The 112,665-nt window shown below is 67.5% G+C and carries 108 protein-coding genes and 1 pseudogene; 40 read left to right on the top strand and 69 right to left on the bottom strand.

What is annotated here, in order from left to right; genetic code table 11:
- Positions 1 to 123: 123 nt before the first annotated feature.
- The 14 genes from E5679_RS15590 to E5679_RS21445 form a co-directional block, all read right to left on the bottom strand.
- Positions 124 to 2,373 carry a glycoside hydrolase family 31 protein gene (locus E5679_RS15590; RefSeq protein ID WP_138417501.1) on the bottom strand — a complete coding sequence of 750 codons (2,250 nt, stop codon included), beginning with the start codon at positions 2,371 to 2,373 and terminating at the stop codon, positions 124 to 126.
- Positions 2,370 to 3,548 carry a glycoside hydrolase family 15 protein gene (locus tag E5679_RS15585; protein WP_138417499.1) on the bottom strand — a complete coding sequence of 393 codons (1,179 nt, stop codon included), beginning with the start codon at positions 3,546 to 3,548 and terminating at the stop codon, positions 2,370 to 2,372. The genes E5679_RS15590 and E5679_RS15585 overlap by 4 nt, the downstream gene beginning before the upstream one ends.
- An 80-nt stretch (positions 3,549 to 3,628) precedes the next feature.
- A complete protein-coding gene (locus tag E5679_RS15580) occupies positions 3,629 to 4,876 on the bottom strand; it encodes an ABC transporter substrate-binding protein (protein WP_138417497.1) in 1,248 nt (415 codons plus the stop codon).
- Positions 4,877 to 4,934: 58 nt separating this feature from the next.
- A complete protein-coding gene (locus E5679_RS15575) occupies positions 4,935 to 5,720 on the bottom strand; it encodes a carbohydrate ABC transporter permease (RefSeq protein ID WP_212746979.1) in 786 nt (261 codons plus the stop codon).
- Between the two features lie 22 nt (positions 5,721 to 5,742).
- Positions 5,743 to 6,696 (bottom strand): carbohydrate ABC transporter permease, encoded by a 954-nt coding sequence (locus E5679_RS15570; protein ID WP_138417493.1) that lies wholly within the window; start codon positions 6,694 to 6,696, stop codon positions 5,743 to 5,745.
- Complete coding sequence (locus tag E5679_RS15565) at positions 6,693 to 7,910, bottom strand: ROK family transcriptional regulator (RefSeq protein WP_138417491.1); 1,218 nt, start codon at positions 7,908 to 7,910, stop codon at positions 6,693 to 6,695. The genes E5679_RS15570 and E5679_RS15565 overlap by 4 nt, the downstream gene beginning before the upstream one ends.
- Before the next feature lie 328 nt (positions 7,911 to 8,238).
- Entirely contained in the window at positions 8,239 to 9,600 is a 1,362-nt protein-coding gene (locus tag E5679_RS15560) for an Nramp family divalent metal transporter (RefSeq protein WP_138417489.1), read from the bottom strand.
- Between the two features lie 159 nt (positions 9,601 to 9,759).
- Entirely contained in the window at positions 9,760 to 10,590 is an 831-nt protein-coding gene (locus E5679_RS15555) for an endonuclease/exonuclease/phosphatase family protein (RefSeq protein WP_138417487.1), read from the bottom strand.
- A 74-nt stretch (positions 10,591 to 10,664) separates the two neighbouring features.
- Entirely contained in the window at positions 10,665 to 11,897 is a 1,233-nt protein-coding gene (locus tag E5679_RS15550; protein WP_138417485.1) for an MFS transporter, read from the bottom strand.
- 34 nt (positions 11,898 to 11,931) lie between these two features.
- Positions 11,932 to 13,608, bottom strand: coding sequence for an amidohydrolase (locus E5679_RS15545; RefSeq protein WP_138417483.1), 1,677 nt, complete (start codon positions 13,606 to 13,608; stop codon positions 11,932 to 11,934).
- A gap of 167 nt (positions 13,609 to 13,775) precedes the next feature.
- On the bottom strand, positions 13,776 to 14,540 hold the full coding sequence (locus E5679_RS15540) for an SDR family NAD(P)-dependent oxidoreductase (RefSeq protein WP_138417481.1): 765 nt from the start codon (positions 14,538 to 14,540) through the stop codon (positions 13,776 to 13,778).
- A gap of 1 nt (position 14,541) precedes the next feature.
- Entirely contained in the window at positions 14,542 to 15,852 is a 1,311-nt protein-coding gene (locus E5679_RS15535; protein WP_138417479.1) for an aspartate aminotransferase family protein, read from the bottom strand.
- Positions 15,853 to 15,899: 47 nt separating this feature from the next.
- Entirely contained in the window at positions 15,900 to 16,925 is a 1,026-nt protein-coding gene (locus E5679_RS15530; protein ID WP_138417477.1) for a phosphotransferase enzyme family protein, read from the bottom strand.
- Entirely contained in the window at positions 16,922 to 17,056 is a 135-nt protein-coding gene (locus E5679_RS21445; protein ID WP_275092557.1) for a hypothetical protein, read from the bottom strand. The genes E5679_RS15530 and E5679_RS21445 overlap by 4 nt, the downstream gene beginning before the upstream one ends.
- 132 nt (positions 17,057 to 17,188) lie before the next feature.
- On the opposite strand from E5679_RS21445, the gene E5679_RS15525 reads away from it, so the two are divergent.
- Positions 17,189 to 17,812: a TetR/AcrR family transcriptional regulator gene (locus tag E5679_RS15525; protein ID WP_138417475.1), complete on the top strand. Its 624-nt coding sequence runs from the start codon at positions 17,189 to 17,191 to the stop codon at positions 17,810 to 17,812.
- Positions 17,813 to 18,266: 454 nt separating this feature from the next.
- Here the strand turns inward: E5679_RS15525 and E5679_RS15515 are convergent, their stop codons facing one another.
- From E5679_RS15515 to E5679_RS15470, 10 genes are all read right to left on the bottom strand, one after another.
- Entirely contained in the window at positions 18,267 to 19,832 is a 1,566-nt protein-coding gene (locus E5679_RS15515; protein ID WP_138417471.1) for an aldehyde dehydrogenase family protein, read from the bottom strand.
- A complete protein-coding gene (locus E5679_RS15510; protein ID WP_138417469.1) occupies positions 19,829 to 20,542 on the bottom strand; it encodes an HD domain-containing protein in 714 nt (237 codons plus the stop codon). The genes E5679_RS15515 and E5679_RS15510 overlap by 4 nt, the downstream gene beginning before the upstream one ends.
- Before the next feature lie 27 nt (positions 20,543 to 20,569).
- Positions 20,570 to 21,844 carry an NAD(P)/FAD-dependent oxidoreductase gene (locus tag E5679_RS15505; RefSeq protein WP_138417467.1) on the bottom strand — a complete coding sequence of 425 codons (1,275 nt, stop codon included), beginning with the start codon at positions 21,842 to 21,844 and terminating at the stop codon, positions 20,570 to 20,572.
- 1 nt (position 21,845) lies between these two features.
- Positions 21,846 to 22,169, bottom strand: coding sequence for a 2Fe-2S iron-sulfur cluster-binding protein (locus tag E5679_RS15500; protein WP_138417465.1), 324 nt, complete (start codon positions 22,167 to 22,169; stop codon positions 21,846 to 21,848).
- A 28-nt stretch (positions 22,170 to 22,197) separates the two neighbouring features.
- Positions 22,198 to 22,953: an SDR family NAD(P)-dependent oxidoreductase gene (locus E5679_RS15495; RefSeq protein ID WP_138417463.1), complete on the bottom strand. Its 756-nt coding sequence runs from the start codon at positions 22,951 to 22,953 to the stop codon at positions 22,198 to 22,200.
- Positions 22,946 to 24,835, bottom strand: a complete 1,890-nt coding sequence (locus tag E5679_RS15490; RefSeq protein WP_138417461.1) for a PEP-utilizing enzyme — start codon at positions 24,833 to 24,835, stop codon at positions 22,946 to 22,948. The genes E5679_RS15495 and E5679_RS15490 overlap by 8 nt, the downstream gene beginning before the upstream one ends.
- A 54-nt stretch (positions 24,836 to 24,889) precedes the next feature.
- Complete coding sequence (locus E5679_RS15485; RefSeq protein WP_420821080.1) at positions 24,890 to 26,008, bottom strand: PEP/pyruvate-binding domain-containing protein; 1,119 nt, start codon at positions 26,006 to 26,008, stop codon at positions 24,890 to 24,892.
- A complete protein-coding gene (locus E5679_RS15480; protein ID WP_138417459.1) occupies positions 26,005 to 27,321 on the bottom strand; it encodes a cytochrome P450 in 1,317 nt (438 codons plus the stop codon). The genes E5679_RS15485 and E5679_RS15480 overlap by 4 nt, the downstream gene beginning before the upstream one ends.
- A gap of 125 nt (positions 27,322 to 27,446) precedes the next feature.
- Positions 27,447 to 28,238, bottom strand: a complete 792-nt coding sequence (locus E5679_RS15475; protein ID WP_138417457.1) for an IclR family transcriptional regulator — start codon at positions 28,236 to 28,238, stop codon at positions 27,447 to 27,449.
- Positions 28,239 to 28,269: 31 nt separating this feature from the next.
- Complete coding sequence (locus E5679_RS15470; protein WP_138417456.1) at positions 28,270 to 28,968, bottom strand: HD domain-containing protein; 699 nt, start codon at positions 28,966 to 28,968, stop codon at positions 28,270 to 28,272.
- Between the two features lie 196 nt (positions 28,969 to 29,164).
- Between E5679_RS15470 and E5679_RS15465 the strand changes: the two genes are divergently transcribed.
- Positions 29,165 to 30,631: a potassium/proton antiporter gene (locus E5679_RS15465; RefSeq protein WP_138417454.1), complete on the top strand. Its 1,467-nt coding sequence runs from the start codon at positions 29,165 to 29,167 to the stop codon at positions 30,629 to 30,631.
- Positions 30,632 to 30,662: 31 nt separating this feature from the next.
- On the opposite strand, the gene E5679_RS15460 is transcribed toward E5679_RS15465, so the two are convergent.
- Complete coding sequence (locus E5679_RS15460) at positions 30,663 to 31,967, bottom strand: DUF2254 domain-containing protein (protein ID WP_138417452.1); 1,305 nt, start codon at positions 31,965 to 31,967, stop codon at positions 30,663 to 30,665.
- 430 nt (positions 31,968 to 32,397) lie between these two features.
- On the opposite strand from E5679_RS15460, the gene E5679_RS15455 reads away from it, so the two are divergent.
- Positions 32,398 to 32,859 (top strand): pyridoxamine 5'-phosphate oxidase family protein, encoded by a 462-nt coding sequence (locus E5679_RS15455; RefSeq protein WP_138417450.1) that lies wholly within the window; start codon positions 32,398 to 32,400, stop codon positions 32,857 to 32,859.
- Positions 32,860 to 32,990: 131 nt separating this feature from the next.
- Here the strand turns inward: E5679_RS15455 and E5679_RS15450 are convergent, their stop codons facing one another.
- Together E5679_RS15450 and E5679_RS20910 are read right to left on the bottom strand one after the other, a co-directional pair.
- Entirely contained in the window at positions 32,991 to 33,581 is a 591-nt protein-coding gene (locus tag E5679_RS15450) for a hypothetical protein (protein ID WP_138417448.1), read from the bottom strand.
- A gap of 41 nt (positions 33,582 to 33,622) precedes the next feature.
- Positions 33,623 to 33,766 carry a hypothetical protein gene (locus tag E5679_RS20910; RefSeq protein WP_171042411.1) on the bottom strand — a complete coding sequence of 48 codons (144 nt, stop codon included), beginning with the start codon at positions 33,764 to 33,766 and terminating at the stop codon, positions 33,623 to 33,625.
- A 143-nt stretch (positions 33,767 to 33,909) separates the two neighbouring features.
- Here E5679_RS20910 and E5679_RS15445 point away from each other — a divergent pair, with 143 nt between their 5' ends.
- Positions 33,910 to 34,434: a hypothetical protein gene (locus tag E5679_RS15445; RefSeq protein WP_138417446.1), complete on the top strand. Its 525-nt coding sequence runs from the start codon at positions 33,910 to 33,912 to the stop codon at positions 34,432 to 34,434.
- A 77-nt stretch (positions 34,435 to 34,511) separates the two neighbouring features.
- Here E5679_RS15445 and E5679_RS15440 read toward each other — a convergent pair whose 3' ends face one another.
- A complete protein-coding gene (locus E5679_RS15440; RefSeq protein WP_138417444.1) occupies positions 34,512 to 35,132 on the bottom strand; it encodes a nucleoside/nucleotide kinase family protein in 621 nt (206 codons plus the stop codon).
- Between the two features lie 182 nt (positions 35,133 to 35,314).
- Here E5679_RS15440 and E5679_RS15435 point away from each other — a divergent pair, with 182 nt between their 5' ends.
- Entirely contained in the window at positions 35,315 to 36,037 is a 723-nt protein-coding gene (locus tag E5679_RS15435; RefSeq protein ID WP_138417442.1) for a hypothetical protein, read from the top strand.
- 46 nt (positions 36,038 to 36,083) lie between these two features.
- Here E5679_RS15435 and E5679_RS15430 read toward each other — a convergent pair whose 3' ends face one another.
- Both E5679_RS15430 and E5679_RS15425 read right to left on the bottom strand, forming a co-directional pair.
- Entirely contained in the window at positions 36,084 to 37,121 is a 1,038-nt protein-coding gene (locus E5679_RS15430) for an AAA family ATPase (RefSeq protein ID WP_138417441.1), read from the bottom strand.
- Between the two features lie 56 nt (positions 37,122 to 37,177).
- Complete coding sequence (locus tag E5679_RS15425; RefSeq protein WP_212746978.1) at positions 37,178 to 38,740, bottom strand: CehA/McbA family metallohydrolase; 1,563 nt, start codon at positions 38,738 to 38,740, stop codon at positions 37,178 to 37,180.
- Between the two features lie 101 nt (positions 38,741 to 38,841).
- Between E5679_RS15425 and E5679_RS15420 the strand changes: the two genes are divergently transcribed.
- Positions 38,842 to 40,503 (top strand): phosphodiester glycosidase family protein, encoded by a 1,662-nt coding sequence (locus E5679_RS15420; protein WP_138417439.1) that lies wholly within the window; start codon positions 38,842 to 38,844, stop codon positions 40,501 to 40,503.
- A gap of 16 nt (positions 40,504 to 40,519) precedes the next feature.
- Here the strand turns inward: E5679_RS15420 and E5679_RS15415 are convergent, their stop codons facing one another.
- The 10 genes from E5679_RS15415 to E5679_RS21440 all read right to left on the bottom strand — a co-directional run bounded on the left by E5679_RS15415 (position 40,520) and on the right by E5679_RS21440 (position 52,609).
- Positions 40,520 to 41,440 (bottom strand): carbohydrate ABC transporter permease, encoded by a 921-nt coding sequence (locus tag E5679_RS15415; protein ID WP_249336169.1) that lies wholly within the window; start codon positions 41,438 to 41,440, stop codon positions 40,520 to 40,522.
- A 15-nt stretch (positions 41,441 to 41,455) separates the two neighbouring features.
- On the bottom strand, positions 41,456 to 42,418 hold the full coding sequence (locus E5679_RS15410; RefSeq protein WP_138417438.1) for a carbohydrate ABC transporter permease: 963 nt from the start codon (positions 42,416 to 42,418) through the stop codon (positions 41,456 to 41,458).
- A 20-nt stretch (positions 42,419 to 42,438) separates the two neighbouring features.
- Entirely contained in the window at positions 42,439 to 43,329 is an 891-nt protein-coding gene (locus tag E5679_RS15405) for a phosphodiesterase (protein WP_138417436.1), read from the bottom strand.
- A 25-nt stretch (positions 43,330 to 43,354) separates the two neighbouring features.
- Positions 43,355 to 44,089 (bottom strand): tyrosine-protein phosphatase, encoded by a 735-nt coding sequence (locus E5679_RS15400; protein ID WP_138417435.1) that lies wholly within the window; start codon positions 44,087 to 44,089, stop codon positions 43,355 to 43,357.
- Complete coding sequence (locus E5679_RS15395) at positions 44,086 to 45,441, bottom strand: extracellular solute-binding protein (protein WP_138417433.1); 1,356 nt, start codon at positions 45,439 to 45,441, stop codon at positions 44,086 to 44,088. The genes E5679_RS15400 and E5679_RS15395 overlap by 4 nt, the downstream gene beginning before the upstream one ends.
- Positions 45,442 to 45,485: 44 nt before the next feature.
- Positions 45,486 to 46,637, bottom strand: a complete 1,152-nt coding sequence (locus E5679_RS15390; RefSeq protein WP_138417431.1) for an ABC transporter ATP-binding protein — start codon at positions 46,635 to 46,637, stop codon at positions 45,486 to 45,488.
- A 125-nt stretch (positions 46,638 to 46,762) separates the two neighbouring features.
- A complete protein-coding gene (locus tag E5679_RS15385; RefSeq protein ID WP_138417430.1) occupies positions 46,763 to 47,671 on the bottom strand; it encodes a MurR/RpiR family transcriptional regulator in 909 nt (302 codons plus the stop codon).
- 59 nt (positions 47,672 to 47,730) lie between these two features.
- Positions 47,731 to 49,230 carry a CYTH and CHAD domain-containing protein gene (locus E5679_RS15380; RefSeq protein ID WP_138417428.1) on the bottom strand — a complete coding sequence of 500 codons (1,500 nt, stop codon included), beginning with the start codon at positions 49,228 to 49,230 and terminating at the stop codon, positions 47,731 to 47,733.
- Between the two features lie 156 nt (positions 49,231 to 49,386).
- The gene (locus E5679_RS15375; RefSeq protein WP_138417427.1) at positions 49,387 to 52,281 is read right to left on the bottom strand and encodes an alkaline phosphatase family protein; all 2,895 of its coding nucleotides are present in this window, start codon (positions 52,279 to 52,281) and stop codon (positions 49,387 to 49,389) included.
- 205 nt (positions 52,282 to 52,486) lie between these two features.
- Entirely contained in the window at positions 52,487 to 52,609 is a 123-nt protein-coding gene (locus tag E5679_RS21440; RefSeq protein ID WP_275092556.1) for a hypothetical protein, read from the bottom strand.
- Between the two features lie 128 nt (positions 52,610 to 52,737).
- Here E5679_RS21440 and E5679_RS15370 point away from each other — a divergent pair, with 128 nt between their 5' ends.
- The 3 genes from E5679_RS15370 (at position 52,738) to E5679_RS15360 (ending at position 55,131) form a co-directional block, all read left to right on the top strand.
- Positions 52,738 to 54,180 carry a purine-cytosine permease family protein gene (locus E5679_RS15370; RefSeq protein ID WP_138417425.1) on the top strand — a complete coding sequence of 481 codons (1,443 nt, stop codon included), beginning with the start codon at positions 52,738 to 52,740 and terminating at the stop codon, positions 54,178 to 54,180.
- A 101-nt stretch (positions 54,181 to 54,281) separates the two neighbouring features.
- Entirely contained in the window at positions 54,282 to 54,626 is a 345-nt protein-coding gene (locus E5679_RS15365; RefSeq protein WP_138417423.1) for a hypothetical protein, read from the top strand.
- 43 nt (positions 54,627 to 54,669) lie between these two features.
- Entirely contained in the window at positions 54,670 to 55,131 is a 462-nt protein-coding gene (locus E5679_RS15360; RefSeq protein WP_138417421.1) for a GatB/YqeY domain-containing protein, read from the top strand.
- Positions 55,132 to 55,134: 3 nt separating this feature from the next.
- Here the strand turns inward: E5679_RS15360 and E5679_RS15355 are convergent, their stop codons facing one another.
- From E5679_RS15355 to E5679_RS15345, 3 genes are read right to left on the bottom strand one after another with little or no spacing between them, the layout of a single operon-like run.
- Positions 55,135 to 55,992 carry an amino acid ABC transporter permease gene (locus tag E5679_RS15355; protein WP_212746977.1) on the bottom strand — a complete coding sequence of 286 codons (858 nt, stop codon included), beginning with the start codon at positions 55,990 to 55,992 and terminating at the stop codon, positions 55,135 to 55,137.
- The gene (locus tag E5679_RS15350; protein WP_138417419.1) at positions 55,989 to 56,636 is read right to left on the bottom strand and encodes an amino acid ABC transporter permease; all 648 of its coding nucleotides are present in this window, start codon (positions 56,634 to 56,636) and stop codon (positions 55,989 to 55,991) included. Before E5679_RS15350 ends, E5679_RS15355 begins: the two co-directional genes overlap by 4 nt.
- Positions 56,637 to 56,643: 7 nt before the next feature.
- Positions 56,644 to 57,618 (bottom strand): glutamate ABC transporter substrate-binding protein, encoded by a 975-nt coding sequence (locus tag E5679_RS15345; RefSeq protein WP_212746976.1) that lies wholly within the window; start codon positions 57,616 to 57,618, stop codon positions 56,644 to 56,646.
- A 213-nt stretch (positions 57,619 to 57,831) separates the two neighbouring features.
- Between E5679_RS15345 and E5679_RS15340 the strand changes: the two genes are divergently transcribed.
- The 5 genes from E5679_RS15340 to E5679_RS15320 all read left to right on the top strand — a co-directional run bounded on the left by E5679_RS15340 (position 57,832) and on the right by E5679_RS15320 (position 64,151).
- Positions 57,832 to 59,316, top strand: a complete 1,485-nt coding sequence (locus tag E5679_RS15340; RefSeq protein WP_212746975.1) for a sialidase family protein — start codon at positions 57,832 to 57,834, stop codon at positions 59,314 to 59,316.
- 28 nt (positions 59,317 to 59,344) lie between these two features.
- Positions 59,345 to 60,091 (top strand): GntR family transcriptional regulator, encoded by a 747-nt coding sequence (locus E5679_RS15335; protein WP_138417417.1) that lies wholly within the window; start codon positions 59,345 to 59,347, stop codon positions 60,089 to 60,091.
- Positions 60,092 to 60,172: 81 nt separating this feature from the next.
- Entirely contained in the window at positions 60,173 to 61,513 is a 1,341-nt protein-coding gene (locus E5679_RS15330) for an enolase C-terminal domain-like protein (RefSeq protein WP_138417415.1), read from the top strand.
- Positions 61,510 to 62,982 (top strand): aldehyde dehydrogenase (NADP(+)), encoded by a 1,473-nt coding sequence (locus E5679_RS15325; RefSeq protein WP_138417413.1) that lies wholly within the window; start codon positions 61,510 to 61,512, stop codon positions 62,980 to 62,982. The genes E5679_RS15330 and E5679_RS15325 overlap by 4 nt, the downstream gene beginning before the upstream one ends.
- Complete coding sequence (locus tag E5679_RS15320) at positions 62,982 to 64,151, top strand: fumarylacetoacetate hydrolase family protein (protein WP_138417411.1); 1,170 nt, start codon at positions 62,982 to 62,984, stop codon at positions 64,149 to 64,151. Before E5679_RS15325 ends, E5679_RS15320 begins: the two co-directional genes overlap by 1 nt.
- A gap of 19 nt (positions 64,152 to 64,170) precedes the next feature.
- Here E5679_RS15320 and E5679_RS15315 read toward each other — a convergent pair whose 3' ends face one another.
- Together E5679_RS15315 and E5679_RS15310 are read right to left on the bottom strand one after the other, a co-directional pair.
- Positions 64,171 to 64,983 carry a formate/nitrite transporter family protein gene (locus tag E5679_RS15315; RefSeq protein WP_138417409.1) on the bottom strand — a complete coding sequence of 271 codons (813 nt, stop codon included), beginning with the start codon at positions 64,981 to 64,983 and terminating at the stop codon, positions 64,171 to 64,173.
- A gap of 3 nt (positions 64,984 to 64,986) precedes the next feature.
- Positions 64,987 to 65,268 (bottom strand): hypothetical protein, encoded by a 282-nt coding sequence (locus E5679_RS15310; protein ID WP_138417407.1) that lies wholly within the window; start codon positions 65,266 to 65,268, stop codon positions 64,987 to 64,989.
- Between the two features lie 249 nt (positions 65,269 to 65,517).
- Here E5679_RS15310 and E5679_RS15305 point away from each other — a divergent pair, with 249 nt between their 5' ends.
- Positions 65,518 to 65,931 (top strand): hypothetical protein, encoded by a 414-nt coding sequence (locus E5679_RS15305; RefSeq protein WP_138417406.1) that lies wholly within the window; start codon positions 65,518 to 65,520, stop codon positions 65,929 to 65,931.
- A 272-nt stretch (positions 65,932 to 66,203) separates the two neighbouring features.
- On the opposite strand, the gene E5679_RS15295 is transcribed toward E5679_RS15305, so the two are convergent.
- Positions 66,204 to 66,566, bottom strand: coding sequence for a hypothetical protein (locus tag E5679_RS15295; protein ID WP_138417404.1), 363 nt, complete (start codon positions 66,564 to 66,566; stop codon positions 66,204 to 66,206).
- Between the two features lie 115 nt (positions 66,567 to 66,681).
- On the opposite strand from E5679_RS15295, the gene E5679_RS15290 reads away from it, so the two are divergent.
- Both E5679_RS15290 and E5679_RS20905 read left to right on the top strand, forming a co-directional pair.
- Positions 66,682 to 67,257 (top strand): dihydrofolate reductase family protein, encoded by a 576-nt coding sequence (locus E5679_RS15290; RefSeq protein WP_138417402.1) that lies wholly within the window; start codon positions 66,682 to 66,684, stop codon positions 67,255 to 67,257.
- A 250-nt stretch (positions 67,258 to 67,507) separates the two neighbouring features.
- Entirely contained in the window at positions 67,508 to 69,862 is a 2,355-nt protein-coding gene (locus E5679_RS20905; RefSeq protein ID WP_171042409.1) for a coiled-coil domain-containing protein, read from the top strand.
- Between the two features lie 7 nt (positions 69,863 to 69,869).
- Here the strand turns inward: E5679_RS20905 and E5679_RS15280 are convergent, their stop codons facing one another.
- Both E5679_RS15280 and E5679_RS15275 read right to left on the bottom strand, forming a co-directional pair.
- Positions 69,870 to 70,271: a LapA family protein gene (locus tag E5679_RS15280; protein WP_138417400.1), complete on the bottom strand. Its 402-nt coding sequence runs from the start codon at positions 70,269 to 70,271 to the stop codon at positions 69,870 to 69,872.
- A gap of 93 nt (positions 70,272 to 70,364) precedes the next feature.
- Positions 70,365 to 72,992, bottom strand: coding sequence for an Ig-like domain-containing protein (locus E5679_RS15275; protein ID WP_138417398.1), 2,628 nt, complete (start codon positions 72,990 to 72,992; stop codon positions 70,365 to 70,367).
- A 289-nt stretch (positions 72,993 to 73,281) separates the two neighbouring features.
- Between E5679_RS15275 and E5679_RS15270 the strand changes: the two genes are divergently transcribed.
- From E5679_RS15270 to E5679_RS15240, 7 genes are all read left to right on the top strand, one after another.
- A complete protein-coding gene (locus E5679_RS15270) occupies positions 73,282 to 74,049 on the top strand; it encodes a helix-turn-helix transcriptional regulator (protein WP_138417396.1) in 768 nt (255 codons plus the stop codon).
- Between the two features lie 67 nt (positions 74,050 to 74,116).
- Positions 74,117 to 74,794 (top strand): trimeric intracellular cation channel family protein, encoded by a 678-nt coding sequence (locus E5679_RS15265; RefSeq protein ID WP_138417394.1) that lies wholly within the window; start codon positions 74,117 to 74,119, stop codon positions 74,792 to 74,794.
- Complete coding sequence (locus E5679_RS15260) at positions 74,791 to 76,047, top strand: amidohydrolase (protein ID WP_138417392.1); 1,257 nt, start codon at positions 74,791 to 74,793, stop codon at positions 76,045 to 76,047. The genes E5679_RS15265 and E5679_RS15260 overlap by 4 nt, the downstream gene beginning before the upstream one ends.
- A 74-nt stretch (positions 76,048 to 76,121) precedes the next feature.
- A complete protein-coding gene (locus tag E5679_RS15255) occupies positions 76,122 to 76,430 on the top strand; it encodes a PLD nuclease N-terminal domain-containing protein (protein WP_212746974.1) in 309 nt (102 codons plus the stop codon).
- On the top strand, positions 76,427 to 77,356 hold the full coding sequence (locus E5679_RS15250) for an ABC transporter ATP-binding protein (RefSeq protein ID WP_138417390.1): 930 nt from the start codon (positions 76,427 to 76,429) through the stop codon (positions 77,354 to 77,356). Before E5679_RS15255 ends, E5679_RS15250 begins: the two co-directional genes overlap by 4 nt.
- Entirely contained in the window at positions 77,353 to 78,114 is a 762-nt protein-coding gene (locus E5679_RS15245) for an ABC transporter permease (protein WP_138417387.1), read from the top strand. Before E5679_RS15250 ends, E5679_RS15245 begins: the two co-directional genes overlap by 4 nt.
- Positions 78,115 to 78,150: 36 nt before the next feature.
- Positions 78,151 to 79,137 (top strand): aldo/keto reductase, encoded by a 987-nt coding sequence (locus E5679_RS15240; protein WP_138417385.1) that lies wholly within the window; start codon positions 78,151 to 78,153, stop codon positions 79,135 to 79,137.
- A gap of 19 nt (positions 79,138 to 79,156) precedes the next feature.
- Here the strand turns inward: E5679_RS15240 and E5679_RS15235 are convergent, their stop codons facing one another.
- The 7 genes from E5679_RS15235 to E5679_RS15210 all read right to left on the bottom strand — a co-directional run bounded on the left by E5679_RS15235 (position 79,157) and on the right by E5679_RS15210 (position 86,750).
- Positions 79,157 to 79,990: a glutaminase gene (locus tag E5679_RS15235; protein ID WP_249336168.1), complete on the bottom strand. Its 834-nt coding sequence runs from the start codon at positions 79,988 to 79,990 to the stop codon at positions 79,157 to 79,159.
- Positions 79,987 to 81,585, bottom strand: coding sequence for a PucR family transcriptional regulator (locus E5679_RS21075; RefSeq protein WP_212746972.1), 1,599 nt, complete (start codon positions 81,583 to 81,585; stop codon positions 79,987 to 79,989). The genes E5679_RS15235 and E5679_RS21075 overlap by 4 nt, the downstream gene beginning before the upstream one ends.
- A 141-nt stretch (positions 81,586 to 81,726) precedes the next feature.
- Positions 81,727 to 82,488, bottom strand: a complete 762-nt coding sequence (locus tag E5679_RS15230; protein WP_138417381.1) for a hypothetical protein — start codon at positions 82,486 to 82,488, stop codon at positions 81,727 to 81,729.
- Positions 82,489 to 82,517: 29 nt separating this feature from the next.
- On the bottom strand, positions 82,518 to 83,399 hold the full coding sequence (locus tag E5679_RS15225; protein ID WP_212746971.1) for an alpha/beta fold hydrolase: 882 nt from the start codon (positions 83,397 to 83,399) through the stop codon (positions 82,518 to 82,520).
- On the bottom strand, positions 83,396 to 83,944 hold the full coding sequence (locus tag E5679_RS15220; RefSeq protein ID WP_138417379.1) for a flavodoxin domain-containing protein: 549 nt from the start codon (positions 83,942 to 83,944) through the stop codon (positions 83,396 to 83,398). Before E5679_RS15220 ends, E5679_RS15225 begins: the two co-directional genes overlap by 4 nt.
- On the bottom strand, positions 83,941 to 85,389 hold the full coding sequence (locus E5679_RS15215; RefSeq protein WP_138417377.1) for a serine hydrolase domain-containing protein: 1,449 nt from the start codon (positions 85,387 to 85,389) through the stop codon (positions 83,941 to 83,943). Before E5679_RS15215 ends, E5679_RS15220 begins: the two co-directional genes overlap by 4 nt.
- Positions 85,386 to 86,750 (bottom strand): wax ester/triacylglycerol synthase domain-containing protein, encoded by a 1,365-nt coding sequence (locus tag E5679_RS15210; RefSeq protein ID WP_138417375.1) that lies wholly within the window; start codon positions 86,748 to 86,750, stop codon positions 85,386 to 85,388. Before E5679_RS15210 ends, E5679_RS15215 begins: the two co-directional genes overlap by 4 nt.
- 199 nt (positions 86,751 to 86,949) lie before the next feature.
- Between E5679_RS15210 and E5679_RS15205 the strand changes: the two genes are divergently transcribed.
- Both E5679_RS15205 and E5679_RS15200 read left to right on the top strand, forming a co-directional pair.
- On the top strand, positions 86,950 to 87,417 hold the full coding sequence (locus E5679_RS15205; protein ID WP_138417373.1) for a hypothetical protein: 468 nt from the start codon (positions 86,950 to 86,952) through the stop codon (positions 87,415 to 87,417).
- Complete coding sequence (locus tag E5679_RS15200; protein WP_138417372.1) at positions 87,371 to 88,006, top strand: GyrI-like domain-containing protein; 636 nt, start codon at positions 87,371 to 87,373, stop codon at positions 88,004 to 88,006. Before E5679_RS15205 ends, E5679_RS15200 begins: the two co-directional genes overlap by 47 nt.
- 1 nt (position 88,007) lies before the next feature.
- On the opposite strand, the gene E5679_RS15195 is transcribed toward E5679_RS15200, so the two are convergent.
- From E5679_RS15195 to E5679_RS15180, 4 genes and pseudogenes are all read right to left on the bottom strand, one after another.
- Positions 88,008 to 88,640: a DsbA family protein gene (locus E5679_RS15195; protein ID WP_138417370.1), complete on the bottom strand. Its 633-nt coding sequence runs from the start codon at positions 88,638 to 88,640 to the stop codon at positions 88,008 to 88,010.
- A gap of 169 nt (positions 88,641 to 88,809) precedes the next feature.
- A pseudogene (locus E5679_RS21610) lies at positions 88,810 to 89,043 on the bottom strand (DUF4190 domain-containing protein); the annotation flags it as partial.
- Positions 89,044 to 89,129: 86 nt separating this feature from the next.
- Positions 89,130 to 90,383 carry a M20 family metallo-hydrolase gene (locus E5679_RS15185; RefSeq protein ID WP_249336167.1) on the bottom strand — a complete coding sequence of 418 codons (1,254 nt, stop codon included), beginning with the start codon at positions 90,381 to 90,383 and terminating at the stop codon, positions 89,130 to 89,132.
- The gene (locus E5679_RS15180) at positions 90,380 to 92,098 is read right to left on the bottom strand and encodes an amidohydrolase (protein WP_138417368.1); all 1,719 of its coding nucleotides are present in this window, start codon (positions 92,096 to 92,098) and stop codon (positions 90,380 to 90,382) included. Before E5679_RS15180 ends, E5679_RS15185 begins: the two co-directional genes overlap by 4 nt.
- Positions 92,099 to 92,191: 93 nt before the next feature.
- On the opposite strand from E5679_RS15180, the gene E5679_RS15175 reads away from it, so the two are divergent.
- From E5679_RS15175 to E5679_RS15165, 3 genes are all read left to right on the top strand, one after another.
- Positions 92,192 to 93,349, top strand: coding sequence for an RsbRD N-terminal domain-containing protein (locus tag E5679_RS15175; RefSeq protein WP_249336166.1), 1,158 nt, complete (start codon positions 92,192 to 92,194; stop codon positions 93,347 to 93,349).
- Positions 93,350 to 93,480: 131 nt separating this feature from the next.
- On the top strand, positions 93,481 to 94,803 hold the full coding sequence (locus E5679_RS15170; protein ID WP_138417366.1) for an MFS transporter: 1,323 nt from the start codon (positions 93,481 to 93,483) through the stop codon (positions 94,801 to 94,803).
- Complete coding sequence (locus E5679_RS15165; RefSeq protein ID WP_249336165.1) at positions 94,800 to 96,101, top strand: ArgE/DapE family deacylase; 1,302 nt, start codon at positions 94,800 to 94,802, stop codon at positions 96,099 to 96,101. Before E5679_RS15170 ends, E5679_RS15165 begins: the two co-directional genes overlap by 4 nt.
- 14 nt (positions 96,102 to 96,115) lie before the next feature.
- Here E5679_RS15165 and E5679_RS15160 read toward each other — a convergent pair whose 3' ends face one another.
- On the bottom strand, positions 96,116 to 97,156 hold the full coding sequence (locus E5679_RS15160) for a PHP domain-containing protein (protein ID WP_138417364.1): 1,041 nt from the start codon (positions 97,154 to 97,156) through the stop codon (positions 96,116 to 96,118).
- A 71-nt stretch (positions 97,157 to 97,227) separates the two neighbouring features.
- On the opposite strand from E5679_RS15160, the gene E5679_RS15155 reads away from it, so the two are divergent.
- The 3 genes from E5679_RS15155 to E5679_RS15145 are packed head-to-tail and all read left to right on the top strand — an operon-like array spanning position 97,228 to position 99,798.
- Complete coding sequence (locus E5679_RS15155) at positions 97,228 to 98,127, top strand: PrsW family intramembrane metalloprotease (RefSeq protein ID WP_138417362.1); 900 nt, start codon at positions 97,228 to 97,230, stop codon at positions 98,125 to 98,127.
- Positions 98,127 to 99,233: an AI-2E family transporter gene (locus tag E5679_RS15150; RefSeq protein ID WP_138417360.1), complete on the top strand. Its 1,107-nt coding sequence runs from the start codon at positions 98,127 to 98,129 to the stop codon at positions 99,231 to 99,233. The genes E5679_RS15155 and E5679_RS15150 overlap by 1 nt, the downstream gene beginning before the upstream one ends.
- Before the next feature lie 31 nt (positions 99,234 to 99,264).
- Positions 99,265 to 99,798 carry a hypothetical protein gene (locus E5679_RS15145; RefSeq protein ID WP_138417358.1) on the top strand — a complete coding sequence of 178 codons (534 nt, stop codon included), beginning with the start codon at positions 99,265 to 99,267 and terminating at the stop codon, positions 99,796 to 99,798.
- Here the strand turns inward: E5679_RS15145 and gvpJ are convergent.
- Positions 99,795 to 100,055, bottom strand: coding sequence for a gas vesicle protein GvpJ (gene gvpJ, locus E5679_RS15140; RefSeq protein WP_138417356.1), 261 nt, complete (start codon positions 100,053 to 100,055; stop codon positions 99,795 to 99,797). The genes E5679_RS15145 and gvpJ overlap by 4 nt on opposite strands.
- 211 nt (positions 100,056 to 100,266) lie before the next feature.
- On the opposite strand from gvpJ, the gene E5679_RS15135 reads away from it, so the two are divergent.
- Both E5679_RS15135 and E5679_RS15130 read left to right on the top strand, forming a co-directional pair.
- Entirely contained in the window at positions 100,267 to 101,424 is a 1,158-nt protein-coding gene (locus E5679_RS15135; protein ID WP_212746970.1) for a S53 family peptidase, read from the top strand.
- 293 nt (positions 101,425 to 101,717) lie between these two features.
- The gene (locus E5679_RS15130) at positions 101,718 to 102,581 is read left to right on the top strand and encodes a hypothetical protein (RefSeq protein ID WP_138417352.1); all 864 of its coding nucleotides are present in this window, start codon (positions 101,718 to 101,720) and stop codon (positions 102,579 to 102,581) included.
- Positions 102,582 to 102,591: 10 nt separating this feature from the next.
- Here E5679_RS15130 and E5679_RS15125 read toward each other — a convergent pair whose 3' ends face one another.
- A complete protein-coding gene (locus E5679_RS15125) occupies positions 102,592 to 103,056 on the bottom strand; it encodes an NUDIX hydrolase (protein WP_138417350.1) in 465 nt (154 codons plus the stop codon).
- A gap of 39 nt (positions 103,057 to 103,095) precedes the next feature.
- On the opposite strand from E5679_RS15125, the gene E5679_RS15120 reads away from it, so the two are divergent.
- On the top strand, positions 103,096 to 103,668 hold the full coding sequence (locus tag E5679_RS15120) for an MOSC domain-containing protein (RefSeq protein WP_138417348.1): 573 nt from the start codon (positions 103,096 to 103,098) through the stop codon (positions 103,666 to 103,668).
- An 88-nt stretch (positions 103,669 to 103,756) separates the two neighbouring features.
- Here the strand turns inward: E5679_RS15120 and E5679_RS15115 are convergent, their stop codons facing one another.
- Together E5679_RS15115 and E5679_RS15110 are read right to left on the bottom strand one after the other, a co-directional pair.
- Entirely contained in the window at positions 103,757 to 104,035 is a 279-nt protein-coding gene (locus E5679_RS15115; RefSeq protein WP_138417345.1) for a hypothetical protein, read from the bottom strand.
- Positions 104,032 to 104,727: a sigma-70 family RNA polymerase sigma factor gene (locus E5679_RS15110; RefSeq protein WP_171042408.1), complete on the bottom strand. Its 696-nt coding sequence runs from the start codon at positions 104,725 to 104,727 to the stop codon at positions 104,032 to 104,034. The genes E5679_RS15115 and E5679_RS15110 overlap by 4 nt, the downstream gene beginning before the upstream one ends.
- A gap of 207 nt (positions 104,728 to 104,934) precedes the next feature.
- Between E5679_RS15110 and E5679_RS15105 the strand changes: the two genes are divergently transcribed.
- Positions 104,935 to 105,585 carry a TetR/AcrR family transcriptional regulator gene (locus tag E5679_RS15105; protein ID WP_138417341.1) on the top strand — a complete coding sequence of 217 codons (651 nt, stop codon included), beginning with the start codon at positions 104,935 to 104,937 and terminating at the stop codon, positions 105,583 to 105,585.
- A gap of 108 nt (positions 105,586 to 105,693) precedes the next feature.
- Positions 105,694 to 106,215: a hypothetical protein gene (locus E5679_RS15100; protein WP_138417339.1), complete on the top strand. Its 522-nt coding sequence runs from the start codon at positions 105,694 to 105,696 to the stop codon at positions 106,213 to 106,215.
- Positions 106,216 to 106,230: 15 nt separating this feature from the next.
- Here the strand turns inward: E5679_RS15100 and E5679_RS15095 are convergent, their stop codons facing one another.
- The 4 genes from E5679_RS15095 to E5679_RS15080 form a co-directional block, all read right to left on the bottom strand.
- Positions 106,231 to 107,028: an SDR family oxidoreductase gene (locus tag E5679_RS15095; RefSeq protein ID WP_138417337.1), complete on the bottom strand. Its 798-nt coding sequence runs from the start codon at positions 107,026 to 107,028 to the stop codon at positions 106,231 to 106,233.
- Between the two features lie 28 nt (positions 107,029 to 107,056).
- The gene (locus tag E5679_RS15090) at positions 107,057 to 107,662 is read right to left on the bottom strand and encodes an NADPH-dependent FMN reductase (RefSeq protein WP_138417335.1); all 606 of its coding nucleotides are present in this window, start codon (positions 107,660 to 107,662) and stop codon (positions 107,057 to 107,059) included.
- A 58-nt stretch (positions 107,663 to 107,720) separates the two neighbouring features.
- Positions 107,721 to 108,932, bottom strand: a complete 1,212-nt coding sequence (gene manD / locus E5679_RS15085) for a D-mannonate dehydratase ManD (protein WP_138417333.1) — start codon at positions 108,930 to 108,932, stop codon at positions 107,721 to 107,723.
- Between the two features lie 100 nt (positions 108,933 to 109,032).
- Positions 109,033 to 109,683 (bottom strand): hypothetical protein, encoded by a 651-nt coding sequence (locus E5679_RS15080; protein ID WP_138417331.1) that lies wholly within the window; start codon positions 109,681 to 109,683, stop codon positions 109,033 to 109,035.
- A 39-nt stretch (positions 109,684 to 109,722) separates the two neighbouring features.
- On the opposite strand from E5679_RS15080, the gene E5679_RS15075 reads away from it, so the two are divergent.
- Complete coding sequence (locus E5679_RS15075; protein WP_212746969.1) at positions 109,723 to 110,493, top strand: SDR family NAD(P)-dependent oxidoreductase; 771 nt, start codon at positions 109,723 to 109,725, stop codon at positions 110,491 to 110,493.
- Positions 110,494 to 110,496: 3 nt separating this feature from the next.
- Here E5679_RS15075 and E5679_RS15070 read toward each other — a convergent pair whose 3' ends face one another.
- Complete coding sequence (locus tag E5679_RS15070; protein ID WP_138417329.1) at positions 110,497 to 111,117, bottom strand: L-threonylcarbamoyladenylate synthase; 621 nt, start codon at positions 111,115 to 111,117, stop codon at positions 110,497 to 110,499.
- A 303-nt stretch (positions 111,118 to 111,420) separates the two neighbouring features.
- Here E5679_RS15070 and E5679_RS15060 point away from each other — a divergent pair, with 303 nt between their 5' ends.
- On the top strand, positions 111,421 to 112,278 hold the full coding sequence (locus tag E5679_RS15060) for a metal-dependent hydrolase (protein ID WP_138417325.1): 858 nt from the start codon (positions 111,421 to 111,423) through the stop codon (positions 112,276 to 112,278).
- 117 nt (positions 112,279 to 112,395) lie between these two features.
- On the top strand, positions 112,396 to 112,665 hold a 270-nt coding region (locus E5679_RS15055), incomplete at its 3' end, for a hypothetical protein (protein WP_212746968.1).

Raw genomic sequence — 112,665 nt, 5'->3', positions numbered from 1 at the left:
GGTCCTCTCATCCGGGTCGGTGCAGGCGGACGGACAACAACGGGATGACTGGTCGTCTGGTCGTCCCGGAAATGCGGGAGGCGTGCTCGGGGCGTCGGATATGCGCTCCGAGCACGCCGTCCCTCATTCGGCCCGGAAGATCTTCTTCATCTCAGGCCAAGCGCTCTCTCTTGAGAACACCGGGACGCGTCCAAGCGGCGCTTGGGTCGTGACCTCCAGCTTTCCCTGGTGGCGCTGGCCGGACCACACGTCCACCCATTCGCCCTCCGGAAGGTAGGTCGTCCATTGGGTTGCCCCTTCTTCCGTGACGGGTGAGACCAGGAGGTCTTCGCCGAGCATCCATTGGAGAGGACGTTCCCACACCCCTGGGTCCGAGGGGTGGTCGAAGAAGAGCGGCTTCATCAGAGGCGTTCCGTGTTCGATGCTGGCTCTCGCTTGGTGCGCCAGATAGGGGATGAGCCGTTCGCGCAGATGGGTCAGTTCGCGGAAGATCGGGATCACACGATCGTCTCCGGTTCGCTCCTGGATGTTCCAAGGAGTCCTGTCATGCGAAGGTTTGCGGTGGTGGTTGAACTCTGAGTGGTACTGCATGATCGGCACGAATGCCGCGGCTTCTGCAGATCGGAGGTAGAGTTCGGCGGTCGGGATCTCCCCGGAGAAGCCTGCGAAGTCCCAGCCCCAATAGAGGATCCCGCTCGAGCCAGCAGAGAGGCCGGCGTAGAGGGACCATCTGAAGGCGTCCCAGCTCGAGTTCTCGTCTCCGGCCCAGAAGGCACCGTGTGCCTGGGACCCTGTGAATCCGGCTCTGCTGAACGTCACGGGCGCCTTGCCGGCCGATTCGAGCAGGTCACCGTAAGCGCGGGCGTATGCGACAGGGAAGAGGTTGTTTGCCTCGTCGCCTCTCCGGCCGTTGAGATATTGCAGATCGCGGCCCCAAGCGTGCTCACCACCGTCTGTCTTGAAGCCGTCGATGCCGACTTCTTCGACGAGGTAGCGCCGCTTCTCGGTCCACCATCGTGCAGCCTCTGCATCCGTGAGGTCGGGCATGAGGGCGAGGGGGAACCACCAGCCGCGGTTCCTGTATGGTCGCAGGGTTCCATCGGGCGCCTGCTCGAGGATGACCCTTCCCTCACGCACTGCCGCGTCTGCGTCGAAGCGGGCTTGCCCTTTGGGGTGGGGGCGCATCTTCAGCAGAGGGATCTGCCAGAGCACGACTCGGACATCACGGTCGTGGAGCTCGTCAACCATCCCCTTGGGGTCCGGCCATGCGCCCTCTGCTGGGAAGGTGAAGTCGGCGAGACTGAGCGGTGAGCCGTCTTCCGTCGGGTTGTACTGGGCGTCCCGGAACGCGGTGAAGGTGGACTCATCGCTCCACGCTTCGATGACGACGACGCCGACCGGGATGTCGGTTCTCCGATGGAGGTCCATCTGGCGCATGACTTCTGCTTGCGTGTTCCATTCGTTGCCGCTGGCCCAGAGCTTGAACACCCACTCCGGAAGCTCTTTGGGGCGCCCGACGCGGTCGAGGAACTGGGTCAGTACCTCGGACGGGGATCCGTCGAAGAACCTGACGGTCAGCAGCACCGCTTCAGGATCGGCGGTTTCGTCGAGGTCGGCTTCGACGATGAGCCGCTCGGGGGTGCTGGCGGCGATGTCGAACCATGTGCGGCGGCTGGTGTCCACATGGAATCCCCATCCCTCGCCTCCGACCACGTGCGCGAAAGGCATGGGCAGGTAGGTGCGGCGGTGCTGTCCTTGGCTCTTGTACTGCTCGAAGACAACAGCGTCGAGCTTCCTGCCGGTGTGATCCAGTGCGTCATAGCGCTCCCCGAAGCCAGTGACGCGCTCAGCTGCCGCCAGCGGGAGGGCGAAGCGCACACGTACCGGCGAGCCTCCAGAATGAAGAATCTCGACGCTGTCGCCCAGGACGCGGCTACGGCCCTCGACCTGCAGGGCAGTGGCCGACTTCGTCCAGGTCGCCGGACGAAAGGCGAACCAGCGCGTGCTCTGGGTTTCGCCTGATTCTGTGAGGCCTGTGAATCTGTAGCGGTATTCGGTCTCGCCGTCGAGGCCTGAGATGGTCGTCTGCCATCCGCTGCTCGCACGAGCCAGGCGTGCCTGAGCGGAAGCGAGGTGGCCGCCGTCGATAATCTGCCCACGAGAAGCGGTGGCGACCCTCTCCGCAGGAGTGGCGGAGGCCGCCGCGTGGCCGTCAGGACCGATCTCCTGGACTTCGCAGGAGACCTCCGTGATGTCGGGGGACGTCCGGACCCCAAGGCGGACCTGCTGCCCAGCGATCGGGCGGATGGGGCTGCGTTGATCGGTGTCGTCCGTGTAGGGATGCCCTGAACCGTAGGGCCGGTGGCGGATCATGCGCCATCCTCTCGGTGTCTTGGAGTGCTCGGTTGAGGTGTGAGACGGAGTTCTGCTGCGAGTCGGAGGAACATCGCGTGGCTCCATAGCAGCGGGTCTGCAGGACGGCCCCATCTTTCGACCCATTGGGCGTAGTACTCAGGGGCCAAGAGCTGCCAGTCGACCTGTTCGGGGATGCTGCCGTCCGCGCCGGCGGTGCTCACCACCCAGTCCAGGATCTGGCGGGCACGCTCGCCGTGACCGGCAGCTGCATGGGCGAGGCCGAGGAAGCAGCTCAGGAGAGGCCACTGCCCGCCGCCGTAGTAGGTGTCGCCCGCGTAGCGGTAGGCGCCCTCACCGACGGTGATGCGGGCCTCGATGACATCGACGGTCAGAGCGGCGATGCTTTCTCGCGCGTTCAGGACCGCCAAGGGTGCGATGAGCGCGAGGAGGCTGGCGTCGACCTCCTCGGTTCCGATCCACTTGGTCAGGTGTCCGGCCCTGACCCCTTGGGATTGGATGAAGCTCGTGATGTCCTCGGCAGTGGTGCGGGCGGCCAGGGCCTGACCCTCCGGGAGTATGCCGGTGGCCGCGATGGCGCGCAGGCCCGCGGCGATGCAGCCAAGGGTCGAGACGTGGACGTGCTCGGCGTGCTCCTCCCACCAATCGAAGCACGGCCGACTCCAGGAACTGCACAGGTACTCCACGCTGAGACGGACGGCTGTTCCCCATCTGCTCAGGTCGGTTCCGAAGCGGCCATGATGCTGGGCAAGGGCCCACAGCCAGGTCCCATAGCCGTCAAGCTGGAAGTCCCACCAGTCGTCGCTGCCTTCCTCTCCGGTGAGCGTGTACCGGGTGGGGAGCATGGCGGTGTCAGGGGCCGGGGTGCCGTTCTTGGCCTGTTCGACGATGCCGCTGATCTGCTGCTCACGCTCTTCTATCACTCGGGCGCACCAGTCGAAGAACGCCTCGGCCGAGTCTGCATGGCCGACCGCGGACATGGCGTCGGCGATGAAGGACCCGTCGCGGAACCAGCAGTAGCCTGCGTAGGCCGAGAAGCCCGGCGATGCCGGGTAGGCGCCCGTGCTGGACTGCTGTTGGAGGATCAGCGTGATGCTCGCATCGACGAGCTCCTGGATCCGGATGAGGGAATCCGGGGTGGACTCAACCGCGCGTCGCGCCTGTTCTGCCGTCATGGGGTTCTTTCGTCTGGTGGGGCGGGCCTCCGGAGGATCTGGCGACCCGCCCAGCTGCCAGGGGACTCTGTCGGCGCTCGCTACTGCTTCAGGAGCGCATTGACCTGGTCGGCCGCGGACCTGAGGGCATCGGCCGCGCTGGAGCGCTTGGCGGCGACTTCACCGAGGGCATTGGTGATGATGTCGGTCATCTTCTGCTGGTTCTCGCCGATCGACGGTGGCAGGACCACGCTGTTGAGGGCGTCGAAGACAGCCTGACGGTTCGCGGGCTTGCCCTGGTTCAAGTACGGCTTGAGCGCCGACTCGTCCGATGTCGGGGGAAGCTCCCACCCTGCGCTGATGCGGGTCTGGGCCATCACCTGCGAGCTCGAGAGGTATCCGGCCCACTTCTGGGCCGCCTCCTTGTTCTTCGAGGCGGCCGACACTGCGACCGCGTTGGAGAACATCGCGCTGGCCTTCTTCGCGTCGCCTGGCTCGACCGCGATGTCCCAGTCCTTCGGGGCGTCCGCGAAGCTGCTTGCAACCCAGATGCCGCTGTGCAGCATCGCGAGCTTGCCGTCCTTGAAGAGCTTCGTATCGAAGTCCGGGGTCCCCGCCCCTTGAGCAGGCGTCGGCATAGTGGTCCCGCTCTTCTCGGCGAGCCACTGAGCCGCCTTGACCCCCTCCGGGGAGTTGAAGGCGACTGACTTGCCGTCGTCGTTCAGGAACTTGCCACCGGCCTGTGCGACGGCCTTGTAGAACTCGTAGAACGTGATGTTCTGGAAGTCCCCGAAGACCCCTCCGGCAGGGTTGGCGAGCTTCTGTGCGGCCGCGGCCTCATCTGCCCACGTCCAGCTCGAATTCGGGTAGGGAAGGTGGGCTGCGTCGAAGAGTGCCTTGTTGTAGTACAGGACCACATCGGAGAACGAGGTCGGCAGAGCGTACTGTTTGCCGTCTGACTCGTAGGACTGAAGCAGCGAGGGCCGGTACTTGGAAGCATCCACGCCGTCGAGCGGCGCGACGGTCCCGTTCGCGACATAGGACTTCAGGTTCGCGTACTCGATGTCGAATGTGTCGGCCTGGGTTCCTGCCGCGAGGTCTGTCTGGAGGGTGGTCGCGTACTCCTTGTAGGGGAGCGTCGTGACTTGGACAGTGATGTTCGGGTTCTCCTTCTCGAAGGCCTGAACGATCGTGTCGAGGTTCTTCTCATTTCCACCGTTGGAGATGAAGTTTGTGTACTTGATCGTGACCTTGTCCCCGGAAGCGGTTCCTTGGCCACCGGCATTGCACCCGGCGAGAGCCAGCGCAGCGGTGGCAGCTATGCAGAGCACGGCCAGTGGTTTCTTCATGATGATGTCTCCGTTGATCTGTGAGGGGGAGGGGAGTGGTGTGTTGTCGGCCGGGAAGTCACTTGAATCCGGTGCCGGCGACGCCTTGGACGATGTACTTCTGTGCGAATACGTAGAGGGCGAGCATCGGGAGGATGCTCACGACGGAGCCCGCCATGACGATGTCCCATTGGGTTGTGTACTGGCCTTGAAGGGCGGCGAGGGCAACTGGGAGGGTCTTCAATGCTGGGGTGCGCAGGATGATGAGCGGCCAGAGGAAGCTGTTCCAGCTGTTCAGGAATGTGAACACGGCCAAGGTCGCCAGTGCCGGCCGAATCAGGGGCAGGATGATCTGGACGAAGATCCGGAAATGTCCGGCTCCATCGATCGTTGCTGCCTGGTCCAGGTCGAAGGGGATCGAGTTCATCGCCTGCCTGAGCAGGAACACGCCGAATGCGCTGGCGATACCGGGGAGGAAGACTCCGAGGTAAGTGTCGATGAGCCCCAGGCTTTTCATCTCCACGAATAGCGGGACGACCAGCACCTGCATCGGGATCATCATGGTGGCCAGGTAGACCGAGAAGATCACACCGCGGCCCTTGAACGGCATCCTGGAGAACACGTAGGCGGCCAAAGATGCGGTCGCGAGCTGTGCCGCCGCCGTCGCGAGAGCCAAGAGCAGGCTGTTGAGGACGACCCGCCCGAAGGGAAGGCGGTCGAAGAGCGCCTGATAGGCGGATGCAGAGGGGTTTTCTGGGACAAGGGAAGGCGTCGCCGAAAGCCCAGCACCTGGACTGATGGAGGTTACGAGCGCCCACACGAACGGGAAGACCATCGCTGCAGCGCCGGCGACGAGGACCGCCAACAGCGCCGCGTTAGCGAGCCGCTTACGCATAATTCACCCACCGCTTCTGGAGCCGGACCTGGATGAGCGTGATGACGAGGATGACCGCGAAGAGCATCCATGACAGAGCCGACGCCATTCCAGCCTGGCCGAACCTGAACGTCAGGTCGTAGATCTGTTGGACGACCACCTGGGAGGAGTTGTTCGGCCCTCCTCCGGTCATCGCATAGACCTGATCGAAGACTTGGAACCCGTTGATCAGCGAAAGCACGAGGACGAAGAAGCTGGAGGGGGACAGCATGGGCAAGGTGATGCTGAACAGCCGCCGCCAAGGGCCCGCGCCGTCGACCCGGGCGGCCTCGTACAGCTCCTCGGGGATGGCCTGGAGGCCAGCCAGGAGGATGACCATGATGAATCCGAGGTCCTTCCACACAGAAGCCAAGATGATTGAAGGCAAGGACCAGACGGGATCGGTCCACCATCCCGGGCCCTGGATCCCGATGAGGTGCAGGAGCCAGTTGATGAGCCCGGTGTCGGGGTTCAGGAGCCAGCGCCAGACCAGCGCGACGACGATCCAGCTCGTGACCACAGGCAGGAAGTAGATTCCGCGCAGCAGGGACCGGCCTGGAACCTTGGTGTTCAGAGCCAACGCCGCAGCGAGGCCCGCCGCGTAGGCGAGCGGTAGGTACCCCACGATGTAGTAGAGGGTGTGCAGGAAGGCGTTCCTGGTGGCCGGATCGGCCAGCAGCTGCTGGTAGTTCTCCAGACCGACCCACTTCATCGAGCCGATCAGGTTCCAGCGCGTCAGGCTGATCCATAAGGCGGCGATCATTGGGCCGACCGTGAATGCCATCAGAGGAATCGCACTGGGAAGGAGGAACAGCGCGACGGTGGCCGCATATCGCAGCCGGCGAGTTCGCCGGGTGGGATTTCGGGGAAGAGCCTCGGTCGCCTTGCGCTCAGCCGAACGGTCCTTCCGGGCCAGGATCGATGTCATGATGCAGCCTCCGTTGCTGACGATCCAGTCATGAGGCGGGCTCGGACCCGCCGTCCCTGCTCCCCGAAGGTCCCTGCGACATCGAACGGGGTTGAAGCGACCAGAGCTGCTGCCCCCCGTGCCCATGCTTCGTCCTCCCAGTCCTCGACGATCACTGGGATTGCGCGACGGTCGACGGTGATGCCCGCGCGCAGGGCTTGCTCGAACGGAATGCTCCAGTGGGTCCACGCCTTGGTGCCTTCGCCGCTGATGATCACGACTTCCGGGTCGATGAACTGCACGAGACTGGCGACAACCTCGCCGAGCTTGGATGCGGCCAAGGCGTAGATTGCGCGAGCGTTCGGATTGCCAGAGTCCGCAGCCCGCTGGAGCTGGGCCATCTCTCCACCGGCGGGAACCACGCCCGCACCGCGCGCCTTGCCGAGCAGTGCCTTCTCTCCCGCCAGTGCTTCGATGCACCCACGCTTGCCGCATGTGCACAGGGGGCCGTCGGACAACGCAGTGATGTGCCCGATCTCGCCGGCGCCTCCACGGCTTCCGCGAACCACTTCGCCGCCGACTACCACACCGGCGCCGACGCCCTCCCCGATGGTGATGACCAGGAAGTTCTCATGCTCGCGACCGGCGCCGTAGAGCCGCTCCGCCACGGCAAGTGCGTTGACGTTGTTCTCGACAAGGACCGGAACGTCGAGCTCACGGGCCATCAGGGCACCGAGCGGGGCTTGGCGCCAACCAAGCATCCCCGAATCCACCACCCCAGTTCCCGTCGCGTCCACGGCGCCGGGAACACCTACTCCAATCCCGAGGATCGGCTCGTCTCGGCCGTCTCCAATGAAAGCTCTGACCAAACCGACGAGGTCGCTGAGGAAGGTGACAGAGGCTGCGTCGAAACGGAGCGTCACCGCTCGAACGACAGAGCCGTCGAGTTCGGTCTCGACGAGGGCGACATGGTCGTGGGACACCTTCAGGCCCACGCTCCGCAGGGCGGTCGAGGCAACTCCCAGAAGCCTTCCAGGCCGTCCGCCACTGGAGGTGGAGGTTTCGAGTTCACGCACCAGGCCCTCGGCCATGAGCTGCTTCACCGTCTGGGACACGAGCGCCGGGGAAAGGCCGAGGGCCCGTGCCAGATCGGCCCGAGAGGCCCCGCCGGACGTTCCCAAATGGGCGAGCATCGCCGCTCTCGTGACGTCGGCGTCACCACCTGATCGGTTCATTGGCTTCCTTTGTTCAGCACTTCATAAAGTCTAAAACTATGTGCTGGATCACGTCAATGGAAGGGCTTACCGGCGCGCTGGCGGGAGGACCGACCCGGCTATGGGAGCCGGCTCACAAGGGTGGAGGGTGCGCCGAACGAGGCAAGCGCACACCGGGCCCGCTCATGACGGCCCTGACCGTCGCGGTCGTGGAGGCCACCGAGGAGCTCGCCGACCTCTTCCACAGTCCGCCAACGAAACTGGCGGTGGTGGAGCTGAATGGGTTACGGGCGCGACGCCGTGCCAGGCTAGGGCGATCGCTCCCGACTTGAAGCCCGAGTGCGTCCGGTCAGGATCCCTGTCCTGTAATCGTGGTCCACACGCCGACCGCGCCCGCGACGGCCATGATCGCAGCCGTTGCCCACCCGATGCTGGCGGCGACCCCGCCGTTGACGTAGTTGCCCATGATCTTCCGGTCTCCCGAGACGAGCATGATGACGATCAGGAATGGGGCCGCAGCGATGCCATTGACGACGGCGACGAAGACCAGCAGCCCGATCGGATCGCTCAGGGTGACGGCGAGGACGATCCCGCCGATGATCCCGACGCCGAGCAGGCTGTAGAAGACTCGGGCGTTGCGGGGTTTGTGGTCGAAGCCCCATCTGGTGCCGAGCAGGCCTGCGAGCCCCACCGAGGCGGAACCGGCGAGGACAGGGACGGCGAGGAAGCCGGTGCCGATGAACCCAATGGAGAAGAGCGCCTTCGCGGCTGGCCCGGCGATGGGCTCGAGGGCTCGCGCCGCGTCGGCGGCGCTGCCGATCTGGGTCCCGTTCTTCCCCAGGGTCGCGGCGGTGGCGGCCATGATCGCGAACATGACGAGGACCGAGAAGCCCATCCCGGCGAAGACATCAGCACGCGCGCCGTGAAGCTTCTGTCGAGCCAAGCGGTCGTCCCGGTCCGGCAGGGCGACGGGCCTGTGGCCGCCGAGGTCCTCGGAGCGCATCTCCTCCACGCGGTGGGCGGTCTGCCAGAAGAACAGGTAGGGGGAGATGGTCGTCCCCAGCACCGCGACGAGCAGGCCTAGGTATTCCCAGCTCCACCGGAATTGGATGCCCGAGAGCCCTGCCAGGACGTCGGCCCAATCGACGTTGGCGACGAAGAGAACTCCGACGTAGGCCAGCAGTGCCAGGCACAGCCATTTGAAGACCTTCGCGATGACGGCGAATGACCCTGTCATCAGCGTCACTGCGATGGCGACTCCGGCGACTGCGGCCCAGAGGTGGTCCGGTCCGGCGCCGAGGAGCTCCATGCCCTGCCCGATGGCCATCAGGTCTGCGGCGATGTTGAGGGTGTTGGCGATCAGCAGCGCCACAACGAGGATGCCGATGACGATCCGGGGCTTGCGGGTGAACTTCCGTCGGATCAGGGTCCCGAGGCTCTCGCCTGTGGCCAGGGCGGTCCTGTCGCAGATTTCCTGGACCCCGGCCATCATCGGCAGCGTCACCGGTGCGGTCCAGAGCATCCCGTTGGCGAAGGTCGCCCCAGCTTGGGCGTAGGTCGCCACTCCGGACGGGTCGTCGTCGGCCGCTCCGGTCACGAGGCCAGGCCCGAGCAGCCTCAGGTAACGCCAGATCCGCCCCTTACGTACAGTCTCCTGGCTGACTGGCTGCTGCTGCAGACTGCTGCCGCTACTGCCCGCTACTTCCGCCACCAATGGCCTCCTCCGCCAACCCCCTCCCCACCCGGTGGTTACCCGCCCGAAGGAGCTGCAAGCAGAGAAAGCTTCTCCTGCAGCGTCCGGGAGGCCTCGCGGCGCGGTCTCTGACGGGGCGCCAGGGACCCGAGAGGCGGGGAGCTGCGTCACGCGCCTTCAGTAGCGGACGTCAGCCTGCACGGCGTAATGGTCCGACGGGTAAACGCCCTGAAACGGAGCGGTCCCCAGGAGGGACGCGTTGCGGGGATGCCCGGCTCCGCCGCGCCGAGGAGCGGCCGTGAAGACGTAGTCGATCCGACGATCCGGCCATAACAATGGAGTGGCCCAAGGGTTCGCGTTGGACCACGTACAGCCCCTGCGCCCGCAGCCGACGACGTCCCAGGCATCGTAGAACGAGAGTCCGGGAGCGGGAGCTGTGGTGCGGCCCGTGATCATTCGGATCTCATCGCTCTCGGGGTCGGCGTTGAAGTCCCCGCACACGACAAGCGGGATCAGGCTGTCCTGGACCTCGCGGAGGTGGGTGAGCAAGGCGCGTACGGCGTTCTGGCGTGCCGCGCTCTCATCGAACCACCACGCGTCCATGACCGCGCCGTAGACCTGAATCGGCCCGCGCGGGCCCTCGACGTCGGCGCACAGAACGCGAAGAGCCCCGAAGGTAAGGCTGGATGTCGTCTTCAGAGGCCACCGCGACATGATGGCTACCCCGGAGAGCGCGGTCTCATCCTCCTCCGCCCGAATGCCGCTGAAGGCGTGGTACGGCATATCGAGGGGCGCGGACAGCCGCTCGCATTGGCTGTCCGCTTCGCTAGCCCAGGATTCCGTCAGGACGATGACGTCAGGGCGGGCATTTGCCAAAGTAGCGGAGATGGCCAGCTCACGCTCCTGCCACGGACCGTACAGCCCCCACACGTTCCACGTGACGATTCGAGCAGTCGTCTCGATCAACGGACCGTACGAGTGCGGCGGGACGTCCAGGTCGCGTGCCATGCACTCATGCTCCGCGCCGCACCCGGAATGTTCCAGCCTCCAGGAATGGGCAGGCTGGGTGGACAGACACCTTCTTAGACGCCCGCCACGCCCGCGCTCGAAGGCTCATCCGAGGGCGTCTGAGCGGACGCTTTGGCGTTCTTGGACTGGATTGCCATGGCTCCGATGAGGGAGAGGACGACCGCGGCGATGGCGGTGGCGAGCATCGTGGTAAACCCGCCCGAGGACTGGATGAGCACGCCGCTGAGGAGGGGCCCGATCGCGAACCCGGAGCCGATCATGAGGTTGGTCGTGTTCATCACGTGCCCTCCGCCGCCGAGTCCGGAGAGCGAGGAGAGAAGGTACGGCAGGATGAAAGTCCAGGCGAACTTGAAGACCATGGCTGCAATGGCGAACTGTACGAGTCCCGGCGCCCCGAACAGGAGGGCAACGCTGATGCCGAGGCCGAGGTAGCCTCCGAGGAGGAAGATCGTGCGGTGGCGGGTGTCTCCGAGGACCGTGGCCACAAGGGAGGAGATGATGCCCGGAATCGTGGCGAGTGCGAGGACGATGCTGGCCGCTGAGAGCCCGATCCCGGCGGAGCCGGCGATCTGTGCCATGAAGGACCAGACGCCGCTGAGGCCGATGTAGAACAGGAGCACAGCGGCCAATCCGATGGCGAACTTGCCGCGGTGGATGCTGGCAGCCGGTGCGGGAACGCCGCCCGTGGCGGCGGGGGCGTTGCGGCGGAGCGCTTCCCCGTCGATCAGACGGACGAACGGGAGGCAGCAAACCGCGAGGCCTGCGAGGGTCCAGTAGATGGCGCCCACGGACGCTTCGGCGAAGAGCAGGGGGAAGACGGAGAGGATGATCGCGCCCATGATCAGCTGGAAGACAACGAAGATGCCGAATGCCCGGCTGGGGTTCGAGGTCTTTCCGCTGAGCGTCAGGAGGATCACGGTGATCGAGCCTGCGGCGAGGGCGGTCACGACCCGCAGGGCGACGAGGAGTGCGAAGCTGGTCATGAAGCCGGACACGAGGTTCCCGGCGATGACGATTGCGGTGAAGACGTAGGTCGCTTTCACGAGGTTGACGCGCCGGAGCCAGAGGTAGGCGGGTACCGTCGCGAGGCTGAACGAGCCGAGCTCGAGTGAGAACAGGGTGCCGAGCTCTGTCGGGGTGAGCCCGAACTGCTGGACGAGCTTGCCGCCGATCACGGGGGCGATGAGCAGGACCGTGTAGAGCACGGCGCTGAAGACAGCGATGAAAGTGTAGATCGCGCGGTCCGAGCCCGTTTTCGGGCGCACGGAAGCAGAGCGAGTGGACATGGGGGTCCTTTCGAACAGTGGGGTGAGGGTCCTTCTAGTGGGTGACGACGGCGGAGGACAGCTGGGCCTCGTCGTACACCTTGCGCCCGGCGAACCAGGTCTGGCGGGCTCGGAGGCTGCGCACGCCGTCGATGGGGATCTCGTAGGGGTCGGCGGAGAGCACGATGAAGTCGGCGGATTTGCCGGGGGTGAGGGAGCCGGTGACGTTGGCAAGGCCCATGGCCTCGGCCGAGTCGGTGGTGTAGGCGCGGATGGCCTCTCGGAGCGTGATGGCCTGCTCGGGCCACAAGGTGCCCGGGAACTGCCCGCTCGGATCCTGGCGGGTGACGAGACCGTAGATGGCCTCCCATGCGTTGGGCGAGACGCTGACGGGCCAGTCGGATCCACCTGCCAGCCGGGCACCGGCGTCGAGCAGCGCCCGGTTGGGCTGCATCTTCGATGCACGCTCTGCGGGGAGCACGGTGGCGATGGCCTCGGAGATGACGCCAGGGAACCAGAGAGAGGGGGAGATGTCTGCAATGACGTCGAGTTCGGCGAAGCGGGGGATGTCGTCGGCGTGGACGAACTGGCCGTGGGCGATGTGGTATCTGGGCGAGGTGAAGCCAGCTGCCCGGAGCTTCGCCACAGTGTCGAGCACGAGTCGGACCGAGGCGTCCCCAGTGCAGTGGATCTTGGCCGAGATGCCGCGCTTGGCGGTGCTGAAGAGCCAGGCCTCCAGCTCATCCGGCCGCATGGTGGTCGAACCGCAATGGCACTTGGGGAATCCGGCGCTTTCAAGGTAGGGCTCGAGGAAAGCGCCGGTTCCGGCTGGCGGGACCCCGTCGAGGAAGATCTTGATGAAGTCCGGCCGGTGGTGCTCGGAGCGGGTCTCCTCACGGTGATCGATGATGCCCTCGCCGAGCGGGGTGGTGCCGAAGATGAAGTCGTTCGCCTGCATCGAGGTGACCACCCAAGCGTCCAGTCTTCCGTCGTCGTCGAGTTCCTTCAGGGCGCGCATGGTCTGGAGCGAGGCGGCGGCGTCCTGGAAGCCGGTGATGCCGTAGGAGTGGAGGATCTCGATGCCCCGGGCCGCGGCGCGTGACTGGGCTTCCGGGGTCATGGGACGGAGTTCCGCCAGGGTCCGCTCGATGAGGACGCCGCCGGCTTCGATGAGGACGCCGGTGGGTGTGCCCGCGGCATCGCGCAGGATCTGGCCCCCGTCCGGGTCAACCGTGCCGGCGCGGATGCCGGCGAGTTCGAGGGCCCGGGAGTTCGCCCAGCGGTTGTGCTTGGAGTCGTCCTTCAGGAGGGCTGGTCGCCCTCCGGTGGCGGCGTCGAGGCGGGAAAGTGCCTCGGGCGTGTTGATCTCGCCCAGGAGTCCCGAGCCCCAGCTGCCGCCGATGACCCAGCCGTCGGCGGGCAGTCCGGCGGCGTAGTCGGCGATCGTCTCGAGGAGGCCCGTCAGGTCGAGGGTCGGCGGGGCGTCGAGCTCGAACAGGTCCATGTGCCCGGCCAGAAAGAAGTGGTTGTGCACATCGAACAGGCCCGGCATGACGTAGGCGCCCTCGAGGTCGACGACCTCGGTGCCGGCGCCGCGGAGTCGGAGTGCCTCTTGGCCGAGGGCGGCGACCCTCCCGTCGACGATGGCCACCGCGTCCGTGCGGGGAATCCCGTAGTCGAGGGTCTCGATGGTGCCGTTGACCAGCAACAGCCCGGCTTCGGAACGGAGCATCTTTACCTCCTGCAGCATGGCAGATCACACCTTTCTTCGAAGATAGAAGTTCGCCCTCGCCACGCCTTGACCTGAGGCGAAGGAATGTTGTCCTTCAGCGCAGAGTTCGAGCACGGCGGCCTTCCTGCACTCAGCAGCCGGAGTCGAAGGCTGCAGCGGCACCGACGTCAGGCCGGGAACGATGAGCGGGCGGTGTAGCCGAAGTCCATGAGCAGGTTCAGTCCGTTGAGGGACCTGGACTCAGGGGCGGAGAGGAAGAGCACGGTCCGGGCCACGTCGTCAGGGGAGTTCACCGGATAGGCGGCGTCCTGGAAGCTCTCGACTCCCAGTCCGCGCCGGGCCATGGGGGTGTCGACGATGGACGGGCAGACGCTGTTGACCCGGATGCAGTGCTCGTCGAAGAGTTCGTATGAGAGCGCTCGGGTCAGCTGCACGAGGGCGCCCTTGGAGGCGTTGTAGGCGAGCATCCCGGGCACGGCGACGAACCCCGAGTCCGAGCCGACCATGGTCACGGACGCGCTCGGGGACTGGGCCAGCAGCGGCACGGCGCACTTGACGGCATGGAAGACGCCCAGGACGTTGACGTCGAGCACCTCTCGGAACCCTTCGGATGTGACATCGGTGAGCGAGGCTCCCATCTCGCCCTCGATCCCGGCGCTGGTCACCAGCGTGTCCAGGCCGCCCAATGCACAGGCGAGGCCCGAGATCGCCGAGGCGAGGTCCTCTTCGTCGCTGACGTCCGCGGCCCGGGCGTGCACAGGCTGCGAATCGGCCTGGAGGGGCCCGGCCAAGGCTGACTCGATGCTTCGCTGGGTCCTGCTCACGATGCCGACGTGGGCGCCCGAGGCGAGGAACTGCGCCGCGACTGCGAGCCCGATGCCGGAGGCCCCTCCGGTGACTATCACCCGCCGGCCGTCCATTGATGCCGCCATCTCAGCCCCGTCGGCTCGTCGCGAGCGACTCGTCCGCGGCAAGGGCATCCGAGAGTGTCTCGAGCAGCAGCGCGGCCTCGCCGGGCTCTATCGCCATGGGCGGGCGCATCTTGAGGACGTTGTCGTTGCGGCCGATCCTGCTGATGAGGACGTTCCGGGCGCGCACCGACTCGACGATCTCCCTGGTCCTTCCAGGATCGGGCTGGGCGTCGGCTTCGTCCGCGGGCCTGTCCATGACCTCGAACCCGAAGAAGAGCCCCTTGCCCTTGGCCGGGCCGATCCAGGGGTGGCTGCGGCGCAGTTCGGTGAGCGCGCTGCGGATGGTTCCTGCCATCGAGCGGGCCCGGTCGATGAGGCCCTCCTCGGCCAGGACGTCCAGGACGGCCTGGCCTGCGGCGGCGGAGACGGGGTTCCCTCCGAAGGTGTTGAAGTACATGTTCCGGGGCCCGAACTCGTCCAGCAGAGCGGATGGGAGTGCGACGCCGCCGATCGGGTGCCCGTTGCCCATCGGCTTTCCCATGGTCACCAGGTCGGGGACGATGCCGTGGTTCTGGTGCCCCCAGAAGGCGGTGCCGGTGCGTCCGAAACCGGACTGGACCTCGTCGGCGATGACCAGGCCACCGGCCCTGCGGACGCGTTCGGCGAGCCCGCTGACGTACCCGTCCGGGACCCTGTTGAGCCCTTCGGTGGAGAAGAGCGAGTCGAACAGGACCGCGGCGACGCCGTGGCCGGCGTCCTGCAGCGAGGCGATCGCCCGGTCGACTTCGGCCAGGCCCGCAGCGAGCACCTCCCCTTCCTCACGGGCGGCGTCGGCGCCATCCAGGTCCGGGATGCGGATGGGGCGCACGTGCGCGCCCAGGCCCTCGTGGGCGGTGAGGCCGGTGGTCGCTGCTGCCAGGGCCTGGGTGTGGCCGTGGTAGCTGAAGTCGGAGATCAAGAGCCCCCGGCTTCCGGAGTGCTGGTTCGCGATGCGCAGCGCGAGGTCGTTGGACTCGGAGCCGCTGTTGGTGAAGATGATCCGGTCGAGGGGCTCATCGAGGGTGGCGAGCAGGTTCTCGGCGTAGTCCACGACCCGGTCGTTGAGGTAGCGGGTGTGGATGTTCAGCGTCGCGGCCTGCCTGGCGATGGCTTCGACGACGCGGGGGTGGGCGTGGCCGACGTGGGGGACGTTGTTGTAGCCGTCGAGGTAGCGCTGGCCGTCGGCGGCGGTGAGCCAGACGCGTTCTGCCCTGACGAATTCGAGCGGCTGGGAGTAGAACAGGGGGCTGTAGGGGCCCAGAGTCTGGTATCGGCGGTGCAGGAGGTCTTCCATGCTTCCTCTTCTTCTGGTCTCGGTTCCGGGGATGGTGCTCGTGGTTGCTATAGGCGCAGCGGCAGGTCAGGCCATCCCGTCCGCCCCGTAGCGAGGTAGTTGCGGGCGGCCGCGGCGACCCGCGGCAGGAGCTCTCCGAGGTGGAACGCCGTGGCCTGCTCGTCGGGCCGCTCGACCGACCAGCCCAGATAGGTCAGCGCCCGGGCGAGCAGGAGCGGGTGCCATGCCAGCGCGTCCTCGGGCCCGAGCGGGCGCTCTGCGGTGTATCCGGCCACCACGTGGCGGATCATCCCTTCGGCTTCGGGGTGGTTGGTGAAGAAGAAGGAGGCCGTTGCCAGATCGAAGAGGTACCAGCCCTCGCCCATGTCGTCGAAGTCGATGACGATCAGGCCGGCCTTGTCCCGCAGGATGTTCTCCATCGTCAGGTCGCCGTGGATGGGGCCGAACGCCTTCGATGACCGCCCGAGCGCGGCGAGGTCCTCGGCGAGCCGCTCCTCCGCGGTGCGCAGGAGCTGCCGGGCGGCGTCGTCGAGCGAGGGCAGCTCGCTCGCGCGCCCCCAGAGAGGGCGGTCGCCGACGAGTCCTTCGGCGTCCCACGCGGGCCGCTCGTAGCCTTCCGGGGTTCCGGTGCGCTCCGCGCAGCGGTGCATGAGCGCGATGAGCCGGCCTAGCTCGCGGAGGGTGCTGCCGTCGGGTCCCCGTCCTCCGAGATACACCTGGGCCGAGTCGCCGATGGGGCGGGCATCGGGAACCCACTGCTGCAGGGTCGCCTGATAGGTCTCCCTCCCGCTGGAGACATGGGCGATGTGGGAGCCGGACTGCGACCGGATGGGGGAGGGGACCCGCACGCCCGCCGCGGCCATGAGCTCGCATACGAGCGCTTCGGATTCGATTTCGCGGTCGGTGCGGTAGCCGGGGCGGTGCAGCTTGAGCGCCCACTCGCTCCCACCGTCGGCGACGCGGAACACGTGGTTCTCCCGGCGCTTCACGAAGGCGATGAGCGCATCGGGGGCGCAGCCGAACGCGGTCGCCGCCTGGCGGGCCAGGAGGTCCTCGGTCTCGAGCGTGATCACGCGCCCACCTCCGCTGCATCGGCGTAGGCGGCGGGATTGCGCCTGCGGATCACCCCAGCCGCGGCGAGGCCCGGGACGCCGAGGGCGTTCCCGGCCAAGCGGGAAGGTCCCGGATCTTTCTCACTCATCATGTGACTCTCCTCACAGAAGGCTAAGGTCTACTCAGAGTACATCTTCTGAACTGAAAGTCTAGATGTCGTCCTGATTTTTCGGAACTGTCACTTTCAGTCTGCTGCCGGCCCTGAGAGCGCGTAGGGTGGGGGATGATGGCCAGGGAACCCAAGTCGCTGCGGGACAGGCAGCGCGTTCAGACGCAGACGGAGATCCTCGAGGCTGTGATCGACGTGATCGCCGCCGACTCCGCTGACGGCCCCGTCGTCGAGCAGATCGCCGCTCAGGCAGGCGTCTCCAGGGCCACGCTGTACGCTCACTTCCCCGGCGGAATGGAAGAAATGGCGACGAAGGCCTACGAGCTCGCGGGCCTGAAGTTCATCCAGCGGGTCCAAGCCATCCAGGCCGACTCGACATCGTGGCGCGAGCGCATAGCAGCGCACGCGCGCGCGATGGTCGACATTGCCGAAGACCGCTCTCTGGGCCGCTTCTACAACATCTCCGCAGCCCGCTATGCCAGTATCGGCACTCCGACCGGAGCAGGCTCCCGCGCCTCCTACGACGACTTCGTCAGGGAACTCACCACTGGCCGGGATCAGGGCGAGCTCGCCGAGATTGACATCGAGGAGACGGCACGGCTGCTGGTCGGCGCCGTGCGGGTCGTCGGGGTCCGCGCCGCGGAATTCCCTGAGCTCGGACTTGCCAGCCTCCGCGCGTTCGAACGGATCCTGGACGGACTGCGGCAGTCACAAGAGGCCGGCGCCGGCCCGGCATAGCCGTCGGTTCGGCCAACTCTCTCAAATCGAGGTTGCAGAGGAGCGACGCGGCGGAGGGGTCCTCACCGAGGACCCCTCCGTTGACCACTGACTCTTGTCCGGCCGTGGGCCGGACATCAGACCCTCTCCTTGGTCCCTTCGGCGGAGGGGGTGCGGGGCGCAGGCGTCCTGCGCCACCTGGGGAACGCCAAGAACGTGAAGTCCGGTGCCTTGACCCGCTTCGCCGGAGTTTCCGCAGGGGTTTCCGGTTTCGCTTCAGGCCGGCGCCCGGTTTCTTTCCTGGCACCCCACCCGAAGTCGTTGCTCGACGCGTAGCACATCACATGCCTCCTCGTGGTGACTGCCCTTCAATCGTCCTCCTGCCTGCTGCGGGAGTCGATAGCTCAGCCCTGGGAAAGCAGATCCTAGTTGGGCTGGTGGGGTGCGCCTCCCAGAGGCGCCCGTGCGTGCAGGCCTACCGTGCGTTCCGGTGGATCGACTTGTAGGTCAGGTAGGCAGCAAGGCCCTCGATGCCGTACTCGGTTCCGAGCCCGGAATCGTGCCGTCCTCCGAAGGGGGCGGAGTGGTTCGAGGCGAAGAAGTTAATGCCGATCGAGCCGGTGTCCACCCGGTCTGCCACTGCCAAGGCGGCGTCGGGGTCGGAGGAGAAGACGAGCCCGCCGAGCCCGAATTCGGTGTTGTTGGCCAGCGCGACCGCCTCGTCGAGCCCGCCGCCCGGTCCGCCGTCGTCGTACTTCAGGATCGTCAGGACTGGCCCGAAGATCTCCTCCCGGGCCACGCGCATGGCCGGTGTGACGTCGGCGAACACGGTCGGTTCGATGAAGTAGCCTCCTTCGAGCCCGTCGGCCGGCGACGCGGCCCGGCCGCCCGTCGTGGCCCTTGCGCCTTCGGCGAGTCCCGACTCTATGTAGTGCATGACGGTCTCGTACTGCGCTTTGGTTGCGCTGGGCCCGAACACGGTGGCGGGGTCGAGCGGGTCGCCCTGGGGTGCCGCCGAGATCACCGAGGTCGCCATGTCCACCACCTCATCGTGCCGTGAGGCTGGGGCGAGGATCCGGGTGGAGATGTAGCAGGTCTGGCCGGTGTTGCGCATGGAGGAGCGGATGAGGACCTTGGCCATGGAGTCGAGGTCGGCGTCGGGGAGGACGATGGCGCTGGACTTCCCGCCGAGCTCGAGGGTGACCGGGCGCAGCAGTTCACCGCAGGCAGCGGCGATGCGCCGGCCCACCGGTGTGGAGCCTGTGAAGGCGACCTTGTCCACGCCCGGGTGCTTCACGAGGGCGTCGCCGAGGCGGCCCGATCCGGTCACGAGATTGACGACCCCGGCGGGCACTCCTGCGGCGGCGACGGCGTCGATGATGAACCGGATCGAGAGCGGCGTGGGCGAGGCCGGCTTGATCACCGCCGTGCACCCTGCCAGCAGCGCGGGGGCGAGCTTGATGACCACGAGGTTGATCGGGAAGTTCCACGGCGCGATCAGCGCGCACACGCCCACCGGGTCGCGCCGCACCACGGACTCCTGGCCCGGCGCGAACGGGAAGGGACGCACATCGTCTTTCTCGAGGTACTCGGCGAGTGTGGCGAAGTACCGGAAGATTCCTGCAGCGTTCGCCGCGGCTCCTCGGGTCTCGGTGATCGGGGACCCGTTCTCACGCGTGTTCGTCAGGGCCAGGGTCTCGGCGCGGGCCTCGATCTCGTCCGCGATCCGCATCAGGTACGCCGCACGCTGGGAGGGGGAGAACCTGGGCCAGGGGCCGGCGTCGAACGCCCTGCGTGCGGCGCCCACTGCTGCGTCGAGGTCCTCCGCCGAGCCGTCCGGCACGCCGCCCCAGACCTCGCCCGTGGCCGGGTCGGTGACGGGGTTGCGGCCGGCGCCGGAGGCGGGGGTGTAGGCGCCGTCGATGAACATGTCGTCCACCAGTGTGTAGGGCAGGTCGAGCGAGGTGCGCCTCGCCCGCGCATCGGCGGACGACGGCGCCGGCGCGCCGCTCTCGGTCCGCTGGACGGGCGTGGTGGTCATCGGAGCACTCCTGTCTTGAGCAGGGCGTTGGAGCGGGCGAGGTCGGCGGTGGCCATCTCGACGGCCGCGGCGGTGATGAGTTCTGGCACGATCTCCGCGGCGAGCCTGTCGGTGTAGCTGGCTGGGTCCATTCCGAACCACGAGGAGGCGAGGGCGATCCCGGCATGGTCGAATCTCCAGAGCCGGTCGGCGTCCCGGACGAGGGCGTCCTCGAGGGAGTAGGCCACGTGTCGGGTGTCGTGGCCATCGATGATGGCGACGACCCGCTCGACGAACTCCTCCGAGTACCCCAGCCCCGGCAGCACTTCGCGTGCCACGAGGCAGCCCTGGTGCTCGTGTTCGTAGCGGATCTGGGCCTTGCGCCAGTCCCCGGTGAAGCCCTCGGAAAGGATGCGGGACTCGTCGACTCGGGCCCAGCCGGTGTCATGCAGGAGGGTCGCGACGAGCACGAGCTCCCGATCGGCGTCGGGGTAGGCGGCGCACAGCCGCTCGGCGTAGGCAACCGAGATGGGCAGGTGGATGTCGTTCCCGCGGGCGCGGGTGTAGGTGGCCACGGCTCGCCAGAGCGGGTCGAGGGAGCGGGCGGCACTCGGCGTCTCGCTGATGGGCCGCGTGTCCACGTGGCCCTCAGCGGGGATCGGCCGGGCGGGGTAGGCCGCCTCGAAGGCCTCGGCCTTGGCATGGTCGACGGCGATGGTGTTCTCGGTCATGCGTCCTCCCGGTGCGAGGTAGGCGGCTCAGCCGGCGAGCGACTTGAGCTGGACGGTGGGATCGCCCGCCGCGTCGGCGGGGATGTTCTGGCCCTTCGCGAGGGCGTTCTTGACGGCCATGAAGTCCAGGGGCGCGTTGACGCAGTCCGCGGCGATGATCCTTCCGCCGCGGTAATAGAGGACCGAGAACTTCCCGCGCTCGTCGTCCCGCCGCACGACGGTCTGGTCGAAGCCCATCGACAGGCCCGCGATCTGGAGCTTCAGATCGGCCTGATTGGACCAGAACCAGGGGATCCCGGCGTACTCCTCGCGCCGGCCCATGAGCGAGTACGCCGCGACCTTGGCGTGCTCGATGGCGTTGTTGACGCTTTCGAGCCGGATGCGCTCGCCGGCAGGGGAGCCCGGCACGGGGTTGGGCATGTTGGCGCAGTCGCCCACAGCCACGGTGGAGCCGTCCGAGGCGAGGGCGTGGGCGTCCACAACGATCCCGTTGTCCACCGCGAGGCCCATCTGCTCCGCAAGCTCCGTGTTCGGGATGACGCCGATGCCCACGAGCACTATCTGCGCGGGAAGCACCTCACCGGCTGCGAGTTCGACGGCGGCAACGGCCTTGCCGCCGTCGGGCGTCGACTCCGGGATGAATCGTGAGATGCGCGCGTCGAGGCGGATGTCGAGTCCGCGGGCACGGTGTGCCTCGAGGAAATAATCGGCGGTCTCCTCGCCCACGGCCCTGCCGACGAGCCGAGGCCCGTGCTCGAGCACCACGACGTTCTTGCCCATCTTCTTCAGGCTGGACGCTGCCTCGAGGCCGATGAACCCGCCGCCGATGACGACGACGTCGGTCGCGTCGCCGACGAGGGCCTTGAGGGCCAGGGCGTCGTCGGCGTTGCGGAGGTAGACGACGCCGGTGAGATCCGCGCCGTCGACCGCGAGTTTCCGGGCGCGGGCTCCCACGGTGAGCGCGAGGCGCTTGAACGGGAACTCGGCGCCGGACTCGGCGACGGCGACGCCGGAACCGTCACGATTATTCGCGATCCGCAGGATGCGCTCGCCCTTGACAAGGGTGACGTGGTGCTCGGCCCAGTACTCGTTGGAGCGGAAGATGAGGGACTCATTGCCGACTTCGCCTTGGAGCCACTCTTTCGAGAGCGCAGGGCGCTGATACGGCCGGTGGTTCTCCTCGCCGAGGAGCGTGATGGGCTCCTCGAAGCCGAGCGCACGGAGGGAGACGGCGAGCTGAACGCCGGACTGGCTCGCACCGATGATGAGGAGCCCTGTGGGCTGCGAGGTCGAGGCAGCCATCTCAGACCTGCGTCTCGGGGGTGGTCACGTACAGGTCCATCCCGTCGGTGAGCTTGAGCTGGCAGGAGAGGCGGGAGTTCTCCTCGCGATCCACTGCGGTGCCGTAGAGCATCTCATCCTCCATGGGCTCCATCGGCGGGAGCTTGTCGAGGCAGTCCTCGCGGACGAAGACGTGGCAGGTGGCGCAGGAGAGCGAGCCGCCGCATTCGGCGACGATTCCGGGGACGCCGTTGCGCACGGCGGTCTCCATCACGGAGTCGCCGGGGCGTCCCTCGATCTCGCGGACGGTGCCCTCCGCGTCGGTGTAGTGGACGGTGGTGGTCATGGCTCGTGTGCTCCTGGTGAGGGGTTTCTCAGATGAACTGCCGGCCGCCGTCGACCACGAGGGTCTGGCCGGTCATGTAGGCGGAGTCGGGGCTGGCGAGGAAGAGCGCGGCGCCGACGATGTCCTCGGGCCGGCTGGCCCGCTTGATCGCGCCCCGGTCCACCCCATACGTCTCGGCGTTCTCCATGAGCCCGTAGCTGGCCTCGGTGAGGGTGAACCCGGGGGCGATCGCATTGACGGTGATGCCGCGCCGGCCGAGTTCCTTCGCCAGGACCCGGGTCAGTGCGACGACCCCTCCCTTGCTGGCCACGTAGTGGGCCCACTGTTCGGACCCGGAGTAGATCGTCGCGCTGGAGAGGTTGATGACCCGCCCGCCCTCGCCCAGGTACGGGCTGGCTGCCCGGGTCACGAGCCACGGGCCTTTCAGGTTCACGCCCATCACGAGGTCCCACTCCGCGGGGTCGATCTGCTCGAACGGGCTGCGGGTCACGGTCGCGTAGATCGCGGCGTTGTTGACGACGACGTCGATCCGACCCTTGCCGAACTCGGCGGCTTCGGCGGCCATCGCCTCGGTGGACGCCACATCGGTGACGTCGACCTTCAGGCCGATCGCTGTGTTCCTGCCGGCGCCTGTCGCGCGGACGAGCTGTGCCGTCTCCTCGGCCCCGGCTGCATTCACGTCGGCGGCTGCCACCCGGTAGCCGCGCGAGGCGAAGCCGAGGGCGAAGGCCCGGCCCAGCCCCCCGGCCGCGCCCGTGATGACTGCCGTCCGCTGCTCAGGCATGCGCGGGCTCCTGCAGGTTCTCGCCATGCTCATGGCTGTGGGCTCCCGGGCCTTCGAGAATGGGAGCGTCGAGGATCTCCACGACGCCCTTCGTCCCGTCGACCCGCAGCCGCTGGCCGGTACGGATGGTCGTGGAGGCCGAGCCGGTGCCGGTCACGGCGGGGAGGCCGTACTCGCGGCACACGATCGCGGCGTGGCTCATCATGCCGCCGATATCCGTGACGGTCGCGGCGATCTTGCCGAAGATCGGGCCCCACGAGGGCGCGGTGACGGGGGCGACGAGGATCTCGCCCTGCTGGACCTCGGAGAGCTGGTCCGCGTCGGTGACCACACGGGCCGGGCCCTCCACGACCCCGGGCGATGCCGCCATGCCGCGCAGGCCGCCGCCGTCGACCGCTTCGCCCTCGCCGAGCCACTGCTGGACCTGCTCTGTGGTGATGCCCCAGAGCATGCGGGTGAACGGTTCGGTGATCGACGCGGGCGGGGTGTTGAGCGCGGGCGCCGGGCGGGCGGTTTTGAGCGCGTCGACGATCTTGCGGCGCCGCTCGATCTCCTCAGGCCAATAGCTCGGGCCGATCGGCTGTGCGGCACCGACGCCCCACCACGTCACGAGGTCGAAGAGCGCGTCGCGGACCTCGTTGCGGCCGAGGTAGAGCAGATCGTCCGGCTCGTTCCAGAAGCCCTCGGCGTGGAAGATCCGGGAGAGTTCGCGGATCTTGCGCCAGAACACGCCCATGGTCCAGTGCTCGATGTAGAAGTTGTGGTTCTCCACGTAGGGGTAGCACTGAGCGGCGAGGGCGCGCTTGGCATCGAACTGAGCCAAGATGTCGCCGTCGAGCAGCTCGCGGTACTCCTCGACGATCCGCTCCTTCTCGGCGACGAGCTCCTCGACGGGACGGAGGATCTGCTGTCCCGCGTCGAGCCGCGCGATGTAGTCCTTGATGTAGCCCAGCGGGATCTCGGGGTGCTCGTTCCAGTACTTGTCATGCCCGTAGAAGCCGTTGCCCACGGTGAAGTTGAACCACGGCTCGTGCGCCTCGTCCCAGCGCTTCAGCCAGTGCTCGCCGCCCGGGGAGGCTTGGATCGCCGCGAGGGTGCCCTCAGCGTCGTCCGTGTCCGCGAAGGCGGGCTGGAGGCCGAGCTCGACGGCGAGGGCCGCGAGGCCCTTGAGCTCGTCGTCCGGGCGGAACAGCTCCATGTCCACGCCCTGGACCATCGTCGCAATCGACTGGTCGGGGATGTTCGGGAAGACCTCCTTGCAGAAGTTGAAGAAGTCCAGGTACGCGATGTAGCCGAGGTTGAGGAACTCGAAGTGGTACTGCCAGTTCTGGTACGCGAGCTGGATCAGGCGGTCGTAATTGTCGAGGAGCACCTCGGAACCGTCCATGGCCTTGCCCGAGTGGATGTCCCCGATCGGGACGACGGCGGGCGGCTTGGCGAAGGTGATCTTCTCCATCTCGTCGATGGTCCCGCGGACCTTCCGGTGCCATTCCTCGAGCAGCCGCGGCCAGTTCTGGAAGTAGTAGCCCACGCGTTCCTCGAACAGCGGCACGCGCTCGGCGATCTGGTCCTCGGCCACGGGGATGGGGCTCATGTAGAGGTAGCCGAGGTGGATGCGGAATTCGATCCCGTTGGCGTTGGGGATCATGAGGTGGCGGGCGTTGTACTGGCCCAGGCACTTGACGGCGAACTCCCCGCCGATCGTCTCGAACGGCTTGAACACCGTGGGCCAGTGCTGGCTGTCGCAGAACCAGAACTTGGCGTCCTCCTGCTCCCTGAGCTTGTCCTGGAACACGAGGTAGTAGGGGTAGAGCTTCTCCCAGCCTTCTGCGCCGGCGGGGACCGGGAGCTCCGAGGGCTTCGGGAAGGACTTCATCGACATTGGCGTGTCCTTTTTCTGTTCGTGTTTCTCTTCGTGCTTCTGAGGGGTGGTGGGCTAGGCAGTGAGCTTGATGGAGCCCCAGCTGAAGCCAGGCGTCGCGGCGCCGCCCGCCGTCGGCGTGCTCGCCGCTGGCTGAGGTGTCGCCTTGGGCTTGGCCGAGTGGACCGTCTCTGGGCGTGCCTGCAGGAGCAGGAGGTTCTCGTCCTCGGGCAGGTCCGCGTCGAGGGCCCACTCGATGTCCTGGGGGCACTTGTAGTGCTTCTCGGCTCGCTTGGCGAGCATCGCGACGGCGGTGAGCTGCGCGTCGGTGAGGCAGCGGCGGGCGCGGCGATCGGCGTCGACCTCGCGCTCCACGAGCCGGCGCGTGGCAGGATCGGGGACCAGTTCGGCTTGCTTGTCCCCGAGGTGCTCCGCGACCAGGGCCAAGGTGACCTTGTCCAGGACGATGTTGTCCGGGGTGACCTGGCCGGAGACGACCATCTCGCCCACGCCGTAGCTCGCGTCGATCGTGATCTTGGAGCGGTCCCCGTTGGCCGGGTTGAGCGTCATGGCGACGCCCGAGGCCTTCGCGTTGACCATCTTCTGCACCACGACGGCCATCGAGAGGCCCTCGTCCGGGATGTTGTTCTTGAGGCGGTACGTGATGGCGCGGGAGGTGTAGAGCGAGGCCCAGCACTTGCGGATGTGCTCGCCCACGGCGTCGAAGCCCTCGAGCCACAGGTATGTGTCCTGCTGGCCTGCGAACGAGGCGTCGGGGAGGTCCTCCGCCGTCGCGCTCGAGCGCACGGCCACCGGGACCGGCTCGTCGAAGCGGGACTGGAGGGCCGCGTAAGCGGTCAGCGTCTGGGCCCGCGCGTCGGCCGGGACCGGGCACGACTCGATGTCGGCGCGGATCGCGGCGGAGACTGCGTCGACCTCGGCGACGTCGTCTGGGTTGAGCCCGGCCAGGAGCGCGTGGACTCGGCCCGTGATCCCGGATTCGGCCATGAACACGTCGAACTGCGCCGTCGTGATGACGAAGCCGGGCGGGACCGGCATGCCCGCGGCGGTCATCGTCACGAGGGAGGCCCCCTTGCCGCCGAGGGCGGCGAGTGTGGGCTCGGTGCCCCCGTCGAAGAACTGGATGTACTGCGTGTCCTGCATGGTGTTGGTCTCCACGGTTTCTTCGCTCACTCGGTCCAGCTGACGGGAACCGCGATGGGGACGCGGAAGGAGAGGTTCTCTCGGAATTCGATGCTCTCGGGGTCGTCCACCCTCAGGTGGGGCAGCTTCGACGTGGCCTCCTCGAGGGCGATCTTCGTCTGGAGCTTGGCGAGCATGTTGCCGAGGCAGTAGTGGATTCCGAAGCCGAACGAGAGGTGCTCGCGGGCGTTCGGGCGGGCGATGTCGAAGACCTCCGGCTCCTCGAACTTGCTCTCGTCACGGTTGGCGGAGCCCATGACGAGCAGGATGCCTGCTCCTGCCGGGATCTTTACGCCGCCGATCTCGGCGTCCTTGAGGGCCTTGCGCCGCCAGGCCACGATCGAGCCGGAGTAGCGGAGCACCTCGTCGATCGCACCGGGAATCCTCTTCGGGTCCTCGACGAGCTTGGCCCAGGTTGCCGGGTCTGCGGCCAGGAGGCGCAGCGCGTTGGAGATCAGTGTCGTCGTGGTCTCGTGGCCCGCGAACAGGAGGCTGTAGGCCACCGAGGCGATCTCGTGGTCGGAGATCTCGGCGCCATCCTGCTGGGCCTTCACAAGATCAGCGACGAGGTTGTCGCCGCCTTCCCGGTGCGCCTTCTCGACCAAGGCGAGGCACGCCTGCCAGTAATCGACCAAGTTATGGGCGTGGGGGATCTGCTCCTCGTCGCCCAGATCGCCCCACGTCATGGCGGCGCGCGAGTCGGACCAGCGCTTGTAGTCGTCGATCCGGGCGAGGTCTTCGCCGATGAGCGTGAGGATCGTGATGGTAGGAACCTCGTAGGCGAGATCCCGGACGATCTCCCCGTGCCCTGTGTCCCGGGCGAGCATCGCGTCGAGCCGCTGCGCGACGTTCGCGCGGATGAAGGGCTCGAGGGCCTTGTAGCGCCGCGGCGTGAAGGCCTTTTGGACGATCCCGCGGATGCGCGTGTGCTCCGGGGGGATTCGGGCGGAGAGGCCCGAATAGGCGGTGAAACCGCCCTCGTTCATGATCTGCGTGGCTTGCGGACCGCGCTTGCGGACCGGCGCCTGGGCGTTCTCGGAGGAGAAGGTCTCCCAGTCCTCGAAGACGGCTTTGATGTCGTCGTAGCGCGTCACAACGTAGTAGTCGATCCGCTCGTCGTACATGACCGGCTCCTCGGCCCGGAGGCGGGCGTAAGCCGGGAAAGGGTCCTTCATCTGGAACGGCTCGTAGCCGTGGTGGGCGCGGTCTGGGGAAGACACGTCAGCGGGAGCCGTTCCCGTGGCCATCGACGATTCCGCTCCGAAGCCGAAGGGGCATCCCGTTCCCTGAGTCGACAGTGACATCAGTTCTCCTATGGTTCCGTGACCTGTGGCAGCGGCTCGGTGGTCCTGCCGGTGCATCTGCTCCAGTGTGGCCGGAATCACGCGCGGAAGCTCTGTCCCTCCTTCCACTCAGTGGAAGTGGATTGCTATCGGCCAAGCCCGGCATTGGCGCGCAGCGTCTCCAAGGGGATGTGCGCCGTCGCCCGCTCGATCTGCGCCGAAATACCGCGAAGGGTGGGCAGATAGCGGAGCATCGTGCCCGCTTGAGAGGAGAGCACCACGAGACCCAGGCCTGCACCGATCCGGCCCGTGTGGAAAACAGGGACGGCGACCGACGCCGAGCCAAGGCGCACTTCCTCCGCCGTCGTCGCATAGCCCTGCTCCCGGATCTGAACGAGCTCTTCGGCGAGCCGGGCCGCGTTCACATGGGTGTACGCGGTGGGCTGCTCTAGGTGGCGGTTGAAGTAGGCCTCGCGGACCCAGTCCTCCTCGAAGGCGAGAATCACCTTGCCCACAGCGGTGGCGTGCATGGGCAGCCTGCCGCCTACCCGGGAGGCGCGCGGCACCCGCTTGGTGCCGTAGATGCGGTCGATGTACAGGACCTCGTGGCCCTCGCGGATCGCGAGGTGCGCGGTCTCCCCGGTGAGCGAGAAGAGATCCTGGAGGTAGGGCCTGGCCGTGTCCCGCAGGGCCCGGCCGGCGTTCTGCCCCAGCTCCCAGAGTCGGATTCCGAGCTGGATGCGGCCCTGCGGATCGCGCGCGAGGGCCCCCGACTCGACGAGCTCGCCGACGAGCCGGTGCGTGGTGGTCAGCGGCAATTGGGCGGCTTCGGCGAGCTCAGTGAGGCTCATCGACCGCCGGCCGGATTCGAACGCGAACAGGAGCGCGAGCAGCTTGGAGGCGACGCTGCGGCCCGGCTCGCTGCTCCCGCCCGCCATACTGCCTCCTCATGCCACGATGCGGACCCGGTCAGGGCAACTCTAGTGCTCTGCGCTCGTCCCAGAGGTTCGCCGACTCGATCGCTGCGAGCCCGCGGGCGAGGGCCTTGGCGGCGTCGGTGAACAGGTGCGCGTGGACGCGAGAGCTGCACAGCCGCAGGGCGGCGGCGCGGTCCAGGCCGAACCAGTCCATGACCGTGTCGAGCCCGTGGGGAGTGAGGCGCCACGTCTTGTCCGCGTCCTTGACGATCGCATCCTCGATCGAGAGCGCCTCGTGCCTCGAGTCGTGGCCGTCGATGATCTCCAGGATCCTCGCCGCGCGCTCTCCACCGATGCCCGCCGCGGACAGAATCCCCGAGGCCAGCCTGGCTCCTTCCTTCTCGTGGAGGAGGACGAGGTCCGGGCGGCCTCCGCCGGGGGCTATCGCCTCGAGCACTTCGTCCGGAGGCACTTCCGACCATCCCACGTCATGCAGCATGATCGCGGGAAGCACCACGCTGGCATCCGCCTCAGGGTGCGCAGCGAGCAGTGACCGGGCAATCGCCACGGCGTACAGGGTATGGGCATCGTTGCTGCGGACCCTCAGGTGCCGGACTGCCAGAGGCCAGATCCGCGCGAGCTCGCCTCCGAGTTCCTCGCCGAGGGACAGGACGCCCTCGGCTTCGGACGGGACGTGGGAGGCGAGGTCGCGGCCGAGGCAGTTGGCGGCGGGGGACAGCTTGGAGGACACAGGTCAAGTGGAACGGGGCGGCAGCCCCGGGCGCCAGAGCCGGCTTCCATCCAGCGGAAGACAGAGCTTCCGGCACCAGCGGGAGATCGGCGTCGCGCACGGCGGCAAGGTCCCGGCGTACGGTTGGCTGTTAGCGGATTCCATGCAATCGCCTGCGCACTGGTCGAGCATGGGGCGCTGAGAAGGAGGCCCGGAATTGGAGGATGTTGGCCCGTTCGGGCTGGTGATCCTGGTGGTGGCCCTCGCGGCCCTCGCCGCGGTGCTTTCGAATCGCATCAGCGCGCGGCTGCTCATCCCCGCCCCGGTGCTCTTCCTCGTGTGCGCCGCTGCGGCCTCGTATGTGTTCCCCTCGCTCGGGCAGGTTTCCACTACGGCGGTCCAGCGGGTGGTGACCGTCGCCCTGGCGGTGGTGCTCTTCGACGGGGGGATGCACATCGGGTGGGCGCGGTTCCGCTCCTCGGCCTTCCCGATCGTGTGGATCGGGGTCGTGGGGACCTTCGCGACCGCGGGCGGGCTCGCTGCGGCCGCGCACTGGCTGTTCGGACTCGACTGGTCCGCATCCCTGGTGATCGGGACTGCGCTGTCGCCGACCGACCCGGCCGTGGTGTTCTCGGTGCTCGGCCGTCGTGAGGTCACGGGCCGCACCGGAGTCATCCTCGAAGGCGAGTCAGGCGCCAACGACCCCGTGGGCATTGCCCTCATGGTCAGCATCCTGGCCGCCACCAGCGGCGCCGGCGGAATCGACGTGGGCGGGGCGATCGCCAACTTCGCCCTTCAGATGGCCGTCGGCGGCGCCGTCGGGATCAGCGGCGGCCGGCTGCTGCTGGTCTTCATGCGCCGGGTCCAGTTGCCCAACGAGGGACTGTACGCCCTGCGCACCTTGGCCGGGGCCCTCGCGCTCTACGGCATCGCCACGGTCGCCCACGGCTCGGGATTCCTCGCCGTCTTCATCGCCGGGATCATGATCGGCGACGAGGCGGCTCCCTACAAGGGCGACATCAGGCGCTTCCACGCGTCCCTCTCGAGCATCGCAGAGATCGTGGTCTTCGTCCTCCTCGGGCTCACCGTCAACTTGGGAACGCTGCCCGACCGCAACGCGTGGCTGATCGGACTCGGGATGGCGATTGCCCTCACCCTCGTCATCCGCCCGGTGCTCGTTGGGCTTGCTCTGATACCGGTCAAGCTCAGGCCTGGGGAACGAGCATTCGTGCTGTGGGCTGGGCTCAAGGGAGCCGTGCCCATCCTCCTGGGGACCTTCGTCTTCAGCTCGGGCATGCCCGGGACCACGCGCATCTACGACGTCATCTTCATCGTCGTGGCCTTCTCGGTCCTGGTCCAAGGGGGCCTTGTCCCCTGGGTGGCCGCCCGCTGCAGAATCCCGATGCACACAGTCGAACCCACGCCATGGGGCTTGGGACTGCGGTTCACGGAGCCTCCGCAGGGCCTAGAACGCTACCGGGTCGCTTCAGGAGCGCAGGCCGACGGGAGAGCGATACGTGACCTCGGGCTCGGCGACGACATTTGGATCAGCTTCATCCTCCGCAACGGCAGATCCATTCAAGTGCACCCTTCAACCGTCCTGGCCGCCGGCGACGAGGTGCTGGTGCAGGTCGACCCTGACGAACCGACCCATCCCGAGAAGCTATTCACGCGACCCCAATGATTCCTCTGACCCGGGGCTTGCTTGTGGGCAGTCAAGCGAGGGCAGCCAGCACGGTGCCTCCCTCCTCGAGCAGAGGCTCGCGGTCTGCTGTCTGGGGAATCACGCGCTGGACGTCGTCGAGGAGTGTCTCTACGTAACGTCGGATGACGGCGCGATGGACCTCGTCGCTGAACCAGGCGAGATCGCGACACACCCGGAGAAGGGCACGGACCACACGTGGTTCGCTCGCCCCATAGCGACGCACCTGCCCCAGAGCGAGCTCCATAAGGTAGTCGAAATCCCGCGCGGGCACATGAAGCCGCACCTTTCCCTGCGCGTCCTTCACCGCGTGGGACCCGTGCTGGCGCACTACAAGGGCAGAAAGGATAGAGGCCAAGTGGTCCACCGCCTGATTCGCGGTGTAGGGGTCGTTGACGGCCGGTGAAAGCGCCTTCGACGCGATATCGGCGAGCTGCCGAATGCCGAAGGCGACATCCTGCTCGAGAGTGCGTTCATAGCCGACACGCACGCTCCGCAAGAGCACACGGCGCAGCTCAGCCACGGCCTCCGGCGCGAGGGGACGTTCGCCGTCGTCCTTGCTGCCCCACACCCACGCGAGGGGTGCCCCGGCGACGACGTGGCGGCCGACCATCGGAACGATCCGGGCGTTCAGGCCCAGCTCCTCGAGCACTCCGACCAGCGCATCAACGTGTACGGCTTGGACATACCCCGACCTCGCAGCGGGCAAGGCAGTGGCTCCCCGCGGCGGTTCTGGCAGGCGCACGTGTGGATCGCCCTCGACGAAGGAGCTCTCGAGCACCTTCAGGGTCGCCTTCTCCACGCTCTTCATGACCTGGTCTATCTGGATCGAATGCGTGAGATGGTGCACGAAGAAGACGAGCATGACCATGCTCGCGAAGAGGAGCAGCAGCGCACCGCTGACGGCAAGGCGCGGGTAATTCTCGATGCGCTGGCCGCTCGCGATGCCCACCGTGTAGAGCCCTGCCGTGCTATAGGCGAACGTCGCGACGAAGACGCTCAGGGTCAGCTGGTTGGGAATGTCGCGGAGGAAGTTCCTCAGCAGCCGGGGGCTGAACTGGGTCGACGCGAGCTGGAGGGCTACAACAGTCAGCCCGAGCACGAGGGCGATGACTGTGACCATTGTGCTTGCAATGCTGATGAGGAGATTCCGAGCGTCGTCGGAGGTTCCCTGGAACAGGAGGGCTGCAAGAGGCGATGTCGGGTCAATCAGGATCGCCGACAGAACCGCCCCCGCGATGAGCGCAAGGAGGACGGCCGCGGTTGGCATCGCCCACAGGGCACTGGCCAAGTACTCTTTGACCGCCTCACGCCTCACATGGGACACTCTCGGGCCGCAGGCCTCGATAGGTCAAGGCAGACGGTCAGTCCGAAGGGGACGCGACCGGTGAGCTCGGGTTCAGCTTGCGAGCACCACTGCAGGGCCCTGTGGCACTACTGGCGACGACCCGAGGGCGAGACGCTTGGCGGAGGTACTTGGGCTGCCCAACACTCTTTGGCCCTTACAGCAACGGGTCCCGCCCATGCGCCGAGGTGCGCCCGACCTTCCTCCCCGAGCAAGGGCCTCAGGCTGCGGGACCGACCGACGGACGCACCGCCGTTCACAACACAGCCCCCATTCCAGGGGAGGCGCCTGTCCTTGGGACTCTCGCTGACAGACGCAGACCCAGCGACCCATACCGTCGGGCGGAAGGAGAAGCCGGTCAGCCAGTATCGCGGCGTGCCCATGCTGCCTACTATTTGTTCTCATGGACGCAACGCCGCAGACCGGGGAACTTGCCTTGGATGAATGCTGGAGGCTGCTGGCCAACACGGTCACCGGCAGGCTGGCGCTCGTCGTTGACGGGCACCCCGAGATCTTCCCGATCAACTTCATTGTCGAGCGTAGGACCATCGCCTTCCGCACCGGTGCCGGTACCAAGCTCCTGGAACTGATGGAAGGGGCCGAGGCAGCAATCGAGATCGATGGATACGACGACCGTGACGAAGAAGCCTGGAGCGTCGTGGTCAAGGGCACCGCGGCTTTGATCGAGAGCCAGGGGGAGCGATCGGCCGTTGACACCCTCGGGCTTGAGCCGTGGGAACCCGGGAGCAAATCCCATTATGTGCGCCTCGCCCCGAGAACTGTCACCGGTCGGCGCTTCAAGGTGGCCGTGCCCGATCTATGGAGCAGCCGGCTGAACGACCGGCGGAGAAGCTCCTTCGAGTGAGCGGGCCGTACGGGCAGCTGTTCGCCATCGGATCTTCCGAGAGACCCGTGAGCGCGCGGAGCATGGGGCGTCCTTCCTGACGAACCGGTTCGCCCCAAGAGGCTCCTCCAGTCACATTGGGGCGTGGCTGTTCAGGGGGATTCGCGCTTGAGCCGGTCGATCATCCGCTGCCGCAGGGCGGTGTGGTGTTCGGGACCCCGGGGGTCGAGGCGTTCGAGTGTGTCGGCCAGCAGGGCCGCGAGCTCTTCGTCGGAGTCGGTGTCCGCGGTGGCTGGAGGTTCCACAGGCTCGGTGTGGAGGGCAACGGCCTCCCCCACGTGGAGCGCGTGCAGCTCGTAGGCTCCGACCGGGACGACTTCCTGGGCCATGAGCACCGCGCGTGCCACCTCGGGAGTGATGTGCTCGGCGACGACGGATGGTTGGTGCTCGGCGTCGGGGTGGTCGGCCTGGCGGTCGGCCCAGAACTCGAGGACACGCACGACTTGGTGGAGGTCGGCGTCGCCGAGCTTCACCTCGGCTACATGCCGGATACCGGAGGCGACGTCGACGAGGAACACGGTGAGCGCCTCGGGCCGATCGGAGGGGATGACGTCCACAACGGTGAGCTCGTTGTCGCTGAGGGACAGAAGGGCTGGGTCGTCGTGGAGGCGGGCGGCGAGCCATGGGGCGTCGAGGCCGAGGTCGTCCTCGATGTAGACCCGGTCTGACGGGATGTAGTCCACGAAGCGGATACTAGAGCCGGCGCCGTTGCAGGGCCAGAGGGTCAGCCGGGGAAGCCGACTTCGAGGAGGAAGACTACAGCGCATTTCAGATCCGCGTTGCGCTGCCCGTTGGTGTCTTGACGCTCGACGAATAGGGTCCCGATCTGGATCCTCGCGAACATCCAGGGCGTCAGGGGGGCAGCCATCGACCTCCCCAAACCGTCTCCTAGTCAGCGGGGCGTGGCTGTGCGATCGTTGAATCAATCAAGGGCCTCTTGAACAATCGCCGTGACAAGTTGGGCCGCTTCACCAAGATCCTCATGTCAGAGTAAGCCGCGAGGAGGCGGTCATGGACGAAAAGAGGAGCTCTCTTCCACTGACTGGAAAGCTCGACCTGAGCGGGCTGAAGAATGCCGCTGGCAGCTACGCGTCATCGCTGGTGAACAGCGGCCTCGGCAAGGTCGGCGACTCGATAGAGGGGCTGGTCGGGAAGCTCAACGACATCTCCGAGGGAAACGCTCCCACCAAGGACAAGGCCAGGGGCAGGAGCGCCAAGGACAAGGCGAAGGGCGGGGGCCCCAAGGGGAGGGACAGGGCGAAGCCCACGGGCAGGAATTCCACCCTCGCCGCGGTCGGCGATGCGTTGAGGGGCGTCAAGGACAAGGTGAAGGACACGGTCAGCTCGGGCGTCGAGGCGCTCACCGGAGCGCAGCGGGACACACGAGCCCCTCGTGGCCTCCGAGCCGGTGCACTCCCACGCCGAAGAGGGAGGAGCGTGCGCGGTGACGGACGTGCACCCCATATCGGTCGGTCGTTGCGCTCTGGGACTTCTCGATCCCAGAGGCGGCCGTTCTTCCCCCGCGGTGGCCGGTAGGCCGAGCGCCATGCCCTCCACGACGCTCACGGTGGTCCCACTCCGGGGCCGTGACCTCCGCTGACCCTATGGCGTGATCAGACGGCAACCGCGACGGCGGGCCGTTCCGGGTGGTTATACCGCACCAGGATGTCCGGTTCCTCGCGGTTTTCTCTCTGGTGCTCGAGGACGCCGTCCACGGTGAAAGCGAGCTCCGCGGGTGTGCGTTCGCGGAGCACACGCTCATCGACCTGCAGAGCGACAGACAGGTCAAAGTCCAGCCAGCGGCCCAGCAGCATGGGTCCCGCCACCAGCAGGACCAGGCCACCGGGCGCCGGCTGGCGCTCGGCGCGAACCGAGCGGTCGGTTTCAGGGTCGCGCAGCCGCGGCAGCCAGTGCGCCGCCCCCGGCGCGGCGAGCGGGTCCAGCACCTCGCGGGCCAGCGCGGCGAAGTCGAACCAGCGTTCCCGGTAGCTGTTCGGGTCCTCACGGCCGAACTCCAGCCGTTGGGAGGCCGGCAGCAGGAAATCCTTCAGCTCCACCACCTCGGCTGGCCTGCCCGTCGAACGCAGTTTCGCGGCGATTCTCCCTGCGAGCTCGGCTGGCGCGGCCGCTTCCGCGCCGTCGATGGCGACCCTGGTCCGACCTGTGCGCGCGAGGCAGCGGTCGGCAACCATGGACACCAGCGCGTCGGGTGTCAGCGGGGCGTAGGAGGGCATCCGTCGATTATCGCCTCCCGTGCGCGGTGTGCATCCCAAGGGTCCGCGCGTGCCTCTGTCCGGGTAGACCAGTCTAAAGTGGACCACCGACGGACCAGCAGCCTGCACCGCGAGTGGACCGCGGAGAGGGCCGGAAGCGGTCCAACGCAGGGGACATCAACACGGGGGAGGAAACCGTACACATGACCGGCATGGACCACCGACGAATCCTAGCCTCACTCGCCCTCGCCGGCGCCCTCCTGCCTGTTGCCGCGTGCGCCCAGATTCCCACTGCCGGCCCAGCCCAGAGTGCCTCCTCCGAGCACTCGAAGCCCATCCCATCCGAGCCGGGGTCACGAGGCACTTCCGCTCTCGTCATCGCGAACGGCCACGGCTGGACCGAGGCGGGCCTGGACGGCGCGATGCCCGCCCCGAACAGCTGCCACTACGGCACCGCAACGAACGGCGGCCAGCTTCCAGACCCGTCGTGCACCCCAGGCTCCATCGACCCGACGGTCACCCAGTCGAACATCGACTCCACACTGGGCCGCTCCGGGGGCTATACGTCCTCGGTGCGCCCGCCAGCGGCGATGACAGACGCAGCGAAGAAGAAAGTCCTCGCCGCTTATGGCATCCCCGCCTCACAGTCGTCCCGGTACGAACTCGACCACTTGGTGCCCCTCTGCGCCGCTGGCTCAAGCAACCTCGCTAACCTCTGGCCCGAGGCCAACACCTTCCTACCTGGGACGGGGTCCGAGTCCTCGGTGGTGCACAACTCGAAGGACCGGGTCGAGGAATACGTCTGTCAGGCCATCCGCGAGCACCAGGTCCAGCTCGCGGCGGCTCAGAAGGCCCTCGCCACGGACTGGACCGCAGCCGTTCAGACCCTCGGCCTGCCCTCGATCCCCGACAGCTACAAGGGGTGAGTGCCTCTACCTGACCAGCCCTGCACGCCTGCGGCCGCAGTTCCGGTCAGACCAGCCAGCGGCGCCACCAGGGTGACTGCTCCGGTTCCGGCGTCGGTTCCGGCTCCGGCTCCTCGCCCAAGGCCAGCGCGGCCTCCTCGATGTCGTCCGCGGTGAGCGTCATGACGGCCTCACGATCGAGCGCGTCGAGACTTTGTTCGTCATCGCGGGACAGCCGCAGCGCCTGGCGGTTGAGTGCCTGCTCGAACAGCGTCCGGGCAAATCGTGCGTTGCCTGAGTCCTCGCCCGCGTGGAGCCCAGTGAGGATGCTGCGGAGCATCTGGTCCGCGCCGGGCTCCAGCGTGTACTCGTGCTGGGCGAGCATCCGGTGGAAGATCGTCTGGAGTTCGTCGACCGAGTAGTCGGGGAACGTGATCTCGCGGGCGAACCGGGAGCGCAGTCCGGGGTTCGAGAGCAAGAAGGCCTCCATCAGCCGCGGGTACCCGGCCACGATCACGACCAGACGGTGACGGTGGTCCTCCATGCGCTTGAGCAGGACCTCGATCGCCTCGGGGCCGAAGTCCATCCGGCCGTCCTCCGGGGCCAGCGCGTAGGCCTCGTCGATGAACAGGACGCCGTCCAGGGCACGTCGGATCACCCGGTCCGTCTTGATGGCCGTCGCCCCTACGTACTGCCCCACCAGACCCGAGCGGTCGACCTCGACCAGGTGGCCTTTCTGCAGCAGGCCGACCGCGCGGTACATCTCGGCCAGGAGCCGCGCCACGGTTGTCTTTCCCGTGCCCGGGTTCCCCAGGAACACCAGATGCTGTGATGTGGCCACCTCCGGCAGGCCGTGCGCCTTCCGGCGGGCTTGGACCTGAAGGTAGGCGACGAGGGCCCGAACCTGTTCCTTCACCGTCTCCAGCCCGACCAGCGCATCGAGCTCGGCCTGCACCTCGGACAGCGGCCTGGCCGGCCCGGGCCTCGCACCGATGAGATCGCTGACCAGCTCGTCCACGCGCTCCGAACCGGGCAGCTTGAGCTGATCGGCCAGATGGACGATGGTTCCCCGCAGGTCGTCGAGTGGATTACGGCTGCCAGCCATCCACCCATGGTAGTGCTCAAACTCCCGGCGGGGTCCCTCTCTGTGGCTCCCTGCGCCTACTTGGACCCGAGGAAGATCGGGTTCGTCAGGGCCGCCATGGGGCCGAGCGGCAGGTTGGGCCCCATTTCGGTGCCGCTGCCGGAGGTGCCGTCGCCCTTCGGGTGCCGCACTTCGACGCGGATGTACGCCACAAGCTGGGCCGTGGTGAGCCAGGTGCTGGTGCCTCGGCCCGAGGCGGGGAGGGTGATCTGCTGCGTCTGGCCCTCGTCGGTGATGAAACGGACGACGCCGTTGGGCACCCCGCCGATGGCGGCCGTCACCGTGACCGGGGCGTCGTGGGCGACGTCGAGCCGCTCGCCGATCCCCGCGGTCTTGCCGCCTGACTTCACTGTGAAATCAAGGGTGATGTCGGCCGATTCCGCGATCCACGACCGGCCGCTGCGGATGCCCTCGAGCACGGCGTCGTGGGAAAGCGCTGCGGCGTTGACGACGTTGTGTGGCCAGCCGATCACCTGGGGGGCGCTGTGGGCGTCGCTGTTCCCCATCGCCGGCAGCCAGCGCCCGTTCGTCCGGGCTGATTCGACCAGCATCGAGTCCCAAGTGTTGACCGACGATTCGTCGTCGACCGTCCACGGCCCGGTCCAGACCTCGACGGCGTCGGCGTCGCCGTACCCGAACTTCCAGCGGCACGCGACATACGGGCAGTACGGGTGAGCGGGGACCACGAGGCCGCCCTTGGAGTGGATGAGCTGGGCGGCGTCCTCGAAGCCCTTGTCCCGCGCGCGGTACCGCCAGTCGATCCACTCGCCCGGCTCGAGGCCGAGAGCGAGGTAGTGGCCGTTGCGGGTTGTCACTTCCTCGCCGGTCAGGATGAGCAGGTCGTTCCCTGCTAGCGGCCCCCACACACCATGGGAGGCGGGCGTGTTGTGGTCCGTGGAGATCATGAAGTCGAGGCGCGCCGCGCGGGCACCAGCGGCGACCTCCTCGGGCGTGCGCTTGCCGTCGGAGTAGACGGTGTGCAGGTGGGCATCGCCGCGGTACCAGCCAGCGCCTCGGCCGGGAACCGCCTGGGCAGGGTACTGCGGGCGGTAAGGGGCGCCGTCGGGCCCGTGCTCAAGGGTGACCGTCACGGTGTAGTCCATGCCCTGCTCGGAGACCTGGTATGGCCCCAGGATCACGTTCCAGGTTCCCTTGCCGATCGGGCCCGGGAGGTAGCCCGGGGTGGCGTCCGAGGCGCTGATCGTGAACTCGGTGCGGAAGCCGCCCGACCAGCCGCGGAAGCCCTTGCCCTGGAGATCGGTGCCACGCTCGTCGAACATCCCGATGTCGCAGGCGTTGGACAGCAGGCCCGAGGGGACCGAGGGCTTGCTGTACGTGTAGGACACGCTGATCCGGTTGACTCCGGCGGGGACGTCGACGGGCAGGTAGACGAAGTCGGCCGCGCCGGGGTCAAGGTGCCCGGTGATGGTCTTCGTGCTGGTGCCGCTGTCGGCCGCCGCAAAGGTCATCGGCGTCAGGGTCAGGGCCGCGCCGGTGAGCGCGGCTGTCAGGAAGCCCCGCCGCGTCGTGGGCAGGAGGGCAGGTAGGTCGGCGCTGTGGGCCTTGCAGGGAGAAGTCACTCGGGACACATTCACCATGTGGACTTAACAGTTGGCAAAGACCGGTGGAACGTGTTCTGAACTCGTCGGATGCTGGCTCGCCGGCTACCTAGCCTTGGACAGTGCGTTCAACCAGAACCCGAAAAAGCCTCCTCGCTGCTACCGCGGCGCTCACCGTCTCATCGGCCCTCCTGACTCCCGCCAGCGCATCCCAAGCGGCTCAGACGAGTGCCCCCGTCGAAGCAGCGCACCTCAACCTTGGCGCCCAGGACCTGCCCGAGACCCGCACCCAGAAGGAGCTCGCCCCCGGGGTCACGCTCACCGCCATCCACCGCGGCGGAACGGACAGCTCGCTGTTCTGGACGGCAGAAGTCGCCATCCCCTCCACCTCCCCGGATCCCGACGCGCCAGCCTCGGCCCTCTCCGACCAGGCCACCGCCCAAGCAGTGGCCGCCAAGCTTCAGGCTGCTGGCGTCGTCGCCCGGGTCGAGCAGGTCGTCTCCCCGCAGTTGGCCGACGCCGGCGGCCCGCTCGGCTACCGCGTGCGCGCAGGCGAGTTCGCGCAGAAGGCGGACGGCGCCGCCGTCGTGAATCAGATCAAAGCCGCCGGCTACGCCTCTTCGGTCGTCTACAGCGGCTGGGACGGCGATCTCGGGACCAGCTCTCAGACACGCGGCCCATGGAACCTCGACGTCATCACGATCGACCCGAAGCAGTACCACGGAGAGCTCGCAGCGTCCTTTGGCCCCGACCTTGAGAAGCCGGAGACCACCAGTCAGCTCGCAGCGGCCCAGCACGCGATCGCGGGCACCAACGCTGGATTCTTCGTCTTCGATCCCGCCGCCGGAGCCCCCGGCGATCCCGCGGGGGTCGGCGTCTACGACGGCCAGCTGCTCCGAGAGCCAGTCGGCAATCGGCCCGGACTCATCCTCAACGGCGCGAACAACAGGACCAGCATTGAGCGACTCACCTGGAAGGGGTCGCTCGATGCTGCCGGCGCCACGCTGCCCCTGACCGGCCTCAACCGCGCCCCCGGGCTCATCCGCAATTGCGGTGAGAAGGGCGACCAGCCCACCGAGCAGCCCCAACAGGACGTCACGTGCACCAACGCCGATGAGCTCGTGGCCTTCACTCCCCAATTCGGGGCCACATCACCCGCGGGAACTGGCCTTGAGGTCACGCTCGACGCCCACGACACAGTTACCTCAGTCTCCGCGTCTCGCGGAGCAACAATCCCAACAGGCGGGCACACCGTTCAGGCCGCCGGAAGCGAGGTCGAGCAGCTGCGTGCCCTCGCCCACGTGGGGCAGAAGCTCAAGGTCAGCGCCGACGTCCTGGGCGAAGACGGCAAGTCATTGATGACGACGAAGGACACGAGCGTGGTCAACGGCGGCCCGCTGCTGGTCAAGGACGGGCAGGAGGACGTAACTGTCCGGCAGGACGGCATGGTCCACCGGAACGATGCCAACAGCTTCTACTACGGCTGGGTCCACAAGCGCAACCCGCGCACGTTCGCCGGCACCGATGCTGAGGGCCGGACGCTGCTCGTCACCGCAGACGGCCGCTCTACCAGCTCGCTCGGGCTGAGCCTGAAGGAGGAGGCCGACGTCGCCCAATCGCTGGGCATGGTCCAGGCAATGAACCTCGACGGCGGCGGCTCCACCACCGCCGTCGCGCAGGGCGCCGTCGTCAACACCCCCTCCGGGACGGCGGAACGGCCGGTCGGCGACGCAATCCTCGTCCTGCCGACCCGCACTGACTCGGGCGGCTCCCGCCGCCCCTGACCGGGCGGTGAGACAGCTACTTGAGCCCCGAGCGCACGAACGCGTCCACGACGTAGCGCTGCAGGAAGATGTAGATGAGGAAGATCGGAAGGCACGCGATGGAGCTCGCGGCCATGATCGCTCCCCAGTTGTTTCCTTCCGCGCCGAGGAACGCCCGAATGCCGACCTGGATGAGCGCTGTGGATTTCTGCATGATGAGTGATGGCCACAGGTATTCGTTCCAGGCGCTGATGAACAGCATGATTGCCAGCGCGGCGAGGGCGGGCCGGAGATTCGGCACGACCACCTGCCAGAGCGTCAACCAGGACGAGCGCCCGTCCATCTGCGCCGCATCGAGCAGCTCCCTTGGGAACGACTCGAGGTGCTGCCGAAGCATCATGACCGCGAACGCCGAGCACAGCTGGGGGAGTACGACGCCGGCCACGGTGTTGAGCAGCCCGAGCTGGGAGACCAGCAAGTAGTTCGGGATCATCGTGACCTGGAACGGCACGAGCCAAGACCCCACGAACAGCAGATACAGCGCCTTCTTGCCGCGGAAGCTCCAGCGGGCAAAGCCGTACGAGGCGAGGACGGCCACGAGGAGCTGCGCCCCGGCGAGGACGAGGGCCATGCCTAAAGTGCTGGCCAGCATGCTCCCGATCGGAATTTGCTGCCACACCTGGAGGAAGTTCTCGAGGCTCACCGGGCCGGGAAGAGGATTGGTCGAGAGCGCTTCAGCGGTGGGACGGAACGCCGTGACGAACATCCAGTAGATCGGGTAGACCGACACGAGCGCGAGGATCGCGAGGAGGACGTGCGCGGGGAGGCTCGCGAGGGCTCTGCTGCGTGCACGGGACGCGGCCCGGCGCGGCGAGGAGGTGACGGCGTCATCCGCTGCTCTTGTGAGTTCAGCGGGCGGTGAGGTTGGAGCGGGAGGGGAGGTCAGGATGAACGCCACGGGGACTCTTTCTGATCAGTTGTCGTGGAAGCTGAGCTTCTCGGACAGCTCGACGAAGATGACGGCCACGATCCCGAAGCCGGCGAAGAAGAGCATTCCCGCGGCGGAGGACAGGCCGGCGTCGAAGTTGCGGAAGCCGAACTGGTACAGCAAGTAGTAGATGTTCGTCGACGAGTTGCCCGGGCCGCCCTGGGTGACGAGGTCGATGATCGGGTAGGTCCACTGGGCCGAGAGCAGGATCGTCATGAGGGCGAGGAACACGAGCGACGGCGAGAGCAGGGGGAGCACGATGCGCCACGTGATCTGCCGTTGGCTCGCGCCGTCGATCGATGCGGCGGCAGAGTAGTCCGGGCTGATGCCCGCGAGGCCCGCGGAGACCACGAGGACCCCGAAGCCCAGCATCTGCCAGCCGACAATCACGACGATGGACAGCATTGAGCTGTCTGGATCACGGAAGATGTTTCCCATCGGCGTTCCGAGTGTTGTGGCGATCGCGGGGATGGTGCCGCTCTCGGGCGCGAAGAGCCAGCGCCACACGGCGCTCGTCGCCACAGGCGTGACGAGGAACGGCACGAAGATGAGCGCTTGGTAGAACGTGCGGGCTCGGCCCTGGACCCTCCGCGAGAGCAGTGCGAACAGGACCGGAAGCGCGACCGAGATGCCGAGGAACGCGAGGATGTACGCGACCGTGTTGGCGAGCGCCTGATGGAGCTCGGGGAGGCTGAGCACCTTCTGGTACTTCTCGACGCCCACGAAGGTCTTGGGCTTCGTGGGGATCAGGTTCCAGTCCTGCAACGAGAGCCCGGCGGTTTGGACGAGGGGCCAATAGGTCCACACGAGCAGGAGGGCGACGGCGGGGAGGATATAGAGGTAGGGCAGCCAGGCAGAGCGCGGACGGCGGCGCGCGCGGGGCCCTGCCGGGCCGACGACGACGGCAGCAGCTGCCGTCGTCGTCGGCCCTTGGACTTCGGTGAACATGGTGATTCCTGCCTCGGAGCCTAGTGAGACGCCGACATCTCGGCGGTGGCCTCTTCGAGGCTGAGCTGCGTGAAGGCCTTCATCTGCTCGGCGGTGACCTCGTAGACGGTGGCGAACTCGCCGATGGGCACGATCGTGTTGACCACCCGGTCGCCGTAGACGTGCACGAGGTTGAACGCCTGCGCGCCATTCTGGCCGCGCATCGAGCCGGGCTCGACGTTGAGGTCCTGCGTGTAGCAAGTCGCGGAGGCCACCGAGACGGGCACATTCCCGAACAGGCTGAAGGTCGAGAAGTGGAAATGGCCGGCTAGGATGCCGCGGACGTCGGTGCCGCGAATGGCCTCCTCGAAGCGCGCTTGGTCGCGGAGCTCGAACATCGAGATCATCTCGTGGGTCGAGGGCACCGGCGGGTGGTGGAGGGCGATGAGGGTGCCGTGTGGGGCGGGCGTCGCGAGGACGTCCTTGAGCCACGCGAGCTGCTCGTCGGCGATCTCGCCGTAGTGCAGGCCGGGCACGGTCGAGTCGAGCGCGATGATTCGAAGGCCGTTGACGTCGTGGACCATGTCCACCGACTCCTCTCCCGCCTCGGAATCGAGGAGGATCCGGCGGAACGGTGTGCGGGTGTCGTGGTTGCCCATGACCCAGATGACCTTGGCGCCGATCTCCGCGGCAGCGGGCTCGACGAGGTCCCGGAGACGGGTGTACGCGTCTTCGCGCCCGGTGTCCGCGAGATCGCCGGTGAAGACGATCGCCTCAGGCCGGGCCTTCGCCTTCGCGAAGTCCTTGAACAGCTGGCGAAGGTTTTCGTCGCTGTCCACCGAGCCGTGCAGCAGCTCGTTGTCCGCGACGAAATGAGTGTCGCTGATGTGGAGGATGAAATGTTCAGGGGCAGGGTGCTGGGGCGTAGCCATGATTCTCCTTCTGTATGGGTTGCGGTCAGTGGGTGAGGGCATCGCGGAGGCGTGCTTGGTCCGCATCGTCGAAGCCGTGGGCGGCGAGAAGGCCTGCCGGGCTCCCGAAGAGCGTGTCGACGAGATCGAGGGCTTCCGCGAGCACGACGGCGGGGCTCGCCGTGACGAGTTCCCGCACCGCCTCGTCCAAGGGGGCAGAGGTGTGGAGCTCGATGGCGGCGAGCATGGCTTCCGCCCAGGGCCCGCTGAGGTTGCTCTCGCTCGCTGAGTAGTCGGCCAGGACCTGCTCTCGGTCCACGCCCACCGCGAGCAGCGCCGTCGCGATGACGAGGCCTGTGCGGTCCTTCCCGGCCGTGCAGTGGACTAGCACTCCGCCGTCGCCTGATTCGGCGATGAGGCGCACGGCCTGCGCGAGTCGGTCGGCGTGACGTTCGATGATGAGCCGATACACCTCCGCGAGCGTCGTCCTCGCTGCCAGCCCAGGGACCTGGACGGACTCGAAGATCGGGTGGTGGGAGATGTGCAGGGGGAGACCGCCGACGGCGCTGGGTGCGGAAGTCAGCTCCGTCTCGTCGCGAAGGTCGATGACGGTGGCGATGCCGAGGGACTCCAGCCGCTTCCGACCCGCCTCGCTCAGGCGGTGGAGCGCGTCCGATCTGAAAAGCTTGCCTTCCCGCACCGTGCGCTCGCCGGCTGCATAGCCGCCCGTGCTGCGGAAGTTGTACGTGCCGTCGATCTCAAGGGCAGGATTGGCGATCATTTGATGAGGTCCTGAGCTCGCTTCTGGGCGTCCTGCATTGTGGCCTTGGGGTCCTTGCCGTAGTAGACGACTGCTTCGACGGCCTTGCCGAGGATGTCATCGACTTGCACATAGCTGTTGCCGGGATACGAGACCCACGGCTGCAGGCGGTCGAGCTGGGAGAGGTTGGGGGCGATCAGGGGGTTCTTCTGCGCCCAGTCGTAAAGCGAGCCGCCAGGCTGGGTCAGGCTCGTGCGGAGCGGCAGGTAGCCGATCTTCGTGGAAATCTGCTCGTAGGCATGGTCGCTGGTCATCCACTTGATCAGCTCCCACCCCGCGCGCTGTTTCGCGGGATCCTGGGAAAGGACGAACAGGGCCGAGCCGGAGTTCGTGGGAACGGCCGGCTTGCTGCCGAAGGCCGGCATCGCGGCTGCCTTCAGCTGCCAACCGCCCTTGGCGGCGGCCTGCATGAACGAGCCCTGCAGCGCCGAGGTCGTCAGGATGAAGGCCGTGTCGCCCTTGGGGAGGCCCTCGTACTGGGCGTTCGGGTCGGCGTTCCGCAGCACGCCGTCCTTCGTGAGCTGGCTGAGCTTCGTCACAGTGTCGACGGCGGCGTCCGAGCCAAACTCGATCGTCTTGCGGTCGTCGGAGAGCACCTGGGCGCCGTCGGACTTGAAGAGGCCCTGCATGCACCAGTTGCCGCCGATGCTCGTGCATGAGATGTCCAGCGAGGGCTTGCCGGTCTTGGCTGTGACGGCTTTCGCGGCTGCCTCGACCTTGTCCCACGTCGAGAGGTCAGCGTCGGCGGGTACACCGGCCTGGGCGAGCATCGTCGCGTTGTAGAAGAGGACGGGCGTCGAGAAGACATAGGGGATGCCGTACGTCTTGCCGTTCCAGTCGGCGAGGTGCTTGGCGTTCGGGTTGAACGGGTGCGCACCGCCGAGAGCGTCGTCGATCGCCGTCTTGCCCACGAGGTCGCTGATGGGCTGGGCACCGAGCTGGGTGGCCGCGAAGTCGAGCCCGTCGAATGTCAGCTGGGCGACGTCGGGCGCGTGGCCGGCGAGGAGCTGCGTCTGCACGCTGCTGATCGTGTTGCTGCCCACGGCGCCGCCGCCCTGCGGGGGCTGTGCGTGCACCGTGATATTGGGGTGAGCCTTCTCGAACTCGGAGACGAGCCCGTTGATCGTGTCGCTCCAGACGCCGGCCTGCGCGAGGTTGTAGCTCTCGAAGGTAATGTCCACCTTCTGGTCGGGGGCGAGCTCTGGGATGACGGCGGAGGCCGCCGAACCCGTTGATGCGCCGCCGCAGGCGGAGAGTGTGAGCGCCGCGGCGGCAGCGGCCGCCGTCAGCGCGAGGGCACGATGAATTAACATGATGCGTCCTTCTGGGAGATTGGGTGAACGAACGGGATGAGGGGTCAGACGCTGAGGGCTGGCTCGTTCGGCGCCGCGTGTTGAGTCAGCGGTGGCTCGGCCCGCCATTCGAGCCGTCGACCGGTTGCCCGGTCGAAGAGGTGGAGGTGTTCGGTGCTGGCGCCGAGGACGACGACGGCGCCTTCCTCCCAGCGCTGCTCGCGCGGACAGGTGACACCGATGCGGTGGGCGCCGACGCGACAGTGCACGAGCTGCTCTCGGCCGAGGTTCTCGCACAGTTCCACGACGCCGCGGAGCGCGGCCCCGCTCGTGGGCGCAGCGGCCACCGAACCCGGCGCGTGAAGACTGAGGTGTTCGGGCCGGATGCCGAGCACGATCTCCCGCTCGGGCGTCTCTCCCTCCCACAGCACGGCCTCGACGCCCGGGGCCATGACGGTGATGGCCCCGTTCGACGAGGACAGCCGGGCGTCGAGGAGGTTGGTCGCGGGCGAGCCCATGAAGCCGGCCGCGAAGACGGACGCTGGCCTGTCGTAGAGCTCATCCGGGGTCCCAACCTGCTCCAGGCGGCCGCCGTTCAGGAGCGCGATCTTCGTGGCCATGGTCATCGCCTCGACCTGATCGTGCGTGACGTAGACGAACGTCGCCCCGAGCCGGCGGTGGAGGGCTGCGAGCTCTTGGCGGGTGGCGGTGCGGAGCTTGGCATCGAGATTGGAGAGCGGCTCGTCCATCAGGAACGCCTTGGGCTCGCGCACGAGGGCACGTGCGACCGCGACGCGCTGCCGCTGGCCGCCCGAGAGCTCCCTGGGCTTGCGTTCGAGGAGGTGTGCGATGTCCACCATGTCCGCCACTTCGGCTACCCGGCGGGAGACGTCGTGCCGATTCGTTCTCCGCACGGTGAGGGGGAAAGCGAGGTTCTTCGCGACGCTCAGGTGCGGGTAGAGGGCATAGCTCTGGAACACCATCGCCAGATCCCGGTGCCGAGACGGCAGATCCGTGATGTCCAGGCCATCGAGTTCGAGGGTGCCCGAGGTGGGCTCGAGAAGCCCTGCGATCATGCGCAGGAGGGTGGTCTTCCCACAGCCGCTCGGACCCAGGAGGACGAGGAAGTCGCCGTCTTCCACGACGAGGGAAATGTTGTCCACGGCCGTCACGTCCTTGAACGACCGCGAGAGCTGGCTGAGCACGAGACGGCCCATCGGCACCTCCGAGGAAATTGTGTTTCCTAACTTCTGGATGTCAGGAAAATCTCTACCTCGAGAGTGGGCTCGCTCGGTTAACCGGGAGCGACGCTCACGCTAACCGCCGGGGGTGGCGCAAGGAACTATTGGTGGGATTCGGGTGAGTCCCCGTCCTCGACGACCATCGTGAGCACTTCGCGGAGCACTTCTGCCTTGGCGGCCTCCGCCTCGGGAAGACCGCTGGTCGCAGCCGAGTGCAGCGCGGACAGGAGCAGCATCTGAACGATATTGCCGATGACCGTCTCGTCATTCCAGGAATGGAATTCCGCACCTGCCACGAGGGCGTGGGTTGAGAGCTCGGCGAGGGCGGATTTCGCGTAGCTCGTGATGCCCACGACCACCGCGCCCTGCTCGGAAGCGAGCCGGACCGAGCGGAGCGTGAAGGTGTTCATGCCGCTGTCGCTGACGGCAAGGCACACGTCGTCGGGGGTCAGGAGTTTCGCGGCGACGTGCTGCGAGACGATGTCCGCAGGGGCTTCGCACATGCGCCCGGTGGAGGTGAATCGGAGGGCGATCGATTGGGCTGGCGGGAGGGACGCGCCGTTGCCCACCACAAGCAGGCGGCGGCACGAGCGGATGGCAGCCGCAGCGTCGTCGAACGCTTCATAGTCCAGGGCGCCCAGAGCGCTTCGGATCTCGCTGGCTGCGCGAGTGAAGAGCCCATTGACCAGATGCTCTGTCGAGCCTGCCGCACCGGGGATCTCCTCCGGAGCGTGGACCGTCCCCCACGCTGCCGCGCCCAAGTCTCGGAGCAGGAATTGCCGGAGATGCTGGAACCCGTCGAATCCGAGGCTCTTGCACGCCCTCACGACTGTGGCCGGAGACGTGTCGGTGCGCTGGGCGAGTTCGGTGACCGAGAGCTGCGCGACCTCTTCCGGGTCGGTGACACAAAGCTGGGCTACCCGCCGCTCGCTCGGAACGAGGGAAGGCAGAAGAGATTGGAGGAGTGCCCGGGTTCCGCCGACGGGAGGTTCTGCACGTTGCTGGCTCACCCGCAAGACATAGCAGATGAAGACGAGGCGAAGGGAAACGGACCCCGATGAAGGTTCCGCTAGTGCAGGGGCTTTGGGTTGAAGTGTTCCCAATACCGCCAGAATTCGGCCCGTGCCTCGGCGGCTCGTTGCTGTTCATTCGCGTGCAGCCTCCCGAAGCTGAAGGCGTTGGCGCCTTCCAGATAGGCCGAGGTGCCGAGTTCGCGCAGCAGCGAGCGGGTCACGACGCTGTCCTGATGGTCCCCGAGGATGGTCTGGATGCGCTTGACGTCCTTGGCGAGCCGCTTGGCCAGCTTGCCGTGGACTGGCCGGGCGGACTCGGCCGCGTAGCGTAGCCGCTTGGCGCATTTGCGGGCCTCGTGCAGGGCGGGGTCCGATTCCGGTGTCCCGGTAGCGTCCTGGGCAGCGGCCACCGCTTCGCGGAGGCGGTCGAGGTGTGACACGCGGCGGGCCACAGCCTTGCGAGCTCTGCGTCGGCCCGCATCGGTCAACGGCGGGTCCTCCACGAAGGCCTCGAGCGCGTCGAGGAGGGCAAAGTACCTCTCGCCCCCGAGCGCTTCCAAGCTCGAGGCGTGGGCTCGGTGATGGCGCGCGCCGAGCTCCTCGTCGATGCGCTGGACCACCGGCCCCATGAGCAGCTCCGGCGGCTCGGCGGCCGCGGCGCGCTCCAGCCGCTCGCGCATGACTTCCAGGTCACGGGCCTCGCCGATGGACTGCGCCACCCACTTCAGCTCCTCGCGCAGGTAGTCTGCGGCGTCCCGGTCCGTGTACTTCCGGAACGTGGCGAGAGTGGATCGCATTCGGCGGGCTGCAATCCGCATCTGATGCACGGCCCGTGGCTCGCCCATGCGAACGCGGGGGTCCAGCCTCAGGAGCGCCTCGATCTGACGGCGGAGGTAGGCCAGCAGCACTTCCGCAGCGGGGCCCTTGCGCCGGGGTGGCGACGACGGAGTTCTGGCCCGCGGGTAGGAGTCGCCCAGTGCGCGGGCGAGCTTGGAGGTATAGGCGGACCGATGGCCTCCATGGGAACCGACGAGCCTCTCGGCGGCGTCCAGCAGGTTCACCGGGCCGTTCTCCAGCTCGATCTCCAGCTCGCGCCACTGCAGGGGTGCCCCGGCATTGAGCAGGGACCAGGCCTCCACCCGGTCGTCACTGAACTCGGCCAGCACCGAATTTCCCTCGCCCACTAGCGGCGTGCTCCTGCGGACGGTCTCTACCTTCGCCACCGGCTCGAGGGACCGACTCCTCACATGTGCTGCGACCATCTCCCGCAGCCGAGCTGGCACCTTTTCGGCGTCGGACCCCAACGGCTCGGTGACCTCGATCCTCTTGTCTGGCCCTAAGGGGAGCTTCAGATGCCACCCGGCATCCTTCCCGCCCGTACGCCGCCGAAGCGTGATTCCCCGCGCGGCCAAGGACAGCCGCGCTGTGTCGAAGTAGACGGCTTCGAGGCGATGCACCGCGCCTGGACCGGCTCCGTGCACGCCCGGGAGGGATTCGACGGGAGGGGCGGGGGCGTCTCCCGGGATCTCGAACTTCCTCTCGGACTCGACAGACATGGATCCCTTCACGGCAGGAGAGTACGCCTGGGCGCCCCTCGTGCGTAACCGTCGAAGGAATCAAACGGGATCGCGAGGGCGAGATGCCCTTGAGCAGGTGAAGGCCACCTCCCCGAGGAGGTGGCCTTCAGCCTGCGTTCGCTCAGTCAGGGCCGATCAGTCATCGTGGTTGGTCGAGCCGGCGGGAACGCCGGGGACGTCGTCCGGGCCGTAGATCTTGGCGTCGCCCGGGTACGGGGTCTCCCAGTTGTGCGTCTGGTACCAGGTCCAGCGGTTGAACAGCTGCGGGTTCGCGTAGTCTTCCTTCGCGCCGTTGCCGGTCAGGTGCTGCTCCTCGGACCAGTCCTCCCACTCCGCGGCGGTGTCCTTCATCGAGTCCGGGACCGCAGTGGCCTTGGCGGCGGAGTCGTTCACCGCTGCAGCGGAGGCGCCGGTCTGGCCGAGGGTGTCGTTGCCGCATGCTGGTGCAGTCTTGACGCCCTCAGTAAGCGGCACCTGGTTCGGGACTGCGTTGAACGGAGTCAGGTCGGCCTTGTTGGTGAAGGCGTCGAACATCGGGGTTGCCGCGGCGACCTTCTGGTTCAGAGGCTGGGCGCCGAGGATCTGTTCGATGGTCCGGACCATGCTGATCTGCGAGTAGAAGGTGCTGACAGTCTGGCCGTGCGCCGCGTACGGGCTGATGACCTGAATCGGGGCGCGATGGCCGTCTACGTGGTCCGCGCCGTTCTGGCTGTCATCCTCGGCGATGAAGATCGCCGAGTCCTTCCAGTACGGCGAGTGCGAGATCTCCTCGACGATCTTGCCCACGGCGAGGTCGTTGTCCGCGACCTGGGCCTCCGGATCAGCGGTGCCGCCGGTGTGGTCGCTGGAGAGCCACATCATCTGGAAGTTCTGCGGGCCGTTCTTCTCGAAGTCCTGCTTCCACGTCTCGTAGCGGTAGATGTCCGGCACCGCAGTGTCGAACGGCGCGGCGTTCGGGTCCGTGATCGCGTTGAGCGACGGGATGGACGAGCCTGCGTGCATCTGCAGCGCCGGGGTGAAGAGCTGGGCCGGGTCGCCGCCAGCCATGGTGCTCTTGGCCGCGCAGTAGTAGTTCTGCCAGGTCGCGCCCGCCGGCTTGCCCTCTTCGGAGTCGAACTCGCCATAGTTCCTGGCGGTCTTGCCCGCAGCCTGGACGGAGGTCCAGAGGAAGCCGGAGCGCTGGTGGCCAAGGACGTCGTCCTCGGTGTCATACGAGCGCGTGTACTCGCCAGCGCTCTTCTCGGTGTAGGCCGGATCGTCGCCCTGCATCATCCAGTTGTGGCCCTCGGCCGAGTTCGTGCCGATGTCATACGTGTTGTCGTAGAGGCCGAACTGGCTGGCGAGCGCGTGCTGGTTCGGGGTGACCTTCGCGCCGAACTGGGCGAGCGAGGCGTCGCCGTTGCCCTGCTTCATGTCGCCGTAGACCTGATCGTACGTCCGGTTCTCCTTGACGAGGAGGAACACGTGCTTGATCGTCGAGGGATCCCCGATCCGCTTCGGGACGGCGACTGCCGGGATCTTCGCGGCCTCGGCCGCCGTCGCCTCCTTGACGGAGCTGCCGTCCCAGCCGTTCTGCTCGAATACCGTCTCGGTGTCCTTCTGGATCTGGTCGTCGCTCGGCAGGGTGAACTTGGTGAGCGAGGCCGTCGTCGAGTGCGTCCCGTGGCCGGTCGCGACCGTGGTGCCGGGACCCTTGTCGAAGCTGAGCTCGGGGCCGCGCGCGTCAATCCCGCGGATGTTGGTGACCACGATCTGGCCGTTCACCGCAGCGACATTCCCGGGGTAGTAGTCGGTCGGCAGGAGGCCGATGTAGCTGGCAGGGTCCTTCGGATCCTGCTTGTCGACCTTGTAGACGGCGATCGCGTTGGCGCGGCCGAGCGAGACCAGCAGGTGGTCGCCCTGCATCGCGATGCCGGTCGGCTCGTAGCCTACCTGCGAGGGAGCCCACGGCTGCGTCGCGATGGTCTGCAGGACCTTGTTGCTTGCGGTGTCGACGACGGAGACGGTGTCGCTGTTGGTGTTGGCCACGTACAGGGTGGAGCCGTCGGAGTACATCGCGGTGGGGTGAAGCTGGACATCGATCGACGAGACGGGCGCCGACGCGTTGGCCGTGTCGATGACACTCAGGGTGCCGGTGGTGGAGGTGCCCAGATTGCCGTCAGCCGGAACCTGGGTGCCGTAGGAGTCCATCGTCGTCTCACCGGGGGCGGCCTGGCGGCCTCCCTCGTTGGAGACGTACAGCTTGGTGCCGACGAACTTGAGCTGCCGGGGAGCGATGCCGGTAGTGAACGTCTGCTTGACCGTGCCCGCGGCGGGGTCGATCGCCACGACGGTGTTCTGGCCGTTGACGGCGGCATAGAGCGTCGAGCCATCGGGGGAGAACGCCATGCCGGCGGTCAGCGCCTGCTTGCCGCCGACGGTCGGAATGCTGATCTTCGTGCCCGCACCGAGGGATCCGTCCGCATTGAACGGGTAGCGGACGATCCCGGTAGCCACCGGCTCGTAGAGGAACTTGCCGTCGGGGGAGAAGACGGGGCCCTCTTGACCGACCGAACCGTCCGAGACCTTCTGGTACGCCATGTTCCCGTAGCCGGCGCTGCTCGCAGCCGAGGAGAACGACGTCGCCGCCATGGTTCCCGCCGCCGCGACCGGCTTGTAGGTCTTGAGGTCGAAGACCTGCAGGTCGACCGAGCGGTCGGTGCTGGTCCCGACGAGGTATTGGCCATCGGGGCTGACGGCCGAGCCCATGATCTTGCCGAACGGGGTCATCAGGCGGTCGCCGATCGGCTTGATGACCTGATTCGACGAGACCTGAAGCCCGTTCTCGCCCTCGCTGCCGACCTGCTGCTGACCGAAGGCAATCGTGGACGCAGCGGCGATGCCGCCACCGACGATGGCAAGCGCGCAGCTCGCGGAGACGATGGCGAGCGGCTTCCGCCCGTCTGCGAACTTGGACAGCCGCCGCAGGCCGAATGCGGCACCCTGTTGGATGTCGAGGAATCTTTGGTTGACTCTTGGCCGTTTGGCCATTGCGGTTCTCCTCTTCTCGGCCCAAAGCGCCTTGAGGGCGCGTGCGGGCGAGGTTTTCCATGGTGTGTCCGGGGAGGCTCTCCCCCCGGTGGCTTGAGGGACGCAATTGCGCGAGGGCCGGATCCCGGCCCTGCAAGCCTCGTGGCCGAGCCTTACGTTCCTGTGAAGGGCCTGTGATCGTTCGCTGAACTCAGGGGGAACAGCGTCAACGCAGGCCTTCCTGGATCTCCCGGCGGATGAGGCGCACGGCCTCCTCGTCCAAGTCGAGATTGAGGACGGCGTTGAGGGCCCGTGCGAGCCTGGGCGGAGCCGGGTCAGAGAAGGGCACCGTGAATCTCAGGTGAAGCATCGAGAACCCGGTCTGGGATACCGGATGTCATATGTGTCCCATGCCACCAAGACCCGCGAGCGGTGCCGTGAAATGGACCCACACCTTTCGACTCATAGGAGAGCGGCATGGCGGCATCAGCCATCGAGATCCGATCCATCGACAGAGTTCCCGCCAGCGAACGCCACGGGCGGCCGCGGGATCAGTTCACGCTGTGGTTCGGCGCGAACGCGCAGATCACGGCCATCGTGGACGGAGCCCTCGCGGTCGTCTTCGGAGCCGACGCATTCTGGGCCATCGTCGGCCTGCTCGTCGGGAATCTCCTCGGCGGCGCGGTCATGGCGCTGCACTCCGCCCAAGGGCCCAAGCTCGGCCTCCCACAGATGATCTCGAGCCGCGCCCAGTTCGGCGTCCTCGGAGCCGTGATCCCGCTCGTCTTCGTGATCCTCATGTACGTGGGCTTCGCCGCGACGGGCACGGTGCTCTCGGGCGAGGCCATCAACCTCATCATCGGCACGGACAACCGCAGCATCGGCATCCTGATCTTCGGCGCGGCCACGGCGGTGCTGGCCATCCTTGGCTACCGGTACATCCACGCCCTCGGCCGTGTGGCCACCGTGCTCGGACTGCTGGGCTTCGCCTATCTGACGGTCTCCATCTTCACCCGCTACGACGTGTCCCACGCGGTCTTCGTCAAGCCGTTCGAGCTCTCGACGTTCCTCGTGGCCGTCTCCGTCGCCGCGGGATGGCAGCTCACCTTCGGCCCGTATGTTGCCGACTACTCGCGCTACCTTCCCCAGCAGACCAGCGAGAGGCGCACCTTCTGGTGCACGTTCGCGGGCTCCACGATCGGGGCCCAGTGCGCCATGACGATCGGCGCGCTCGCGGGGGGCCTCTCTTCCGCCGGGCTCGGCGGCAGCTTCCTCGCCAACCAGGTGGGGTACATGGGCAATCTCGCGGGCGGTGGTCTCCTCGCGTTCGCGGTCTACGTCATGATTGTGACCGGCAAGCTGACGGTGAACTGCCTGAATGCCTACGGCTCGTTCATGTGCTCGGTGACGATCTCGACGGCGTTCACGCGGCGCTCGAGCGTCAAGCCATCCGCCCGGGTGTTCGCGGTCCTTGCCGTCATCGCCGTGAGTGTGGTCGTGGCGCTTGCGGCGTCCGCGGATTTCCTCAACCTCTTCAAGAACTTCATCCTGCTGCTGCTGATGGTGTTCACGCCGTGGTCCGTGATCAATTTGATCGACTACTACAAGATCTCGCGCGACCGTATTGACGTCGCGGCCCTTTACAACCCGGACGGTCGGTACGGCCGGTGGAACAAGGTGGCGCTCACTTCCTACGCAGTTGGGATCCTCGTGCAGATCCCGTTCCTCTCGCAGTCGCTCTACACGGGGCCGATCACCAAGCTTCTCGGCGGTATGGACATCTCGTGGATCGTCGGCATCGCCGTGACCGCGGCCATCTACTACCCCTGGGCCAAGGCGACCCACCGCCCGTTCCCAGCTGACGCCGTCGACCGTGAAACTGACGCCCGCAGAGGCGAGGAGCACGCCCCCATCGCGTGAGGCAAGCCGCGGGCCAGTGTCTGGCGAGTCCTCGGTCTGCGGCGCGCAGATGTGTGGCAGGGTCGCTTTGGGGGCAACACCTGAACGGCGTTGGGGGGAACATGATCGACAAACGCGAAGCCAAGAATCTGCGGGGCCGCCTCGAAAAAGTCGCGAAGGAGCTGGGCCCGGACCAGCGGCTCTGGCTGGAAGTCCATTCACTGAGGCATCGGCGGCATGGCCGCAGGTGGAAGGGCGTGATCTGTCGGCACGATGAGGTGGCGGCAGTCTTCTCCGGGAGGAACGCACAAGGAGCGGTCTTCGGTCTCGACTACCCCAGCCAGCTCCCCGAATGGCTCGGCATCCTGGGCGTGCGTCCCGTGCAGCCGATGCCAGACGATTGGAACGACATCATGTTCTTCGGGTGCGACGTCGAGGTCCTCGAAGAGGAGACGGCCCGACCCTGATGCGCGCGCAGGCGAATCGGCTGAGACGGAAGAAGGCAACGAAATGTCCCTCAAGGAACAGCTGCAGCAGGACGTCGTGAAGCACATGAAGGACGGCGACCGCGTGTCGCTCCAGACTGTGAGGAGCGTCCTCGGCGAGATCGAGACGCGCGAGAAGTCCGGCAAGACTCCGGTGACCCTCGACGACGCCCAGCTGACGTCCCTGCTGCAGAAGGAGGCGGCCAAGCGCCGCGAAACTGCCTCGATCTATGCTGACGCCGGCGAGAAGGACCGCGCCGACCGCGAGCTCGCCGAGGCCATGGTCATAGAGGCGTACCTGCCGAAGGCCCTCTCCCGAGAGGAGGTCGAGGCGATCGTCGACAACGTGATCGCCGGTCTCAAGGAGGCGGGCCTGGAGCTGAGCATGCGGCAGATGGGCCAGGTGATGAAGCCGGTCACCGCCGAGGTCGCGGGCCGCTTCGATGGGAAGGCGGTGAGCGAGATCGTCCGGGCCAAGCTCGCGTAGAGGTCAGCCGATCGCCGCGGGCATGGCCTCCCGCTGTTCCTCTGCGCGGCCAGTTCGAGCTGTGCGACCGGAAATCCGTGCTTCGAGGTACCGCGCGAAATGCGAGATGAGGATGTTGGTCACCACGTAGACGACCCCGATCACGAGGTAGGTCTGGATGAGGTGGTTCGTGTAGGCGGTGAGGTTGTTCGCCGTCTTCATGAGTTCCGGATAGCTGACCGCGTAGCCGAGGGTCGTGTCCTTGAGCAGGACCACGAGTTGGGCCACCATCGATGGGACAACGATGCGAACGGCCTGCGGCAGCACGACGTACCGCGTGGCCTGGGAGTGCAGCAGGCCGATGCTCAGGGCCGCTTCGACTTGCCCCGCTGGGAGGGCGAGGATTCCGGCGCGGAAGATCTCCGCCATGACGCCGGAACTGCAGAGCGCGATGGGGATGACGAGTTTCCAGAAGATGTCGGGGTTGATCCCATAGGTCGGCAGCCCGCTCACAAAGATGTAGACGACGAGCAGCAGCGGGACTGAGCGGAAGAACTCGATATACGCGGTTGCCGGGCGCCGGAGCCATGCCCGGTGGGACGTGCGGGCCAGCGCCATGAGAAGCGCTGTCGGGATTGCGAAGAGGGCCGCAACCGCTGCCGCAACTGCCGTGTTGCCGAGACCGGCGAGGAGGAATTGGATGTAGGGCCACTGGGTGAACTCGGCCCAGCGGTCGGCAGCAAGCTGCCCGGCGGCGCTGAACCGCAGGATCACCAGGACGACGACGGCGGCAATTGCCAGCCCGCTCAACACCGTCACTATTCGGATCGTGCGTCGCGCGCGGGGTCCTGCCGCGTCGAAGATGTGCTCCTGAGTGCTCACCGCTGAACCCTCCACCGCTTCTCGAGGCGCGCCCCGGCCCAGCCTGCGAGCAGCGAAATGATGACGTAGGCGAAGGCTGCGATCATGTAGGCCGTGAGGCCGAGGGCTGCTTGGTTGTTGATCTCGGACACCTGCAGGGTGAGGTCTTTCACGCCGATGACGCCGGCGAGGGAGGAGCTCAGCAGGATTCCGATGAACACATTGACGAGCGGTTGGACGACACTCCGATAGGCCTGGGGAAACAGGACGTGCCGCAGGACGCCGAAGAAGTCGAGGCCGATGGAGCGGGCCGCCTCGATCTGCCCCACGGAGACTGCATTCACGCCCGTGCGGATGGCCTCACAGGTGAACGCGCCGCCCAAGAGCACCATCGACACGGCCGCGCACGTGAACAGATCGAACGTCACCCCCACGTCAGGGAGCCCGAATGTCACGATGACGAGGAGGCTGATGAGGGGAATGTTGACGAACAGCTCGACGTACAGCCTCCCGACCGCCCGAAGCGGGACGATCGGGCTGATCCGGAATGCTGCCGCGATCGTCCCCACCACGAGCGACCCCAAGAAGCTCACCGCCGTGAGCCTCGCGGTCATCCACAATCCGGCGAGCAGCTCGGCGAAATAGGTGGTGAACAGCTCCTGCATGACCGGATCAGGAAGCGATGGCCGGTGGGGTAGGAGGCTCGGACTTGACCACCTGACCGACGGTGGCTTTCCAGAGCGCGGCCCAAGTCCCGTCGGCCTCCATCGCCTTCAGCCAAGTGTTGACGAAGGCGAGCGCGTCCGTTCCCTTGTGAAGCCCGATCCCATACGGATCCGAGTTGCCGAACGGGTCGCCGACGAGTTTGACGTCCTTGTTCTTGGCCACGTCCGAGAGCAGGATCGACTGGTCGATCACGTAGGCGTCGACGCGCCCCTGCTGGACAGCTGCGAGGCATTTCGGGTTGTCGTCGAAAGTCTGGACGTTCGCCTTCGGCGCGTATTTCTGCAGGAGTGCGACGCCGGTGCTCGCCGCCTGAGTAGCGACGTTCTTGCCTGCGAGGTCATCGACCGAATTGATGTTGGTCGTGGTCGATTTCACGAGGATGGCCGATTTGGACTCGTAATAGGGGCCAGCGAAGTCGACTTTCTGCTGTCGCGCAGGCGTAATCGAGTAGGTGGCAATGATGAGGTCCACCGACTGGTTCTGGAGGAGCGTCTCGCGCGTATCCACGGTGACCTGGCTGAGGTTCTCCTTCGGCTGGCCCGTAATGTACTTCGCGAGGAGTTGGGAGATTCCGGCATCGAAGCCAGCGACCTTTCCGGTTGCAGGGTCCCGCAATGAGAACAGCGAGGACGTGTCCGTGCCGCCGCGGTTGATGACCCCGCGTGCCTTGATGGCCTTGGCCCACGAGTTGGCCTCGACGAGCGACGCATCCGCCACAGCCCCTTTGGCGAGGACCGCGTCGTAGGCGGCCAGGTCGATGACCGAGCCCGAGGCGCCGCCAGCGCTCGCCGAGCCGGATGACGGCGGCAGCGATGGCGTATTCGAACAGGCTGCCATCACTCCCGCGCCAAGAGTTCCAAGCCCCAAGCTGAGCACCCCGCGCCTCGTCAGGCTGCGTCCGGCGATCTCGATTCGATCCATGGCCGATTCCTCCCGTGATCTCGGGTCCGCGGTGCGTGTCGTCCTATCGTGAAGTGCCTACCCAAGCCGTTGCACTTGAAACGTACAGCTCGCCTGCTCCTGTCCGGGTCTGGGGGTCGACGAACTCGACGCTGCCGGGCCTTGTGCTGCATGCCTCTTGGCGGGATCTTTTTTCCACCCAGAATCCTCAGCCTCCACCCCCAGGAGAATCCGATGGAACGGAAAGCCACCCCCCGCATGGCGCTGCTGGCACTGTTGCCCGCGGCCCTGATGCTCAACCTGGCCGGGGCAGCGTCCGCCGGAACGTTCGCCCCGCCCGTCACCGCCAGCGGCCCCAGTCCCTACGCGGGGTGCACGCTCGGGAGCGCCCCCGGTGCCGTCAACTACGTCAACGCGGAGGTGGAACCTTGGGTCGCCGTGAACCCCACGAACACCAAGAACATCGTCGGCGTGTGGCAGCAGGACCGCTGGTCCGACGGCGGCTCCCACGGCCTTGTCGCGGGCTACTCGACGAACGGCGGCAAGACGTGGAACGAGACGACACAGCCGTTCAGCGCGTGCGCGCCCGGCGGGCTCTCACACTACGACCGCGCCTCCGACCCGTGGGTCTCCTTCGGCCCTGACGGCACCGCGTACTCGGTGTCGATCTCGTTCAACGGAGTTGGACCGGACAACGCGGTGGCGGCAGCGACATCGTCCGATGGCGGGAAGACGTGGGGGAGGCTCAGCCTGCTCAAGGAGGATCTCAGCTCGCAGTTCTTCAACGACAAGGAGTCGGTGACCGCCGATCCGGTCATCGCCGGGACCGCCTATGCGGTGTGGGACCGGCTGGTGTCACCCAATGGGAACCCGCAAGCGGACGTGCATGCGGCGGCATTCAGCGGACCGGCGCTGTTCGCAAAGACCACTGACGGGGGCCGTACGTGGAGCGCCGCGACGACGATCGTTCAGACGGCGAACCGGCAGCAGACGATTGGCAACCAGATCGTCGTGGACCCGCGGACGGGGACCCTGTACGACTTCTTCGATCTCATTCTCGGCAGCGGCCCGAATGGGCTCGGGCAGCTGCATGGACTCAACGTCGCCTTCGTGAAGTCCGCGGACGGGGGAGCCACGTGGAGCACGCCCCAGATCATTGCGGAGCTTGACAGCGTTGGTGTGACTGACCCGAACACCGGAGCGACCATCCGGACTGGCGACGACATCCCCGAACCGGCCATCGACCCCGCGACCGGACAGTTGTACGTGGTCTGGCAGGATGCCCGTTTCACTGGGTTCGCCTACGACCAGGTGGCGATCTCCACGTCGTCCGACGGCGGTGCCACCTGGTCGGCTCCGGCCCGGGTCAACACTCCGACCGGCCAGCCCGCGTTCACGCCGAGCGTGCGGGTCAGCTCCGCGGGCACGGTCGGGGTCACCTACTACGACTTCAGGAACCTTGCTGCGGGGAATACGTCCAGTCTGCCAACTGACTACTGGTTCACTTCCGCCCCGGCAGGGGGAGCGTCGTTCGGCAACGAGACGCACCTCTATGGTCCCTTCGACATGCTGACTGCACCGAACGCCGAAGGCTTCTTCGTCGGTGACTACGAGGGGCTGGCCTCCGCTGGAAGCCAGTTCGTGTCGATGTCGGTGCGGGCGAACGACGGCAACACTGCCAACCGTACTGACGCTGTGGCCACCACCATCGCTCCTTAGCTATAGGAAAGCGTGCGATCATATTTAAATGACGGCTAGACCCGCCGCTGCCGCGGCCCCTGCCGCCGCTGAGTCTCCCCGCGGGAAGGCAGCGGCGGAGGCCTACGCAGTGCTCCGCGCCATGATCCTCGAGGGCGAACTCGCGCCTGACGAGCGAATCACCATCGACGCCGTGTCGCGGCGCCTCGAGATCTCCCAGACGCCCGTTCGCGAGGCGCTCCAGCGGCTTGAGGGCGACAACCTCGTGGTCTCCAGCCCTGGGCGCGGATACAGCACCACCCCGCTGCTCGGCCTCGAAGAACTGCGGGCGCTCTTCGAGTTCCGCCTCCTGGTGGAGCCGTGGGCGGCGAGGTCGGCCGCCGTCGACCGTCTCGCCAATCCGGGGCGCGCCCTCAGGGCCGAGCTCGACGCGCTCGAGGAGTCCGTGGGTGCAGACGGCGACCTGAGGCAGCTCCTGGTCGCCCACGACACGAGGTTCCACGGGCTCATCCTCGAGGCTGCGGGAAACCCGGTGGTCCGGCACGCCTTCGAGCAGACTCACTGCCACCTGCACACCTTCCGCCTCTATCCGGCCGACATCGGCGGGGATCGCACCGCAGAGGAGCACGCGGAGATTGCGGCGGCCATCTGGGCGTGTGATGGGGCGGGCGCCGAGGCGGCAATGAGCCGGCATATCTTCAACTCTTTCGACCGCTTCGCGCGGGCCTACACGAACGACGGCGGCCTGGCCGCCCTTGAGCGGTCGAGTCGCCCCCGGATGCGCGTTGCCCGCTAGGGCGACTTGACTCCACCCCGTTGGTTCTCGATATGGTTTTGTCAATTCCTATAGGATTCTTGTCCCAACTTGAGAGGCCTCATGTCCCGCATCTCCGCCGTCACGGCACATGACATCCGCTTCCCCACCTCGCTCGAACTCGACGGCTCCGACGCCGTCAACGTGGACCCGGACTACTCGGCCGCCTACGTCATCGTCCGCACGGACGAAGGCGAAGAGGGCCACGGCTTCGTGTTCACCTGCGGCCGCGGCAACGAGATCATGGTCCGCGCGATCGAGTCGTACGCGAGCCTGCTCGTGGGCCGCGACGCCAATGAGCTCGTGAGCGATCTCGGCGAGGCATCGCGTCGACTCGTCCACGATTCCCAGCTTCGCTGGCTCGGCCCCGAGAAGGGCGTGAGCCACATGGCGTGCGGCTCCCTCATCAGCGCCCTGTGGGACCTCCGTGCCCGCCGCGAGGGCAAGCCGCTCTGGCTCCTCCTCAGCGAGTTGAGCCCCGAGGAGATCGTCGACGTCGTCGACTTCACCCACATCTCGGACGCGCTCACGCCCGCCCAGGCGCTCGACATCCTGCGGGCCGGGCAGGAGGGCAAGGCCGAGCGGATCGCCTCGCTCCAGAGGGACGGCTACCCCGCGTACACGACCTCGCCCGGGTGGCTCGGCTACAGCGACGAGAAGCTCGTGCGCCTGAGCCGCGAGGCCGTCGCCGATGGTTTCTCGATGATCAAGCTCAAGGTCGGCGGAAGCCTGGACGACGACCGCCGTCGCCTCCGTCTCGCCCGCGAGGCCGTCGGCTCGTTGCCGATCGCCATCGATGCCAACCAGCGCTGGGACGTGCCCGAGGCGATCGAATGGGTCAACGCGCTCCGCGAATTCGAGCCCTACTGGATCGAGGAACCAACCAGCACGGACGACATCCTCGGCCACGCGGCGATCCGTGAGGGAGTCGGGCCCGTGCGCGTTGCCACCGGAGAAGCCGTAGCCAACCGCATCGTCTTCAAGCAGCTCCTCCAGGCAGGCGCGATCGACGTGCTCCAGCTCGACTCGACCCGCGTGGCCGGTGTGAACGAGAACATCGCGAACATCCTCCTCGCGGCCAAGTTCGGCGTCCCGGTCTGCCCGCATGCGGGCGGCGTGGGCCTGTGCGAACTCGTCCAGCACTTCTCGTTCTTCGACTTCGCGGCGGTTTCGGGAAGCCAGGAGGGCCGCATGATCGAATACGTCGACCACCTCCACGAGCACTTCGCCGAGCCCGTCCGGATTGAGCGCGGCCGTTACCTCGCGCCGCAGCTGCCGGGGACCAGCGCCGAAATGCTCGCAGCCTCGCGCGAACGATGGGAGTTCCCGTCCGGCGCGGGCTGGCTCGAAGTGGGGGACCGCGCCGCGGTCTCCGTTCCTACTCTGGCGGGAGACGCACGATGACGACAACGGCAGAACTCAACTCAGCGGTCGAGGCTGCGCACGCGGCATTCCTCAAGGCAAGGAGCGCGACGCCCGAGACCCGGGCCACCTGGCTCGAGTCCGTCGCGGACGAGCTCGACGCCGAGGCTTCGGAGCTCATTGAGATCGCGCGCCGCGAGACGCACCTCGGCGAGCAGCGGCTCGCGGGGGAACTCCGCCGCTCCACCTTCCAGCTGCGACTCTTCGCCGATGAGATCCGGTCCGGGGAGCACCTCGACGCGACCATCGACCACGCCGACCCCGAGTGGGGCATGGGTCCGCGGCCGGACATCCGTCGGATGAACGTGCCGCTCGGCGTCGTGGGAGTCTTCGGCGCGTCCAACTTCCCCTTCGCCTTCAGCGTGGCCGGCGGGGACACGGCCTCGGCGCTCGCGGCGGGCTGCGCCGTCGTGCACAAGGCCCACACAGCGCACCGGGAGCTAGCCGCCCGGACGGGCGAGGCGGTCGTCCGTGGCCTCGACAAGGCCGGCGCCCCCGCTGGGCTGTTCGCGCTCGTGGAGGGTCGGGAAGCCGGGGTGGCCCTGGTCGAGCACCCGCTCGTCAAGGCCATCGGCTTCACCGGCTCGACGGCTGGCGGCCGAGCCCTCATGGACGTCGCCGCTGCGCGCCCCGAGCCCATTCCGTTCTACGGCGAGCTGGGCGGGATCAACGCCGTGGTCGTCACGCCCGCAGCGTGGGACGAGCGCCGGGAGCAGATCCTCGCCGACTATGCCGGCTCGTTCACGCTCGGCATGGGCCAGTTCTGCACGAAGCCCGGGCTGCTGTTCGTGCCGGCGGGAGAGGACGCGGAGCTCGAAGAGCCCCTCGTCACCGCGCTGCGCGACGTTCCCCTCCACCCGCTCCTGGCCGAGCGGCTGCATGACGGGTTCGCGGAGGCCGTGGGCGAGGTCTCGTCCCAGCCGGGCGTCCGCGTGCTGGTCCCTGGGAGCTTCGATGAGGCGCCGCACCCCACGGTGCTCGTGGCGGAGGCCCGCGATGCGCTCGCCGACCCCGAGCTGCTGCGCCGGGAGATGTTCGGTCCGGCGAGCGTCATCGTCCGGTACGCCGACGCCGCCGAGCTCCACGGGCTCGTGGACACCCTCGAGGGCCAGCTCACGACGGCGATTCACGGCACCGACCGCGACGCCGCCGACGAATCGACCGAGGAGCTCAGCGAGAAGCTCGCCGAGCGCAGCGGCCGAGTCCTGTGGAACGGTTGGCCCACCGGAGTGACGGTGAGCTACGCGCAGCACCACGGCGGCCCTTACCCTGCCACGTCGAGCAACACGACCTCCGTGGGGACCGCCGCGATCCGCCGGTTCCTCCGCCCTGTCGCGTACCAGGGCTGGCCCGAGGCGCGGCTCCCGGAGCCGTTGCGCGATGACAATCCGTGGGGCGTGCCCCAAAGAGTCGACGGCGTGTGGAAGCGCCCTGAGCGAAAGGGAGCCTAGTGAGCGACCTCTTGAAGCGAGTCCTGCCCGAGGACGCCGAGAAGGCCGTGTTGGTCGCTCGCGTGTGGGATCCCTCGGCGGGCGGGCCGCGTGTTGCCGCCGTCCGCGGAGACGAGGTCTACGACCTCCAAAGTGAGGCACCCACCGTCGCCGGGCTTCTCGCCGGCGACGACCCTGCCGCCGTCGTACGTTCCGCCGTCAGCCGGGCCGGCGAGCCGCGGTGGTCGACGGCGGACCTGCTCGAGGCCGCCGAAGCCGGTGATCACAGCCGACCGCATTTCCTCGCGCCCATCGACCTGCAGGTGGTCAAGGCCTGCGGCGTGACGTTCGTGGAGAGCATGATCGAGCGGGTCATTGAGGAGCGTGCAGGCGGCGATCCCCATCGCGCCGCCGAGCTCCGAGAGCGTGTTGGTGCAGCTTTGGGCGGCAGTCTCGACGGCGTGCGTCCCGGCAGCGTCGAGGCGGAACGCGCCAAGACGGTCCTGCAGGAGGAGGGGCTGTGGTCTCAGTATCTCGAGGTGGGCATCGGGAAGGACCCTGAGGTCTTCACGAAGGCGCCGGTCCTCTCATCGGTCGGGTACGGAGCACGGATCGGGGTGCTCGAGGCCTCCGAGTGGAACAATCCGGAGCCGGAGCTCGTGCTGCTCGTGACGCCGGACGGTCGGCCGGTGGGCGCGACGCTCGGGAACGACGTCAACCTCCGTGACATCGAAGGGCGCAGCGCTCTCCTGCTCGGCAAGGCCAAGGACAACAACGCCTCGAGCGCTCTGGGGCCGTTCATCCGCCTCTTCGACGGGGACTTCACGCTGGATTCGCTGCGCAACGAGGAGATCCTGCTGGACGTGCAGGGCGACGACGGGTTCAGGCTCGAGGGGCGCAACAGCCTCGCACACATCAGCCGGCCGTTCGAGGAGCTCATCGCCGCCACCGTGGGGAGGCACCACCAGTACCCTGACGGTTTCGCCCTCTTCACCGGGACGCTGTTCGCACCCGTCCAGGATCGCGGTGAATCCGGGAAGGGTTTCACCCACCGGGTGGGGGACAAGGTCGAGATCTCGAGCCCGCGTCTCGGGACGCTCGCCAACACCGTGGCACTCTGCGAGGAGCTCCCGCCTTGGGACTACGGGCTCAGGGACTTCTTCGCATATCTGGCGCGCCGAACGGCCTGAGCCGTTCAGAGGAGAGTGTTCAGGAGGAGTGGGCTCGCCGCTCTCTCAGCAATTCCTTGCTGCGCAGCAATCGGAGCGCGGTCACCAGGAGGAGGCCGCCGAGGACGTTGAAGACGGCCGTGTAGGCGAACCATCCCAGCCACTGCCCGTACCCGAAGGGCGCGCCCGCGTGGAGGGCCCCGAAGATCAGCAGTGAATCAAGAATGGAGTGGAAAAGGGGCAGGCCCGAGAGCAGGAAACCCCCCGCAACGGCAGCCGCGATTTTCGCCGGAACCGATTCTGTGCCCTGCTGCATTCGCGTCATCAGGGTAATGGTGCTGCCACCCAACGTGGCCAGGCAGAAGGACTGGAGATTGGGCGGGGCCTCGGTGAAATGCCGCGCGGACTCGATGACGGTAGGAGCCCACTCGGGAAAAGCGTGCAGGACCAGCCACATGAAGCACCAGCCGCCCACGAGATTCGCCACCAGCGTTCCCGCCCAGAGTCTGCCGAGCTGACCTAGGCGGGCCTCGCGAGCCGCCACGGCGGCAATAGGGACCAGAAAGCCCTCGGTGAACAGTTCGCTCTTGGCCAGCAGGAGCGCGATGAAGCCAATGCCGAACGCGAGCCCTGCCAGCAGCTTGTTTCCCGTGGAATGCTCGACAGCAAGATACGCCATGACCCCGAGCCCGACTTCGACACCACCGAAGAAGCCGGTAATGAGAACGGACCGCCAAGGTCGGTGAAGACGCTGCGCCCCTTCGGCGACGATCCGGTCGAAGGACTCCTCGATCTCCTCCTCGACCGGACCGTCGTTGCTGCCGAGTTCCCGACGGCGGTCCTCGTCGCTCACGGGTCAGTCGGCTTCCTCTTCCTCGGTCAGGCCGCGCTGTGCCAGGTCCGCAGCCTCGGATGAGCCCTCGGGCAGCGGGTCGGTCGCCGGGGGGACCTGACTCGGCGCATAGTCGGCGAGCCCGGCGGCCACCCGCTCCTGCTCCGTCGCAGCCTCCAACGCGTCGTCGTCCAGGCTTTCGGGCATGCCTGCGTGGCCCTTGTAGGCCCGGGGCGGGAGGGCGTCTTCCTCCGGAGTGATGACATCGTCGAGGTTCGGAGCCTCATTGTTGTCTGCGGTCGACATGGCAATCCTCCCGATAGAGACAGAACGGTCCTTTTGCTGGTAGGCCCTTACCCGCCAGATGGCCTGTCAAGCCTCGGTATCGTGACGGTGTTTGGAAAGCCTTCTTTTTGCAGTGATCTCACGTGACCAGAACTGTCACGCCGGAAGGGGACCAAAGGCCTACCTTCCGGTCTCAAGACGCCGGATAAATTACTCGAGGGCGATAAGCGCCGAGGACTTAATTCAATCGTTATGGGGGAAGGTTTCGACGTGACAGATGGATACGTCCCGGGGGATTCGGGTTTCGGAGTGGGGGAGGCGGTGCGTTTCCGTCGCGACATCAAAGACCCGTTCCTGGCAAACGTGCGGGTCAGCGAGGGGGACGAAGGCGAAATCGTCCACGTGCTGCCGCATCTCGTCCCGCCAGCAGTCGTGGTGAAGCTGGAAAATCCCCGGCTTCCGAATATCACCCGGGTCGTCGTGCAGACCGAGCTGCTTGAACTCACCAGGAAGCCAAGCATGGCGGCCCATCCTTCCGCGCACAGAATCGGCGTTGTGAGGACCCTTCCAGTCGCCCGATCCCCTCGGCAGAATGCGCCGCGGATCTCAGGGCTCGCGCCGGTCATCCCGATCGGCAGAGGACACGCGGACGATGGGCAACGGCGGACGCGGGCCCGCGCCTGACGGTGGCGCCCGTGGTCCTAAGCGGCAGCGGAGCATCCTCGGCATAGCCGCGGCCACGCGCAGCATCTTCCCCTCGTTGCGCCGTCACGTTCGCAGGGTCAGAACCCTGCGGACGTGACGGCGCAAAGGGATGACGACGCCGTCCGCGCCGGCTCCTCGAGGTCACCGCAGGTCTTGCGGACCGCGAGGGGCCGGGCCGAGTCACACTCCGCGAGGTTGTACCGGCCGCGGGAACCTCGACCACGGCGACTGCCGGCGCGGCGCCGATCGGGCTAGCCTCGGAGGCCGAGATGATGGTGGGGCACGGCAAGCGGGACCGAGGCGGCGACCAGGGGGCGCTCGTAGGGCAGCAGGGGGCCTGCGGTGGTCGAACGCCACGGGAGCGCGGGCGAACTTGCGGGCGCGGGCTTGGGCAAGATCATGGCGGCCGCCACGATGAGCGCCATGACCAGCGCAACCGCTACCCAGGAGGCTGCGACGGCCATCCGGATGGGATCCTGTCTTGTCCTCTGCCGTGCGCGCTGACTGGTCGTCGAGACGCGATGAGGCACGTAGCGAATGTGATGGTGGGCCGGTGCGGCGCTGGGGAAGAAGGAGCGCCCCCGCACGGGCCCGTGTGCCAGCCGCATGTTCATGACTTCCTCCTCTCCTCGAAGGACCTGACACCATGTATTTAGCGCGATGGCCCGTGGCCCTCAAGACCCCCTGAGCTCTTGTTTGGCACGCGGCTCCGGTGCCACCGTGGTGTCCATGGGACGGCTCATAGTTCAGGAAACGATCAGCGCGGACGGCTTTGCTGCGGACCCGGAGGGAACAACGTCCTTCATGGAGCCCTTTATCGGCGGATCCGCCGAAGGCTTCGCGCGGAGCCAGCTCGAACTCATCGAGGGCCTTGACGGGATGCTCATGGGCGCCCGGACCTATGAGGGGTTCAGCTCGTTCTGGCCAACCGAGGCGTCAGCGGGCGAGATGGTGGCGCCCGCCCTCAACTCGCTGCGGCGGTACGTGTTCTCCCACTCCCATTCCGAGGCGCCTTGGGGGGAATTGGGCGACTGCGAGGTCTTCTCGGGCGACACGGGCGAGGCGATTCGGCGCATCAAGGCGGAGTCCGACGGCGACATCGGGTGCTGGGGCAGTCTCACCTTGGTGCGTGAGCTCCTTGATCTCGGTGAGGTTGACGAATTGCGGATCGTCGTGGCGCCGTCGATGATCGGACAGGGCCGGCGATTCGGGTCGGGGAGCCCGCTGCAGCTCGCTCTGAAGAAGGCCGTCACCCACGACGACGCCTTGGTCGAGATGATCTACGACCTCAACCCCACCGGCTGAAAGGGCGCAGAATTCCGGTTCCTGAGTAGTGCTTGTCACTACTTGGGCGGGACGCCGGAAAAGTCGAGTACACGGTTTCTCAAACAAGTGGTGCGGGGCTCTCGCATCTCCCATAGCGTCTTTTATGCGTCCAGATTCGGGCGATGCAAACGATGAAGGGGACCGCATCGTGCACCGTGCCCCGACCGTCTGCCGCAGAACCGCTGGCAGGCGCCGGAGCGGGTGCCCCTTCGCACCACTCGGAGGAACCATGAACAACTTGCCGACCCCACCCACTCGGCTCCGGCGCGTGCTCGCTGCCGCCGTCCTGGTGCCAGGGATCACAGGGGCCCTGCTCACCGCCGGACTCCCCGCCCAGGCCACGGGGCCGGCAGGCACCCAGGGGATCTGCAACGGCGTCGTCAATCAGCTCGCCCATCGAGGCGCCATCCAGGAGAACCTGCTCAAGGCCGCGACGAAGCGCAACGCCGACGCGATCGCCGTGCTGAATGCCCAGAAGGCCAACCTCCAGAGCCAGGCAGACGGACTGAGTGCGCAGATCGCCGGGCTGAACGCGACGATCCAGCAGGCCGATGATGAGCTCGCGGCCCTTGAGGGCCAGCTGAAGTCCACGCAGGACCAGATCGACTCCCTGACCGCCCAGCAGGGCCAGACTCAAGCGCAGATCGACGCAGCGACCTCTACGCTCCAGACGCTGCAGTCTCAGCAGGCGAGCCTCACCGCCCAGATCACGGCGCTCCAGGGCCAGCTCGCCACCGCGCAGGCCGCCAGCGCCGACCTCAAAGACCAGGCGAGCGCCGCTCAGGCAGCCCTTGACGCCAACAACGCCGCCATTCAGACGGCAACCGCGGAACTTGCCGCGCTTCAGGCGGCCGCCAACGACGCCCAGAACGCCCTTGCAGCGAAGCAGGGCCAGATCGACACCGCGAACCAGGAGCTCACCGCGCTGCAGGCCGCCGCCAAAACCGCGGCCGACAATGTGACCAGCGCCCAGCAGGCAGTCGACGCAGCTCAGGCGGAGCTCACCCGCCTCCAAGGGGTGGCGACGACGGCGCAGTCTGCCCTCGATGCGCAGACCAAGGCGGTGAGTGATGCCAAGGCCGACCTCCAAGCGAAGCAGCAGGTCGCTTCTGACGCTGCCGCGGCGGTTGACGCCAAGAACGCCCAGATCGCCCAGGCGCAGAAGGACCTCGCAGCTCTGCAGGCCACGGCCCAGCAGGCCGCGGACTCCCTCGCCGCCAAGAAGGCCCAGATCGCCCAGGCCCAGAGCGATCTGGCTGCGCTCCAGGCGGCCGCCCAGAAGGCGGCCGACGCGGTCGCCGCAAATGCGAAGGCCATCGCGGACGCCCAGACGTCGGTCGCGACCCTCCAGGGTCAGCTCGCGGCCGCGCAGCAGGCCGTGACCGCCAAGCAGGCGGAACTCGCCGCCGCGCAGAACACCCTCGCGTCCCTGCAGCAGCAGAAGACCCAGCTGCAGAATGACATCGCCGCCCAGCAGGCGATCATCGACAAGTACCCGGCGACCTCGAACGCGCAGGCCAAGCGCGATGCCCAGGCTCAGCTCGCAGCCGACCAGACCAAGCTTGATCAGGTGAACACGCAGATCACCACCACGAACGGGCAGATTGCGGCCCTGCAGGGCGATCTGAACACGCTGCAGGCCAACGTCAACACGCTCAACGCGCAGCTGCTCACTGCCCAGCAGAACAGCAGCGCGCTCCAGCAGCAGGCGGCGCCCCTTCAGGCCTCGCTCGCGAGCGCGAATGACGCGGTCGCCGCCAAGCAGGCCGAGCTTGCGGCCCTTCAGGGCCAGCTGCCCAGCCTGCAGACCGCCGTCGACAACGCCAACGCTGCCGTCGCGTCGAAGCAGGTCGATCTCGCGACGCTCCAGCGCCAGCTCCCCGCGCTTCAAGACGCGGCGAATGCCGCGCAAGCCGCCGCGGACGCCCAAGCCAAGACCGTCGCCGATCTCGAGGCTCAGCTGCCCAGCCTGACAGCCGACCGGGACAAGGCGCTCGCTGACCTGAGCGCGCAGCAGGACGTCCTGACTCAGCGTCAGGCGGACCTCGCGAGCGCGACGAACGTGCTGGCCGCGGCGCAGCAGGCGGTTTCGGACAAGCAGGCCGAGATCAAGGGGCTGCAGGACCAGCTGCCGGCTCTCCAGAGCGCGGTGGACCAGACGAGCGCCGCGGTGGGGGCCAAGCAGGCCGAGCTGGACGGGCTCAACGCGGTCAGCGACGGCCTCGTGGCGCGGCTCAAGGACCTCAACGCCCAGATCGCCACGGCGGAGCAGAACGTCCTGAACCTCGAGAACCTGGTCGCCCCGCTCCTGACGAAGCTCGACGGGCTCAACCAGCAGGTTTCGGACACCGAGCAGCAGCTTGCGTCCCTTCAGCAGCAGTCGGTCAGCCTAGACAAGCAGGTCAGCGCCGCCCAGCAGACGCTGTTGGCTCTGCAGGCGCAGAAGGGCAACAAGATCGACGCCATCAAAGCCCAGAAGGCGGCTGTGGCCGACCTCCAGGCCCAGCTCGCGAGCGTGCAGGCTCAGATCAGCGCGATCGACGGAACGATTTCCAACGGCGGGTGCCTGGTTCCGGGCAAGTAGCGGTAGCTCAGCCAGTTTTCCCTGAATGCCCGGGTCGCTGCGGCCCGGGCGTTCGCTGCGCTCGGCGTGCCACCATGCGCAACTGGAGAATGCGCACCGCGCCGGCCACCGCGACGAGCACCCCGCCCGCGACGGCGGCGATGAACAGCGCGAGACCCAGCGGAACCAAGCCGTCGAGGCCGAGGAACTGCACGCGGACCGTGTCCTGATTCTGCAGGAAGAACACGATCAGCAGGATCAGGACGACCAGGGCGACGACCACCGTCGCCCAGACGACACCAGCCCGCGTTACCGGCGGCATCGGTTGGGGTTGCGGTTGAGGCTGCTGCATCGGTTGGGCTTGCGGCCGAGGCTGGCCGGTGCCGTCGGGCTCCCGAGGCGAGGTCGGGGGCTGAGGTAGCTGGCTCATGATGCTCCCTTCATGATCTGTCCCAGCTACTCTTCCCCCGAACTCCCGGTCTTGACCAGTTGCAGGTGACTATGTTGAACGCGGGCTGTGGGCTCAGCTTCCCGAGCCGACGAGCTCGACGGCGACCATATCCCACCTGTCGCTCGTCGGAGCGGTGGCGCCGACAGCGACCTGCGTCCCCGCGACGCCCGTGGTCTGGTTGGTGTACTCCGTCCACGAGGTGTCACCGTGCGTGGTGTCGACCCACTGCTCGAGGATGACGAGGCCGGTCGGCAAGGTGCGGGCGAAGGCGTTGTCCCAGTCGTGCCCGACGCCGAAGACCAAGGAGGCGGCCGCCGTCGTCGTGATGCTCACGCTCGGCGCGCCAGTGGCCGCGCCGCCTGAGGTGACTGCTCCGGCTCCCTTCGCGCCTTCATAGGCGACCACGGAGAGTTCCTGCGTGTACCCGCCAGAGCTCGGCGCAGACTGGACAGTCACATTCGTTAGCACCGTGGCTGCCGTCGCGGTCCACACTTCGGCATCGCCGTACTGGCCATTGGACCGGCCAAGGAGCTTCCACGCGAGGCCCGCACCCGAAACGGTGGCAGTCTGGGAGTTGGCCTTGGCCGGACCGTCCTGGGAGACGAACGCGAGCAAGACTTCGCCGACTGCGACGGTACTGAAGGTGGGCGTCGTAACGGTCCCGGATCCGCGGACGTCGACCAGCGCCTGTTGGACGAAGCACGTCATGGCGGGCGGCGGGTTCTGCACCGTGATGCCGACGCCTGCCGAGGTCCCGGTGTTGCCGCTCGTGTCGGTGGCGGTCGCGGTCAGGGTGTGGGCGCCGTTGGCCGTCTTGGTGGTGTCCCACGTGATCGCGTACGGGCTCGCGGTCGCGGCGCTCCCGAGTGGCTGGCTATCGAGGAAGAACTGCACGGAAGCCACCGCCGCGTTGTCGCTCGCGGTCGCGGCCACGGGGACGCTCCCGGAGACTGTCTGGCCGGCGGTGGGGTTCGTGATCTGCGCGGTCGGCGGAGTGGTATCCGGGGGCGGTGCCGTGCTGGAGCCGGGGAGAACCTCGACTCCCACCATGTTCCACCTGTCGGTAGTTGGTGCGGTGTCCGCGAGCGAGACCGACTGCCCGGCGGCGGTCGTCGCGGTGATTGTGGCCTGCGCCCACAGGGTGTCACCGCTTCCGGTATCCAGCCACTGGCTGATCATCTGCTGCCCCGAGGCCAGCGTGCGGGCCTTCGCAAAGTCCCAATCGTTGCCAACCGCCAGGGTCAGGGAGCCGGCGGCCTTCGCCGCGAAGGACACAGCTGGCGGCCCGGAGGCACCCGCAGCCACGCCCGATGCGCCGATCCCGCCCGAGTTGACGAACGACTCAACCACGAGCTGCTGGTCATACCGGGCCTGGCTCGGCGTCGAGGTCACGGTGGCTCCGCTGAGGACGTTCGGGGCGGTGGCCGTCCAGATCTCGGAGTCACCCAACTGGGCGTTGCCCCGTCCGACGCGGGTCCAGGTGAGGCCGGCGCCACTGACGGTCACCGTCTGCCCGCCCTTCTTCGCGCCGTCGCTCGCTACCGCAGCGATGAGGACCTCGCCGGGGGCCGCCGTCGTCACTCCCGTGGCACTCACGGTGCCGTTGCCGCGAGCGGTGGTCGAGCGGTCCAGCGCAAGGGAGGTGCCCGCGCCGACGCTGACCGGCACGACGGCGGCCGTGTTGACGGTGCCCGCGCTGTCGGTGACGCGGGCGCTGAGGTTATGGGTGCCCGGGCTGGTGGTCCCCACGGTCCAGTTCATGCTGTAGGGCGCCGTGGTCACGGGGTTCCCCAGGGCTACCCCGTCGAGGAGGAATTGGACGGAGGAAACTGTGGCGGGGGCGGCCGCTGAGGCGCTCGCGGTGAGGGTCACCGTTCCAGAGACGGCGGCTCCCGGGGCGGGGCTGGTGAGAGCGGCCGACGGCGGCACCACGGTTGGGTGGGTCTGGCTGCCGACCGCCACGCTGGTGCCGTTGATGGTGACCACTGTGTCGGTGACATTGTTGGTGTTGTCACTTTCGGTGAGCACATGCAGAGGGTCGGCAATTCCGCGAAGAATATAGGTTCCGTTGGCGACGCCCGAAATATCGATGGGCTGGCCAGAATCCGTCTGGTCATATTGGTCGCCCCACCCGACGGACCAGCCGAGAGGACGCGTCGGGTCCGTGCAGTTCGACTGTGGGATGAAGGACGACGTCGGGGTATTCGGGACTCCGCCCACTTGGACATCCGCCGTGATGCAGTAGTCCGTCTTGGGGCTCGTCGCGACGACGGTGCCGATGGACCCATCCGCATTGATGGTGTTGAGGGTGAATCTTGTCAGGGGGAATTGGTAGTCGTTGGGCGAGTCGAAGACGCCGATCGCGGCCAAGGGCACGGTGTGGTCGAGCGACCACGAGCCCGGGGCCGAGCTGTTGTAGATGGATTGGACGAACGTGGCTGTTCCGGTTGCCGAATTGTAGGTCGGGTCAATTTCGAATGGCCCGACGCCGGCGTCCCACGTGATGTGGGTGAACCTTAGCATCGGGTGATTCGTGGTCGGGTCGGTGCCGATCGAAATGAGGTTGGTGGGGACTTGGACCTGCATATCCGGCGGGGTCAGCGTTGCTGCGGCGGAAGGAGTCGCGGTAGCCGCGACGAGCCCGAAGCCCGCGAACGTGATGACGGACAGGAACCAGCTGAGAAAGGGCTTGTGGCGCATTGTGGGCCTCCTCGAGGCCAGACACACGAATGGAACACGTCCGAGCGCTGTTTTCAAGGGCGGGACGTCTTGCTCTGGAGCGAATGCCGAGCCGAGAGAGGGGGATCAGCAGTTCGACTCTGGCGGCTAAAGAAATCGGAGGCTTTGTCTCGGTATCAGGAGTTCGCGGACCTTCCGGGCACGAAGAGTATGCGCTCACAGGATCCTTTGAGCAATACGTACTTGTGCGTACGGCCCGCGGTTCCTACCCTCGTGCCGTCGGATCAAGCCGAGAGTCCGGAGGCCCGCCATGGAGCCAGCCGAGAACCTTGCCGCCCAGCTCATGGGCCTCCCGACGAGGCAGGAGTACATGCAGGCCACGAGCGAAATGCTCGCGAAGCTCTTCCCCGGTCTCGGTGTGGGGTGGGCGTCGTTCGATTCGCAGACCGGCCAGGTTGAAGTGATGAATTACCCGGACGTGCCGAGCGTTTCCCGCGAAGTGTTCCTCAGGTTCTATCAGGAGCATCCCCTCATTCGCGGATACATGTTCCACGAACAAGCACAATGGGACATTCTTCGGTTGAGCGATCTCATCTCGGACAGGGCCCTTCGGGAGACGGCGGTCTATCGCGAAGCCCTCCGTCTGGCCGGAGTCGACCGCCAGTTCTCGATCCGGCTGAACGTTCCCGGAGACGCAGGCCTGAGCGCATGGGCACTGGTCAGGAACGGCCAAGACTTCTCGGACGCCGAACTCGGGCTCGCCGCGCTGGTGCAGCCGGTCCTGCGCCTCCTCAATATGGCCTACCCCCGGCTCAATATGGCCTACCCCCGGGCCGAAGAGGTGGAGACACAGCATGCCTCTGACTCCTTCGACCTGACGGTCAGAGAGCGGGAAATCCTGCACTTGATCGGGCATGGGCTCACCGCCGTCGCGGTTGGGCACCTCCTCGGAGTCAGTCCCCGCACGGTGGCCAAGCACCTCGAACACGCGTACATCAAGCTAGGCTGCACAAATCGCGTCGATGCGCTGAACCGGCTCCGAGGGATTGAAGCCGGCGATCGGTCCCAGCACGTCTGAGGCTGGCCAGTGAGGCTGGCCAGATCTGGAACTGGTTCTGGCCCAGGTGTTCGTGCAGGGTGGAGCTGTGGGATTCGATGCGGGTGCAGTCTTCGACGTCGTGGACCTCATCGGCGTGCTCGCCAATGCCATTCTTGGCGGCGCCGTCGCGCGGCAGCTTCGCATGGACCCGATCGGCTTCCTGGTGCTTGCCGTGCTGTCCGCCCTCGGAGGCGGCATGATGCGGGACACGCTCCTCCAGCACGGCTTCCCCGTGGCCCTGACGAATCCCGCGTACCTCATCACCGCGGTGGCGGGAGCCGCGGTCGCGTTCGTGGTCAGGCTGGACGGCGTCTGGGCCTCGCGCGTGCTCCTGGTCGCGGATTCGCTGGCCCTTGGCTGTTGGTCGGCGACCGGCACGGCCAAGGCGCTGGGCGTCGGCTTGGACTGGCTGCCGGCGATGCTGCTCGGGCTCCTGACGGCAGTCGGCGGCGGGATGGTGAGGGACATCGCCGTCGGTCGCCTGCCCGTCATCTTCGGCGGCAACACCCTCTACGCGACCGGCGCGCTCATCGGCAGCGCCGAGATGGTGGTGGCGTACGGATGGGGGCAGCAGAATGTGGGTTTCGCCCTCTCGATCGTCACGGCTTCGGCGATCAGCCTGATCGCCCGCCGCCGGGGATGGAGGCTCCCGGAGCCCGTCGAGTGGAGGCTCGGCTCTTTGACAGGAATCCGCTGGAATCGCCATCGAAAGGAGAAGCCATGACATCCGCGGCAGACGCCGTCCTTTCTTCCCAGTCCACCATCCAGGAGTGGCAGGAGTCCCTGTACAAGGACCTCCACGCCCACCCAGAGCTCAGCCATCAGGAGTTCAGGACGGCGAAAATCGTGGCCGGGCAGCTCAGGAATCACAGTTTCGCCGTGCATGAGGGCATTGGGGGCACCGGCGTGGTGGGGGTCCTCGAGAACGGTGACGGGCCCACCGTGCTCCTGCGCGCGGACATGGATGCCCTTCCGATCGCGGAGGCGACGGGGCTGGACTACGCGAGCACGGCCATGGGAACCGACGCCAGCGGGCGCGGGGTGCCGATCATGCACGGATGTGGGCACGACGTCCATGTCTCCTGCCTCCTCGGCGCCGCGCGGCTCATGGCCGCAGCCCGGGAGTCGTGGGCGGGCACTCTGGTTGCACTTTTCCAGCCCGCCGAGGAGATGGGCGACGGGGCGAGGGGAATGGTCGACGACGGCCTCACCTCACGCGTCCCGCGGCCTGACGTCGTGCTCGGCCAGCATGTCCTCGCCCACTCGGCGGGCACGCTGAGCCCGCACCCCGGCGCCTTCCTGTCGATGGCCGACAGTATCCGCATCACCCTGCACGGGCGGGGGAGCCATGGCTCTATGCCCCATCTCTCGATTGATCCGGCCGTCCTGGCGTCAATGGTCGTCGTGCGGCTTCAGGGGATTGTGGCGCGCGAAGTTCCGCCGGGGGAGTTCGCGGTAGTGACCGTGGGCCGCATCGCGGTCGGCGCGAAGAGCAACATCATCGACGACCATGCGGTGCTCGAGCTGAACATCCGCACCTACGACCGCTCTGTCCGGGAACAGATTCTCGCCGCGATCGAACGCATCGCCCGAGCTGAGAGCGCCGCCTCCGGCTCGCCGAAGGAGCCCGACTTCGAGGTCTACGACAGCTACCCGCTCACCAACAATTCCGAGGAAGCCACCGCCCGGGTCGCAGAGGCCTTCCACGAGCACTTCGGCGGCCTCGTCACGGACTACGGCAGGCAGACGGCGAGCGAGGACTTCAGCACCATCCCCGACGCGTTCGGCGTCCCCTATACCTACTGGGGAGTCGGCGGCACCGATCCCGATGCCTACCGGCAGGCCGAGGAGCGCGGGACCGTGAGTGCCGACATCCCCGCGAACCACTCTCCGCGCTTCGCGCCGGTCCTCGAACCCACGCTGGAAGCGGGCACCGCCGCGCTCGTCGTGGCGGCCCTCGCCTGGCTCGCCCCCTGAGGCCACCGGAAGGCCACCAGCCAGCGGGACCAAGGGCACTGTCCCGTAAGAATGCCCACGCCTAGTCTGGGCGCGTGGATCCTTCCACCATTCCCGTCTGGATCATCGCGGCGGTTGTCCTGCTGGCCCTCGTCCAGGTGACTCTCGTCGTCGTCGCTCTCGTCGACCTCTACCGGAGACCCATCGCCGAGCTGACGTTCGGCAACAAGGTTGTCTGGGCCGCCGTCATCATCTTGCTGAACATCTTGGGCCCGATCCTCTACTTCGCTGCCGGACGCCGTCGCCCGCCCGCAGATGACGCAGCGGCCGCTGCGCCGTCCGTAAATCCTCGGGACGTGGCCGACGCCCTGTACCGGCGGCCGGAGAAGGGAAGCGGGCCGTGAGCGCGGCCATCGAAACCTACCGCCTGAGCAAGGTCTACGGCAGGACACGTGCCTTGGACGATGTCGACCTGCGGGTGGAGGAAGGATCGGTGTTCGGCTTCCTCGGTCCGAACGGCGCTGGCAAAACGACCATGCTGCGCCTGCTGACAGGCCTCGCCCGCCCAACCTCCGGTTCCGCTCGGATCCTCGGCCAAGACGTGGCCGCCGTCGGAAACTCCGTGCGGACGGAGATGGGGTTCCTTCCGGACGTACCTGGATTCTACGACTGGATGACCGGGGAGGAATTCCTCCGGTTTGCCGCCGGCTTGTTCGGCCTTGAGGGTGGGGAGCTGCACAAGCGGCTCGGTCTGCTGCTCGGGTTGGCGGGCCTCGAAGGCGTCCGAACCCAGATCGGCGGCTACTCACGGGGGATGAAGCAGCGTCTCGGCGTGGCCCAGGCTCTCATCAACGCCCCGCGGCTCCTGCTGCTCGACGAACCGACCGGAGCGTTGGACCCGTTGGGCCGGAAAGACGTCCTGGACATGATCGCCTCGCTCCGCGGCCGCACCACCGTCTTCTTCTCCACCCACATCCTCGGCGACGTCGAGCGGGTCTGCGACACCGTCGCGGTCCTGAACGCGGGGCACATCGTCGCCCAAGGGCCCATCGACGAACTGCGCTCGCGGTACGGGCAGCAGAAGGTCGTGCTCGAAGTGACCGGGGGTGCGGAAGGGCTCCGTGCCGATCTCGAGGCGGCGCCGTGGGCCACCCGTGTGGCGTCCGGGTCGAACGGGACGCTGGAAGTGACCATCACCGACTTGGCTGAGGCCAGGCTTCAGATCCCAGCGCTGGTCGCTGCGCGCCATCTGGGCCTGTCCCGCCTGGAGGCAGGGGAGATGGGCCTCGAGGAGGTCTTCGTGGAACTGGTGGGGGAGAAGGCGCAATGAACGGGTTCGCTGCCTTCGCCCTCAAGGAGGTCCGGGAGATCGTGAGGACCTGGCGCATCTGGGTGCTGCCAGGCATCGTCCTCTTCTTCGCGCTGACTGGCCCGATTCTGGCCCGCTATACCCCGCAGATCCTCGGCGCGGTGGTCAGCGATCAGATTCCGGGCCTCAACCTCCCAACGCCTACCTCCGCAGATGCCTACGCGCAGTGGATGAAGAACCTCTCGCAGATTGTGCTCGTCACGGTGATCATCAGCTACGGAGGCCTGGTCTCGGGCGAGGTCAGGAGTGGGACGGCCGCCCTCGTCCTCACGAAGCCGCTCTCGCGCACGGCGTTCGTCGTTGCGAAGGCGGTCGTGCACGGCGTCTTCCTCGTGGCCGCCGTCCTCGCGGGGACGCTCGTGACGTGGGGCGTCACCGCGGTCTTCTTCGACGGGGCCCCGGCCGGCCCGCTGTGGTCCGGCACGCTGGTCTGGCTCGTGTTCGGTGTGCTCTTCGTGGCCCTCATGGCGCTGCTCTCCGTGGTCCTCCGTTCCGCCGCGGGGGCGGCGGGCATCGGCATCGCGGCCTACGCAATCCTCAGCGCGGCCGCCATCTGGAAGCCGCTCGGGAGATACTCGCCCGCCGCGCTGACCCCGCAGGCGGCCTCGCTGGCCGCCGGTCAGGAGGCTGACGTCCTCTGGCCCGTTCTCACGGGATTGATCCTGGCTGCCGCGCTCGTTGCGGCGGCGGCCCTCTTCTTCCGGCAGCAGGACCTCTAGCCCCCGAGCCGCCCGCAGCGCCTATAGTCGGAAACCATGGAACAGCGTGTGCTCGGACGTACTGGCAGGAAAGTGTCCGTGATCGGACTCGGAACGTGGCAATTGGGAGCGGGCTGGGGTGATGTCGAGCGCGAGGACGCCGTGAAGGTCCTCGACGCCGCGGCAGAATCCGGGGTCACCTTCTTCGACACCGCGGACGTGTACGGGGATGGCCGCAGCGAGCAGATCATCGGCGAGTGGCTCGCGGACCACCCGGACGCTGGCATCACGGTTGCCACCAAGATGGGCCGCCGCCTGCCCCAGGTCCCCGAGAACTACACCTTGGCCAACTTCCGCGAATGGACCGATCGCTCCCGCCGCAACCTCGGCAAGGACACACTCGATCTCGTCCAGCTGCATTGCCCGCCCACCCCGGTCTATTCCACTGACGAGGTCTTCGATGGCCTCGATCAGCTGGTCGAGGACGGCGCGATCCGCAACTACGGCGTGAGCGTAGAGACCGCGGAGGAGGCCCTTACAGCGATCGCGCGCCCCAACCTCGCGTCGGTGCAGATCATCTTCAACCCGTTCCGGCTCAAGCCCCTCGAGGAGGTCTTCCCGGCGGCGCAGGAGGCCGGCGTGGGCATCATCGTCCGGGTCCCTCTCGCATCGGGGCTGCTGAGCGGAAAGTTCAGCCGCAGCACCCAGTTCGCCGAGAACGACCACCGGAACTACAACCGCGACGGCTCGGCCTTCGACGTCGGCGAGACCTTCTCGGGGGTGGACTACGAGAAGGGCCTCGACGCGGTCGCCGAGTTCCAGAAACTCGTCCCGGAGGGGCTGACGACGGCGCAGGCGGCCTTGGCCTGGATCGTCTCCCAGTCTGGGGTCACCACGGTGATCCCCGGGGCCAGGAACGCCGATCAGGCGAGGGCGAACGCCGCGGCCGCGCAGGGCGTCGGCAAATTGGGCTCCGAGTTCGACGACGGCGTGCGTCGGATCTACGACGAGTTCTTCCGCGAGGCGGTCCACCCGCGCTGGTAGCGGGGAATCGGGTGGTCCGTCAGAAGATGGACCACCCCGTCCGGGCGGTGAGGTCCGCGAGGGCCGCGGTGCCCGCAATCGAGTTGCCCTTGGCGTCGAGTCCTGGGCTCCAGACGCATACGGTGCAGCGGCCCGGGACGATGGCGAGGATCCCTCCGCCCACCCCGCTCTTGCCCGGCAGGCCGACGCGGTAGGCGAACTCGCCCGCCGCGTCGTACATGCCGCACGTGAGCATGATCGAGTTGATCCGCTTGGCGTCGGCGGCAGAAAGCACGTCGGCTCCGGCGTCGGCAAGGAAGAGGCCGGCGCGGGCCAGCTCCCGGCAGCTCATGGTGATGGAGCAGTGCCGCACGTAGTGCTCGAGCACCGCCTCGACGGGATTGCGGAGATTGCCGAAGTCCGCGAGGAAGTTCGCGAGCGCCCGGTTCCGGGAGCTGGCCGAGAGCTCGGCAGCGGCAGCGTCGTCGTCGACCATCACAGCCTCGCTCCCGGAGCGCGCGCGCAGGAAGCCGAGCACCGCCTCGCTCGCGTTGCCCACGCGCTCGTGGAGGAAGTCCGTCACCACGAGAGCTCCTGCGTTGATGAAGGGGTTTCGGGGGATGCCCGCCTCCGCCTCGAGCTGGACGAGGGAGTTGAAGCGCGTCCCGCTGGGTTCCCGCAGCACGCGCTCCCAGAGCTCCTGCCCCGGGTCGTTGCCGAGTGCGAGCGCGAGCGAGAAGAGCTTGGAGATGCTCTGGATGGGGAACGGCGTCTCCGCATCGCCGGCGCTGACGACCGTTCCGTCCAGACTCGCGATAGCGATGCCGAACGGAGGACGATGCGCCGTCACGAGCTCGTCGAGAAGCGCCCTCACGCAGCACCGCCCGCCGTCGTCAGCCGCTTCGCCTTCCACAGCTCGAGGTGGAGCAGCGCGATCGCGGCGTGCGCGGGGTAGCCGAAGTCGAGGTCGGTGAGGCGGCTCGCCTTCGCGATCCGGTAGTACACGGTGTTCTTGTGGAGGCCCATCCGGCGGCCGCATTCGGTGACGTCCATGCCCGCGGCGAGGTAGTCCACCAAGGTCTGGGCGAGCTCCTCGTCCTCGAGGCACAGCCGGGACAGGGCGCGGTGCCGGAACGAGGAGGACTCGAAGGCCCGGGCGGCCTCCTCCAACAGGACCTCGGCCTCGAAATCGTCGAGCGACGCGACTGCGAGCTGCCCAGCGCGGCGCAGGCAGCGGAGGACGGCCGCGGCCTCGGCTGCCGTCGACCTCAGGGCGAACAGGCTCGGTGCAACCTGCCCGATCGCGATATGGACCCCCACCCCGAGCCGCCTTGCGTCCTTGACGATGGCGTCGGCAAGCATGCGCAGGCCCGACGCGGCATCGCCCGAGCGCAGCTCCGGGACCACAATCGCTGTCTCGCCGGCATGCTGCCCCACGACAGCGGAGGCCTTGAAGGCCGCCGCGTGGATCGCTGCGAGGTTGGCCAGTTCGCCGCGCTTGAGCTCGGCGTCCGCCGTCCGCGCGTCCTCCGGGCTCAGACCCACGAGGAGGAGGCAGGCCGGCCGTTCCGGATCGATGCGCGCGAACTGTGCGCTCGCCGCCGCTTCGTCCGGATGGGAGAGGAGCCGGGCGATCCGGTCCTCCCGGAGGTGCACCGACTGCTCGTTGCGGTGCCGGATGAGCTCATGCGAGGCTCGGCGGGCGGCTCCCACGAGGAGGTCGTCGACGTTGGGCGCGAAGCCGGAACCTGTCTCCTGCAGCCAGATGTAGCCGAGGACGCGCTCGCCGGCGAAGATGGCGATGGCCGCGCGCTCCCTCAGCCCGTCCTCCGGCCTCTCGGGGACCCGCACCACGCCTCGGGTCTCGTGCAGCTCCCGGTAGGCGCCCAGATCCTTGAGCAGCACCTCGTATTTGCGCGGTCCGCGGCGCGTGAGAATCGAGGCGCGGCGGAGCTCGTCGATGTCGTTCGAGACGGTCGAGTAGGCCAGGACCTTGTTGGCGGCATCTTCGATCACCACATGGCTCGACGTGAGGCGGGCCGTGGTCTGCGCTATCGCGAACAGGTCCTCTTCGATGAGGGTAAGCACATCACTGTGGTAGTCCGTGTTCTGGATCCGGCCGTTCACCACCGAGAGCACGGTGTCCCAGCCAGCCGTCGGTTCGATGAGGAGGAGGCCGACGCCGGCCGCCCGCAGGAGCTCCTCGATCTCCTGGGCCTCGCCCGCCGTCCCCTTGAGGGCGACGGCGACTGGCCGGCTTACCGCAAGGTGCCGCACCATAGGCAGGGCTTCCCGCCCGCGGACGCCCATGAGGCAGACGAGTGCCTCGGAGACGTCGCGGTCGGAATCCTCGGAGTCGAGGATGAGGGCGTGCGCCACGGGTGCGTCCGTGGGCTGGGGGCGGCTGATGAGGGTGCCCAGATCTGCGGGCAGGTCTTCCAAGATGTCGTCGACGTTGACTGATCCCACCGTGTTCCTTGTTCGAGAGTGCCAACCCGCCGGCGCCATTGCCGGCGGCACGCACCATGGTAGGCGTGTCACCTCCGAGTGGGGTTTGGGTGACGCCCCATTTTCCTCAGGGGGAATTGGGATTCAGCACAATTCCCGCTCCTACTGCGCGGCTCCATCTCCCAGCACCGGTCGCAGGACCTCTGGGTCCATCGACCGGTGTTCGCGCACAGCCGCGGCCCACCGCGCCGGCTCATCGAGGTGCGCCCGGGCGAACGCCGAGACCGAGTCCGCCGGTTCGTCGATGCGGGCCCACTCCCGGTACGGGAGCCTGCACTGATGGGCCAGGACAAATGCCATGAGGAAGGCCCCTGCGCGCTCGCGGAGCTCTGGGTCTGCGTGGAGGTAGTCGATCTGGGGGAGCGCCGCGAAGGCGAGGGCCTCCGTGTCCTCGGACGCGTCCTCCGGCGGGAGGGGAATCTCCCCGGTTTCGAAGACCTTCAGCGCCACCGGCAGGACGCCGTCCCTCAGGCTCGCGTCGTCCGCGTCCCCGCAGACGCCGTCGAGGATCTCGCTGAAGACCAGAACGTTGCCCACGTTCGCCGTCATGATCCGGCAGGCAGCGCCGAACGGCGCACTCGCCAGATCCTCACCCATCTCGGGGTGCGCGAAACCGTCCGCCACGGTGCTCGCGAGCATCCCTACGGCTTCTGCGATCTGGTGCCGGGCTGCCGGGGTGGCCGCGGGGAAGTGCCGGGTCAGCAAGTCGAGCGTGGGCCGGGGCAGGAGGGCCAGAGCTGTCAACGCGGTGGGACCGTCGGTCGGCCAGAGGCGGCCGTCGAAACCCATCAGGGTTCCGTTCTCGGGATCGGCGAGCGGGCAGAGCATGGTCAGGACTGCGTGGGCTTCGTCTGCTTGGGTCACGGTTACTGTCTCCCCAGCCACCACCGCCCTCAACCCGGCCGGTTCTGAGAACCCGTTCCTGTCAGAAAGGTGCGGAGTGCGGTCAGGACTTCGTCGGGCCGCTCGTCCTGGGGGCTGTGGCCTGCTCGATCGACAATGGACAGCCGTGCCCCGGGAATCCCGCCTGCCAGCTCCTGCTGGCACTCGGGCGGGAACAGGAAGTCCTCCCGCCCGGCCATCACGAGCGTGGGTGCGGTGATCGCACCGAGCCGATCGACGACAGACCACCCCGGGAGGAGGTGGCGGCCCGCGAAGATCAACGCTTCGGGACGCATCCGCGTGCGCCATCCGCCGGCGGCGAGTTCGCGCAGCATGGGGCGCCACCCTGAGCCGTACATGTAGGCTCCGCTGATCCGAACGAAGGTGGAGAGGTACTCCCGTGGCGCGAATTCGCCCCGGAACCACCGGCGGACAAGCTCTACCCTCGCCTCGTCGTAGCCGCGCTGCTGCAGGATCCGCGGAGCGTTCTCGCGCGACCACCGGCTGTCCGCGCCCGTGTCCAGGAGCACGAGGCGCGACACCCGTTCGGGGTAGCGGAGCGCGTACTCGAGGGCTACGTGGCCGCCGAACGAGTGCCCGAGCACCGACCACGTCTCGAACCCGAGGAATTCGCGGAGCGCCTCGGCATCGGCGGTGAGGTTCTCCCACGTCATGGATGAGACGGGAACTCCCATGGACCTGCCGTTGCAACGGTGGTCGTAGAACACGAGGGTGAACTGATCGGCGCACCGCCGGAACGCGGCCATAGTCCACAGATCCGCGCTCGGGCCGCCATGCATGAGCACGACCGGCGGCCCGTGGCCCACGACGTCGACGTACAGCGACACGTCCCGCAGCGGGATCTTCCGCGGCCACCGGGACCGGAGTCTCACCCTGGGGCCGCACTTTCCTCGAGCTGGGACGCGAAGTCTTCAGCGAACCGTCTCACACCGTCCCACTCCGTGTACACGTAATCCCGGGACGTATCCGTGCCCAGCTCTCCGGGCTTGTCGCCCGCGATCTTCTTCATCAGCAGCCGCTTGACGAACCCGTACTGGGTGTAGAGGAGCGCCCCGCTGAAGAGGGCGACCTTCGCGGGCATCCACCCCGTCTCCTGCTCGAACTGCTCGATATAGCTCTCGGCCTCCGGGCGATCGCCGTGGGCTGCCAGGCTGACGGAGAAGAATGCGGAGGCGGTTCGGGCGAGGGCATCCTGATGGCGCCGCACGAAGTCCACGATGTGGCGGTCATGTTTGCCGACGTGGATCGACGCGCCGACTACGACACCGTCGTAGCCTTCAAGGATCCCGTCACCGGCCTCTTTGACGTCGAGCATGGTGACGTCGTGGCCGCGCTCGCGGAGAACGTCGGAGATCACTTCGGCGATCTTCTCAGTCTGTCCCTCTGTGCTGCCGTAGATGAGGAAGATCCGTTTCATCGGGGTGCCTTTCTGGTGAGTCGCTTGCGGAACACGGTCTCGCCGAAACAGAGGCGCTCGACGGTCCCCGCCGACTTGACGAAGACGACCGGCATAGGCGGTTTGCCGACGCCGGCCATGTCCACACGGAAGACGTAGGGATCGCCAGGGTCGGCGGGGAAGAGCCGCAACCCGCGGCGCAACGCCGGGATCGGGCTCAGAGGCTGCAGCAGCAGGTGCCCTCCGCGGACCCTGATCTCGGCCCCTGCGCCCATGACGAGCCTCATGAAGGCGTTCGTCATAGGGCCCGGCATGAGGCCGTACCACCCGCACAGCTCGGCCCACACTTCGGGGTGAGGCGCGAGGTCATCAGGGATCGCGCTGCGAGGGAGACTCAGAAGATGCCGGAGGATCGCATCGCCGAGCGGCACCGCCGCTCCGCGCGAGTCGAGTCCGCCGGTGTTGGTCAGCACGATCACGCCGATCCCGTGATCCGGAGCCAGGGTCATGAAGGACAGGAACCCCGAGACGACGCCGTCCTTGCCCACCATGCGACGTCCGCCCTCCTCCGAGAGGTCGAACCCCAAGCCGACTCCGGGCACCCGTGGGTCGGCCTGGAAGTGGGGGTGGAACATCGTCTCGATCGTTGCGGGCTTGAGGATCACGCCGGCGTCATTGCTGCCGCCCGCCAGAAGGGCGGAGGCGTAGCGCGCCATGTCCCGGGCGGTCGAATAGACAGCGCCTCCTCCCGGAGTGGGCACTCCGTGACGGGGGACTGCTGCGAGCCCATGCCGCGTCAGGACGTACCCTGTCGCGAGCTGGGGCCGCACCCTGTCGGACGGAACGAGATCCGTGTGCTCGAGGCCAAGCCGGTCAAAAACCTCGCTGCGCAGATAGCGATCGAAGGGCACACCGCTCACGTCCTCGACGATTTGGCCCAAGACCGCGAAGCCGTGATTGCTGTACATCCATTTGGTCCCGGGCTCGACTTCGTAGGGAAGGCCGCGGTGGTACAGCTGGGCCAGGGAGCTGATGGGCCGCACCGACTCCACCCCGGAGCCGAGGCGAGGCCGCAGGAGGTCGGACGGGCGCGGCCAGTAGCCGATTCCGGCGGTGTGGGTCAGCAGGTGCCGAAGGCTCACGGGGCCCAGTCCCGGTTTCGTGGGTACGAGCTCGAAGGCCTGCAGATAGCGGGAGACGGGCGCGTCGAGGTCGACGAGCCCCTGCTCCCACAGTTGCATGATGGCGACTGCGGTGAACGTCTTGGTGACGGAACCGATCCTGAAGACAGTGTTCTCCGTGACGGGCACACGCCACTCAGTGTCAGCGAGGCCGCGGCCGTGGAACCAGGCAAGGCCCGTAGCCCGGACGACGGCGATGGCGATACCCGCTGAAGGCCAGCGGTCCAGCACGCGAACCGTTATCTCTGCCAGCTGCGGTTCCCTGAGCTCGATCTCGGCGGTCATGAGTGGCTCCCGACTGCCGTCTCAGTCAACGCCCTCAGCTCTGTCTGGGCCGCCTTCGTGAATTCGTCCAGATCCGGATAAGCCCCGCCATCGGCGATAGCCATCGCATTGAATTGGCCTGCATAGGAGATTGCCCCCACTCCGAGGGAGACATTTCCGATGAGATTCAGCAAGGGGAAGATCTCCAGCAATTCGGCGCCGGCGAAATACAGCGTGTCCTGTGGCCCCGGGAGGTCGGCGGTCTCGACATTGACCCGTTGGCGGGCGATCCGTCGAAGCAGCACAGCGCTGACGAGTCTGCTGCGGAACGTCGTTCCGAGGGATGGGCGAGCCAGCATCTTCCGGCGCGCGGTCTCGGCCGCGATCTGGCGAAGCCGCACCCCAGGATCCCGCGATCCCACCGGCAGGCGGACCACCATCTGGCTGATCAGGTTTCCACCCTCGCCACGAAAACCCAGGGGTCGAAGCGAGACGGGCACGTAGACCGGCAGGCTCAGGTTCTCCGTGGCTTCCCCGCGGCTGCTGAGGAGTCCCCTCAGCCCAGCCGCGGTGACATCGAGCAGGACGTCGTTCACGGTGGCGCCGTGGGAGCGCGCCACGCGCTTGACCGCCTCGAGCTCGCTGCGCACCAGCCCGAAGACACGGTCAGGACCCACCAGGCGGTTGAGGCTCGTCAGAGGCCCGGGAGCTTGCACCATCACCTCGCGGAGGGACGGCCACGCTGACTGGATCCGACGGATGAGGTCGCCCGGGGCAGCGGCTGCCGAGAGCATCCGAGCGACTCGGGCCGCGCGGCGGCCCGCGTTGTCGGCGAGGAGATCCCAGGCTGACGGCGGCGGGGCCGGATCCCACGGCGGCGGGGGAGCGGCTTCCGCGACCGGACTGTCGTCGAGGAATGCCGCGAGATCGGCCACTCCTGCCATCCCGTCGGACATGACGTGGTGCAGGCGAATGAACAGCGCCACGCGGTTCCCAGACAGGCCTGGCAGGAACCACATCTCCCATGGCGGGCGTCCGAAGTCCAGCCTCCGGCGCCTGAGGCGCTCGACCGTTTGAAGGAGTTGGACCTCGTCACCTGGAACGGGGACCTGCGCGACGTCCACGTGATGGGCGAGGTCGAAGTGGGGGTCGTCCACCCAGAGCGGCCAGCCCAATCCCTTCCCCGGCTTGTAGAGGACTTGTCGGAACCGCGGCATGAGGTGGAGGCGTCGTTCCACAGCGTCGCGGGCAGCATCGAGCCGGAAGCGCCCATCAACTTCCAAGAAGGGGGTGCCGTCAACCACGCCTAGCGCGCCGACGTCTTGGGGCCATCGCTGATCAGGCCAGAGCATAAGGCGGTCATCAGCGCTGATTCTCTCCATGGCTACTCGCGTTCTCACCTCAATCAGGCGGGCGGCAGTCCCGCATCCACAATCGGTGGTGATACCTGAGGGTGAACCTTGCCGCGGAACCGCGTTAGGGGCTTAGGGCACAGGTCCATTGCGCGCCGTCCGTCAGGACCATTGGCACTGCCGCAGGGGAGGCGATTGCGGGACCGTGGGAGAGCATCAGGAGGCAGACATGAGCCGAATTGCTTTTCTCGTTGTGGCGGGCTTTGTGGCGCTGACGTCGTTCCTTGGCGGGCTCGTCATGGCTCTCGGAAGCTGGCTGGGGCCGGAGCGCCTGGGACTTCCGCCCGAGGTGATGATCCCGAACAGCATGCTTGCCGGTTCCCCCTTCGCGAGCTTCCTCGTGCCGGGGATCCTCCTCGCGGTGATTGTCGGCGGAACTCACGTTGCCGCCGTCGTCCTGGTGATCGGAAATCACCGCTGGGGGCAGTTGATGGCGGCGGCAGCCGGATATTCGATCCTGATCTGGATCTTCGTCCAGATGGTCTTCATTCCGTTCAGCGTCCTGCAGCTTGTCTATTTCCTGGCGGGCCTGGCTGAAATCGGATTCCTTCTCCTGATGCTCGGACTTCTCACTCCCCAAGGAGCAACCCATGTCCACACCGCTTCAGAACCTCGACGTTCTGTACAAGGCGCGTAAGGGAGCAGTCGAGTTCATCGACGTCCCGCCGCTTTCCTTTGCGATCGTGGAAGGGCAGGGCGATCCCGAAGGGCCTGCTTTTGCGGAAGCAATCCAGGCTCTCTACAGCGTCAGCTACGCCGCGCATTTCGCGATCAAGAAGACCCTGGGCGAGAGCACCAAGGTCATGCCGCTGGAGGCCCTGTGGTGGGTGGACCAGCCGGATCAGTTCGATCTTCTGACGAAGGTGACCGCCGGGGAGGCAACCATGGCAGAGACCGACCGCGCCGCGTGGCGGTGGCAGGCCATGATCATGCAACCAGAACCCATCGATGCGGCCGTCATCGAGCAGGCCATCAGGGATTCCCGGGCCAAGCAGCTTCCGGCCCTAGATCGCCTCCGGTTCGAGCGCTGGGAGGAGGGCCGCTGCGCGCAGCTCATGCATTGGGGGCCTTACTCGGAGGAAGGGCCCAGCATCGTTCGGCTGCATGCCGCCATCACCGCCGCAGGCCTCCAGCCTCGCGGGCGCCACCACGAGATCTATCTCGGTGACCCAAGGCGCAGCGCCCCGGAAAAGCTCCGGACCCTGCTCCGCCAGCCCGTGCAGTGAATCAGGCTCCTGTGCCCTCGCGGGACGTCAGGTCCGCCTGAACGAACTGGATGAAGTCCATTCCGGTCGAGGTGCCGCCGCCCCACTGCCGCCCGTCGACGAACGCCGTCGGCACGGCGTTGATTCCGCTGTCGATCGCCAGTCGATTGGTGTAGCGGGCCCAGGCGAGGTAGGTGCCGTTGTCGATGCACGCGGAGGCGTCTCCGCCAGCAGCTGCCACGAGGGACTTCAGCTGCTGATCGCTGAGACCGGCGGAGCCCTGCGGGGGCTGATGGGCGTACAGCTGGTAGAGGAACGCACTGTAATTCTCGGGGTGGGTGTTGGCCACACACGCCGCCGCGTCTGCGGCCCGGGACGAGAACCGATTGGTGGACTGCCGGTCGAGGAACGTCACCGGCCGGTACTCCACGGTGACCTTGCCCTCGTTCCGCAGCCGGTCGAGCACGGGCCCATAGGACGCATTGAAGTCGGCGCAGGCCGGGCACATGAAGTCCATGTACACAACGATTTTGACGGGCTGCCCCTTGTCCGCCGGCCCGATTCCCGGCGGGTGCGGGGTCTGCTGGGCAGGGGCGAGCGGGTCTGGCGAGGGGAGCGTGCCGACGTCGACGTGTGACGCCGCGGCAGGTGCCACCTGGCCGCCGATCCCCAGCGTGATCCCCCCCGTTGGCGTTCATGTTCGCAGGGCTCGGGCCCCGGTCCGGAAGTTGCAGCAGCGGGGAGGACGCAGGGAAGGGACCGGCCTGCACTTTCGCCGTCAGCCCGCCGAAGAGGACCAGAGCCACGATCATCACCAGGGCAATCCCCATGGAGGCGTAGCCCACCACGAGGCCCCCGATCGCGAGTCCGCGGCCGCCGTCGCCCGTGCGCCGGATTCGGGATAGCGCGATGTGCCCGAAGACGACCCCGAGGAGGCTCACGAAGAACGAGCACGCGAGCGCAGCGATCGCCAGGGGTTCCGTCCGCTGGGGCCGATACGGCGGCGGGAACTGGCGGGGATCAGGCCAGGGGCTCGGCTGATAGTGGGGTGAGCTCATGAAGGCACGCTCCCATGCCGCCGCCCCCGGCCACCACACTTGCCGGTACTCGACTTTGGGGCTCCGCGACCCCTACTTCTCCGGCCTTACTTCTCCGCGAGTTCGCCCCGCACGAGCCGGCGGGTCACCTCGGTGAGAAGCTCGACGCCGCGGAGGGCGTCGTCGTCGTGCGTGAATTCCGCCTCGTTGTGCGAAATCCCCTCGACGCTGGGCACGAACAGCATGACGGTCGGCACGACGTCCTTGAGATTCGTCGAGTCGTGTCCGGCGACGGTCATGATGTTCGTGTGGGTGAAGCCGAGGCGTTCGGCACTCGCGATGCCCAGCTGGACGCCCGCGGGCTGGTAGGACACGAGACCCCAGCGGTGTGTGAGCTCGAGGCGGATCTCCGTGCGTGACCGTGCCTCCGCGTCCCCGATCCACTTCCCGATGAGCTCCATGGCGCGTGCGAGGACCTCCTCGTCGGGGGAACGCAGGTCCAGGTTCATGACGACTTGCCGGGCGATGGTGACGGGCGAATTCGGGTAGACGTACATCTCGGAGACTGAGGTGTGGAGGAGCCCCGGCTCGAATTCTTCGGTGAGGTCGCGCGCGGCGGCGATGACGAGCGCGGCGCCGTGGAGCGCGTCCCGGCGGTCCTCCATGCGGGTGGCGCCGGTGTGCGACTGCGCGCCGTCCACGCTGACGCGGTACTTGCTGGCCGCCCACGTACGGTCCACGATGCCCACCTGTGTGCCGCTCTCCTCGAGGTTGCGGCCCTGCTCGATGTGGATTTCGGCGTACCGGGCGATCTGGGCGAGCGTGGGGGCGCCGCCGTCCGCGGTGAGATGGCCGACGGCGAGCGCTTCCTTGACGCTCACGCCGGCCGGGTCGGTGATCGCCAGGGCGTCCTCGAGCGCGAGCTTGCCCGTGAAGACGCTGCTGCCCATCATGCTCGGGGTGAAGCGGCTGCCTTCCTCGTTGAACCAGTTCACGACGGCGAGGTTGTAGACCGGCTCGAGCGATCCCGCCTTCGCCTCGGCGGCGACCCGCGCACCGGCGTGCGCTGCGGCGAGCACGCCGTACGCGCCGTCGTACCGGCCCGCCAGCGGTTGGGAGTCCAGATGGGAGCCGACCAGGACGTAGGGGGCGCCGGGGACAAGTTCCAGCGTGCCGAACTGGTTCCCGACCTCGTCGACGGCCTCGGTGTACCCGTGACGGGCGAGCCAGGCGCTGAACCAGCGCCGAGTCTCATGGTCGTCGGGCGTGCCGGCCTGCCGGTCCACTCCGCCGCCGGGGGTGGCTCCGAAGCCGGACATCTCTGCGAAGTCCGAGAGGAACTCGGGGTGGGTGGTGCTCAAGGCAGGTCCTTTCCAGTAAACGCGGAAGCTGCTGCAGTTGCAGTTGCAGTAGCAGTTGCAGTGTCAATGCCAGTGGCCGGGAAGTTCTCGGCGCCGAAGCGCACCTCCCCGCCGACCATGGTCGCGAGGACCTTGGTCTTCCCGATGCGGGAGGGCTCGACGGCGGTGGGGTCCTGGTCGAGGAAGACGAGGTCGGCGAGGTAGCGGGGAGCGAGGCGGCCTTTGATCTGGGCGGCTCCCGTTGCCTCGGCCGAGCCGGTGGTGTAGGCCGCGAGGGCCTCGGCGGCGGTGATGCGTTCGTCGGGGCCGTAGACGAGGCCGGACGGAGTCAGGCGTTCCACGAAGGACTGCATGACGTCCAGAGGCCTGCCGTTCGACACCGGTCGGTCCGAGCTTCCGGGCAGGACCGCGCCGCGCGTCAGGAGGCTCTTCGCGGGGTACGAAAGGGCGGTGCGCTCGGGTCCGAGGAGCCGGGCCATGCCGTCTCCGAACTCGGTGATGAAGTGCGGCTGGGGGACCAGCACGATGCCGTTCGCGGCGATCCGGTCCAGCTGCTCGGGTCGGATCACGCCGCCGTGCTCGATCCGGTTGGGCAGCGCGCTGGGGCCGTATTCCTGCTGTGCCTCGGTGATGATCTCGATCGCGTGGTCGATAGCCCTGTCGCCGATGGCGTGGATGGCGAGCGCCCACCCCGCGCGATACGCCTCGAGCGCCGCCGAGCGGAGCTTCTCGGCATCCATCTGCAGATAGCCGTGATTGTGCGGGCAGCCCACATACTCTTCGCTCACGTAGGCGGTGCTGCCGAGCAGGGAACCGTCGCTGAAGACCTTCATCGATCCGAGGCGAAGCCAGTCGTCGCCGAGCCCGGTGCGGATGCCTGCGTCCAGCCCGCGCGACTCCGGGTCGGAGGCGTGGCCGGGCACACGATGGAGCGCGTCGAGCACCATCATGGGCTGCATCCGCACGCTGAGGAGCCCCTTGTCCCGGGCGCTCTGGTACGCCCCAAATTCCCTCGGCGAATAGCCGATCCAGCCCCCGGCGATGCCCGCATCGGTGACGCTCGTGATGCCCTCGGACAGGTAGTGCGTCGTCGCGAGATCGAGTGCGCGTTCGATGGTTTCGAGCGGGTACGGGAGCATGAGGTCCTGGACGAGCCGCATGGCGTTTTCCTCGAGGAGGCCGGTGGGCCGGCCGTCCGGTCCGATGACGACGACCCCTCCGTCGATCGGCGTGCTGAGGTCCGCGTTCTGCGCCACCTTGGCGAGGGCGGCTCCGTTGAGCGTGCAGGCGTGCCCTGAGGAGTGCTTGATCCACACTGGGCGGCCGTCCGCCGCTTCGTCGAGCCGGTCGCGGTCGGGCTGCTGGCCGCCGAGCAGGAGGGGACTGAAGCCCGAGGCGACGACCCATTCCTCAGGGCCGAGCGTGGCGGAGGCCTCCGCGATGATGCGGTAGACATCCTCGAGGCTCGCCACCGAACCAAGGTTGGCCTCCATGAGGCCGAGGCCGAACCACACGCTGTGGGCGTGGATGTCGTTGAAGCCGGGAACGACGATGGCCCCGTTGGCGTCGATCGTCTGGGCTGCGAGGACGCCGAGCTCGGGCTCCGGATCGACGGCGAGGATCTTCCCGTCGTGGATGAGCAGGCTGTCGGCCACGGGATGCGAGGGGTCCTGCGTGAGGACGCGGGCGTTGCGGAGGAGGAGGTCGACGAGCATGAAACCTCATTCAACTCTGGGACAATGACTCGTTCAATGGACAAAGAACGCCGATTTCGCCCACCCGCTTGAGCATTTGCATAAACTGTCTGCGTGGCGGCACAACGGAACTTCACGGTGGCCCGCTCGGCGGAGCCGGAGTGGGCGCAGATCGTCGAACGGCTCTGGCAGGAGCGGGAGCTCCTGGTCGCCGACTTCCTCCAGCGGTTCTCCGCCATCTCGTACGGCGGCGCGCACGTGCCCGAGCAGGACGTCTACGACACGGCCGTGGACACCATGGACATGTTCATCTTCGAGATGGCCGGGGCCGAGCTGCCCCCCGACCTCCGGGCCCTGCCACGCGACATTGCGGTCCGGCGCGCGCGTCAGGGCGTGCCGCTGGACGCCTTCCTTGAAGCAGTCCGCAACGATTTCAGGGTCCTCTGGAAGGGCCTCGAACGGGTGGCCCGACCCGACGGAATCGGAATCCTCGTCTCCAATATGGACCGGGTCCTGGACATGGTGGAGGGCTACGTCAGCAACATCCAGCAGGCCTTCGCCGAGGAGGAGGCACTGCTGGCCCGGGACAAGCAGCTCTACAGGCAGCGGCTCCTGACCCGGCTCTTCCATGGGCAGCCTGGAGACGAGGGGGACGTCTCCGAGATCGCGGCCACGCTCGGGGTCCAGCCCGCCGGCTCCTTCGAGGTGCTCGCTGTGATCGACGACGCCGTGCCCCAGGCCCAGCGGGCGTTCGCTGCGGCGGACGGCGTCTACGTCTACGAGAACGCGGAGGCCCTGTACGTCTTCCGGCCCCAGCGGAAAGGCCGGAGCTGGCTGGGGGAAGGGCCGGGCTTCCCGGCCGGGTACGTCTCCGACGTCCCAGGCCTGGCAGCCGTTCCCGCGGCCGCGGCGTCCGCCCTCGTGCTCGCGAGGAACCGGCGGAATGAATCACTGCTGGCCACCGTTGAAGAGACCTGGATGGGAATCGCCGACGGTCTCCTGAGCTCGGCACTGCCGGGCTTCGCCGATCGGGTCACGGAGGCGCTCGACCGCTGCACGCCTCACGAACGCGAGCGCCTCCTGCAGGTGGCGCGGAGCTACGCGAGGACGGGATCCATCAAGGAAACGTCCGAGGAGCTCTACTGCCATCGGAACACCGTGGTGAACCGGCTGCGAAGCCTGCAGGACGTCATCGGACTCGACCTCACGGTGCCAGCTCAGGCCGCGCGGGCCCTCGTGGCTCTCAGCAGGTACAGCGAACCGTCCGCCTGAATGTGGATTTGAACAACCTAGGCCAGTGAACTGGGTGAAAATGGCCATTGTTCAGGGAAATAGCACTGACCTACGCTCGAAACAACCCCGCAGCTCTGCGTGATTTCCCTCAGCTCGAAAGGCTCGTCAAAGTGACGTCACTCCATGGCGCCCAGAGCGCCGCGCCGGTCATCTCCGGCAAGGACGCAGGCAAGATCGCCCGCGCCGCCTTCGTCGGGACGGCGCTCGAATGGTACGACTACTACCTCTTCGGTACCGCCGCCGCTCTCGTCTTCAACCGGCTCTTCTTCACGGAGCTCAACCCGACGGCGGCGCTGCTCGCCTCGTTCGCGACGTTCGGCGTGGGCTTCGCGGCACGCCCGATCGGCGCCATCATCTTCGGCTACATCGGCGACCGGTACGGACGCCGCCCTGCCCTCCTCGTCACGATCGTCATGATCGCCGTCGCCACCGGCCTCATCGGTGTGCTCCCCGACTTCGGCACGGTGGGCCTTGCCGCGCCGATCCTCCTCGCGGTGCTGCGTCTGGTGCAGGGCCTCGCCGTGGGCGGCGAGTGGGGCGGCGCCGTCACCATGGCGATCGAGCACGCCCCCGCCGAGAAGCGCGGCCGCTACGCCGCGATGGTCCAGATCGGCTCGCCGGTCGCGACCCTCCTGGCCTCCGGCGCGTTCACGCTCGTGCTCCTGTTCCCGTCCGCCGCATTCGACGCGTGGGGCTGGCGCATCCCGTTCCTGCTCGCCTTCCCGATGCTCGTGATCGCCCTGTGGATCCGCCTCAAGGTCGAGGAATCGCCGATCTTCAAGGACCTCATGGCCAAGGAGGAGACGGTGAAGGCCCCCGCCCTCGACGTCATCCGCCACGCGGGCGGCCGCCTCGTGGTCGCCGTGCTGGCAGCGCTGCTCGGCGTCGGCGGCTTCTACATGATCACCACGTTCGCGGTGAGCTACGGCGCCAACACGCTCAAGGTCGACCGCAACGTCATGGTCAACGCGACCCTGATCGCCGCCGTCGCCCAGATCGTCGTCACGATCTTCATGGGCCGCCTCGCCGAGAAGGTCGGCTCCGGCAAGGTGACCCTCTGGGGCGGCATCCTCTCGGCCATCCTCTCGTTCCCGATCTTCGCGATGATCGACGCGAAGTCCCCGGTGCTCATCACCCTCGCGATCACCCTGGGCATCGTCCTGATCGCGGTCGCCTACGCCGTCAACGGCTCCCTGCTCGCCGAGCTCTTCCCGCCCAAGCTCCGCTACTCCGGCGTGGCCCTCGGCTACAACATCGCGGGCGCCACGAGCGGCTTCATGCCCATGATTGCGACGGCGGTGCTCGGCGTGTCCGGCAACCAGTCCTGGGGCGCGGCGCTCATCCTCGCGATCATCTCCCTGCTGACCGCGGTCGGCGGCTACCTCGGCGGCCGCCTGCGGATCGAGGACAAGAACCTGGTCGCTGACGCATGATGGGCGCACCCGGTGCGCTCACCGACGAGCGGGCCCGCCGCATCGAGGACGCGGTCGACGCCGCGTTCGACGCCCAGCTCGCCTTCACCCAGGAGCTCGTGAAGCACCCCTCGCGCCGAACCCGCGAGGGGATCGCTCAGGACCTCATGCACGAGGCCATGGCCGCGCGCGGCCTCGAGCTGGACCGCTGGGAGCTCGACCCCGAGGAGCTCGCGGCGCACGAGGGCTTCGGCCCTGTGACGGTTTCCTACGAGGGCGTCACCAACGTGGTCGGCACCTACCGTCCGAGCGCCGAACGAGGCCGCTCCCTGATCCTGAACGGCCACATCGACGTCGTTCCCGAGGGACCAGAGGAGGCGTGGTCCCGTTCCCCGTGGGACGCCTCGATCATCGACGGCTGGATGTACGGCCGCGGCGCCGGCGACATGAAGGCGGGCCTGGCGGCGAACCTCTTCGCCTTCGACGCCGTGCGGGCCGCCGGATTCGAGCCAACCGGCCGCATCCACTTCCAGTCGGTCGTCGAGGAGGAATGCACGGGCAATGGCTCACTCGCGGCGTTCCTCCGCGGCTACCGCGCCGACGCCGTCGTGATCCCGGAGCCCGAGGAAGACATGCTCGTCCGTGCGAACGTCGGCGTGCTGTGGTTCAAGGTCCGTGTGAGCGGGAACCCCACGCACCCGCGGGTGATGGGCTCTGGCTTCAATGCCATCGATGCCGCCTACACTGCGATGGCCGCGCTGCGCGAGGTCGAAGCGAAGTGGAACCTCGAGCGGTTCAATCACCGCTATTTCGAGGATCTCGAGCATCCGATCAACTTCAACTTCGGCGGGATCGTGGGCGGCGACTGGCCGTCAAGCGTCCCGGCGTGGTGCGAGTTCGACGTGCGCGCCGCGATCTATCCCGGCACGACCGCCGAGGAGGCCTGGACGGAGCTGCAGGAGTGCCTTGCCGGCTTGGCCACGGGCGATGCGCCGATTGACGCCGTGCCCACGAGGACCGGCTTCTTCGCCGAGGGCTACGTGCTCGAGCCCGGAAGCGACGCGGAGTCGCTCCTCGAGGCCACCCATGAGCGCGTGTTCGGCGCCCCGCTTGGGAGCTTTACCACGCCGGGCTACCTCGACGGGCGGGTGTTCACCCTGTACGCGGGGATCCCGTCCCTCGTCTACGGTCCCGTCTCGGAGGCCATCCACGGGTTCGACGAGCGCGTCTCGGTCGAATCCATCCGCCGCGTCACGAAGAGCATCGCCCTCTTCATCGCCGGCTGGTGCGGCATCGAGGAGCGCAGCCCGATCTCCTGACCGGCGTCGCCCGGCTACCGCCGTCGGCCGGTCCACTCGAGCAGGCGCTCGAGCGGCCACGTCGTCACGATCCGCTCCGGCGGCACGCCGTTGGCCTCGGCCCTCGCCGCGCCGTAGTGCAGGAAGTCGAGCTGTCCGGGGGCGTGCGCATCGCTGTCGATACTGAAGAGGCACCCCGCGTCGAGGGCCCGCTGGATGAGATCATCCGGCGGGTCCTGCCGTTCCGGGCGAGAGTTGATCTCGACCGCCACGCCGTTCGCGGCGCAGGCCGCGAAGACCCGCCCGGCGTCGAACTCCGACTCCGGGCGGGTCCCGCGGGAACCGGTCACGAGCCGCCCGGTGCAGTGGCCGAGCACATCCGTGTGCGGATCCTCGATCGCTCCGAGCATCCGTCGCGTCATGACCCCCGACTCCGAGCGCAGCTTCGAATGGACGCTCGCCACCACGACATCGAGCCGATCGAGCATCTCCGGCGTCTGGTCGAGCGAGCCATCCTCCAGGATGTCCACCTCGATCCCCGCGAGGAGGCGGAATCCGTCGTCCTGCTGCTCCGCGCCGCTCCCCGCATCGTTGACCAGATCGACGACGGTCAGCTGCTCGGTGAGCCGCTCCTCGCTGAGCCCGTTGGCAATGGTGAGATTGGGCGAATGGTCCGTGAGCGCGAGGTACTCGCGCCCCAGCAGGCGCGCGGCCTGCACCATGACCTCGATGGGGGACCCGCCGTCGGACCACTCGCTGTGGCTGTGCAGGTCTCCGCGCAGCAGCGAGTGGAGCGTCCCCTCGCCTTCCGTCAACGGCTGCTCGGCGCGCTCGCGCAGATTCTGCAGGTACTCCGGGACCTCGCCCGCGGAAGCCTGCTGAATGACCTCGTACGTGCGGCTTCCGATGCCCTTCATGCGCTTGAGCCGGCCGTCGCGCACTCTGGCGGCGACGTCGTCGTCCGTCATCTGGGCGATCACCGCCGCCGCGTTGCGGAAGGCCTTGACCTTGAAACTCGGCGCCAGTTCTCGCTCGAGCCAGAAGGCGATCTCGTTGAGGGCTTCGACAGCTTTCATGGCCCCATCATTCCCCGCTCAGCGAACCCCCGCACCGGTTTTGCCCCCTACGCGCCGGGTAGAGATCTCGCATGGCCGCCGACTACTATGCGCGCAATTCCGCGGCGCCAACCCACCGCCATGGCTGGTGGTGGAAGGCGCTCCTTGCCGGCTTCGCGCTGTGGATCGCGTCGATCGCCGTCACCGTCTCGACTCTCAACGCGAACCTGATCCCCACGCTCATCCTGCTGGGGAGCTTCCTCGTGCCCTTCAGCGTGGTCCTTTTCGCCGTCGAGCGGATCACGGGGAATCTGGCCCCGATCCACGTCATTGTGGCCTTCTTCGCCGGCGGCATCGTGGGGGTCCTCGCCGCGTCCCTCCTGGAGGCCGACCTCCACGCCACCACGTGGATCTACCTGCGGGTGGGGCTCATCGAGGAGGCCGTCAAGGCCGTGGTCCTTCTCATCGTGGGACGCAACGTCGTGCCCAAGACGTCCCGTCAGGGCGCGCTTCTCGGCGCCTCGATCGGCGCCGGCTTCGCCGCGTTCGAGTCTGCAGGGTACGCGTTCAACGCGGCCGTGACCTCGGGAGGGATCGATCTTGCGTCGATGCTGCAGACGGAGGCCATGCGATCCATCCTCACGCCGGTCTGCCACGTCCTCTGGACGGCGATCCTCGGCGCGGTCATCTTCGGGGCCACGGGACGTGCCACCGCCTACCGGTTCACGGGCGGAGTGCTCATCGCCTTCCTCGCGGTAGTGGCCCTCCATGGCCTCTGGGATTCCATGGGCGGCATCGCCGCGCTCCTCGCCGTGGTGGTGACCGGGAACGCGGTGCCGGCCCTCGACTACGGCTTCCTCCGGCCGGGGACGGACGCGGCGGTCTCGTCGCTGTCTTCGATCTTCTACTTCGCGGGGCTCGCCGTCGTGGCGGTCGCCGGCCTCGTGAGCCTCCGGCTGGCGCTCCGCCGCCACGACAGGAGGATGGCCTGATGCCTGAGACACCCAGCACACGGCCCCGCCTGACGGAGCTCTGGACCGATGCCCTCGGACGGGCAGGCATCCGCTCGATCCAGGCCCTTGCGGTGGGCGCCTTGGTCTGGGCGGTCATCTGGGTTCTCCTGAGGGTCCCGCTCGTGGTGATCCCCGTGACGCTCGCGGTCATCCTCGCCTCGGCCATCGCACCCCTCGTGCGGCGGCTGGACCACGCCGGATGGCCGCGCGCGCTCGCAGTCCTCGCCTCGTTCATCGCGATCCTCGTCGTCTTCGGCGGCGTCGTGACGGGCATCGTGTTCCTGATCCGTGCGCAGTCCCACGAGCTCGCGGCCCGCTTCACCGCTGGATTCGAGCAGCTCCACGCCTTCCTGACCAACGGGCCCGTTCCCGTGAGCGACAGCCAGATCAATCAGGCGCGCGATTCCCTGCAGCAGTTCTTCTCGAATGGAAGCCTCGGGACGGAAGCCCTCACCGGAGCCCGCACGATCGGGGAGATCGTGGCCTCCTTCGTGCTGATGGTGGTGATCCTCTTCTTCTTCCTGAAGGACGGGCACGAGATCAAGAGCTTCCTCATCGGCTTCATGCCCGCGCGGTACCGCGATCGGGCGTGGCTCGCCGCCGAGCGCAGCGCCATCGTCTTGGGCGGCTACGTGCGGGGGACGGCGCTCGTGGCGCTCGCCGACGCGGTGATCGTGGGCGCCGGCCTCCTCGTGCTGCAAGTCCCGCTCGCACTGCCGCTCGCAGTGTTCGTGTTCATCGGCGGCTTCATCCCCATCGTCGGCGCCACACTCGCCGGCGTCCTGGCCGTCGGCATCGCGCTCATCTCGAACGGGCCCGTCACGGCCCTGATCGTGCTCGCCATCGTCCTCCTCGCCAACCAGCTCGAGCATCACCTCCTGCAGCCGCTCCTCATGGGCAAGGTCCTCAGCATCCACGGGCTCGCGATCCTGCTGGCGCTCGCCGCGGGAAGCGTGCTCGCGGGAATCATCGGAGCGCTCCTCGCAGTGCCGGTCACAGCGGTGGCGTGGACTGTGGTGAAGACCTGGACAGGCCGCGGCGAGGCGGACGTCGAGAACGAGAAGGACAACGCCGCGGCGGTCTAGCGCGGCAGGGGTGGGTAGCAAGGAGAGCTCCATGTCCAGCGAACTCATCGAGTCGCTCCTCGAGGAGGCTTCGGCGATCCTCGAGAACGACGACGGCGGTGCGGCGGCGAGCGGCGACGAGGCCGTCTTCGGGCTCCGGGCAGGGGGACGACCGGTGCGTGTCATCGCCGCCGATCTCCGCTGCGGGATTCCGGAAATCGAGGCGGCCATCGAACGTGCTCGCCGCCGGCGTCCCGAGCTGAGGTTCACCGAGGACCGGATCGCCTGGGAGCTCCACCGCGCGGTCGCCGAGAAGCTCGAGAGGGACGGGACCGGCGTCATCGCCGTCGCCCGGAGGAATCTGGCGCGCCTCCGCCAGGAGAAGCGCAATTCTGCGATGGAACCCTGGGTGGACGAGTGGGCCTCGCTGCTCGACGGCGATCGTGCGCGGCTCCTCGAGAGGATGCTCGACGGCGACGAACACGCCGCGGATCTACGCCGGCTAGCGCTGTTCGCCGGGTCCCTGAGCGAGGCTGAGCGACTTCTCGCCGTGCGGAAGGCCGCCCTCGCGGAGGGCAGCCTCTAGTCCTCGCTCTCGCCCCTGATCTCCTTCAAGGCCTGGGCATGGCGCTCCATGGCCTCCGCGAACTTGAGGTATGTGTCCACGCTCGCGATGACGGCCCGGAGATCGACTGTGAGGATCTCGAGGCCCACAAGAGAGACCCGGACGTACCCGTCGATCACCATGCCCTTGTCGAGGATCACCTCAAGGGCGTCGCGGAGGTCGGAGGACGGGGGCCGCTCGAGGTAGACGGGATGCTCCTGCGGCTGGGTGATGGTCATGCTCTGCTTCCTCTGTGTCGAAGAATCCTGCAAGGCTTTCCCGAGCTTCCCCCCAATTCGCCGCCCTGAGGCAGAACTCCTCCGTAGCCTCGATGGTGAACCTGGTTATGTGCCAGCGCAATCCCATCACCTCCGATCAACGCTCTGAGGAGTCATCATCAGGAAGCTTCTGTCCGTCGCCGGAACGGGCCTGCTGCTCGTCGCGGCGCTCATGACCGGCGCGCAAGCCGGCGTGGCCGACCCGGGCCAAGGCAACGGCAAGGGGAATTCGGTCAAGGTCTGCAACGATCCTGCTCCCGGAGAGGCGTCGTGCACAGCCAGGCAGACCGCCGGCCCCGACGGGAAGGCGGCACCGCGCCTGAGCGCACCGCCGTCGTCGGGCCTCACCCCGGCGCAGATCCGTGACGCCTACAAGCTCACGGGCACCGCCTCGGGCGGCCGCACTGTGGCGATCGTGGACGCGTACGGCTATCCGGGCCTCGCCAGCGATCTCGCCACCTACCGCGCGCAGTTCGGGCTGCCGGCCTGCACAGTCGCGAGCGGCTGCCTGCGGATCGTCAACCAGACCGGCGGGACGGCCCTCCCGGCGTTCAACCTGGGCTGGGCGCAGGAGCAGGCGCTTGACGTCGACGCGGTTTCCGCCGCATGCCCCGACTGCAAGATCGTGATGGTGCAGGCGAACTCGTCCTCCTTCGCAGACCTCGGCACGGCTGTGCAGACGGCGTCGAAGATCCCCGGGGTCGTCGCGATCTCCAACAGCTACGGCGGTTCGGACGCTTCCGACTCGGCCTATGGGAAGTACTACAACCTGCCTGGCATCGCCGTCACAGCGAGCGCCGGCGACAACGGATATCAGGGAGCGTCCTATCCCGCGTCCTCCCACTACGTCACCGCAGTCGGCGGAACCTCGCTTGTGAAGGCCACCAACGCGCGCGGTTGGTCTGAGACTGCGTGGAGCGGCACGGGATCCGGATGCTCCTCCTACAACGCGGCACTCGCCGCGGCCTCGACCTACAGCACAGGCTGCTCGAAGCGCGCGATGAACGATGTCGCGGCCGCCTCGGACCCGAGCAACGGCGGGATCTCGGTCTACTACCCCAGCTCGAGCGGGGCCTCCGGATGGGGCCAGTTCGGCGGAACCAGCGAGGCCGCTCCGATCATCGCCTCGGTGTACGCCCTCTCGGGCAACACCGGCTCGAAGGCCACGGGCACGTACGCCAACACCATCCCCTACGCCCACGCGGGATCCTTCTTCGACGTGACCTCGGGATCCAACGGCACGTGCGCAACCGTCCGCTGGTGCACCGCGGGCGCCGGATGGGACGGTCCCACGGGCCTCGGCACGCCGAACGGCGTGAGCGGATTCTGATCATCCGCGAAAGAAGCGTTGTTTAGTCCCGATGCCCGCGGGTATCCCTTTAGTACGAGGCGGCGGCGCGAGGCTCGGGGCGGACGCAGTCGCTTCGCCTTCCAGGGGTGGATGATTCATGGGGCAGGAGGGGCTCGGGAAACCGGGCCCCTCCTCATGTGTCTGGGCACCTTCCTGCTGTCTGTGGCCGCTGTCGTGTACGCGTGCCCACCGTCCTGCCGCGAGATTGTTCGTATCCGAGACCGCAGGGGTAACCACGAGGTGCCGTGAGACCCACGAAATCGGAGGAAGCAATGCACAAACGGGGAACTGCTGCACTCGGACTGACGAGCCTGGCCGCTCTGGCTCTGGTGGGATGCACAAATGGGGGAGGGACCGCGCCGTCGTCTTCGGCGACGGGAACGCCGTCGAGCACGTCGAGCGCTCGCGTCTACAGCGAGTCGGAGCTCCGAACCCTCGTCTCGGGCCTGAAGGACTCGGACGGCAATGAGCTCAAGCTGTACTCGCAGGATCAGGTGAATCAGGGCAAGGACCTGGGCAAGCTCCTGCTTAGCACCGCGACGGTGGATCCCTCGGACTGCAAGTCGATTGCGACGGCTGGACTCGTCAACAGCGTGGAGAACGGTTCGGTGGCCGTGGCGATCTCGGACAGCCAGCAGCCGCGGACGGTTTCCGCGCAGTCGGGATCGCAGGGCCCGGACGCCGAGCAGATCCTCAAGGACATCGAGAGCAAGATGAGCAAATGCTCCACGTTCACGGTGGAGGCTGTCGGCCAGAAGGTGACCGTCGCGAGCAAGCAGCTTCAGGCCAAGACCAAGGCGGACGAGACGTTCGGCACCGTGAGCACGCGCGGAGGAAACAGCTCCGACATGCTGATGCAGGTCTCGGGCGGCAAGGACAGGCTCCTCGTCGTCGCGACCAAGAGCGGCGGGAACCTGGGGGACAGCGACCAGAAGGAGCTCGAGGACCTCGTGAACAAGGTGCTCGAGAAGACCTCCTCCAGCGCGTCATCAAGCTCGTCGGCCAGCACGACCTCCGGCTCGAACAGCACGTCGACCTCGTCACCCACGGGTTCGGCGACGTCGAGCTCGACGTCCTCCAGCTCCAGCAGCTCGTCGACGTCCGGGGCTACGCCGTCGAGCAGCTCCAGCCGGTAAGGCCGCCGGATCACCCGAGGTGCCGGATCAGGGCGTCGAGGATCGGAAGTTGCCCGACGACGAGCTTGGTCCGGGCCTCGGGCTCGCTGAACCATTGCGCGCGGTCGATCTCCGGGAACTCCTGGATCCTGCCGGACCCTTTGGGCCATTCGAGCGGGAAGGTGTTGCTGAAGATCCCTTCCGGCTCGAAGTCCGACTCGCCGGCGTAGATGGTGAGGCGCTTGCCGGACGGCTGGCGGAACATCCCCAGCCCCACGTACTTCGCGGCAGGCGGGGGCGCGCCGATCTCTTCGGTGAACTCCCGCTTGGCGGCAGCCAAGGGGTCTTCGTCGTCGGTGTATTCGCCCTTGGGGATCGACCACGCGTGCACGTCCTTGCGGGCCCAGAAGGGTCCGCCCATGTGGGCGATCCAGACGTCGAGCGGGCCGGAACCGTTGCGCCGATACAGGAGCAGGCCAGCGCTGAGGACCGTCATTGCTTCTCCATCCGTTCAGGGTAGGGGGAAGATCGACTCATGAGTGCTGCCTTCGACTACGACGTGGAGATCCTGCACCTGCTGGTCTCGCCCGCCCACGCCTACTTCGGCCGGGCACGCGACGGGGCCGCGGAGGTGCCCACAGCGGACGCCGATCGGGTCGAGGTCGTGGCCGGCAAGGGCATTGTGGGCGACCGTTTCTTCGGCAAGGCCGCGCACATGGACGCAGCGCTCACCCTCCTTGCCGTCGAGGGCCTCGAGGCCGTGGCGGGGGAGCTGGGCGCGGACGCCTTTGACCCGCTCCTGACGCGGCGGAACGTGACCCTGCGGGGGGCGCAGCTGGCTCCGCTCCTCGGGCAGGAGTTCGCCCTCGAAGCCGGCGGCTCCACCGTGCGCCTGTTCGGCGGCCGCCCGGCCCATCCGTGCGCCTGGATGGACCGGATGCTCGCTCCGGGCGCACACGCCGCGATGCGAGGTCGAGGCGGCATCCGCTGCCGTGCCCTGAGCAGCGGCTTCCTGCATCGCGGACCAGCCGTGCTCCTCAGCCCCGTGCCGCTCCATCCCGAGCGGGCCGGCGAAGCCCAGATGCTGCGTTCCTCGCGGCTGCCGTAACTATTCCGAAGAAGCCCGCGGATCGCTCCGCGTACTGAAGGCCGATCCAGCGGGCCCTCTTCAAGCACGGCAGGTCAGGGAAGGCGTGTCAGGTGAGGCGTGCGGGTGAGGCGAAGGGGAGCCGCTCGGGCGAGATTTCGATCCCCTCCCACGGTGCATCTGGGCGGGGGAAGCGGATCTGATCGAGGTCGACGATCCTCTGCCGCCGACGTCCTGATGCTGTCGTCCAGAGGACCCTCGCCGACTGCGCTCCGGCTGCGAGCAGATAAGCGTGCAGTTCGGCATTGGACTGGTCGACGATGACCTTGCGGTCGCCCCTGAGGGCGCGCCGCATCTCCTCCGGATGGGGTGCGAGGGCAAGGCTCATGCTGCGATCTTCCGGCGCATTCGGTCCAGGACTCGCTTGAGCAGACGGGAGACCTGCATCTGGCTCACGCCGAGCACCTCCGCGATCTCGCTCTGGCTCATCTCGTCCACGAACCTCATCTTGATGAGCCTGCGGTCCTCTTCGGACAGGCCGCTCATGGCTGACGCGAGCAGCTGCTGGCGCTCCACGCGTTCGAATCCCGGCTCGTCCTCGGCGACGACACGCAGAGAAGGGTCCGCAGGCGTGTCGCCGGAGGTGTCCAGGGGCTCGATGGCGACGCCGACCATCGCCGCCTCTGCCACCCGCGCCTTCGCGACGCTCTCCTCCGGCACCCCCAGTTCACTGCTCAGCTCAGCGGTGGAAGGTTCCCGTCCCAGTTCCTGGACCAGCCGCTGGCGGGCGGCGTTGACATCCAGCCGCAGCTCCTGCAGGGAGCGCGGGGGCCTCACGACCCACGACTGGTCCCTGATGTAGCGCTTGATGCTTCCCGTGATCGTCGGCACAGCGTAGGGGACGAATCCCTGTCCCAAGCCCTCGCGGTAGCGGCGTGCCGCCACGACGAGAGCCAGGCGCGCCACCTGGCGCAGGTCCTCGGGATCGTGTCCTGGGTAGCGGTAGCGCCGTGCAAGGGCATCCGCAACCCCCAGATGATCGCTGGCGAGCTTGCCTGCTTCCTCAAGGAGTTCAGTCACAGCTGCGGTCCTCCTCCTCCGGCTCGAAACCTCGGTCCGGTGTCGTGGCCTCGTCTCCATCCGCCTCCGTGGCGGCGGGGTCGAGGCCGGTCCTGTGTGGTCGGGCCTCCAGCTCGCCCGGCGAGACAGACCAGTCTGTCTAGCTCGTGACAGGATTTCTACACGTAGACAGACCTGTCTGTCCAGTCATGCGGTAAGATGCCGTGCATGGACGAGCGTGATGAAGCTCGCGCGACCCCCAGCGGCGGCCGTCCGGGAGCGCGTGAGAGGATCCTTGACACCTCATTCGACCTGTTCGCCCGGCGTGGCATACGCGACGTCGGTGTCGATGAGATCATCACGAGGTGCGGCGTGGCGAAGGCCACGTTCTATCGACATTTCCCTTCCAAGGACGACCTCGTCCTCGCCTACCTCGACCGCTGGTTCACCGAACGCAGCGCCGCCATCGAGGCCGCGACCGAACGCGTCGGCCAGGGGGAAGAAGCTCTTCTGGCCGTCTTCGGCGTGCTCGACGACTGGTTCCAGCGGGGCGCGGCGGAGGCCAGTGCCTTCCTGCATGTCATGATCGAGATGGGCCCGGAGCACCCCCTCGGGCGCGCAAGCATCGGCTACCTCACCCGGACGCGCGAGCAGCTCGCGGCGCTCGCAAAGGCCGCCCGCCTGGAGGATCCCGAGGGCTTCGCCTGGTCGAGCCACATCCTCATCAAGGGCGCCATGGTGGCCGATGCCGAGGGCGACAAGCACGCCGCCGAGCGGGCCCGGCTCATGGCGAGCCTGCTCATCGAGCACCACCGGAAGCACCGCGGCGTGACCCAGCTGGTGACGGGCTTCCAGCCTGCCGCCGCGACCGCGAGCTAGTTTCCCAGCCGTCGCTGCGTCCATTCCTTGAGAGGAATTCCTCAGCAGGGGGCCCGCCGTGGGACAATCGTGTCCAATCTGTTACACGCGCGGCGGGAGGACACCCTCATGGCATCCGATCTGTTTGGTATCAAGGGCGAACTCCTCCCCGACGGAAGTCGCCTCATCCGGGAGACCATCCTCGAGGCGGGCCAGCGGCTGTCCATGGCCGCCGACCACGCCCTGCTCACCAAGATGAATTCCCATCGCACGCTCGCCCGGGCGCTCAACCTGGCGTGCCGGGCGATCGTCGTCGTCGTCGGCCTGGTGCTCGCCTACGTCGTCATCACCAACCGCATCAGCCTCGTAGCGGCCGCCGTCTTCGCCCTGGTGCTGCTCTTCGTCCCGGACCTGTTCACGCGCGTGAACAAGGCCATCACGGGGCTCGGCGACCGCATGGTCACTGGGCTGGTCATGGCGGAGGCGTTCTTCGAGCACGCAGGGGCCCACCTCCAAGCCCTCTCGCTGGAGGAGAAGCTCAGCCGCTACTCCGCCCTGCTCGGGAGCGGCGAGGTCGACCTCGGCCGGCAGCGGATCCGGCTGGTGCGGGAGGCCGACGGCTCCGCGCGGCTTCTGACGGTCGCCGTCTGAATCACCCCTTCCGCGTCACCCCTTCCGCCAGTCATCGCTCGTGATGTGGGAGCCGCCCTGCGGCCCCATCTGGAGCATGCCGCCGTCGACAGCCCATGATGCGCCGGTGACGTAGCTCGCCGCCGGCGAGGCCAGGAACGCGATCACGGCCGCGATCTCGCGCGCATCCCCCGGGCGGCCCAGCGGCACTCCCGGCCTCTTCGTGCCGTGCGGGTCTTGATCCTCCTGGCCGGTCATAGGCGTCGCGATCTCGCCGGGCGCCACGGAGTTGGCTGTGATCCCGTGCTGGCCCAGCTCGAGCGCGATCGTCTTCATCAGGCCACCTAGGCCGTGCTTCGCGGCGTCATAGGCGGACGAGCCGACGCGGGGCTGGTGCTCGTGGACGCTCGTGACAGCGATGAGGCGTCCTCCGCTGCCCGCCTGCACCATGTGACGCGCGGCGCGCTGAAGGCACACGAACGCGCCGTCCAAGTCCGTCGCCACAATCTCTCGCCAGCGGTTGTACTCCATGTCGAGGAACGGCTCGTTGGCGCCGGTCCCGGCGTTGTTGACGAAGACGTCGAGCCCACCGAGCTGCTCCGCCAGGTCGTCGATCACCTGCCCGCAGGCGGGTGCATCGGAGACGTCGAGCTGAGCCACGAAGGCCTTCCGGCCGTGCCCGCGGATCTCCTCGGCGGTTTCCTGCGCGCCGGCTTCGTCGGTGTGCCACGTGACGCCCACGTCCATGCCGGCAGCAGCGAGGGCGACGGCCGTGGCCTGGCCGATCCCGGAATCAGATCCAGTGACAATGGCGGTGCGGGGTTCGAAAGTCATAGGCAAGGTCTACCCACGAGAGACGCGGTTACTCACCTTGGGAGTACGGGTCGCTGTCGCCGATGTGCCCCGGCGCATTGGCGGCCAGGACCCGCTGCACGAACGCGGCATATTCCTCCATGAAATGGCGCAGGAACTTCTCCAGCTGGGGGTCGTTGACTGCCCCGTCATCGCCGAACACCGCATGGTCGAACTTGACGTAGGCCTCGGGGGAGTTGAGCTGGGGCGCGTCGAGGAAGCTCAGGACGGACCGCATCGAGGACTGCATGACCGCCGTCCCGATGTTCCCGGGCGAGGCGCCGATGATTCCCGTGGGCTTGCGGGCGAATGAATTCGTGCCCCAGGGACGCGAACCCCAGTCGATGGCGTTCTTGAGTGCACCGGGGATGGAGCGGTTGTACTCGGGGGAGATGAAGAGGATTCCGTCCGAGGCCTCGACCGCGTCCTTGAACGCGCGCCCCTCGGGGGGATAGTCGGCGTCGAAATCGGGGCTGTAGAGCGGCAGATTGCCGATGGGGATCTCCGTGAACTCGAGTTCCTCGGGCGCGAGTTTGATGAGGGCTTTCGTGAGGGTTCGGTTGATGGAGTGGGAGGCGAGGCTTCCGATGAGGTATCCGATCTGATGCGTTGCCATCGCCCCAGTCCAGCACGTCAGTCGCCTGCGCGCGACCCCTCTCGGGCCGTTCCGGAAGTCACCAGTCGTGCATCGAGCCGTCGAGGCGACGGTTGACCGGGAGGTACTTGGGGTCGAACGGGAAGCGCGCGGCGGCCTCCTCGTTGAACTCGACTCCTAGGCCGGGCTTCGAGCCCGGATGCATGTAGCCGTCCCGGAACGTGTAGGAGGTGGTGAAGATCTCGTTTGCCGGGTCGCGGTGGCCCATGTACTCCTGGATGCCGAAGTTCGGGATGCTCAGGTCCACGTGGAGCGCGGCCGCGAACGAGACGGGGGAGAGGTCGCCGGCGCCGTGCGACCCGGACCGCACGCCGTACAGCTCGGCGAGCGAGAAGATCCGGCGCAGGTGCGTGATGCCGCCCGCGTGGGAGACGGACGCACGGACATAGTCGATGAGCCGCTCCGTGATGAGCTGCTGGCAGTCCCAGATCGAGTTGAAGACCTCGCCCACGGCGATCGGCGTCGTCGTGTGCTGGCGGATCAAGCGGAACGCGCCCTGGTCCTCGGCTGGCGTCGGGTCCTCGATCCAGAACGGGCGATAGGGCTCGAGTGAGGCGCCGAGGCGGCCTGCCTCGATCGGGGTGAGGCGGTGGTGCACGTCGTGGAGCACATGGACCTTGTAGCCGAACTCCTTGCGGACGTGGGCCATCATGATGGGCGCGAAGTCGAGGTACGCCGTCGTCTCCCACGTGTCCTCCTGCGGGACTGCGCCGCTCGCGGGCTCGTAGAGCTTCCCGTCGGCGGGCGCGATCCCGTAGGTCTTCTCGATTCCGGGGATGGCAGCCTGGGCACGAATGGCCTTGTAGCCGAGGTCGAGGTGGTGCTGGAAGTCGGCGCTGAGGTCCTCGAGCGTCGCACCGCTCGCGTGGCCGTACACCATGACGCCCTCGCGGGCAGCGCCGCCGAGCAGCTCGTAGACCGGCATGCCGGCGGCTTTGCCCTTGATGTCCCAAAGGGCGACGTCGATCGCTGCGATAGCGGTCATGGTCACCGGCCCGCGGCGCCAGTAGGCCCCCTTGTAGAAGTACTGCCATGTGTCCTCGATCCGCCGGGCGTCCCGTCCGATGAGGAGCGGGCACAGGTGGTCGCGGAGGTAAGACGCGACGGCGAGTTCGCGGCCGTTCAGGGTCGCGTCTCCGATGCCAGTGATGCCGTCCTCGGTCTCGATGACGAGGGTGACGTAGTTGCGTCCGGGGGAGGAGACGACAACGCGGGCGTCGGTGATCTTCACGAGGCAGTTCCTTCTGTGGTTGGTTCTCCAGCCAGTACCATACAAGTACTGCCATGCCAGCTGTCAAGGCGTAGTTGTCCTTGGGGCGGGGAGCGTGAGATCAGCGGCCTTCGTCGTCGAGCCGACGAAGGTACGTGTCGATGTCGTACGGGTTGCCTGGGGCGGGAGGAGCGTCCGGCGGGGAGGAACGCCTGGGATCGCCGCCGTCGTCGTGCTTCGTCGGCTGCGGCCGGACCGCCCGGTAATAGCGGTCTTCGAAGCTCTGCCGGCGCTGCCGCCGCATCGCCGAGAAGCCGAAGCCCGCGAGGATCAACAGCACGACCGGGACGCCGTCGGCGCGGCCAAGGCCCAGTATCACGATGAAGAGCATGGTGAACGCGAGCCACTTGCCGCAGATCGCGAGCACATTCATAGCCCAGCTGTCGCGCCCGCTGTGCCAGAGAGGACGCGAATCGACGTTGAGGGCAGAGAGGATCCTCTGCGCCTGCCCGATGGTCAGCCCGCGAAGGCTGGGCCTGAGCCCAGTTTCCTGCTGGACCGCTGCGCGGACGTACTCGATCTGATAGGGGAGGGCGGCCGGGGTTCCGTCGGGGGCGAGGAGGTCGCGCCACGCGGCGGTGGTCTGCGGGGTGACGACGCCGAGCCCCGCCCGGCGTGCTGGCCGGCGCTCGCGTCGTGGATGGCGAGCGTGCGCGACCTTGGCGCGGAAGGCGTTCGAGCTGGCCGGCTCGCGATAGCGGAAGCGTGCCACAGGGGGTCTCCTCTCGCTATCCCATTCTAGGCTCGTGCTATGGACGCCAGCATGAAGTCGTTCCGTGGACAGGTGGCCCTCGTGACGGGGAGCTCGCGCGGAATCGGCGAGGCCATCGCCGTCGAACTTGCCCACCGCGGCGCGGCGGTCGCCGTCCATGGAAGGGATCAATCCGCGGTCGACTCCGTCGTTGCCGCGATCAGGGGCAACGGCGGAAGTGCGCTCGGCGTGACCGGTGACGTCACCCGCTTCGACGAGATCGAGGCACTCCGCGGCCGCGTCGAGGACGGGCTCGGACCGGTGGACATCCTCGTGGCCAACGCCGGTGGCAGCTTCACTCCGCCTGCCCCGCTCGAAGACATCCCAGAGGCAGGATGGCGCGCGACGATCGACGGCAATCTGACTGCGACGTTCCTTACCCTCAAGAGCTTCCTGCCCGGGATGAAGAGCCGCGGACGGGGCTCGATCATCACCATCGCGTCCTCCGCAGGCCGCAAGCCCGACGCCCGCGCGCCTATTGCCTACGGCGCGGCCAAGGCGGCGCTCGTTGTGCTCACCCAGGACGTCGCGGCACAAGCCGGTCCCTTTGGGGTCCGCGCGAACTGCATTGCCCCGGAGACGATCCTGACCGAGCGGAATCGGCAGCGGATCCCCGCGGACCAACTGGACGCCTGGGCGCGGTTCCACCCTCTGCAGCGGCTCGGCACGCCTCAGGATGTTGCCGCGGCCGCCGCGTTCCTCGCGTCGCCCGAAGCGGGCTGGGTTACGGGCATAGTGCTGGACGTGGCGGGCGGGGCAGTGCTGGCGTGAGTGTCATTCGAAGCGGCCGGGATCTCCCGCGCCGCGGCGGGTGACCTCGGCATAGCCGTCCGAGAAGTCGACGACGGTGGTCGGCTCAGTGCCGCAGTCCCCGGCGTCGACGACGGCGTCGAGCACGTGATCCAGGCGCTCCTTGATGTCCCAGCCGTCGATGAGCGGATCCTCGTCGCCGGGCAGGAGCAGGGTCGAGGACAGGATCGGCTCCCCGAGTTCCGCGACGAGGGAGCGGACCACGTTGTTGTCGGGGATCCGGACGCCCACAGTCTTCTTCTTGGGATGGAGCATGCGGCGCGGCACTTCACGCGTCGCCGGAAGGATGAACGTGTAGGGGCCCGGGGTCACGCCCTTGATCGCGCGAAAGACGTCGTTGTCCACGTTCACCAGCTGTCCGAGCTGGGCGAAGTCGCGGCAGACGAGGGTGAAATGGTGTTTGTCATTCAGTCGTCGGATCTGGCGGATGCGGTCGAGGGCATCGCGATTCCCCATCTGGGCTCCGAGCGCATAGCAGGAGTCCGTCGGGTAGGCGATAAGTCCGCCGTCCTGAAGGATGCGAACGATCTGGGCGATGAGGCGGGGCTGGGGATCCACGGGGTGAACGTCGAAGTAGCGCGCCATCCACGTAAGCCTACGCGGATTCCCGCCGCGCCGGGGTGGCGTCCTTAATTTGTCGGAGGTGGCTCCTAGCCTCGAAATATGAGCGCACTTGCTGTTGAAGAACTGGACCTCCCCACCGACGAGCCCTGCACCGATTGCGGCCGCGGCCTCGCTGAATCCGACGAGTTCGTCTGCGCGGACTGCACTGACCTCGCCTTGCACGCCGATTGCCGCGACTGCGGTCGCCTTCTGCGGGACGCCGATGTTGAAGCCGGCGTCTGCGCCGACTGCCTCGCCTGACGCCTTCACCGAACACTCCACGTCATGATGGGACCTCACCACGCGGCCTGCGGGGCGGCCGCGTGGGTTGCCGTGACCACGCAACTTCAGATCGACGCTTCGCCGGTCACTGCCGGATTGCTCGGCTTGGGACCGGCGAGTTTCGAGGTCGGCTGGCCCCTCTTGCACGCATCGCCTCTCGGGGTCGTCGCTGGCGCGCTCGTCACGGCCGGGGCCGCGCTGCTGCCGGACGCCGACCACCCGAGTGCCACCATCGCCCATTCCCTGCCGCCGGTCTCGCGCGTCCTCTGCGAGATACTCGGGGCAGCCTCGGGAGGGCACCGCAACGGGACGCACTCGCTCGTCGGGATCGCCCTGTTCACTGCCTTGGCGTGGGCTGCCGGGCTGTGGACTATTGAGACCCCGTGGTTCGGCACCATCTACGCGGGTGCAGGGCTTGTCTCGCTGCTCCTCGTGAGCTTTGCAGCGAAGGTCCTCGGGATCTTTCCTGACGGCGTCCGGAAGCTCCCGTGGGTGGTCTCCGTTCCGCTCGCGGCCTTCATCGCGATCGCCGCCCCGCACGAGCAGAACTGGTTCCCGCTCGCCGTCGCCCTCGGGGCGTCAGTGCACATCGCTGGGGACATGCTCACCACGGGCGGCTGCAACCTCCTCTGGCCCATCGCGTTCCGTCGGCCCAAGATGCTCTCGAAAGTCCCCATTCTCGCGGACGTGTGGCATCGCGGCGGCCGCGTCGCAATTCCCGTTCTCGGCGACGCCGGTTCCTGGCGAGAGTGGCTCATGCTCGTACCTGTGAGCTGCTACGCCCTCGTCGGAGTCGGCACCGCGCTTTGGGCCCTCGGCCACGCTGGGATGCTCGGGGTCGCCACAGCGCTGGGGTTCTGAACGCGCGGTTGGCGCTCACCTCGGACACGGCTCTTCGGCGCCCGCCCTTGTTCTGTCGGTGGCCCTTCGTAGGCTGTTCCCAGTTGGAGGAAGAGCCGGAAAAGGGGGGGGCCGGGGATGGGCGCTGGGCCGGGCGAGGGGGACTGGGGTGCGCCGGGGTGGGCGCAGCACCCGGGCTTCCCGGAGGGGCAGGTGGGGGGCTGGGAGGAGCACCCCGGCTTCCCCGGCGCCGCCGCCGGCGACCCCGACGGGGCGGATCCGGGGGGCTGGGCGGCCTCGATCGTGCTCGGGGACGCGGGGCCGGGCTCCCCGCTGCACGGCTCGATCAGCCTGCCCGCCGCGGAGGGCCTGGACGCCGCCGGGGCCCTGGCGGTGGCCTCCAGCGCG

This window comes from Sinomonas gamaensis (assembly GCF_005876955.1).
Lineage (GTDB): Bacteria > Actinomycetota > Actinomycetes > Actinomycetales > Micrococcaceae > Sinomonas > Sinomonas gamaensis.
This window is presented reverse-complemented; position numbering and strand designations above follow the sequence as displayed.

Bases quoted from the DNA above. Each gene is read 5' to 3' on its own strand.
- E5679_RS15370 (WP_138417425.1), top strand. From the start codon at position 52,738: ATGGCGGCATCAGCCATCGAGATCCGATCCATCGACAGAGTTCCCGCC.
- E5679_RS15505 (WP_138417467.1), bottom strand. From the start codon at position 21,844: ATGGCTGCCTCGACCTCGCAGCCCACAGGGCTCCTCATCATCGGTGCG.
- E5679_RS15475 (WP_138417457.1), bottom strand. From the start codon at position 28,238: ATGGCGGGCGGGAGCAGCGAGCCGGGCCGCAGCGTCGCCTCCAAGCTG.
- E5679_RS15075 (WP_212746969.1), top strand. From the start codon at position 109,723: ATGGACGCCAGCATGAAGTCGTTCCGTGGACAGGTGGCCCTCGTGACG.
- E5679_RS20910 (WP_171042411.1), bottom strand. From the start codon at position 33,766: ATGGCTGCCCCCCTGACGCCCTGGATGTTCGCGAGGATCCAGATCGGG.
- E5679_RS15390 (WP_138417431.1), bottom strand. From the start codon at position 46,637: ATGGGCCGTCTCGTGCTCAGCCAGCTCTCGCGGTCGTTCAAGGACGTG.
- E5679_RS15275 (WP_138417398.1), bottom strand. From the start codon at position 72,992: ATGCGCCACAAGCCCTTTCTCAGCTGGTTCCTGTCCGTCATCACGTTC.
- E5679_RS15100 (WP_138417339.1), top strand. From the start codon at position 105,694: ATGGCATCCGATCTGTTTGGTATCAAGGGCGAACTCCTCCCCGACGGA.
- E5679_RS15430 (WP_138417441.1), bottom strand. From the start codon at position 37,121: ATGGCTGGCAGCCGTAATCCACTCGACGACCTGCGGGGAACCATCGTC.
- E5679_RS15150 (WP_138417360.1), top strand. From the start codon at position 98,127: ATGCCTGAGACACCCAGCACACGGCCCCGCCTGACGGAGCTCTGGACC.
- E5679_RS15215 (WP_138417377.1), bottom strand. From the start codon at position 85,389: ATGACCGCCGAGATCGAGCTCAGGGAACCGCAGCTGGCAGAGATAACG.
- E5679_RS15445 (WP_138417446.1), top strand. From the start codon at position 33,910: ATGGACGAAAAGAGGAGCTCTCTTCCACTGACTGGAAAGCTCGACCTG.
- E5679_RS15350 (WP_138417419.1), bottom strand. From the start codon at position 56,636: ATGCAGGAGCTGTTCACCACCTATTTCGCCGAGCTGCTCGCCGGATTG.
- E5679_RS15240 (WP_138417385.1), top strand. From the start codon at position 78,151: ATGGAACAGCGTGTGCTCGGACGTACTGGCAGGAAAGTGTCCGTGATC.
- E5679_RS15365 (WP_138417423.1), top strand. From the start codon at position 54,282: ATGATCGACAAACGCGAAGCCAAGAATCTGCGGGGCCGCCTCGAAAAA.
- E5679_RS15335 (WP_138417417.1), top strand. From the start codon at position 59,345: ATGACGGCTAGACCCGCCGCTGCCGCGGCCCCTGCCGCCGCTGAGTCT.
- E5679_RS15205 (WP_138417373.1), top strand. From the start codon at position 86,950: ATGAGCCGAATTGCTTTTCTCGTTGTGGCGGGCTTTGTGGCGCTGACG.
- E5679_RS15095 (WP_138417337.1), bottom strand. From the start codon at position 107,028: ATGACTTTCGAACCCCGCACCGCCATTGTCACTGGATCTGATTCCGGG.
- E5679_RS15260 (WP_138417392.1), top strand. From the start codon at position 74,791: ATGACATCCGCGGCAGACGCCGTCCTTTCTTCCCAGTCCACCATCCAG.
- gvpJ (WP_138417356.1), bottom strand. From the start codon at position 100,055: ATGACCATCACCCAGCCGCAGGAGCATCCCGTCTACCTCGAGCGGCCC.
- E5679_RS15220 (WP_138417379.1), bottom strand. From the start codon at position 83,944: ATGAAACGGATCTTCCTCATCTACGGCAGCACAGAGGGACAGACTGAG.
- E5679_RS15580 (WP_138417497.1), bottom strand. From the start codon at position 4,876: ATGAAGAAACCACTGGCCGTGCTCTGCATAGCTGCCACCGCTGCGCTG.
- E5679_RS15310 (WP_138417407.1), bottom strand. From the start codon at position 65,268: ATGTCGACCGCAGACAACAATGAGGCTCCGAACCTCGACGATGTCATC.
- E5679_RS15590 (WP_138417501.1), bottom strand. From the start codon at position 2,373: ATGATCCGCCACCGGCCCTACGGTTCAGGGCATCCCTACACGGACGAC.
- E5679_RS15210 (WP_138417375.1), bottom strand. From the start codon at position 86,750: ATGGAGAGAATCAGCGCTGATGACCGCCTTATGCTCTGGCCTGATCAG.
- E5679_RS15130 (WP_138417352.1), top strand. From the start codon at position 101,718: ATGCACAAACGGGGAACTGCTGCACTCGGACTGACGAGCCTGGCCGCT.
- E5679_RS15135 (WP_212746970.1), top strand. From the start codon at position 100,267: ATGACCGGCGCGCAAGCCGGCGTGGCCGACCCGGGCCAAGGCAACGGC.
- E5679_RS15555 (WP_138417487.1), bottom strand. From the start codon at position 10,590: ATGGCACGCGACCTGGACGTCCCGCCGCACTCGTACGGTCCGTTGATC.
- E5679_RS15395 (WP_138417433.1), bottom strand. From the start codon at position 45,441: ATGTTAATTCATCGTGCCCTCGCGCTGACGGCGGCCGCTGCCGCCGCG.
- E5679_RS21445 (WP_275092557.1), bottom strand. From the start codon at position 17,056: ATGATGAGTGAGAAAGATCCGGGACCTTCCCGCTTGGCCGGGAACGCC.
- E5679_RS15570 (WP_138417493.1), bottom strand. From the start codon at position 6,696: ATGACATCGATCCTGGCCCGGAAGGACCGTTCGGCTGAGCGCAAGGCG.
- E5679_RS15360 (WP_138417421.1), top strand. From the start codon at position 54,670: ATGTCCCTCAAGGAACAGCTGCAGCAGGACGTCGTGAAGCACATGAAG.
- E5679_RS15540 (WP_138417481.1), bottom strand. From the start codon at position 14,540: ATGGCGGCATCAATGGACGGCCGGCGGGTGATAGTCACCGGAGGGGCC.
- E5679_RS15180 (WP_138417368.1), bottom strand. From the start codon at position 92,098: ATGCTCGTCGACCTCCTCCTCCGCAACGCCCGCGTCCTCACGCAGGAC.
- E5679_RS15155 (WP_138417362.1), top strand. From the start codon at position 97,228: ATGGCCGCCGACTACTATGCGCGCAATTCCGCGGCGCCAACCCACCGC.
- E5679_RS15270 (WP_138417396.1), top strand. From the start codon at position 73,282: ATGGAGCCAGCCGAGAACCTTGCCGCCCAGCTCATGGGCCTCCCGACG.
- E5679_RS15515 (WP_138417471.1), bottom strand. From the start codon at position 19,832: ATGACCACCACGCCCGTCCAGCGGACCGAGAGCGGCGCGCCGGCGCCG.
- E5679_RS15525 (WP_138417475.1), top strand. From the start codon at position 17,189: ATGATGGCCAGGGAACCCAAGTCGCTGCGGGACAGGCAGCGCGTTCAG.
- E5679_RS15090 (WP_138417335.1), bottom strand. From the start codon at position 107,662: ATGGCAACGCATCAGATCGGATACCTCATCGGAAGCCTCGCCTCCCAC.
- E5679_RS15550 (WP_138417485.1), bottom strand. From the start codon at position 11,897: ATGTCCACTCGCTCTGCTTCCGTGCGCCCGAAAACGGGCTCGGACCGC.
- E5679_RS15535 (WP_138417479.1), bottom strand. From the start codon at position 15,852: ATGGAAGACCTCCTGCACCGCCGATACCAGACTCTGGGCCCCTACAGC.
- E5679_RS15375 (WP_138417427.1), bottom strand. From the start codon at position 52,281: ATGGCCAAACGGCCAAGAGTCAACCAAAGATTCCTCGACATCCAACAG.
- E5679_RS15105 (WP_138417341.1), top strand. From the start codon at position 104,935: ATGGACGAGCGTGATGAAGCTCGCGCGACCCCCAGCGGCGGCCGTCCG.
- E5679_RS15160 (WP_138417364.1), bottom strand. From the start codon at position 97,156: ATGAAAGCTGTCGAAGCCCTCAACGAGATCGCCTTCTGGCTCGAGCGA.
- E5679_RS15480 (WP_138417459.1), bottom strand. From the start codon at position 27,321: ATGTCACTGTCGACTCAGGGAACGGGATGCCCCTTCGGCTTCGGAGCG.
- E5679_RS15060 (WP_138417325.1), top strand. From the start codon at position 111,421: ATGATGGGACCTCACCACGCGGCCTGCGGGGCGGCCGCGTGGGTTGCC.
- E5679_RS15070 (WP_138417329.1), bottom strand. From the start codon at position 111,117: ATGGCGCGCTACTTCGACGTTCACCCCGTGGATCCCCAGCCCCGCCTC.
- E5679_RS15500 (WP_138417465.1), bottom strand. From the start codon at position 22,169: ATGACCACCACCGTCCACTACACCGACGCGGAGGGCACCGTCCGCGAG.
- E5679_RS20905 (WP_171042409.1), top strand. From the start codon at position 67,508: ATGAACAACTTGCCGACCCCACCCACTCGGCTCCGGCGCGTGCTCGCT.
- E5679_RS15120 (WP_138417348.1), top strand. From the start codon at position 103,096: ATGAGTGCTGCCTTCGACTACGACGTGGAGATCCTGCACCTGCTGGTC.
- E5679_RS15125 (WP_138417350.1), bottom strand. From the start codon at position 103,056: ATGACGGTCCTCAGCGCTGGCCTGCTCCTGTATCGGCGCAACGGTTCC.
- E5679_RS15495 (WP_138417463.1), bottom strand. From the start codon at position 22,953: ATGCCTGAGCAGCGGACGGCAGTCATCACGGGCGCGGCCGGGGGGCTG.
- E5679_RS15405 (WP_138417436.1), bottom strand. From the start codon at position 43,329: ATGGCTACGCCCCAGCACCCTGCCCCTGAACATTTCATCCTCCACATC.
- E5679_RS15440 (WP_138417444.1), bottom strand. From the start codon at position 35,132: ATGCCCTCCTACGCCCCGCTGACACCCGACGCGCTGGTGTCCATGGTT.
- E5679_RS15400 (WP_138417435.1), bottom strand. From the start codon at position 44,089: ATGATCGCCAATCCTGCCCTTGAGATCGACGGCACGTACAACTTCCGC.
- E5679_RS15490 (WP_138417461.1), bottom strand. From the start codon at position 24,835: ATGTCGATGAAGTCCTTCCCGAAGCCCTCGGAGCTCCCGGTCCCCGCC.
- E5679_RS15280 (WP_138417400.1), bottom strand. From the start codon at position 70,271: ATGAGCCAGCTACCTCAGCCCCCGACCTCGCCTCGGGAGCCCGACGGC.
- E5679_RS15435 (WP_138417442.1), top strand. From the start codon at position 35,315: ATGACCGGCATGGACCACCGACGAATCCTAGCCTCACTCGCCCTCGCC.
- E5679_RS15410 (WP_138417438.1), bottom strand. From the start codon at position 42,418: ATGTTCACCGAAGTCCAAGGGCCGACGACGACGGCAGCTGCTGCCGTC.
- E5679_RS15200 (WP_138417372.1), top strand. From the start codon at position 87,371: ATGTCCACACCGCTTCAGAACCTCGACGTTCTGTACAAGGCGCGTAAG.
- E5679_RS15295 (WP_138417404.1), bottom strand. From the start codon at position 66,566: ATGAACATGCGGCTGGCACACGGGCCCGTGCGGGGGCGCTCCTTCTTC.
- E5679_RS15245 (WP_138417387.1), top strand. From the start codon at position 77,353: ATGAACGGGTTCGCTGCCTTCGCCCTCAAGGAGGTCCGGGAGATCGTG.
- E5679_RS15325 (WP_138417413.1), top strand. From the start codon at position 61,510: ATGACGACAACGGCAGAACTCAACTCAGCGGTCGAGGCTGCGCACGCG.
- E5679_RS15565 (WP_138417491.1), bottom strand. From the start codon at position 7,910: ATGAACCGATCAGGTGGTGACGCCGACGTCACGAGAGCGGCGATGCTC.
- E5679_RS15545 (WP_138417483.1), bottom strand. From the start codon at position 13,608: ATGCTCCGTTCCGAAGCCGGGCTGTTGCTGGTCAACGGCACCATCGAG.
- E5679_RS15585 (WP_138417499.1), bottom strand. From the start codon at position 3,548: ATGACGGCAGAACAGGCGCGACGCGCGGTTGAGTCCACCCCGGATTCC.
- E5679_RS15290 (WP_138417402.1), top strand. From the start codon at position 66,682: ATGGGACGGCTCATAGTTCAGGAAACGATCAGCGCGGACGGCTTTGCT.
- E5679_RS15145 (WP_138417358.1), top strand. From the start codon at position 99,265: ATGTCCAGCGAACTCATCGAGTCGCTCCTCGAGGAGGCTTCGGCGATC.
- E5679_RS15345 (WP_212746976.1), bottom strand. From the start codon at position 57,618: ATGGATCGAATCGAGATCGCCGGACGCAGCCTGACGAGGCGCGGGGTG.
- E5679_RS15115 (WP_138417345.1), bottom strand. From the start codon at position 104,035: ATGAGCCTTGCCCTCGCACCCCATCCGGAGGAGATGCGGCGCGCCCTC.
- E5679_RS15380 (WP_138417428.1), bottom strand. From the start codon at position 49,230: ATGTCTGTCGAGTCCGAGAGGAAGTTCGAGATCCCGGGAGACGCCCCC.
- E5679_RS15340 (WP_212746975.1), top strand. From the start codon at position 57,832: ATGGAACGGAAAGCCACCCCCCGCATGGCGCTGCTGGCACTGTTGCCC.
- E5679_RS15455 (WP_138417450.1), top strand. From the start codon at position 32,398: ATGGACGCAACGCCGCAGACCGGGGAACTTGCCTTGGATGAATGCTGG.
- E5679_RS15165 (WP_249336165.1), top strand. From the start codon at position 94,800: ATGATGGGCGCACCCGGTGCGCTCACCGACGAGCGGGCCCGCCGCATC.
- E5679_RS15330 (WP_138417415.1), top strand. From the start codon at position 60,173: ATGTCCCGCATCTCCGCCGTCACGGCACATGACATCCGCTTCCCCACC.
- E5679_RS15510 (WP_138417469.1), bottom strand. From the start codon at position 20,542: ATGACCGAGAACACCATCGCCGTCGACCATGCCAAGGCCGAGGCCTTC.